The organism is Streptomyces sp. 378, from assembly GCF_030124145.1.
GTDB lineage: Bacteria > Actinomycetota > Actinomycetes > Streptomycetales > Streptomycetaceae > Streptomyces.
The window spans coordinates 56,546-171,888 of sequence record NZ_JASKMS010000015.1 but is presented as its reverse complement, the minus strand read 5'-3'; the positions used below and the strand labels follow the sequence as shown (position 1 = coordinate 171,888).

The 115,343-nt window shown below is 69.7% G+C and carries 99 protein-coding genes and 3 pseudogenes (2 of these 102 running past the window's edge); 39 read left to right on the top strand and 63 right to left on the bottom strand.

Annotated elements, in window-relative coordinates:
- From QNO09_RS21425 to argH, 4 genes are all read right to left on the bottom strand, one after another.
- On the bottom strand, positions 1–654 hold the beginning of the coding sequence (locus tag QNO09_RS21425) for an MFS transporter (RefSeq protein ID WP_283971828.1). 882 nt of this gene lie to the left of the window's left edge; only the first 654 of its 1,536 coding nucleotides appear in the window; its start codon is at positions 652–654; its stop codon lies off the left edge, out of view.
- Complete coding sequence (locus QNO09_RS21420; protein ID WP_283971827.1) at positions 651–1,202, bottom strand: TetR/AcrR family transcriptional regulator; 552 nt, start codon at positions 1,200–1,202, stop codon at positions 651–653. Before QNO09_RS21420 ends, QNO09_RS21425 begins: the two co-directional genes overlap by 4 nt.
- Positions 1,203–1,319: 117 nt before the next feature.
- On the bottom strand, positions 1,320–2,291 hold the full coding sequence (locus QNO09_RS21415) for an aldo/keto reductase (protein WP_283971826.1): 972 nt from the start codon (positions 2,289–2,291) through the stop codon (positions 1,320–1,322).
- A 147-nt stretch (positions 2,292–2,438) separates the two neighbouring features.
- Positions 2,439–3,872 carry an argininosuccinate lyase gene (gene argH / locus QNO09_RS21410; protein WP_283971825.1) on the bottom strand — a complete coding sequence of 478 codons (1,434 nt, stop codon included), beginning with the start codon at positions 3,870–3,872 and terminating at the stop codon, positions 2,439–2,441.
- 224 nt (positions 3,873–4,096) lie between these two features.
- On the opposite strand from argH, the gene QNO09_RS21405 reads away from it, so the two are divergent.
- From QNO09_RS21405 to QNO09_RS21380, 6 genes are all read left to right on the top strand, one after another.
- A complete protein-coding gene (locus QNO09_RS21405) occupies positions 4,097–5,029 on the top strand; it encodes a hypothetical protein (protein ID WP_283971824.1) in 933 nt (310 codons plus the stop codon).
- 140 nt (positions 5,030–5,169) lie between these two features.
- Positions 5,170–5,757: a pyridoxamine 5'-phosphate oxidase family protein gene (locus QNO09_RS21400; RefSeq protein WP_283971823.1), complete on the top strand. Its 588-nt coding sequence runs from the start codon at positions 5,170–5,172 to the stop codon at positions 5,755–5,757.
- 3 nt (positions 5,758–5,760) lie between these two features.
- A complete protein-coding gene (locus QNO09_RS21395) occupies positions 5,761–6,456 on the top strand; it encodes a L,D-transpeptidase family protein (RefSeq protein WP_283971822.1) in 696 nt (231 codons plus the stop codon).
- Between the two features lie 127 nt (positions 6,457–6,583).
- Entirely contained in the window at positions 6,584–7,966 is a 1,383-nt protein-coding gene (locus QNO09_RS21390; RefSeq protein WP_283971821.1) for a ferredoxin reductase family protein, read from the top strand.
- A 40-nt stretch (positions 7,967–8,006) separates the two neighbouring features.
- A complete protein-coding gene (locus QNO09_RS21385) occupies positions 8,007–9,065 on the top strand; it encodes an FMN-binding protein (RefSeq protein WP_283971820.1) in 1,059 nt (352 codons plus the stop codon).
- Positions 9,066–9,120: 55 nt separating this feature from the next.
- Positions 9,121–9,861, top strand: coding sequence for an FAD:protein FMN transferase (locus tag QNO09_RS21380; RefSeq protein ID WP_451521644.1), 741 nt, complete (start codon positions 9,121–9,123; stop codon positions 9,859–9,861).
- A gap of 97 nt (positions 9,862–9,958) precedes the next feature.
- Here QNO09_RS21380 and QNO09_RS21375 read toward each other — a convergent pair whose 3' ends face one another.
- Genes QNO09_RS21375 through argC form a run of 5 tightly spaced genes read right to left on the bottom strand, consistent with a single transcriptional unit; the run spans position 9,959 to position 14,795 of the window.
- The gene (locus QNO09_RS21375) at positions 9,959–10,504 is read right to left on the bottom strand and encodes an arginine repressor (RefSeq protein ID WP_283971818.1); all 546 of its coding nucleotides are present in this window, start codon (positions 10,502–10,504) and stop codon (positions 9,959–9,961) included.
- 7 nt (positions 10,505–10,511) lie between these two features.
- A complete protein-coding gene (locus tag QNO09_RS21370) occupies positions 10,512–11,711 on the bottom strand; it encodes an acetylornithine transaminase (RefSeq protein WP_283971817.1) in 1,200 nt (399 codons plus the stop codon).
- Entirely contained in the window at positions 11,708–12,622 is a 915-nt protein-coding gene (argB, locus tag QNO09_RS21365) for an acetylglutamate kinase (protein WP_283971816.1), read from the bottom strand. Before argB ends, QNO09_RS21370 begins: the two co-directional genes overlap by 4 nt.
- Entirely contained in the window at positions 12,619–13,770 is a 1,152-nt protein-coding gene (gene argJ, locus QNO09_RS21360; RefSeq protein WP_283971815.1) for a bifunctional glutamate N-acetyltransferase/amino-acid acetyltransferase ArgJ, read from the bottom strand. Before argJ ends, argB begins: the two co-directional genes overlap by 4 nt.
- Positions 13,767–14,795, bottom strand: coding sequence for an N-acetyl-gamma-glutamyl-phosphate reductase (gene argC, locus QNO09_RS21355; protein ID WP_283971814.1), 1,029 nt, complete (start codon positions 14,793–14,795; stop codon positions 13,767–13,769). Before argC ends, argJ begins: the two co-directional genes overlap by 4 nt.
- Positions 14,796–15,146: 351 nt before the next feature.
- On the opposite strand from argC, the gene QNO09_RS21350 reads away from it, so the two are divergent.
- The 5 genes and pseudogenes from QNO09_RS21350 to QNO09_RS21330 all read left to right on the top strand — a co-directional run bounded on the left by QNO09_RS21350 (position 15,147) and on the right by QNO09_RS21330 (position 21,253).
- The gene (locus QNO09_RS21350; RefSeq protein ID WP_283971813.1) at positions 15,147–15,824 is read left to right on the top strand and encodes a TnsA-like heteromeric transposase endonuclease subunit; all 678 of its coding nucleotides are present in this window, start codon (positions 15,147–15,149) and stop codon (positions 15,822–15,824) included.
- On the top strand, positions 15,824–18,109 hold the full coding sequence (locus QNO09_RS21345) for a transposase (protein ID WP_283971812.1): 2,286 nt from the start codon (positions 15,824–15,826) through the stop codon (positions 18,107–18,109). The genes QNO09_RS21350 and QNO09_RS21345 overlap by 1 nt, the downstream gene beginning before the upstream one ends.
- Positions 18,106–19,389, top strand: a complete 1,284-nt coding sequence (locus QNO09_RS21340) for a TniB family NTP-binding protein (protein ID WP_085571020.1) — start codon at positions 18,106–18,108, stop codon at positions 19,387–19,389. Before QNO09_RS21345 ends, QNO09_RS21340 begins: the two co-directional genes overlap by 4 nt.
- A pseudogene (locus QNO09_RS21335) lies at positions 19,355–19,855 on the top strand (TniQ family protein); the annotation flags it as partial. The gene QNO09_RS21340 and the pseudogene QNO09_RS21335, both read left to right, overlap by 35 nt.
- Before the next feature lie 795 nt (positions 19,856–20,650).
- Positions 20,651–21,253: a hypothetical protein gene (locus QNO09_RS21330; protein ID WP_283971854.1), complete on the top strand. Its 603-nt coding sequence runs from the start codon at positions 20,651–20,653 to the stop codon at positions 21,251–21,253.
- Between the two features lie 159 nt (positions 21,254–21,412).
- Here the strand turns inward: QNO09_RS21330 and QNO09_RS21325 are convergent, their stop codons facing one another.
- The 3 genes and pseudogenes from QNO09_RS21325 to QNO09_RS21315 all read right to left on the bottom strand — a co-directional run.
- Complete coding sequence (locus QNO09_RS21325; protein WP_283971811.1) at positions 21,413–22,231, bottom strand: hypothetical protein; 819 nt, start codon at positions 22,229–22,231, stop codon at positions 21,413–21,415.
- A 1-nt stretch (position 22,232) separates the two neighbouring features.
- A complete protein-coding gene (locus QNO09_RS21320) occupies positions 22,233–26,750 on the bottom strand; it encodes a PDDEXK-like endonuclease domain-containing protein (RefSeq protein ID WP_283971810.1) in 4,518 nt (1,505 codons plus the stop codon).
- 300 nt (positions 26,751–27,050) lie between these two features.
- Positions 27,051–27,278, bottom strand: a pseudogene (locus tag QNO09_RS21315) (integrase core domain-containing protein); the annotation flags it as partial.
- Here QNO09_RS21315 and QNO09_RS21310 point away from each other — a divergent pair.
- From QNO09_RS21310 to QNO09_RS21265, 10 genes are all read left to right on the top strand, one after another.
- A complete protein-coding gene (locus tag QNO09_RS21310; protein ID WP_349636980.1) occupies positions 27,268–27,630 on the top strand; it encodes a transposase family protein in 363 nt (120 codons plus the stop codon). The pseudogene QNO09_RS21315 and the gene QNO09_RS21310 sit on opposite strands and share 11 nt — an antisense overlap.
- 189 nt (positions 27,631–27,819) lie before the next feature.
- Positions 27,820–29,823, top strand: a complete 2,004-nt coding sequence (locus QNO09_RS21305; protein ID WP_283971808.1) for an ATP-dependent nuclease — start codon at positions 27,820–27,822, stop codon at positions 29,821–29,823.
- Positions 29,811–31,448 (top strand): UvrD-helicase domain-containing protein, encoded by a 1,638-nt coding sequence (locus tag QNO09_RS21300; protein ID WP_283971807.1) that lies wholly within the window; start codon positions 29,811–29,813, stop codon positions 31,446–31,448. Before QNO09_RS21305 ends, QNO09_RS21300 begins: the two co-directional genes overlap by 13 nt.
- Before the next feature lie 850 nt (positions 31,449–32,298).
- Positions 32,299–35,094 carry a CHAT domain-containing tetratricopeptide repeat protein gene (locus QNO09_RS21295; protein ID WP_283971806.1) on the top strand — a complete coding sequence of 932 codons (2,796 nt, stop codon included), beginning with the start codon at positions 32,299–32,301 and terminating at the stop codon, positions 35,092–35,094.
- Between the two features lie 287 nt (positions 35,095–35,381).
- Positions 35,382–35,645, top strand: a complete 264-nt coding sequence (locus QNO09_RS21290) for a helix-turn-helix transcriptional regulator (protein WP_085570962.1) — start codon at positions 35,382–35,384, stop codon at positions 35,643–35,645.
- A 162-nt stretch (positions 35,646–35,807) separates the two neighbouring features.
- Positions 35,808–36,689, top strand: coding sequence for a DUF6083 domain-containing protein (locus QNO09_RS21285; RefSeq protein WP_283971805.1), 882 nt, complete (start codon positions 35,808–35,810; stop codon positions 36,687–36,689).
- Positions 36,686–37,159, top strand: a complete 474-nt coding sequence (locus QNO09_RS21280; protein WP_283971804.1) for a hypothetical protein — start codon at positions 36,686–36,688, stop codon at positions 37,157–37,159. Before QNO09_RS21285 ends, QNO09_RS21280 begins: the two co-directional genes overlap by 4 nt.
- A gap of 78 nt (positions 37,160–37,237) precedes the next feature.
- Positions 37,238–38,701, top strand: coding sequence for a UvrD-helicase domain-containing protein (locus QNO09_RS21275; protein ID WP_283971803.1), 1,464 nt, complete (start codon positions 37,238–37,240; stop codon positions 38,699–38,701).
- Positions 38,702–39,156: 455 nt separating this feature from the next.
- Positions 39,157–41,328, top strand: a complete 2,172-nt coding sequence (locus QNO09_RS21270; RefSeq protein ID WP_283971802.1) for an AIPR family protein — start codon at positions 39,157–39,159, stop codon at positions 41,326–41,328.
- Positions 41,321–42,751 (top strand): serine/threonine-protein kinase, encoded by a 1,431-nt coding sequence (locus tag QNO09_RS21265; protein ID WP_283971801.1) that lies wholly within the window; start codon positions 41,321–41,323, stop codon positions 42,749–42,751. Before QNO09_RS21270 ends, QNO09_RS21265 begins: the two co-directional genes overlap by 8 nt.
- A 21-nt stretch (positions 42,752–42,772) precedes the next feature.
- Here QNO09_RS21265 and QNO09_RS21260 read toward each other — a convergent pair whose 3' ends face one another.
- Positions 42,773–43,714 carry a PIN domain-containing protein gene (locus QNO09_RS21260; protein WP_283971800.1) on the bottom strand — a complete coding sequence of 314 codons (942 nt, stop codon included), beginning with the start codon at positions 43,712–43,714 and terminating at the stop codon, positions 42,773–42,775.
- A gap of 511 nt (positions 43,715–44,225) precedes the next feature.
- Between QNO09_RS21260 and QNO09_RS21255 the strand changes: the two genes are divergently transcribed.
- A complete protein-coding gene (locus tag QNO09_RS21255) occupies positions 44,226–45,056 on the top strand; it encodes a hypothetical protein (protein WP_283971799.1) in 831 nt (276 codons plus the stop codon).
- Positions 45,057–45,410: 354 nt separating this feature from the next.
- On the opposite strand, the gene QNO09_RS21250 is transcribed toward QNO09_RS21255, so the two are convergent.
- Together QNO09_RS21250 and QNO09_RS21245 are read right to left on the bottom strand one after the other, a co-directional pair.
- Complete coding sequence (locus QNO09_RS21250; RefSeq protein ID WP_283971798.1) at positions 45,411–49,070, bottom strand: anti-phage protein Upx-like protein; 3,660 nt, start codon at positions 49,068–49,070, stop codon at positions 45,411–45,413.
- Between the two features lie 345 nt (positions 49,071–49,415).
- On the bottom strand, positions 49,416–49,706 hold the full coding sequence (locus tag QNO09_RS21245) for a hypothetical protein (RefSeq protein WP_283971797.1): 291 nt from the start codon (positions 49,704–49,706) through the stop codon (positions 49,416–49,418).
- 123 nt (positions 49,707–49,829) lie between these two features.
- Here QNO09_RS21245 and QNO09_RS21240 point away from each other — a divergent pair, with 123 nt between their 5' ends.
- Both QNO09_RS21240 and QNO09_RS21235 read left to right on the top strand, forming a co-directional pair.
- Positions 49,830–50,399 carry a TetR/AcrR family transcriptional regulator gene (locus QNO09_RS21240; protein WP_283971796.1) on the top strand — a complete coding sequence of 190 codons (570 nt, stop codon included), beginning with the start codon at positions 49,830–49,832 and terminating at the stop codon, positions 50,397–50,399.
- A 241-nt stretch (positions 50,400–50,640) separates the two neighbouring features.
- Positions 50,641–50,832 carry a hypothetical protein gene (locus QNO09_RS21235; RefSeq protein ID WP_283971795.1) on the top strand — a complete coding sequence of 64 codons (192 nt, stop codon included), beginning with the start codon at positions 50,641–50,643 and terminating at the stop codon, positions 50,830–50,832.
- A gap of 271 nt (positions 50,833–51,103) precedes the next feature.
- Here the strand turns inward: QNO09_RS21235 and QNO09_RS21230 are convergent.
- From QNO09_RS21230 to QNO09_RS21210, 5 genes and pseudogenes are all read right to left on the bottom strand, one after another.
- Positions 51,104–51,255: pseudogene (locus QNO09_RS21230) on the bottom strand (alkene reductase); the annotation flags it as partial.
- Positions 51,256–51,454: 199 nt separating this feature from the next.
- Positions 51,455–53,137 (bottom strand): CocE/NonD family hydrolase, encoded by a 1,683-nt coding sequence (locus QNO09_RS21225; RefSeq protein ID WP_283971794.1) that lies wholly within the window; start codon positions 53,135–53,137, stop codon positions 51,455–51,457.
- 105 nt (positions 53,138–53,242) lie between these two features.
- The gene (locus QNO09_RS21220; RefSeq protein ID WP_283971793.1) at positions 53,243–54,124 is read right to left on the bottom strand and encodes an alpha/beta fold hydrolase; all 882 of its coding nucleotides are present in this window, start codon (positions 54,122–54,124) and stop codon (positions 53,243–53,245) included.
- Between the two features lie 80 nt (positions 54,125–54,204).
- The gene (locus QNO09_RS21215) at positions 54,205–54,933 is read right to left on the bottom strand and encodes an SDR family oxidoreductase (protein WP_283971792.1); all 729 of its coding nucleotides are present in this window, start codon (positions 54,931–54,933) and stop codon (positions 54,205–54,207) included.
- A 609-nt stretch (positions 54,934–55,542) separates the two neighbouring features.
- Positions 55,543–58,029 (bottom strand): alpha-L-arabinofuranosidase family protein, encoded by a 2,487-nt coding sequence (locus QNO09_RS21210; protein WP_283971791.1) that lies wholly within the window; start codon positions 58,027–58,029, stop codon positions 55,543–55,545.
- A 137-nt stretch (positions 58,030–58,166) separates the two neighbouring features.
- Between QNO09_RS21210 and QNO09_RS21205 the strand changes: the two genes are divergently transcribed.
- Positions 58,167–58,637 carry a DUF6314 family protein gene (locus QNO09_RS21205; protein WP_283971790.1) on the top strand — a complete coding sequence of 157 codons (471 nt, stop codon included), beginning with the start codon at positions 58,167–58,169 and terminating at the stop codon, positions 58,635–58,637.
- Here the strand turns inward: QNO09_RS21205 and QNO09_RS21200 are convergent.
- From QNO09_RS21200 to QNO09_RS21190, 3 genes are all read right to left on the bottom strand, one after another.
- The gene (locus QNO09_RS21200) at positions 58,619–59,212 is read right to left on the bottom strand and encodes a histidine phosphatase family protein (protein ID WP_283971789.1); all 594 of its coding nucleotides are present in this window, start codon (positions 59,210–59,212) and stop codon (positions 58,619–58,621) included. The genes QNO09_RS21205 and QNO09_RS21200 overlap by 19 nt on opposite strands.
- 73 nt (positions 59,213–59,285) lie before the next feature.
- Positions 59,286–59,726 carry a GNAT family N-acetyltransferase gene (locus QNO09_RS21195; protein WP_283971788.1) on the bottom strand — a complete coding sequence of 147 codons (441 nt, stop codon included), beginning with the start codon at positions 59,724–59,726 and terminating at the stop codon, positions 59,286–59,288.
- Between the two features lie 41 nt (positions 59,727–59,767).
- Positions 59,768–61,204, bottom strand: a complete 1,437-nt coding sequence (locus QNO09_RS21190) for an aminotransferase-like domain-containing protein (protein WP_283971787.1) — start codon at positions 61,202–61,204, stop codon at positions 59,768–59,770.
- On the opposite strand from QNO09_RS21190, the gene QNO09_RS21185 reads away from it, so the two are divergent.
- Positions 61,203–62,123, top strand: coding sequence for a DMT family transporter (locus tag QNO09_RS21185; protein WP_283971786.1), 921 nt, complete (start codon positions 61,203–61,205; stop codon positions 62,121–62,123). The genes QNO09_RS21190 and QNO09_RS21185 overlap by 2 nt on opposite strands.
- Positions 62,124–62,214: 91 nt before the next feature.
- Complete coding sequence (locus QNO09_RS21180; protein ID WP_010045242.1) at positions 62,215–62,415, top strand: DUF1918 domain-containing protein; 201 nt, start codon at positions 62,215–62,217, stop codon at positions 62,413–62,415.
- A 1-nt stretch (position 62,416) separates the two neighbouring features.
- Here QNO09_RS21180 and QNO09_RS21175 read toward each other — a convergent pair whose 3' ends face one another.
- A complete protein-coding gene (locus tag QNO09_RS21175; protein WP_283971785.1) occupies positions 62,417–63,646 on the bottom strand; it encodes a glycoside hydrolase family 10-like protein in 1,230 nt (409 codons plus the stop codon).
- A 179-nt stretch (positions 63,647–63,825) separates the two neighbouring features.
- On the opposite strand from QNO09_RS21175, the gene QNO09_RS21170 reads away from it, so the two are divergent.
- Positions 63,826–64,701 carry a 3-hydroxybutyryl-CoA dehydrogenase gene (locus QNO09_RS21170; protein WP_283971784.1) on the top strand — a complete coding sequence of 292 codons (876 nt, stop codon included), beginning with the start codon at positions 63,826–63,828 and terminating at the stop codon, positions 64,699–64,701.
- Positions 64,702–64,723: 22 nt separating this feature from the next.
- Here the strand turns inward: QNO09_RS21170 and QNO09_RS21165 are convergent, their stop codons facing one another.
- A complete protein-coding gene (locus QNO09_RS21165) occupies positions 64,724–64,954 on the bottom strand; it encodes a hypothetical protein (RefSeq protein ID WP_283971783.1) in 231 nt (76 codons plus the stop codon).
- Between the two features lie 220 nt (positions 64,955–65,174).
- On the opposite strand from QNO09_RS21165, the gene QNO09_RS21160 reads away from it, so the two are divergent.
- Positions 65,175–65,432 (top strand): hypothetical protein, encoded by a 258-nt coding sequence (locus QNO09_RS21160; protein WP_283971782.1) that lies wholly within the window; start codon positions 65,175–65,177, stop codon positions 65,430–65,432.
- Between the two features lies 1 nt (position 65,433).
- Here the strand turns inward: QNO09_RS21160 and QNO09_RS21155 are convergent, their stop codons facing one another.
- The 10 genes from QNO09_RS21155 to infC form a co-directional block, all read right to left on the bottom strand.
- The gene (locus QNO09_RS21155; protein WP_283971781.1) at positions 65,434–65,979 is read right to left on the bottom strand and encodes an NUDIX hydrolase; all 546 of its coding nucleotides are present in this window, start codon (positions 65,977–65,979) and stop codon (positions 65,434–65,436) included.
- A 104-nt stretch (positions 65,980–66,083) separates the two neighbouring features.
- Positions 66,084–67,424 (bottom strand): NsdA family TPR-like regulatory protein, encoded by a 1,341-nt coding sequence (locus QNO09_RS21150; protein ID WP_283971780.1) that lies wholly within the window; start codon positions 67,422–67,424, stop codon positions 66,084–66,086.
- 267 nt (positions 67,425–67,691) lie between these two features.
- Positions 67,692–68,696 carry a PP2C family protein-serine/threonine phosphatase gene (locus tag QNO09_RS21145; protein ID WP_283971779.1) on the bottom strand — a complete coding sequence of 335 codons (1,005 nt, stop codon included), beginning with the start codon at positions 68,694–68,696 and terminating at the stop codon, positions 67,692–67,694.
- Positions 68,697–68,916: 220 nt separating this feature from the next.
- Positions 68,917–71,460, bottom strand: a complete 2,544-nt coding sequence (pheT, locus tag QNO09_RS21140) for a phenylalanine--tRNA ligase subunit beta (protein WP_283971778.1) — start codon at positions 71,458–71,460, stop codon at positions 68,917–68,919.
- Positions 71,460–72,587, bottom strand: a complete 1,128-nt coding sequence (gene pheS / locus QNO09_RS21135) for a phenylalanine--tRNA ligase subunit alpha (RefSeq protein ID WP_283971777.1) — start codon at positions 72,585–72,587, stop codon at positions 71,460–71,462. Before pheS ends, pheT begins: the two co-directional genes overlap by 1 nt.
- Positions 72,588–72,715: 128 nt before the next feature.
- Complete coding sequence (locus QNO09_RS21130; RefSeq protein ID WP_283971776.1) at positions 72,716–73,858, bottom strand: sensor histidine kinase; 1,143 nt, start codon at positions 73,856–73,858, stop codon at positions 72,716–72,718.
- 54 nt (positions 73,859–73,912) lie between these two features.
- A complete protein-coding gene (locus tag QNO09_RS21125; protein ID WP_283971775.1) occupies positions 73,913–74,773 on the bottom strand; it encodes a TrmH family RNA methyltransferase in 861 nt (286 codons plus the stop codon).
- A gap of 86 nt (positions 74,774–74,859) precedes the next feature.
- Positions 74,860–75,243, bottom strand: a complete 384-nt coding sequence (gene rplT / locus QNO09_RS21120; protein WP_010045263.1) for a 50S ribosomal protein L20 — start codon at positions 75,241–75,243, stop codon at positions 74,860–74,862.
- Between the two features lie 98 nt (positions 75,244–75,341).
- Positions 75,342–75,536, bottom strand: a complete 195-nt coding sequence (gene rpmI, locus QNO09_RS21115; RefSeq protein WP_003977225.1) for a 50S ribosomal protein L35 — start codon at positions 75,534–75,536, stop codon at positions 75,342–75,344.
- A gap of 108 nt (positions 75,537–75,644) precedes the next feature.
- Positions 75,645–76,295: a translation initiation factor IF-3 gene (gene infC / locus QNO09_RS21110; RefSeq protein ID WP_283971852.1), complete on the bottom strand. Its 651-nt coding sequence runs from the start codon at positions 76,293–76,295 to the stop codon at positions 75,645–75,647.
- A gap of 393 nt (positions 76,296–76,688) precedes the next feature.
- Between infC and QNO09_RS21105 the strand changes: the two genes are divergently transcribed.
- Complete coding sequence (locus QNO09_RS21105; protein ID WP_094057204.1) at positions 76,689–77,045, top strand: DUF1844 domain-containing protein; 357 nt, start codon at positions 76,689–76,691, stop codon at positions 77,043–77,045.
- A gap of 1 nt (position 77,046) precedes the next feature.
- Here QNO09_RS21105 and QNO09_RS21100 read toward each other — a convergent pair whose 3' ends face one another.
- The 3 genes from QNO09_RS21100 to QNO09_RS21090 are packed head-to-tail and all read right to left on the bottom strand — an operon-like array spanning position 77,047 to position 80,988.
- The gene (locus QNO09_RS21100) at positions 77,047–77,778 is read right to left on the bottom strand and encodes an SseB family protein (RefSeq protein WP_283971774.1); all 732 of its coding nucleotides are present in this window, start codon (positions 77,776–77,778) and stop codon (positions 77,047–77,049) included.
- A gap of 43 nt (positions 77,779–77,821) precedes the next feature.
- A complete protein-coding gene (mycP, locus tag QNO09_RS21095; RefSeq protein WP_283971851.1) occupies positions 77,822–78,988 on the bottom strand; it encodes a type VII secretion-associated serine protease mycosin in 1,167 nt (388 codons plus the stop codon).
- 8 nt (positions 78,989–78,996) lie between these two features.
- Positions 78,997–80,988: a hypothetical protein gene (locus QNO09_RS21090; RefSeq protein ID WP_283971773.1), complete on the bottom strand. Its 1,992-nt coding sequence runs from the start codon at positions 80,986–80,988 to the stop codon at positions 78,997–78,999.
- A gap of 267 nt (positions 80,989–81,255) precedes the next feature.
- On the opposite strand from QNO09_RS21090, the gene QNO09_RS21085 reads away from it, so the two are divergent.
- Entirely contained in the window at positions 81,256–82,458 is a 1,203-nt protein-coding gene (locus QNO09_RS21085; protein WP_283971772.1) for an amino acid deaminase/aldolase, read from the top strand.
- Positions 82,459–82,486: 28 nt separating this feature from the next.
- Here QNO09_RS21085 and QNO09_RS21080 read toward each other — a convergent pair whose 3' ends face one another.
- Genes QNO09_RS21080 through QNO09_RS21065 form a run of 4 tightly spaced genes read right to left on the bottom strand, consistent with a single transcriptional unit; the run spans position 82,487 to position 86,963 of the window.
- Positions 82,487–83,386, bottom strand: coding sequence for a DUF2510 domain-containing protein (locus QNO09_RS21080; RefSeq protein ID WP_283971850.1), 900 nt, complete (start codon positions 83,384–83,386; stop codon positions 82,487–82,489).
- Positions 83,387–83,434: 48 nt separating this feature from the next.
- Positions 83,435–84,220, bottom strand: coding sequence for a 3-oxoacyl-ACP reductase (locus QNO09_RS21075; RefSeq protein WP_283971771.1), 786 nt, complete (start codon positions 84,218–84,220; stop codon positions 83,435–83,437).
- The gene (locus QNO09_RS21070) at positions 84,217–85,590 is read right to left on the bottom strand and encodes an aldehyde dehydrogenase family protein (RefSeq protein ID WP_283971770.1); all 1,374 of its coding nucleotides are present in this window, start codon (positions 85,588–85,590) and stop codon (positions 84,217–84,219) included. Before QNO09_RS21070 ends, QNO09_RS21075 begins: the two co-directional genes overlap by 4 nt.
- A gap of 8 nt (positions 85,591–85,598) precedes the next feature.
- Positions 85,599–86,963: a glutamine synthetase family protein gene (locus tag QNO09_RS21065; protein WP_283971769.1), complete on the bottom strand. Its 1,365-nt coding sequence runs from the start codon at positions 86,961–86,963 to the stop codon at positions 85,599–85,601.
- Between the two features lie 84 nt (positions 86,964–87,047).
- Here QNO09_RS21065 and QNO09_RS21060 point away from each other — a divergent pair, with 84 nt between their 5' ends.
- The 3 genes from QNO09_RS21060 to QNO09_RS21050 all read left to right on the top strand — a co-directional run bounded on the left by QNO09_RS21060 (position 87,048) and on the right by QNO09_RS21050 (position 90,097).
- Positions 87,048–87,788 (top strand): FadR/GntR family transcriptional regulator, encoded by a 741-nt coding sequence (locus QNO09_RS21060; RefSeq protein ID WP_283971768.1) that lies wholly within the window; start codon positions 87,048–87,050, stop codon positions 87,786–87,788.
- A gap of 151 nt (positions 87,789–87,939) precedes the next feature.
- Positions 87,940–89,385, top strand: a complete 1,446-nt coding sequence (gene eat, locus QNO09_RS21055; protein WP_283971767.1) for an ethanolamine permease — start codon at positions 87,940–87,942, stop codon at positions 89,383–89,385.
- Between the two features lie 37 nt (positions 89,386–89,422).
- Complete coding sequence (locus QNO09_RS21050) at positions 89,423–90,097, top strand: gamma-glutamyl-gamma-aminobutyrate hydrolase family protein (protein WP_283971849.1); 675 nt, start codon at positions 89,423–89,425, stop codon at positions 90,095–90,097.
- Between the two features lie 25 nt (positions 90,098–90,122).
- Here the strand turns inward: QNO09_RS21050 and QNO09_RS21045 are convergent, their stop codons facing one another.
- Complete coding sequence (locus tag QNO09_RS21045; RefSeq protein WP_283971766.1) at positions 90,123–91,052, bottom strand: LysR family transcriptional regulator; 930 nt, start codon at positions 91,050–91,052, stop codon at positions 90,123–90,125.
- A gap of 70 nt (positions 91,053–91,122) precedes the next feature.
- Between QNO09_RS21045 and QNO09_RS21040 the strand changes: the two genes are divergently transcribed.
- Complete coding sequence (locus tag QNO09_RS21040) at positions 91,123–92,274, top strand: TDT family transporter (RefSeq protein ID WP_283971765.1); 1,152 nt, start codon at positions 91,123–91,125, stop codon at positions 92,272–92,274.
- Here the strand turns inward: QNO09_RS21040 and QNO09_RS21035 are convergent.
- Both QNO09_RS21035 and QNO09_RS21030 read right to left on the bottom strand, forming a co-directional pair.
- Positions 92,186–92,908: a helical backbone metal receptor gene (locus QNO09_RS21035; protein ID WP_283971764.1), complete on the bottom strand. Its 723-nt coding sequence runs from the start codon at positions 92,906–92,908 to the stop codon at positions 92,186–92,188. The two genes, QNO09_RS21040 and QNO09_RS21035, sit on opposite strands and share 89 nt — an antisense overlap.
- Complete coding sequence (locus QNO09_RS21030) at positions 92,905–93,468, bottom strand: helix-turn-helix domain-containing protein (protein WP_283971763.1); 564 nt, start codon at positions 93,466–93,468, stop codon at positions 92,905–92,907. Before QNO09_RS21030 ends, QNO09_RS21035 begins: the two co-directional genes overlap by 4 nt.
- 386 nt (positions 93,469–93,854) lie before the next feature.
- Here QNO09_RS21030 and QNO09_RS21025 point away from each other — a divergent pair, with 386 nt between their 5' ends.
- The gene (locus QNO09_RS21025) at positions 93,855–94,784 is read left to right on the top strand and encodes a 5'-3' exonuclease (protein WP_283971848.1); all 930 of its coding nucleotides are present in this window, start codon (positions 93,855–93,857) and stop codon (positions 94,782–94,784) included.
- Between the two features lie 77 nt (positions 94,785–94,861).
- Complete coding sequence (locus tag QNO09_RS21020) at positions 94,862–95,707, top strand: siderophore-interacting protein (RefSeq protein WP_283971762.1); 846 nt, start codon at positions 94,862–94,864, stop codon at positions 95,705–95,707.
- A gap of 33 nt (positions 95,708–95,740) precedes the next feature.
- Here QNO09_RS21020 and QNO09_RS21015 read toward each other — a convergent pair whose 3' ends face one another.
- Positions 95,741–96,322 (bottom strand): GNAT family N-acetyltransferase, encoded by a 582-nt coding sequence (locus tag QNO09_RS21015; RefSeq protein ID WP_283971761.1) that lies wholly within the window; start codon positions 96,320–96,322, stop codon positions 95,741–95,743.
- Positions 96,323–96,397: 75 nt separating this feature from the next.
- Between QNO09_RS21015 and QNO09_RS21010 the strand changes: the two genes are divergently transcribed.
- Complete coding sequence (locus tag QNO09_RS21010) at positions 96,398–97,381, top strand: RluA family pseudouridine synthase (RefSeq protein ID WP_283971760.1); 984 nt, start codon at positions 96,398–96,400, stop codon at positions 97,379–97,381.
- On the opposite strand, the gene QNO09_RS21005 is transcribed toward QNO09_RS21010, so the two are convergent.
- The 17 genes from QNO09_RS21005 to QNO09_RS20925 all read right to left on the bottom strand — a co-directional run bounded on the left by QNO09_RS21005 (position 97,375) and on the right by QNO09_RS20925 (position 114,854).
- The gene (locus tag QNO09_RS21005) at positions 97,375–98,904 is read right to left on the bottom strand and encodes a cytochrome P450 (RefSeq protein WP_283971759.1); all 1,530 of its coding nucleotides are present in this window, start codon (positions 98,902–98,904) and stop codon (positions 97,375–97,377) included. The two genes, QNO09_RS21010 and QNO09_RS21005, sit on opposite strands and share 7 nt — an antisense overlap.
- Before the next feature lie 67 nt (positions 98,905–98,971).
- Positions 98,972–99,592, bottom strand: coding sequence for a GTP-binding protein (locus QNO09_RS21000; protein WP_283971758.1), 621 nt, complete (start codon positions 99,590–99,592; stop codon positions 98,972–98,974).
- The gene (locus tag QNO09_RS20995) at positions 99,573–99,971 is read right to left on the bottom strand and encodes a DUF742 domain-containing protein (RefSeq protein ID WP_283971757.1); all 399 of its coding nucleotides are present in this window, start codon (positions 99,969–99,971) and stop codon (positions 99,573–99,575) included. The genes QNO09_RS21000 and QNO09_RS20995 overlap by 20 nt, the downstream gene beginning before the upstream one ends.
- Positions 99,968–100,375: a roadblock/LC7 domain-containing protein gene (locus QNO09_RS20990; protein ID WP_031141974.1), complete on the bottom strand. Its 408-nt coding sequence runs from the start codon at positions 100,373–100,375 to the stop codon at positions 99,968–99,970. The genes QNO09_RS20995 and QNO09_RS20990 overlap by 4 nt, the downstream gene beginning before the upstream one ends.
- Positions 100,372–102,012 carry a sensor histidine kinase gene (locus QNO09_RS20985; protein WP_283971756.1) on the bottom strand — a complete coding sequence of 547 codons (1,641 nt, stop codon included), beginning with the start codon at positions 102,010–102,012 and terminating at the stop codon, positions 100,372–100,374. Before QNO09_RS20985 ends, QNO09_RS20990 begins: the two co-directional genes overlap by 4 nt.
- Before the next feature lie 372 nt (positions 102,013–102,384).
- Positions 102,385–105,234 carry a DEAD/DEAH box helicase gene (locus QNO09_RS20980; RefSeq protein ID WP_283971755.1) on the bottom strand — a complete coding sequence of 950 codons (2,850 nt, stop codon included), beginning with the start codon at positions 105,232–105,234 and terminating at the stop codon, positions 102,385–102,387.
- Positions 105,235–105,274: 40 nt separating this feature from the next.
- Positions 105,275–106,165, bottom strand: a complete 891-nt coding sequence (locus QNO09_RS20975; RefSeq protein WP_283971754.1) for a diacylglycerol kinase — start codon at positions 106,163–106,165, stop codon at positions 105,275–105,277.
- Positions 106,166–106,196: 31 nt separating this feature from the next.
- Positions 106,197–107,156 (bottom strand): twin-arginine translocase subunit TatC, encoded by a 960-nt coding sequence (tatC, locus tag QNO09_RS20970; protein WP_283971753.1) that lies wholly within the window; start codon positions 107,154–107,156, stop codon positions 106,197–106,199.
- Between the two features lie 47 nt (positions 107,157–107,203).
- Complete coding sequence (tatA, locus tag QNO09_RS20965; protein ID WP_283971752.1) at positions 107,204–107,485, bottom strand: Sec-independent protein translocase subunit TatA; 282 nt, start codon at positions 107,483–107,485, stop codon at positions 107,204–107,206.
- Between the two features lie 260 nt (positions 107,486–107,745).
- Entirely contained in the window at positions 107,746–107,940 is a 195-nt protein-coding gene (locus QNO09_RS20960; protein ID WP_283971751.1) for a hypothetical protein, read from the bottom strand.
- A 45-nt stretch (positions 107,941–107,985) separates the two neighbouring features.
- Complete coding sequence (locus tag QNO09_RS20955) at positions 107,986–108,282, bottom strand: hypothetical protein (protein WP_283971750.1); 297 nt, start codon at positions 108,280–108,282, stop codon at positions 107,986–107,988.
- 145 nt (positions 108,283–108,427) lie between these two features.
- Positions 108,428–109,498 (bottom strand): helix-turn-helix transcriptional regulator, encoded by a 1,071-nt coding sequence (locus QNO09_RS20950; protein ID WP_283971749.1) that lies wholly within the window; start codon positions 109,496–109,498, stop codon positions 108,428–108,430.
- 17 nt (positions 109,499–109,515) lie between these two features.
- Complete coding sequence (locus QNO09_RS20945; RefSeq protein WP_283971748.1) at positions 109,516–110,493, bottom strand: helix-turn-helix transcriptional regulator; 978 nt, start codon at positions 110,491–110,493, stop codon at positions 109,516–109,518.
- A gap of 129 nt (positions 110,494–110,622) precedes the next feature.
- Entirely contained in the window at positions 110,623–110,994 is a 372-nt protein-coding gene (locus tag QNO09_RS20940) for an FKBP-type peptidyl-prolyl cis-trans isomerase (protein ID WP_094055282.1), read from the bottom strand.
- A 56-nt stretch (positions 110,995–111,050) separates the two neighbouring features.
- Positions 111,051–112,031 carry an FKBP-type peptidyl-prolyl cis-trans isomerase gene (locus QNO09_RS20935; RefSeq protein ID WP_283971747.1) on the bottom strand — a complete coding sequence of 327 codons (981 nt, stop codon included), beginning with the start codon at positions 112,029–112,031 and terminating at the stop codon, positions 111,051–111,053.
- 192 nt (positions 112,032–112,223) lie between these two features.
- Entirely contained in the window at positions 112,224–113,585 is a 1,362-nt protein-coding gene (gene pafA / locus QNO09_RS20930) for a Pup--protein ligase (RefSeq protein WP_031106199.1), read from the bottom strand.
- A 9-nt stretch (positions 113,586–113,594) separates the two neighbouring features.
- On the bottom strand, positions 113,595–114,854 hold the full coding sequence (locus QNO09_RS20925) for an MFS transporter (RefSeq protein WP_283971746.1): 1,260 nt from the start codon (positions 114,852–114,854) through the stop codon (positions 113,595–113,597).
- Between the two features lie 47 nt (positions 114,855–114,901).
- On the opposite strand from QNO09_RS20925, the gene QNO09_RS20920 reads away from it, so the two are divergent.
- Positions 114,902–115,343: the 5' portion of a LacI family DNA-binding transcriptional regulator gene (locus QNO09_RS20920; protein ID WP_283971745.1), read on the top strand. The gene runs 611 nt beyond the window's last position; the window shows 442 of its 1,053 coding nt (coding positions 1–442); the start codon lies at positions 114,902–114,904; the stop codon falls past the right edge of the window.

Here is a 115,343-nt window from a genome sequence, read left to right as displayed (position 1 = left end):
GAGCAGCGACAGCACGACGCTGACCAGGTCCCAGGGGCCGGGGTTCGCGGTGCGCGACTCGGGCAGCAGCTTGATCCCGACGACGACCAGCACGGCCATCACGGGCAGGTTGATGAGAAAGACCGAGCCCCACCAGAAGTGCTCCAGCAGCAACCCGCCGACGATCGGGCCGACGGCCGTACCGGCGGAGGCGGTGGCGCCCCAGATGCCGACGGCCAGGCTGCGTTCGCGCGGGTCGTTGAAGAGGTTGCGGATCAGGGCGAGCGTGGCCGGCATCAGGGTGGCGCCCGCGACGCCGAGCAGCGCCCGCGCGACGATCATCATCTCGGGGGTCGTGGCGTAGGCGTTGAACACGGATATCGCGCCGAACGCCGTGGCACCGGCCAGCAGGATCCGCTTGCGGCCGATCCGGTCGCCGAGGCTGCCCATGGAGACCAGCAGGCCGGCGATGACGAACGAGTAGACGTCGCCGATCCACAGCAACTGGGTGCCGGAGGGCTTGAGGTCCTCGCTGATGTAGGGGGTCGCGAGCCCGAGGACGGTCGCGTCGACGGCCACCAGCAGCACGGCGAGCACGAGCACGCCGAGCGCGAGCCAGCGGCCCGGACGCTCCACCGCCTCGGTGCGGTCCGCCGCCTGCAGGGTGCTGGTCATGATTCCTCTCTCCTGACCGCGCCGCCGAGCAGCAGCTCGACGATCATGTGCTGGAAGTCCTTGGGTGCGCCTTTGCCGCTGTGCACCAGCCAGGCGCCGGAGGCCATCAGGCCGTACAGCGCCTCGGTGAGCCAGGCGGGCGTGAGGTCGATGCGGAACTCTCCGCTGTGCTGGCCGCGCCGGAACAGGGCGGAGATCCGGTCGTCGATCCTGGTCCAGCCCGCGTTCTGCTCCTCGCCCTCGAAGAGCTGGTTCTCGGTGTAGAGGAACGCGAGCAGCCCGGCGGCGGGCTCGATGGCACCGACCAGCCGGCGTACGGCCTCGCTCGCGGTGCCCTCGTCGAGCCGGGCCGCGTCCAGGGCGGCCTCGCACTCCGCGATGCCGAGTTCCTCCAGCGCCCGGACGAGGGCGTCACGTCCGGCGAAGTGCCGGTGCAGCGTGGCGCGGCTGATTCCGGCGGCCTTGGCGACCTCGTCCATCGTCGCGGTGGAATTGCGGGTCAGCAGGGCGGCGGCGGCGCGCAGCATGTGCTCAGGATCGACAGCCATGAGACAACCATAGGGCATATGAGACAGTGTTGTCTCATCCCGGGCATGGATGCCTCATGGGCGCTTCATGGCCGCCGTGCTGCCGTGCCGCGGCGCCGCTGCGCGGAAAGGGGTTGATCAGTGCCAGGGCAGCTGCCCGCGCCGTTCCCAGTACGTGTGCGGCTCCTCCACCAGCGTGGCGAGGCGGGCCAGCTGGTCGTCGTCGAGATCGACCACCGCGGCGTGCAGGTTCGAGGCGAGCTGGGCGGTGGTGGCCGCGCCGGAGAGGACGACACCGGCCCAGGGCTGCCGGAGGATCACGGCCAGGGCGACCGCGTCGCAGCCCAGCCCGGTCCGCTCGGCGGTCTCCTTGAGGGCGTCCGGGGCGTGCGGCCCGGCGAGGCGGCCGTTGGCCATGCCCTCCTTGACGATCACGGTGAGTCCGGCGTCGTACGCCTCGGCGAGGGCGGGGCCGGCGGAGGTCTCCAGCGCGTTGTACGTGGACTGCACGGTACGGAAGAGGGGTTCGCCGTCGACCGTCACGGCCAGGGCCGCGCGGATCGCCTCCGACTGGGCGGGGCCGCTGGTGGAGAAGCCGACGGTGAGGCCCCGCGCGGCGGCTTCGGCGAGTTTCGTGTGCAGTTCCTTGTCGGTGAGGGCGGGGCTGTCCGGGGTCACCGAGTGGATCTGGTAGAGGTCGAGCCGGTCGCCGAGCAGGGCGTCGCTCTCCGCCCGCTGCCGTTCGTAGGTGGCGAGGCTGTGGTCCTTGACCTCGTGCTTCTCGGCGTCGGTGGACCAGTCGGCGGTGTAGGTGTAACCCCACTTGCTGCCCACGACGATGTCGTCGAGGCCGGGCCTGCCCTTGAGCCAGTCGGCGAGGAACTCCTCGGAGCGGCCGTAGGAGCGGGCGGCGTCGAAGTAGCGGACGCCTTGGGCGTAGGCGGCGTCGAGGAGTTCATGGGTGCGGGCGCGCAGCGTCTCGACGCCGCGGTCCTGCCCGAGGTCTTCGTCCCGGCCGAGGTTGATGTAGCCGGGGCGTCCGACGGCGGCGAGGCCCAGGCCGATGTGGCAGGTGGGGGTCGTTGCTGAGGCCAGGCGGGCGAAGGGCATCGCGGGCTCCGTTCGGTCGGCTGCTGACGACCAACGTAACCCCCGCGATGACCTTCGCCTCAGAGCTCGGGTCCCGCTGTGTTGCGGCGGGTGCGGGTGGCGCGGAACTTGTCGCGCGGTTCCCCGCGCCCCTCCGGTCCGTTCCCCTCAGCCCTGCCTCTTGGCCACAGCCCATTCATGCTGCGCCGCCACGTCGGCCTTCACCTCGGCCAGCTGCACTGCCACCGCGCTCGGGGCCGTGCCACCCCTGCCGTCGCGGGAGGCCAGGGCGCCGGGGACGTTGAGGACCGTGCGGACCTCGGGAGTGAGGTGGGCGGAGATCTTGGCGAACTGCTCGTCCGTCAGCTCGTCCAGCTCCTTGCCCTCGGCCTCGGCGACCTTCACGCACTCGCCGGCGACCTCGTGGGCCACGCGGAACGGGACGCCCTGCTTGACCAGCCACTCGGCGATGTCCGTGGCGAGGGAGAAGCCGGCCGGGGCCAGTTCCTCCATGCGCTCGCGGTGGACGGTGAGGGTGGCCATCATGCCGGTGAAGGCCGGGAGCAGGACCTCCAGCTGGTCGATGGAGTCGAAGACCGGCTCCTTGTCCTCCTGGAGGTCGCGGTTGTACGCGAGCGGGAGGGCCTTGAGGGTGGCCATCAGGCCCGTCAGATTGCCGATGAGGCGGCCGCTCTTGCCGCGGGCCAGCTCCGCGATGTCCGGGTTCTTCTTCTGCGGCATGATCGACGAGCCCGTCGAGAACGCGTCGTGCAGGGTCACGAAGGAGAACTCCTTCGTGTTCCAGAGGATGATCTCCTCGGCGATCCGGGAGAGGTTGACTCCGATCATCGCCGTGATGAAGGCGAACTCGGCGACGAAGTCACGGGAAGCCGTGCCGTCGATCGAGTTGCCGACGCTGCCGTGCTCGAAGCCGAGGTCCTTCGCCACCGCCTCGGGGTCCAGTCCGAGGGAGGATCCCGCCAGCGCGCCCGAGCCGTAGGGCGAGACCGCCGTGCGCGCGTCCCACTGGCGCAGCCGCTCGGCGTCCCGGGAGAGGGACTGGACGTGGGCCAGGACGTGATGGGCGAACAGGACGGGCTGGGCGTGCTGGAGGTGGGTGCGGCCGGGCATGGCCGCGTCCGGGTGGGCCTCGGCGAGGCCGATCAGCGCGTCCTGCAGCTCGGCGATCAGACCGCCGACGATCCGGGCGTGGTCGCGCAGATACATCCGGAAGAGGGTGGCGACCTGGTCGTTGCGGGAGCGGCCCGCGCGCAGCTTGCCGCCGAGGTCGGGGCCGAGGCGCTCCAGGAGGCCGCGCTCCAGGGCGGTGTGGACGTCCTCGTCGGCGATCGTGCCCACGAAGGAACCGTCGGCGACGTCGCCCTCCAACTGGTCCAGCCCGGCGATCATGCGGGTCAGCTCGTCGTCCGTGAGCAGACCCGCCTTGTGCAGCACACGGGCGTGGGCGCGCGAACCGGCGATGTCGTACGGCGCGAGCCGCCAGTCGAAGTGGACGGACGCGGACAGCTTCGCCAGTGCCTCGGCGGGACCGTCCGCGAAACGACCGCCCCAGAGCCGGACGTCACCGCTGTTGCTGCTCACCTGCGTGCTCCTCAAGGAGTGTGGATGTGCCTCACCGTCATGCATGAGTATGCAGACCTCTGCATGATTCGTCAATTCGGCAGGGCCGAGGAGCGGTTTCCGGTCAGGAGAGAGGAATTTGAAGATCCTTTGAACGCGGGAAACCGCTTACCCGTACCTCTCGCCGAACGCAGGCGCCGCGTTACGACACCGACGACACCCCCGACCCCTAGTGAGGCATCCGCATGTCCAGGGCTCTTCCGAAGTACAACAAGCGTCGCGTCACGTTCATCGGCGGCGCCGCCGCGGTGGCACTGTCCGGCACGGTGATCGCCGGCTTCGCCCTCGCCGGGGAGACGCCCGACAGCGGTGGCGCGAGCGCCCGGACGCTGGCGGGCCCCGGCACCATCACCTGCCCGGATGTCACGGGCCAGCTGCCCGCGGTCCCCGCCTCGGCGAAGGCGGAGGTCGACAGCAACCTCGCCCAGCTGAACACGCAGATCCAGGAGGCCAACAAGCGCCTGGTCGACACCGTCGGCCAGGGCGGGCCCAACTTCGTCCAGAACGCCATCCTCGGCCCGCTGGAGGACAAGCGCGTCGCGGCTCTGAACCGCATCGAGACCGCGATCGGGCGAGCCGCCGCGAAGCCCGAGGGTCTGGAGGCCTTCGCCGCCTGCCAGCTGAACGCCGACGGTGGCGCAGGGGCGGGCGGGGCTGCGGGCGGCGAGGCGGGCGCCGGTGCGGATGCGGGCGCGGGCGCCGGTGCGGGTGCCGAAGAGGGCGGCGCGGGCGCCGGGGCAGGTGCCGGCGCGGAGGCCGGTGCGGGTGCCGAAGAGGGCGGCGCGGGTGCGGGTGCGGGTGCGGGCGAGGCGGGGAACGCCGGGGCCGGCACGATCAGCTGCCCGGACGTCGCCTCCCAGCTGCCGGCGATCCCCGCCTCGGCCCAGGCCGAGGTCGACCGGAACCTGACCCTGCTGGACACGCAGATCGCCGAGGCCAACAAGCGTCTCGTCGACACCGTCGGCCAGGGCGGACCCAACTTCGTCCAGAACGCCATCCTCGGCCCCCTGGAGGACAAGCGGATCGCCACCGTCAACCGCATCGCCACCGCCATCGGCCGCACGGCCGAGAAGCCGGCCGGACTGGATTCCCTGGCCGCCTGCACGCTCACCAAGTGAGGTGACAGGCGCTGTGGCCGCCCCGTGGGAGCGCCGGCCGGGGCGGCCACGGACGACGCCTGCTTGCGGGATCCGGCAGAGGTGACCGGATCCCGCGATTCCTTAGACCGTCGAAAGATCTGCGACCATAATCGTTCGACATGGGAAAGACTTATGAGCGCATAGACGGCCGGCTCCGCACGTTCATCGAGGCGCAGCCGGTCTTCTTCACCGCCACCGCCCCCCTGGCCGCCGACGGCACGGTCAACCTCTCACCCAAGGGGCTCACCGGCTCCTTCGCGGTGCTCGACGAGCTCACGGTGGCCTACCTCGACTTCGCCGGTTCCAACGCCGAGACCATCGCCCATCTGCGGGAGAACGGGCGGATCACCCTGATGTGGTGCGCCTTCCAGGGCCCGCCGAACATCGTCCGCGTGCACGGCAGGGGTGAACCGGTCTTCCGCGACGACCCCCGTTTCGGGGACCTGCTCGCGCACTTCCCGGACATCGACCCGACCCGGCACGGCTTGCGCGCGATCATCGTCGTCACCGCCGAACTCGTCCGCGACACCTGCGGTTACGCGGTCCCCTTCATGGCGTACGAGGAGGACCGGGACCTGCACGCCAAGCGGTTCGCCCGGGAGGACGACGCATCGCTCAGCGCGTACTTCAGCAAGAAGGAGCACATCGCCAGCAGCCTGGACGGACTACCCGGGCTGCCGTTGCCGCTGCCGCCCTCTACGGTCTGAGGCATGCGCCCCGGTGCCGTAGCCCTCGCCGTCTCCTCCCTGATCGTGCTCGGCGCCGGGCCGCCCGCCCCCGCGCCACCGCTGCCGGCCCGGATGGCGGACACCGGCGGCGGCACCCAGCTGATCACCGCGGTGGCCCCGGAGCGGTCCTCGACCACGGGCACGGTCAGCTGGTGGGACCGCGGCGGGGACGGACGCTGGGTGAAGATGGGCTCCGCGCCCGCCCGTTTCGGAGCGAACGGGCTCGTCGCGGGTGCCTCCCGCAAGCAGGGCACCAGCACCACACCCACCGGCCTCTACGGCCTGCCGTACGCCTTCGGCATCAAGGCGGCACCGCGCGGGACGGCGTACGGCTACCGCAGGGTGCACCGGGACTCCTGGTGGTGTCAGGACAACGACTCCCGCTCCTACAACCGCTGGAGCGAGCCGCGCGCGGCCGACTGCCGGGCCGCCGAGGCCGAGCAGCTGATCACCTACCGCGCCCAGTACGCACACGCGCTCGTCATCGGCTTCAACTACGAGCGTCCCGTGCGGGGGCGCGGCGCCGGCATCTTCCTCCACGTCAACGGGCGGGGTGCGACGGCCGGTTGCGTGTCCGAGGACGCGATGCGGCGGATCCTGACCTGGGCCGACCCCGCGCGGCGGCCGCACATCGCCGTCGGCACGACGAGCGGGAAGACGGCCGTCACGGGTCTGTGACGGTGCGCCGGCCGTGTCCGTGTTACCAGCGGTCACTCCTGTTCGCAGCCGACTCGGGACGCGGCTGAACACTCCCGTCTCCCGGCACGTATCTGTGGGCCAAGGGTCAAGTCCCCACGGAGGAACCGTGACCACCACGCTCGCAGGCGGACGTGCCGCCCGCCGCCAGACGATGCGCCGCATCCGCCCGCGCCGCTCCCCGGCCGTCCCACTGCTGATCGCCCTGTGGGCCGGTGCGGCGGCCGTGCTGTGGCTGTGGTGGGACAACACACCGGCCCTCGCGGACACCACGAGCAAGATCCTGGCCGCCGGCCGGATCACCGGCCTGCTCGCCGGTTACCTCATGGCACTCGTGGTGCTCCAGATGGCCCGGGTGCCCGCGCTGGAGCGCCGGGTGGGCACCGACCGGGTCGCGCGCTGGCACGCCATGACCGGCCGCTACACGCTCTGCCTGGTCCTGGCCCATGTCTTCCTGATCATGTGGGGCTACGCCCTGCAGGCGGGCAAGGGGCTCGGCGACATCGTCCAGCAGACGACCGACTCCATCAACCAGCTGCCCGACATGGGCAAGGCCGCCATCGGCACGGGCCTGCTGTTCCTCATCGGCATCCTGTCGATCGGCGGGGTGCGCCGCCTGATCGGCTACGACACCTGGTACCACGTGCACCTGCTCACGTACGCGGCGGTGTACCTGACGTTCTGGCACCAGATCACGACCGGCAACGAGTTCGCCGTCGAGCCGACGGCCAAGACCTTCTGGTACGGGCTGTACGGCGTGGTGACCGCGCTGGTCGTCTGGTACCGGATCCTCACGCCGATCCGGCTGAACCTGCGGCACCGCATGCGGGTCGAGGCCGTCATCGAGGAGACCCCGGGCATCGTGTCCGTGCTGATCGGCGGGCGCAGGCTGCACCGGATGGGCGCGGAGGCCGGGCACTTCTTCCGCTGGCGGTTCATGGCGCCGGGCATGCGCTTCAGCTCACATCCCTACTCCCTGTCGGCGGCACCCCGCCCGGACATGCTGCGGATCACCGTCAAGGCGATCGGCGACCACACCTCCCGGCTGCGCGAACTGACGCCCGGCACGCGGGTGTGGGCCGAGGGCCCGTACGGGGCGATGACCGCGCAGCGCCGCAGCCGCGGCAAGGTGCTGCTGGTGGCCGGTGGTGTCGGCATCACCCCGATGCGGGCGCTGTTCGAGACGCTGCCGGGCTCGTCCGGTGACATCACGCTCCTCTACCGGGCCAACAGCACCCAGGACCTGGCGCTGTGGGGCGAGCTCGCCAAGATCGCCGACGAGCGCGGCGCCCGGCTGATGTACGCGGTCAACAGCCCGGACGGGGAACGCCCCGACATCTCCGCGGAGTCCCTCCAGCGGAAGATCCCGGACATCGACGACCACGACGTCTTCATGTGCGGGCCGCCCGGCTTCGCGCAGTCCGTCTACGAGGCACTGCGCGGCGCGGGAGTACCCGCCCGCCGTATCCATCACGAGTCGTTCGAGATGTGAGCGACGGGACACCAACGGCCCTTCAGGAGTTTGGGAAACGATGAGGAAGTCTCACCCCGTACGGCGCGCCGTGCTCGCCGGCGCAGCCACCGTCTCCGGGATCGTGCTTCTGCTGTCCCTGAAGCCGGCCTCCGACCCGGGCTCGGCCCAGGCGGCGGGGCAGGCACCGCCCGCGGCGGCCGGGCAGGCACCGCAGGGCGGCGTGAACGGCGCGGTCACCGGTGACGCGGCGCAGACGCAGTACGGCGCGGTGCAGGTCCGCCTGACGATGAGCAACGGCAGGATCACCCGGGCCGAGGCGGTGCAGACGCCCAAGGGCGGTCGCAGCGACCAGATCACCGCGAGTTCGGTGCCGCGCCTCAACCAGGCGGTGGTCGCGGCGCAGGGCGCGGAGATCGACGCGGTCTCGGGCGCGACGTACACCAGCGCCGGCTACAAGAAGTCCCTCCAGTCGGCCCTGGACAAGGCGAAGGCGTCGGCCGGAGCGCAGCAGGGGTCGGGGGGTGACGCGCAGACGCTGACCGGTGATGTCGCGCAGACGCAGTACGGTCCGGTGCAGGTGCGGGTGACCGTCTCCGGCGGGAAGATCACCAAGGCGGAAGCGGTCCAGGCCCCCAAGGGCGGCCGCAGCGACCAGATCACCTCCTCCTCCGTCCCCCGCCTCAACCAGGCGGCCGTAGCGGCCGGAACCGCCGATATCGACGCGGTCTCCGGTGCCACGTACACCAGTGCCGGCTACAAGCAGTCCCTCCAGTCGGCCCTGGACAAGGCTCCGGCCGGGGGCGGTTCCTCGCAGGCCGCGGGGTCGGGCGGCGGTCAGGCCGAGACCCGGACCCTCACCGGCAGCGTCGCGCAGACGCAGTACGGCCCGGTGCAGGTGCGGGTGACCGTCTCCGGCGGGAAGATCACCAAGGCGGAAGCGGTCCAGGCCCCCAAGGGCGGCCGCAGCGACCAGATCACCTCCTCCTCCGTCCCCCGCCTCAACCAGGCGGCCGTAGCGGCCGGGAACGCGCAGATCGACGCCGTGTCCGGGGCGACGTACACCAGTGCCGGCTACAAGCAGTCCCTCCAGTCCGCGCTGGACCAGGCCGGTGGCTGACCAGGTGACCGACTCCGCAGAGGCTCCCGCCGCGGTACGTCATGCCGAGGAGACGATGGGGACCGTCTTCTCCTTCGACGTCCGCGGCGGGGAACCGCACGCCGTGCGCGCGGCTCTGGACGAGGCCGTCACCGGGCTGCACCGGGTCGACGCGGTGTTCAGCACGTACCGCGAGGACAGCCAGATCTCCCGGCTGCGGCGTGGGGAGGTGACCGTCGAGGAGTGCGACCCCGAGGTCGCCGAGGTGCTGGAACTGGCCGCGGAGGCGGAGCGGTTGAGCGACGGCTGGTTCAGCACCTCGTACCGGGGTTCTCTCGATCCGACCGGCATCGTCAAGGGCTGGGCCGTCGAACGGGCCGCGCGGCGACTGGCGGACGTGCCCGGGGTGTGCGGGGTGAGCCTCAACGGCGGCGGGGACGTGCAGTTGCTCGGGACACCGGGCGGGCAGCGGCCGTGGCGCGTGGGTGTGTCCGACCCGCTGCGGCCGGGAGGCCTGGCGGCGGTCATCTCGGCCGCCGGGGCCGACGAGCTTTCCGTGGCCACGTCCGGTACGGCGGAGCGGGGAGACCACATCGTCGATCCCCGTACGGGGCGGTCGGCTGTCACCGACCTGGTCGCCGTGACGGTGGTGGGGCCCCGGCTGACGTGGGTCGACTGCTGGGCGACGGCGGCGTTCGCGATGGGGTCGCGGGAAGGCCTGGCGTGGCTGGAGTCGCTGCCGGACGTGGAGGCGCTGTTGATCACGGCAGGGGATGAGGTGCGGTGCACGGGGGGGTTGGCTGCGAGGCTGGGGTGAGTTGAGGCTTGGGCGGGCGCGGGCGCAGCGGCTGCGCCCCAGGGGCGCGGGGAACTGCGCGATCAGCCACAGCGCTCCCGCACCCGAACGGCAACCCCTAGTGCCCGTTCTGCGCCAGCCTCAGCAGATGATCGGCCAGCGCCTGCCCACCCGCCGGCTCCCTGCTGATCAGCAGCAGCGTGTCGTCACCGGCGATCGTCCCCAGGATGTCGTGCAGTTCGGCCTGGTCGATGGCCGAGGCCAGGAACTGCGCGGCCCCGGGAGGGGTGCGCAGGACCACGAGGTTCGCCGAGGCCTCCGCGGAGATCAGCAGTTCCTGCGACAGCCGCCGCATCCGCTCCTCCTTCGCCGACCCGCCCAGCGGCGCCCGGGGCGTACGGAATCCGCCCTCGCTGGGCACCGCGTAGATCAGGTCGCCGTCGGTGTTGCGGATCTTCACCGCGTTCAGCTCGTCCAGGTCCCGGCTGAGCGTCGCCTGCGTGACGTTCAGCCCGTCGTCGGCGAGCAGCTTCGCCAGCTGGCTCTGCGAGCGGACCGGCTGCCGGTTGAGGATGTCCACGATCCGGCGGTGGCGGGCGGTGCGGGTCTGCGGCACGGCGGGCCCGTTCGCCCCCGGCTGCTCGTGGTCCTGCGCCTGGCTCATCGTCGACTCATTCCCCGGATCGTCCGTCCCCGCTCACTGCCTGAAGGATGCCGGGCAGCGCCCCGAGGAACGCGTCCGTCTCGTCGTCGCCGAGGTTCAGCGGCGGCATCAGCCGGACGACGTCGGGGGCGGGCACGTTCACCAGGAATCCGGCCTCCTGAGCCGCCTGGCGCAGCTGGGGCGCGAGCGGCTCGGTGAGCACGATACCCAGGAGGAGTCCCGTGCCCCGGACAAAATCGATCAACGGGTGGCCGAGACCCTCGATTCCCTCCCGCAACCTCTCGCTCTGCCGCTTGACGTTCTCCAGCAACCCCTCGTTCTCGATGGTGTCGAGGACGGCGAGTCCGGCGGCGCAGGCGACGGGGTTGCCGCCGAACGTCGTGCCGTGCTGGCCGGGCCGGAGCAGGTCCGCGGCCCGCCCGAAGGCGACGGTGGCGCCCAGCGGGAGCCCGCCGCCGAGCTGCTTGGCGAGGGTGACGACGTCGGGCAGCACGCCTTCGTGGGCCTGGTACTCGAACCAGTGGCCGGTCCGGCCCATGCCGGTCTGCACCTCGTCGAGGACGAGGAGCGCCCCGGTCGCCGCCGTGATCGCCCGGGCCGCCTTGAGGTAGCCGGCCGGTGGGACGACGACACCGAGCTCGCCCTGGATCGGCTCCAGGATGACGAGGGCGGTCTCCTCGGTGACCGCGGCGGCCAGGGCCTGCGCGTCGCCGAAGGGCACGTGGGTGACGTCACCGGGCAGGGGCAGGAACGGCTCGCGCTTGCCGGCCTGGCCGGTCATCGCCAGGGCGCCCATGGTCCGCCCGTGGAAGGCGCCCTCGGTGGCGACGACATGGGTCCGCCCGGTCAGCCGGCCGATCTTGAACGCGGCCTCGTTGGCCTCCGCGCCGGAGTTGCAGAAGAAGACCTTGCCGTCCCGGCCGAACAGGCGCAGCAGCCGCTCGGCGAGGGCGACGGTCGGCTCGGCCATGAAGAAGTTGGAGATGTGGCCGAGGGAGCCGATCTGCCGGGTGACGGCCTCGACGACCGCCGGGTGGGCGTGGCCGAGGGCGTTGGTGGCGATGCCGCCGACGAAGTCGAGGTAGGAATGGCCGTCGGCGTCCCAGACGCGGGTGCCCTCGCCGCGGGCCAGGGGCAGCAGCGGGGTGCCGTAGTTGTTCATGAGCGCGCCCTGCCACCGCTCGGCGTACTCCTGATGGGCGGTCATACGGCTTCCCCCTCGTGCTCGTCGGGCACGACCATCGTGCCGATGCCCTCGTCGGTGAAGATCTCCAGCAGGATCGAGTGCTGGACCCGGCCGTCGATGACGCGGGCGGTGGTCACGCCGTTGCGCACGGCGTGCAGGCAGCCCTCCATCTTCGGCACCATGCCGGACGACAGGTCCGGCAGCAGCCGCTCCAGCTCGGTGGCGGTGAGGCGGCTGATCACCTCGTCGCTGTGCGGCCAGTCCTCGTAGAGGCCCTCGACGTCCGTGAGGACCATGAGGGTTTCGGCGTCCAGTGCAGCAGCGAGTGCCGCAGCCGCCGTATCAGCATTGACGTTGTAGACATGTCCGTCGTCCTGGGAGCGGGCGATCGAGGAGACGACCGGGATGCGGCCGTCGGCGAGCAGGGCCTGGATGGCGCCGGTGTCGATCGCGGTGATCTCGCCGACCCGGCCGATGTCGACCAGTTCGCCGTCGATCTCGGGCTGGTGCTTGGTGGCGGTGATGGTGTGCGCGTCCTCGCCGGTCAGGCCGACGGCCAGCGGCCCGTGCTGGTTGAGCAGCCCGACCAGCTCGCGCTGGACCTGCCCCGCCAGCACCATCCGTACGACGTCCATGGCGTCCTCGGTGGTGACCCGGAGGCCGGCCTTGAACTCGCTGACGATGCCGTGCTGGTCGAGGGCGGCGCTGATCTGCGGGCCGCCGCCGTGGACCACGACGGGCTTGAGACCGGCGTGGTGCAGGAACACCACGTCCTGGGCGAAGGCGGCCTTGAGGTCCTCGTCGATCATGGCGTTGCCGCCGAACTTGATGACGACCGTCTTGCCGTTGTGCCGGACCAGCCAGGGCAGTGCCTCGATGAGGATCTGCGCCTTGGGCAGCGCGGTGTGCTTGCGCGTGGCTCCACTGCTCATGACGAGTACGCGCTGTTCTCGTGGACGTAGTCGGCGGTGAGGTCGTTGGTCCAGATGGTGGCGGTCTCGGACCCGGCGGCGAGATCGGCGACGATGTGCACCTCGCGGTAGCGCATGTCGACCTTGTCGCGGTCCTCGCCGACACCGCCGTTCTTGCAGACCCACACGCCGTTGATGGCGACGTTCAGCCGGTCCGGCTCGAAGGCGGCCCGCGTGGTGCCGATCGCGGAGAGGACGCGTCCCCAGTTGGGGTCCTCGCCGTGGAGGGCGCACTTGAGGAGGTTGTTGCGGGCGATGGAGCGGCCCACCTCGACGGCGTCGTCCTCGGTCGCGGCGTTGATCACCTCGACCCTGATGTCCTTGCTGGCGCCCTCGGCGTCCCGGATGAGCTGCCGGCCGAGGTCGTCGCAGACCTGCCGTACGGCTTCGGCGAACTCCTCGTAGCCGGGGCTGACCTCGGCCGAGCCGGAGGCGAGCAGCAGCACGGTGTCATTGGTGGACATGCAGCCGTCGGAGTCGACCCGGTCGAAGGTCGTGCGCGTGGCCGCCCGCAGGGCCTTGTCCAGTACCTCGTTGTCCAGGTCGGCGTCGGTGGTGAGGACGACGAGCATGGTGGCGAGGCCGGGGGCCAGCATGCCCGCGCCCTTGGCCATGCCGCCGACGGTCCAGCCGTCCTTGGCGACGACGGACGTCTTGTGGACGGAGTCGGTGGTCTTGATGGCGATGGCGGCCTTCTCGCCGCCGTGCTCGCTGAGCGCCTCGGCGGCCGTCTCGATGCCCGGGAGCAGTTTGTCCATGGGAAGCAGCACGCCGATGAGGCCGGTGGAGCAGACCGCGACCTCGACGGCGCCCCGCCCGAGGACCTCGGCGGCCTTCTCGGCCGTCGCGTGGGTGTCCTGGAAGCCCTTGGGGCCCGTGCAGGCGTTGGCGCCACCGGAGTTGAGGACGACGGCGGAGACCTGGCCGCTCTTCAGCACCTGCTCGGACCACAGAACCGGTGCGGCCTTCACACGGTTGGAGGTGAAGACGCCGGCGGCGGCGCGGCGGGGCCCGTTGTTGACCACGAGGGCCAGGTCCGGGTTGCCGTTCTCCTTGATCCCGGCGGCGATGCCCGCCGCCGTGAATCCCTTGGCTGCCGTGACGCTCACGGTGCGACTCCGATCGTGGAAAGTCCGGTGGTCTCGTCGAGACCCAGGGCGATGTTCATGCTCTGGACGGCACCGCCCGCGGTGCCCTTGGTGAGGTTGTCGATGACACTGATCACGATGATCCGCCCGGCGGCCTCGTCGTACGCGACCTGCACCTGAACGGCGTTCGAACCGTGGACGGACGCCGTGGCGGGCCACTGCCCCTCGGGGAGCAGATGCACGAACGGCTCGTCGGCGTACGCCTTCTCGTAGGCGGTGCGCAGCGACTCGGCCGTGACGCCGTCGGCGGCCTTGGCGCTGCACGTGGCGAGGATGCCGCGGGGCATGGGCGCGAGGGTCGGCGTGAAGGACACGGAGACCGGCTGCCCCGCGGCCGCGCTGAGGTTCTGGGTGATCTCGGGGGTGTGCCGGTGCGCGCCGCCGACGCCGTAGGGGGACATCGAGCCCATGACCTCGCTGCCCAGCAGGTGCGGCTTGGGCGCCTTGCCCGCGCCGGAGGTGCCGGAGGCGGCGACGATCACGGCCTCGGGCTCGGCCAGGTCCGCCGCGTACGCCGGGACGAGGGCGAGGGAGACGGCGGTCGGGTAGCAGCCGGGCACCGCGATGCGCTTGGACCCCTCCAGCGCGGCGCGGCCACCCGGCAGTTCGGGAAGGCCGTAGGGCCAGGTTCCGGCGTGCGACGAGCCGTAGAACTTCTCCCAGGCGGCGGCGTCCGTCAGCCGGAAGTCGGCGCCCATGTCGACGACGAGTACGTCCGGGCCGAGCTGCTCGGCGACGGCGGCGGACTGCCCGTGCGGCAGCGCGAGGAAGACGACGTCATGGCCGGCGAGGACCTCCGGGGTGGTCTCCTGGAGCACCCGGCCGGCCAGGGGCAGCAGGTGCGGCTGGAGCGCACCGAGCTTCTGCCCCGCGTTCGAGGCGCCGGTCAGGGCGCCGATCTCGACCTCGGGGTGCGCCAGGAGCAGACGCAGCAGTTCCCCGCCCGCGTACCCACTCGCTCCGGCCACTGCCGCACGTACCGCCATGGATCCTCCTCCTTAGAGGGCATGACTATACGTTTCGCCGCAGTTTTATGCAATCCCATGCGGGGCGGTGCGAGACCAGCTGCGACGGAGATTTTTAGTTGGCACATGGAGAACGCTGGTTGGTAAATCTTGGTCCCGTCACGCTGTGTTGCGGGCAGTACCAGCGAAACGCCCCCGTCGCCGGTCGAGTGGTGCTTCTCTGGATGAGTGGGCGAGGCAGCGAGAGCGAAGATCCCGTCGGATTCAAGTCAGCTGGACCACCTTGTCACGGCGTACGACGGGGACGCCGGACTGCGGGATCGGCTGCGGCTCGGGGACGACTGGCCGCGTCGGTGGAGTTCGACGTGGCAGGTGGGCACCGACGAGGTCTGCTGGCCGGTCCGGGACATGGCTCACGTACCGGTGATGTCGTCCCGGCCGATGCGGGGGTTCACGTGGCGGGCGAAGCAGCGGCACCGCCCCGGCCTGGAGGCGATGGCGTCAGCGGGCGGGAAGCATGGCTTCGAGTCGCTGAAGGAAGTGAGCCTGCTGGTCGCGCTGGACTTCTTGAGGGCATCGGAAGTGCTGTCGCAGCCGTTCCGGCTTGATTTCGAGCATGCGGGCGGGCGCGCCTGGCACATCCCGGACTTCCTGGCCGTGATCGGCGGTGGGATGTGGTTGCTGGACGTCCGCCCGATGGAGCTGATCAAGGAAGAGGACGCGCTGAAGTTCGCGGCGGCCAGGGAAGTGGCGGCTGCCTGCGGCTGGCGCTACTCGGTGGTCGCGGGCTGGCGACCGCATGTCTGGAGCGTCCTTGACCACCTGTCCTCGCGCCGGCGGCCGGCGAGGGACCTTCTCGGCATGCGCGAGCAGCTGCTCACCGCTATCAGCGGGCAGAAGGGGCAGGCGATGACGTTCTCCGACCTGGCGGAGGCGACCAGCGTGCCTTCCGTTGGCCGGGCGAACATCGTCCGGCTGCTCTGGCACCGCGAGCTCGGCGTTGACCTGGGCAGTCCCTTGCGCCACAGCTCACTGATCTGGGCGGTGTGATGGCAGCGAGGGGATTCTTGCAGATCGCGCCGGGTAGGCGGGTCGCGCTCAATGGCGTCGAGTGGACGGTTGACGACGTCCACGGTCAACTCGGCCGACTCGTCCTCGTGGATGACGACGGCCGCGCGGAGACCCGCTCGTTCCGTTGGCTCATCAACCATGCTGACCTGCGGCTTCTTCCGGCAGTCGAGTCAGGGCGCCCGCCGCCGGTCGCCCGGCAGCCGAGGACACTGGCCGACTTGACCAAGGACCAGTTAGAGCGGGCCCGGCTGCGGGCGGCGCACGTGCTGGAGGCCGAGACGGGGTTCCGGGAGGGCCACCCGGCTCGGGCCCTGCCGGGTGAGCCCCGGCCGGCCTACGACCCGGACCGCACGACGTTGACTCAGCGTCGGTACGCGAAGGCTGCGGAGATAGAGGCGATGCCCCGTCCGGAGGCGGTCCGGTGCGGTCTGCAGCACCTCAGCTACCGGACGCTGGTACGTCTGTCGGGACTGGCGGGCGACAGTCTCCTGCTGGCCTGCGCGGACGGGCGCTGGACGCGGCGACGCAGCGGGCACCGCACCATCACGAAGGAGGTCCGGGAGGCGATCTTCGCAGTAAAGGCCGAGTGCGGCCCACGCGCCCGCCTGAGCCAGGGCGCCAAGCACCGGTTGATGCACCAGTACATGCGTGAGCGGTTCCCGACGTTTCCCACTGAGAAGATCCCTTCACGCTGGACGCTCGCGGCCGTCTGGAAGGAGTGGTTCGGGCCCGGCGGAGCTCGGCCGCGTTACGGGCGGACGGCGGAGGCGGCCGCGGAGGCCGGGGTCTCCGGCCGGGTGGTGGTCCACAGGCCGGGCCAGGTTCTGGTGCTGGACTCGACCCCGATGCCGGTGAAGCTGCGCGAGACCGTGTTCGGCGACGCGATCACCGCGACGCTGACCCTCGCACTCGATCTCTACACGCACGGGCTGCCGGCCTTCCGGCTCACGCTCCAGTCCGACACCTCGGTCGACATCGCGATGCTGCTGCGGGACGTGATGCTGCCGCTTCCGATGCGGGACGGCTGGGGCGAGGACATGGAATGGCCCTACGCAGGGGTGCCGGCCGAGGTTATCGCCGAGTTCACCGGGCACCGGGTCGCCGCTCTGCCGTTCTTTGCCCCGGAGACGGTCACCACCGACCACGGGGGCCCCTACAAGAATCACGACCTGGTGGAAGCCGAAACGGAGATCGGCTGCCGGATCCTGCCTGCTCGCGTCCTGCGGCAGACCGACAAGTTCGCGGTCGAGCGCCAGCTCCTCACCATCCAGACCATGCTCTTCGAGCACCTGCTGGGATTCACCGGCAGTGACGTCGCGGACCGCGGGGCCGACCCGGAACGCGATGCGAGCCTCACGCTCGTGCAAGCCGAGCACATCATCGCGACCTGGATCGTCCAGATCTGGCAGAACCGTAAACTAGGCGAATACGCCCCGAGTTGGGCGCCGGGGGAAGACCACAGCCCCAACACCCTGTTCGCTGCCGCGATGGAACAGGGCGGCTTCGACCTGGACTTCCCCGAACCGAGCTTCTACTACAAGGTCCTGCGCAAACACCACGTGAAGATCCATCCTCGTCGCGGGGTGAAGATCCTCGGGCTCTGGTATCACCACCCGGTCTTCGACGAGCCGCGCTTCCAGCAACCCTCCGCCCGGGGCGGCAAACACGCGGGCAAGTGGGTTGTCCGCAGTGACCGGAGGGACCGCCGGCAGGTGTTCTTCCAGGACCCTGCCGACCACGAGACCTGGCACATTCTGCGCTGGAGAGGACTGCCGCCCGAAGGTGAGATCCCTGCTTTCTCGGACAAGACTGCCGACGCCCTGCTGACACGCGTGAGGGCGAACAAGATCAGGATCCATTCCGAGAGCGAGCTCCTGGAACATCTGCTCGGGATCCTCGGCTCGGTCACCCCAGTCGACCAATGGCCCAGCCAGGCCAAGAGGAAGGCCGGAAAGAAGCAGCGCGTCGCCCAAGCCCGCGAGATCACCCGCGCACAGGCTGCGGCCGCTGACCGCCCCGCCGCACCCGCCATCGCGGATGAGCTAGCTCCGGCTGAGATGCCCGCGGCCTGGGCCGAGCACGCCCGCACGATCGACCACGCGGTCGACGCCGACCGCCGTCGACGACGCGAAGAAGCCCTCGCCGACGTCAAGCCCGTGGCCCCGGCAACGCTGCACGAGGCCCTGAACCGGCGTCCCATGTTCCGGCTTCCGCCCCCCGACGACTCGGAAGCCGATACACCTGTCCAGGAGGACCACACGTGACCCGAGCCCTCTCTCACGATGATCCGCTGGACGGTCTGCCTTCACGAGCCAGGATCGCCGAGCTGATCCTGGGCAGCCGCCCGCCCCTCGACACCTACGTTGGCTGGCAGCACTACCGCACCCACTACGACCTACTCGTCCCCGCTCCGACGATCTCCCCGCAAAAGTGGTCGATGCTCCCTGAGAGCCGCCGGTACGACTACGACCTCTACCGGGAGCTGACGAACGCGAACCTCCCGCTGCAGGACACCCCCATGCATGACAAGGTCGGCAAGCTGATCCGGCGCCGGTTGAGCGGCAACACGAGGAAGAAGAACGACCCGACCCGCGCCGGCGTCATGATCAGCGGCTGGGGCAACTACGGCAAGACCGCGTCTGTCTGCTCAGCCGGGGCCGTCTTCGAAAAGCAGTGGCTTGAACTCCACAGCCACCTCAACCCCCAGGCTCTGCCGGGCACCCGCGATCTCCACGCACCGGTCGTTTATGTCTCGACCCCGGTGACAGCAACGCCGAAAAGCCTTTGCACGTCGATCTTAGGCTTCTTCCGGGCCCCGACGCGCAAGTCGGCCACGCTGCCGGAACTGGTACGGCAGGTCGCCGACTCCCTTTACGACCATGGCGTCAAAGCTCTGATTCTGGACGACATCAGCCGGCTGCGGATGCACAGAGCCGACGACCAGGATGTCCTCGACCTGATGCGGGCCCTTATGAGCCTGGACGTCACTCTGATCCTGACCGGCGTCAACATCTCCGGCATCGGGCTGCTGCGTGAGGCCAAGTGGAACAAGAAGACCCGGCAATGGGAGATGCCACCTCTGGAGTCGACCCGCATCCACGGTTTGGAGGTCACCCAGACGGAACACCGCTTCGAGCTCATCGAGATCGACCGGTTCCGCTACACCACCCCGAAACAGATCGCGGCCTTCGTCAATCACCTGAAGGGAATCGAGAAGCACCTGCGGCTGATGAACGCGACGCAGGGCATGCTCACCGGCGGCGGTATGCCGGAGTACTTGATGCGTCGCACCGGCGGTGTCATCGGCCTGCTGGGACGCCTGCTCGAAGACGGCGCCCAGGAAGCCATGGACTCCGGGAAAGAAATGATCGACGAGAGCCTGCTGGACGAGATCGTGCTCCGGCGGGACGAGCCCGAGCAGCCGCCGGACGAGCCCGTCATCCCGGCCGCCCCGCGGACCGCCGTCAAGAAGGCCACGCAGGCGAAACGACCCCGGAACACCGTTTTCGATGACCCTGGCCCGGCTGCCCGCGCGGGCGCCTGACGGAGAAGCCACGATGCATCCACTGCCCCGGAGTCTCGAACCTGCCTCAGGAGAGTCCCTTGTCAGCTACCTGCTTCGGCTAGGGCATCGCCTCAGCCTCCCGCCTCTGCAACTGATCCGTGCGGCGGGCTGGACCGATCGCGTCCAAGCCCATCACATCCCAGGCAGTCTGCTGCTGAATCTCAGCGGGCCGGAGGCCCAAGGATTCGCCCGACTGACCCGCCAGACAGCCGAGGAAGTGTCGGCACTAACACTGACACAGTGGCGAGACCGGTATCCCCCCATCGCCTGGTCGTCCGTGTCCGGACCGGGACCGGGACAGAGGCCGGACCCATGGCTCTTCGTCGGCTCCCCACGGTATTGCCCCACCTGTCTGGCGGGCGACTGCACCCCAGCCCAGCGATTCCACGGCGGTCCCTGGCGCAAGCTATGGCACCTACCCTTTGTCTTCAGCTGCGTAGAACACCAGACCTATCTGGAAGCAAGCTGCCCGCGCTGTGGGCAGCCGCGCGCCATATCAGGGCGCCTGATTGAGCGGGCCAACGATCACACCCTGCACCCAGCGCAATGCCGGTGGACGATCGGCACCCCAACCCGGAAACGAAAGTCCCGCGCCTGCGGCGGCAGACTCGATCAGCGAGTTGCTACAGATCCTTACCGTCGGCCACACCCAACACCGGACATCCTTCGCTTCCAGCAGTCCCTGCTTGCTCGCCTAGAACCGCTGACTCCGGCCTCGGACGCATCCGAGTACTTCACTGATCTCCGGCTGGCCACCGCACTGATCGCTACTACTTGGCCAGTAGGGCAACATCTTCTCGACACCACCTTCGCCGGGCATATGGCCGCGTACGTCCACTCCGCTTCAGGGAATTCGAGTACCAGCAACGGTTTGCAGCACTCTCGCTTGCGCGATGTACCGCCCCGTGACCCGATCGCCTGTGCTGGACTCCTACGCGCCGCACACGCCTTACTCGAAGCAGACGATCTGTCCGAACACCTTTCCCACCTCGTCCATACCCCCGGGGAACGGCCGACACGTACGCCCTGGGTACGCATCTACGCCCGACATGAAAACTCGTGCTCACCACGATTCCGAGACGCAGCCGAACCCCTGACCCGCACCTACCGCAAAATCGGCGGCCCACAGGGATTCCGAGCACCACTGCGGGACGACTACCGACCAGAACACATCCCCGCATACCTGGAACTGGACTGGTATGAAAGATACTTCGCACCTATTACCGGCATTGCCCCGAAGGTGCTACGCCGAACCGCTGCAGTCCGGCTCGTCCAGTGGGCCATAGGCGGACCCCTCGACGAGGCCGCGGCCTACCTCGGCATCACCCCAAGCCTGGTGCGGTTCAGAACCAACACCGACTTCAAACGCTGGGAGCGCGCAGGACGCAGTCCAGCCGAGTTCGAACGAGTCCTCCGCGAGCTCGGTGCCGAACTCCGAGCACCCCGGCGACCACTCATCGACTACCAGCGCCGACGCGAGGCGCTCAGGGACTGGGCCCTTCCTCCGGACGAATGGGACGCCCTGGTCAGCGAGTTGCCACCGCTTCCCGGCCCCATCCGGCCACCGGTCGGCGACCGCAAACGCCAGGACGCCTCCGTCTACATCTGGGTACAGGTCACACAAGGCGAGCACCTCTTCGCCCCACGCCCCATCGAGGCCGAACAGCCTCGACACGTGCAGCGCGAATGGGCCCTGCGCCGCAACACCACCTGGTATAACCTCGTCCGGCCAAATACCTTTCGACACTACGTCGACCTACGGAAACTCCTCGCCGGATATGCCCAACAGCTCGCCCGGGACATCGACTCGGGTACAGGCAGGTCATTAACAGTCAACGAATAGTCCGACGCGTTCAGAGCGTGACCTGCCCACCAAGAATTCCGGTTACAGCGTTGCAGGCGGGGCTCGCACGCGTCACAGAGAGGAAGCAGTACTGCTCCGGCCACGACCTGGCCAAGGCATTCTCACTCGTCGCGAAACGGCGGAGATCTTTAACCTCGATCATTCATGAGGGTGGCTTGCTGCCAGGTCGTTGAGCACGGCGTTTACTGTGGACCAGCAGAGGTCGGCGGTGTCGAAGTCTGCGCTGTGTTTGGCGCGCTTTTCCGCGAGGGGGTGGACCAGGTTGCGGTAGGTCCGTAGCAGGTCCGAGGCCATTTTTGCGTCTTGGTCGATCCACTGGTTGGTGTGGGCGTGCTGAATGAGGTCCTGCAGCCGGGTGTCGCGGGCGGGGCGGGTCAGCGGCACGGTTGCAGTTCTGAAGTCGGCAGCATGGACGAGGACGCCTTCGAGGAGGCTCCCGAGCATGATGACGGCGGAGGTGTAGGCGCCGTGTTCTTGGCAGATACGGGCTTCATCGAGGCGTAGCTGAACGGCGCGGGCCAGGTCGGGATCGGAGACGATGTCGGTGATGGCCACCTTCAGCTCCACGCGCTGGGGGCGAGGGGGTTCGTCGGGGTCGTACTCGATGAGGAAGGGCTGCCCCTTGCGGTAGTCGATGCGGAGGCCTTCGAGGGCGAGGACTTCCTGGAGGCGCTGGATGACGGCGTCGTAGTCGGCAGGTTGTTGTTGGTATTCCCGTCGGTTGGCCAGGCGCAGGATGACGCGCTCGGTGTCTCCTGTCTGGTCTTCCTGCCGTTCGCACAGGATGGTGTGGACCCAGCGGTGGCGAGGGCTTCCGTCGTGGTCGGGCACGTCTTCCCAGCCGGCCCGGCGGAGGAATGGAGCCAGTTCCCAGCCCGCTCGGCGTTTCATACCCGGCTCGTCACCGCAGACCATGGCGGCCAGTTCTTCGAGGGTGCTGTCGTCGAAGTTGTCCATGTCAGTGTTCCTCGCTGTCTTCGTCCGGCTCGCCGTCGTAGGGGTCCGCGTCTTCGTCGGGTTCGGCCTCGGCCAGGCCGACCGGAGCCCAGGGCATGTCAGTCGGCGCGTCATCGATGGATGACTCGCGGACCGTGCGGGGATGGATGCCCAGCTCGGTCAGGCGTTCCCACAGAGGTACCAAGGCCTCGTCTGGTGAGAGGGCGAAGGCGCTGCTGCGAATGCGCCAGAACGTCCAGCCGGCGCGGCGAAGCTCCCGCTCGCGCTCGGCGTCGTCGTGGATCTGCTTCGGGGTGGAGTGGTGAGGGCTTCCGTCGCACTCCACTGCGAGGCGTCCGTGACCTCCGGTGACCACGAGGTCGATGCGTTTTCCGTTGACTTCCCACTGGGGCACCACGTCGTAGCCGCGTTCCTTGATGCGCAGGAAGACACGCTGCTCGAAGAGCGAGTCGAAGGGCTCGCAGTGTCGGTCTGCGCTGACGTGGGCGGGCTGGTGTGGGTGTGTGTAGGGCGGTGGCGGGCTCACCATGTAGGTGAGCAGGGAGCGCCTCAGGTCTTTGCTGCTGAGCTGGTCGACGGTCAGGGAATGGAAGAGCCACATCTGGTCGCGGGCCCGGCTGGCGGCCACGTTGAAGCGTCGTTCATTGTTGCGGCCGGTCGCGGCGATAACGTTGGCTCCGTCGACGACCATCGACAGGAGGATGACGTCGCGCTGGTCTCCCTGAAACTGCTCCGGTGTACCGACGAGGATGCTGTGGCGTTCGCGTGCCGACACGTCTATGCGCTGGTCGACGAGGTCCTGTACCAGTCGTGTCTGGTCGCCGTGGCGCAGGATGATCACGCCGATACTGCGGTCTGCGTAGGCAGGGTCCTGGGTGAGGCGGTGCAGTTCGTTGACGACGGCCTCCGCCTCCGGCCGGTTGATGAGTTTGTCACGGCGTCCTTCGCAGTGCCCTTCGGGCACATGGACGACCTTCAGCGGCGGGAGGCGGTCGGAGCCGTGCTGGCGCAGCAGGACCAGCTGGTTGTCGGGATAGAACTGCATAGAGGACCATTTGATGATCTCCGGCATGCACCGGAAGTGCTCGGTGAGACGGATCACTTCAGTGAAGCGGGACTGCAGCAGTTCGTACAGGTTGGATTTGGGGTCGAAGCCTTCGCGCTGCCAGGGTTCGAGGTCGGCCATGCGCTCGTCGAAGATCTGGGTGATCCGGTCATGCTTGCTGCCGCTGTAGAACGGGGCGCATTGCCGGTCGTCGCCGACGACGATGATGCGGGGTGCGAGCCAGAGCAACAGCAGGCCGTCCAGGCCCACTTGGCTTGCTTCATCGACGATGACGACGTCGAAGGAGTCCGGCTCTGGACTGATCGTTTCCGCTACCTGGTTCAGCGGCATGATCCACGCTGGTACCGCTCCTTGCGCTGTCTGCATGGCTGAGCGCGCGTGACGCTGGTGGCGTTTGCCGTATTCGGTGGTTCCCTGGCCTGCGTTGGCCACGGCGCTGGCGTACGCAGCCAGGGCCTGTTTGTGCTTGGTGGTCATGCGGCTGACGCAATGGAATGCTGCGCGGTCGCAGACCAGCTGTTCCACCAGGTCGTGCAGCCGGCCTTGGATCTGAGCCAGTTCGCCTTCGAGTTGCTCTTCGCGTCCTGGGAGCAGGTGGGTGTCGAGGAACTCCTGCGCCTGCCGCCACGCCCAGGCCTGGGGCAGCACGGCGAACCGGGAGCGCCAGTGCGGGGCGAGGGGATCGCCGGCGAAGTCCTTGGCGAGTTCGGGGTGGGCCTCGGCAAGGCACTCGAAGAGTTTCCCGGTCTCGCGCCGATCTGCCTCACGCTGGTAAGCCGCAGCCAGTGCCTCCACCGCCTGCGCGTAGGCCTGCGCATCACGGGCCGCTGCTGCATCCGCCGCGCGCTGCAGCTCTTCCACGCCATGCGGGTGAGGCGGCGGAAGGCTCTTGAGGAGCTCTTCGAAGCGTTGTGTTGCGGTTCTGATGCACAGGAGTCCACGGGCCTGGGCCGTGGCCTGGCGGATGTCGCGCCACTGCTCGGCGGTGGTGACCGGTGTCGGGATTCCGTCGGCCAGCAGGGTTGCGTGGACCTGGCGGATGACCTCCACGCAGGTGTCGATGGCTTGCAGGGTGACGGCCCTGTCCAGGAGCTCGGACGTCATCAGTTCGGCGGTGTCCTGTCCGACGGCCGATCCGACGCCGGTCCACCGGCCGCGCAGGGTGCGGGCGTGGGCACGCATCTCCAGTTGCCGTACGACCGCGGTGATGTGCTCTCGGCTGGCCGGCGCCATGCCTTCTACCCGGCACTGTTCCAGAAGGAATCGGGCTTGCTTGACGACGGCCGGCCGGGGCCATCGCGTGTTCAGTTTTCCGGTGCGCAGGACGTGTTGCTCCAGATTGCGGCCCGCGATCAGGAGCTCCTTCTCCTCGCTTTCGGACAGGCGGGGGATCTCCACTTCCAGGAAGGAGGCCGCGGCTATCTCATCGTGGGTCTGCTGTGCACGCTGTGAGGCGTTTCGGATGCTATCCCACAGCTGCTGCCATCGCTGGGCTATGCCATCCTGCAGCGCACGCGTGGACCAGATATCCGCCTGCCAGGAGGTGGGGTCCGCGGACAACCCAACCCTCTGCAGGGCCTGCTGAGCTCGGTCCAGGAGCGCTTCCAGCACCAGGAGCCACGCGTCACCGTGGTCCGCCAGTTCCTTCGCCAGCGGTGTGACCGGCTCGCGGCCGATGGCTTGCTCGGCTCCTTGAAGTTCCGTGATGCAGCGGGAAACCTCCATCGGGTCCGGCAGCGTTGCCGGGTCCGGGCAGTACTGGATGCGGGCGTCGAGGATTCCGGGGCCGTGCTGGGCAACGAGCAGCCACAGTCGCTCAGCTTCGTCCGTGGTCAGGGGCGGGACCTGTGGGGCCTGGACATCCAGGGACGGCAGCCACTGATATTCAGCTGCGCCGTGTGCCACTCCCTGCACGATGTCGTCGAGCCGCCCTCGGTAGCCCGGCGCGATCTCGGGGTGCTCGTACCACTCGACCTCGCGTACCTGACGCAGGCGGTCTTGGAGTTTGGCCTGCTCTGCCATGAGCTGGTGCCGCTGCGTCTGCTGGTCGTCAATGCGCTGTTGGAGCCGAGCAAGGTTCGTTGTCGCGTTCAGGTGGGCCAATGCTCCCAGCGACTGGCTCAGATCGGAGTTACCGCCCTGCCACTGATCGCCTTGGATCACGCACATGCTGCGCAGCTTGGACGGTAGCTGGTCGCGCAGCACGTTCAGAGCCTGGCTCTTCGCGCTGGTGACCAGGACTCGCTTGCCGTCCGCGAGGAGTGCGGCGATCAGGTTGCTGATGGTGTGTGTCTTTCCGGTGCCCGGCGGGCCCTGGACCACGACACTGGTGTCGCGCTGCAGCCGGTCCAGGACATCGCGCTGGGCAGCGTTGGTGACCATCGGGAACAGCGGATCCGGTCCCAGTGCTGGCGGCACGGAGCCATTCCTGCTCCCCCAGGCCGTCCGGTGCTCCGGTTCAAGGTCATACAGCAGCTGCGCCAGTCCCAAAGGCGCTTGTGCTCCGGGACGTTTCAGCGCTCGGGCGATGCTCTCGTAGAAGCCGAGGACGGAGCGCTGGCTGTGTTCGCGCAGGACGAGTGCGGGCGCGAGATGCAGGGACCGCGTCTGGGGTTCAGCGGTGAGGTCGGGGTGCTGGCCGGTGGGGTCGAACGGGAGCACGCGGTCGACTCCGAAAGCCCGCTGCGCCCAGGAGCGCACGGCCTGTGCCGCCCGGTCCGACAGCGGGTGGAAGGGGACGTCCTCGACAGCGGAGCGCACGACCCCCAGCAACTCCGACGTGTAGCCGTCGGACTCGCTGAGGAAGTCGGTGTCTTCCAGACGGCCGGGGTGCTCCGGAACCAGAGAAACGGTCACGTTGATCGATGCCGGTTCAACGGTGAGGGTCACCGGTGTTGTCACGATGTGCCGGCGGACCCGGGCCGAGGGACGACCGGCTCCGAGTTGCAAGAGACCTACGGCCAGGACTACTTCGAAGGTGTCACTGTCCTGCTCGATCTTCTTGGCCATCCGGTACAGCTGCTGGTGCAGTCGCCGCTGCGGCTCGGCCGCCAGCTCTTCTTGCGACCATCGCATCCACTTGCCGGCCCACGTCTCGTACGCCTTGCGTTCTTCGGATCTGCCGCCCTCCAGTGCTGGCTGGTTCTCCTCCACAACCGCCTGGCCGTCGGCCATTTGACGGTCATTCGGTGTGTTGTCGATCAGGCCGGGAGGTTGCGGCCCGGCGGTGGCGGCGGCCTCGGCGGACACCCTGCCATGCAGGATCGCCGGCAGCCGCGGTGCCTCTTGGGGCGGACGGTGCTTGACCACCATGATGCGAGGATCAGCGTCCGCAGCACGGCGCACGGTCCCATCGGGAGCGTCCGCGAGCCATACCGTTTCCGGGTACTTGGCACAGTCGCGGATGGTCTTGGAGATGGCGCCCCGCACCAGCTCCTGCAGACAGTCGATCAAGACGCGAGTGTCGCGGACGGCTTTGGGATCCCTGCCATCTCGTACTGCCGGGCGGGCCATCACATCCCCCAAACGCCTACCACTGTGGCAAGCCTTTCAGGATCCATGGCCGCTGCACGCCAGGCAATGTGGGGGGACTCGCGCACAACCATTTCCGGACATGAAGACAGTCCGGTGTGCCTCTCTCTCGTCCTGCCGGGCTATGAATGGATCAGCGGCTGCAGCACGGCGCATCACGAGACGGCAAAGGCCCACGCTCAGAGAGGGAGACACCCTGGCCACAGCCTTCCGTCGCAGGTTCTAGCTGTATTGAGCCGCAGCGTTATTCACGCGGCTGATCGGTGGCTGGCCGCCGAGTGCGGTGTGGCAGCGGTGGTGGTTGTAGGTGTGCAGGAAGTCTGCCAGGGCCTCTGTGCGTTCGGTGTTGCTGGTGTAGGGCCGCAGGTAGGCCCACTCGTCGAGCAGGGTGCGGTGGAAGCGTTCGACCTTGCCGTTGGTCTGCGGCCGGTAGGCGCGGGTGAGCTTGCCGGTCCACGCCGAGGAGATCCCGGGCCTGCTGGAGCGACTGGCCGAGGTGCCCGATCCCCGAGATCCGCGCGGCGTGCGGCACGCTCGGGCCGTCGTACCCGCACTGACCGCGTACGCGGTTCTGACCGGAGCGGCCTCCCTGCTGGCGGTCGGCGAGTGGATCGCAGACACCCCGCCGTCTGTCCTAGAAAGCCTTGGCATACGACCCGATCCGCTGTGCCCGAAGCGGAGCCGGCCGTCGGAGGCTACGGTACGGCTGTCACGGGAACGCCCTCCCGCAGTGGTCGGTGAGCCCGGACGCCTGCAGCGGACTGGCAGCGCCGTCCCGTACCCACCGCCTGTACGCACGTGAAGGCACCTGGCCGGGATCAACGACCGAGTGACCGGTCAGGACCGAGCTGGACGTAGTTTTTCGCATCACTGACCACTTTGAGCCAAGTAGGGATCTCCGTCCCTTCTGTATCAGATACTGCTCTGACTCTCGGTAGTTGCAGGCATATATCGCCCCGGGAGCTGGGTTGGGGACGATGTCGGGAGTGAGATGCAGCTGACCCGTGCCGAAGTGATCAACTTTCGCGCCTTGGAGAGAGTGGACGTCCGGGTTGATCCGAAGGCCACCCTGATTGTCGGACGCAACAACAGCGGCAAGACATCGTTCGTCAATCTCTTCGAGAAGTTCTTCGGTGAGGAGGACACGAGGTTTGTCCTGGAGGACTTCTCCACCTGCCGTATCGCCGACATCGAGCAAGCGCGGCAGATTTTCGGCGAGGCACAGACGCACGCTGACCGGGGCGACACGGAGACGAGCGAGGACCTGCTGGCCAAGGCGTACGACCTCGTCCCGGCCATCCGGTTGGTCCTTACCATCGAGTACACGGAAGACGACGACCTCGCGCCGCTCACGGGTGTGATCCTCGACCTGGACGATGCCTGCTTCGAGGTCAAGATCGAGGCGGCTCTGGAGGTTGCCCGCCCGCACGACTTCCTCAAGGATTTCTGGTCGGCCAGCCAGCGGAAGCCGTTCGATCGCATCAAGTGGCTGCGCAAGAACTTCTCGGACCACTTCGCCCCGGCCTACCGAGCGGTCAGTCCCTTGGACGAGAACGTCCGCAAGGAGATCAAGCGCGGCGCCGCCGAATCCATCCTGTCGGTGAAGTTCGTCTACGCGCAGACCAAGGTGGACGACACGCCGACCGACAAGGCCCGCACGTTGTCGAAGACGTTCGAGGCCTACTACAAAGTCAGCAGCGGGCAAGAGGACCGTCACCAAAGCATCGAGCAGATCGAGACCGCTCTGGCGTCCGCCTCGCAGCAGCTCGACGACAACTACGCCACGCTGTTCGACCCGATCTTCGAGGACCTGCGCACCTTCGGGGTGGGCACCATCACCCCCGTCCAGAAGCCCCGCATCGTCTCCCTCATCGAGGCCTCAGGCATCCTGCGCGGAAGTACCCGCATCCAGTACCCGTCCGGGGACGACGGCTTCCACCTTCCCGAAGGCCACAACGGGCTGGGCTACAGCAAGTTGATCTTCACGATCCTGCAGGTCATCAGCTTTCACCAAACCTACGAACGCACCGCACCCAAGCCGGCGCTGCAGGTGCTGTTCATAGAGGAGCCGGAAGCCCATCTGCATCCACAGATGCAGGAGACGTTCATCAAGAACATCCAGGACTTCATCGACCGCAAGACGGGCTGGAAGGTGCAGGTGTTCATCACCACGCACTCCTCCCACATCGTCGCCAGCAGCGGCTTCCAAACCGTGCGCTACTTCGACCGTTCCGATCCGCAGCTCACGGTCAAGGACCTCTCGACCTTCCAGGCAAACGTCAAGGCCACCCCGCAGGGCGACGAGACCCTGCGCTTCCTGCGCCAGTACATGGTCCTGCACCGGTGCGACATGTTCTTCGCCGACAAGGTGATCCTTATCGAGGGCACCGCGGAACGCCTGCTGCTGCCCGAGATGGTCCGACGCTGCGCCAAGGCGCTGCTGCACCAGTACGTATCGGTCATCGAGGTCGGCGACGCCTACGCCGTCCGCTTCCGGGAACTGCTCGCCTTCCTGAACGTCAAGACCCTCGTCATCACCGACATTGATTCCGTATGCCCCAAACACCGCAAGGCCTGCCCACCCGGCCAGGGGCAGACGGTCACCTCGAACCAGACGCTCAAGAACTGGCTGCCCGCAAAGTCCGGCATCGCCGAGCTGCTCGCCACCGACCCGGCCGAGAAGGAGCAGGGACACGTCCGCGTCGCCTACCAGATCCCGGAGAGAGATTCGGGAGTCTGCGCACGGAGCTTCGAGGATGCCTTCATCATCGCCAACGCAGAACCCCTCGCGCGTGACTTCCGCCAGCTCGCTCTGAAGGCGGCCTTCGCCAAGGAGGTCGGGGCCGACCCCACCGCTGACCACATCGAAGCCAAGGCCTACGACATCGCACAGCAACTCAGCGACCACAAGACCGACTTCGCCTTCGACGTCATGCTCCTGGAGGACTGGGCTGTTCCCCGCTACATCGCCGAAGGACTGCAGTGGCTCGCCTAGATACCCTCGAAGCCGTCGCCACGGAGATGGAGGCCCGGCGCAGCTTCCTCGTCGAAGCAGGAGCCGGCGCCGGCAAGACGACCACCCTGGTCCGCACCCTGCAGCACCTCCTGAACCACCACCGCACAGACCTGGAGGCACACGGTCGGCGGATCGCCTGCATTACATACACGAACGTCGCCAAGAAGAAGATCCACGAACGCATCGCCGCGGACCCCCTCGTCGACGTCGGCACCATCCACGAATTCCTCTGGAGTGCCATCCAGCCCTACCAGCGTGAGCTCTGGCTGCAGATCCTCGACTACAACAAGGACCTGACCAAGCCTGAAGACCTCGATGACGTCACCGCTCCCCCAGTGATCGAGTACTCCGACCGCGGGCGCAGGCTGAGCGAAGGGCGCATCTCCCACGACGACGTCATCGCGCTGTCGCTCCGCCTCGTCACCGCACACCCCAAGCTCATACGCATCATCGCCAGCAAGTACCCCATCATCTTCGTCGACGAGTACCAAGACACCTCACCCAAGACGATCCAGCTCCTGCTGGACCACCTGGCGGGCGCCGGCCACGAGAACTGCGTGGTCGGCCTCTTCGGCGACTCCATGCAGAAGATCTATGAGTCCGGCGTCGGAGCGGTGAAACGCCCCGGCCTCCTAACCGAGATCACCAAGCACGAGAACTACCGGTGCTCACCTCCCGTCGTCGAGGTGCTCAACCGGATGCGTCCCGACCTCATCCAGGACGCCATCGGCGACCAGCTGACAGGCGAGGTCCACCTGTTCCTCAACACCGGCACCCCAGCCGGCCCTGAGCGACTCACCGCCGCCGAAGCAACACTTGCCCAGAACGGCTGGACTCGGGAGAACAGCAAATATCTCCTGCTCACTCACCGCAGGATCGCGGGCACACTGGAGTACGCCAACCTCCTCGAGGAGTACAGAAAGTTGAGCCGGTACGGCCCCGACGACCTCATGGCACGCAATGAGCCCTACATCCAGTACCTGACGCGCGTCGAGGCCGTGAGCACGGCCTTCCGCAACAACGACTTCGCGGAGCTGACCAGCCTGTTGGACGAGGGACGGACACGGATTACCCGTCACTCCGACAAACGCGCCATCAGTCAGGCCATCCGTGCACTCGACGCCGTACGTACGAGCGGCACCATCGGCGACGTGCTCGACCTGATGGGCGACGGCCACCTCCTCGCCACGCCAGGAAAGCTCAAAGACCTCGAACGCCGCAGAACCGCAACGGGTCTCGATGAGCGCGACCAGCGACGAGCGGATTTCTCGAACAACCTCCGCAACGTGTCCTACCGGGAAGTCATCAGCGTCACACACTTCATCGACGAACTCACCCCGTTCTCAACCCAGCACGGTGTCAAGGGCGACGAATTCGAGAACGTCGTGGTGGTGGTCGACGACAGCGCCTGGAACAGGTACAACATCGGCAAGATGCTCGCAGGCACCGACAAACCCGACCGTACCGAGCGCTCACGCAACCTGTTCTACGTGTGCTGTTCGCGAGCCCAGCGCGGCCTGGCCGTGGTTTTCGTCAACGATCTCCCGGAAGGGGCGGAGTCCACACTTCACGACTGGTTCGCTTCAGGGATCATCCATCCTTGAGATGGGCCCTAGAGAGACACGTTGTATACCCCATACCCCGGGACCAGCGTCCCTTGCGTGATGGAGGTCTGTCCGGATTCATCCGGTGAGGCCGAGGGCGGCCATGGGCCTGCTCCTCTGTGTTATCCACATGCGATCATCAGCTGCACGACATACGGTCGTTAGGAGGGGTGGTCATCGGTCGGGTTGCATTACTTGTCTACGGAGTCCGCCATGAGCTCCCTCACTATATTTGGGCCCGCAGGCCTCATCTCCGAGATGGAAGCCGATGGAGATGGGGCGGCATCTGCCGGAGCGAGACTGATTCGAACGCCCGCTGAGCCCAAACTTGATGTAGGGGCGAACCTTATCGCGGCGCTTGCTGTTGTTGGCTACGCGGACAACGTCATAGGTGTCAGCTCCTTCATATCGCACCACATTTCGAAATGGATCAAGAGGCGTGGCGGATCAGAACCACTGGAGTTGCAGATGCGCACGCCCGATGGCGATTACATTACGGCGCGCATTGACCCCAGTTGGAGCGGAGACACAATAGTCCACTATCTCCAAAGCCAGCTTAATAGTCGATCTTAGCCAGCGCGCACATCTGTCGCGGCAGGAATATGTGGAGTCTGGCATGGCAAAGAATCCTCTCAGCCCACCTGGCGAAGACGAAAGCCCCGGTGACATAGCGAGACTAGACGAACTTCTGTCAGCTGAGGAAGAATTCCCCCCGGAACAGCGGGGTGTAGGGCTGGTGGCATTCGCTGACCAACTCAGGGAGGCCAACCGTAGCCCAGCAACGGCTATCCGTGCTCTAGAAGCGGCGCTCCCGGTGCTTAAGAACCTGCTTCTTCGGGGCCTCAGTTACATGCTGCTCGCATACTTCAATAAGCACAATCGCAGTCAGGCGCGACAGCTTGCCGAGGAGGCTCTGAGGTGCTTCAAGGCCCTCGAAGGTGATCCGCATAAGAAGTGGGCGGAATGCATGACCTACCAACTCCTCGGCGATCTGGCAAATCTAGAGGGTCAGCCAGAGGTGGCCGGCCGTCATGCGGAGAAGGCTCTAGACCTCGCTCAAGAAATTGACAACCCTCAAGGGCGGATTCTAGCACAGAGTCTTGCCCATCGACTTATCGCCCAGATAACGATCGATGCTGAGGTGGCTTGTCGGCATGCCGAGCGAGCTCTTGAACTAGCACAAGAAGCTAGCAGCCCTCGGAATCAAATTCTCGCTCACGACCTACTGGCCGAAGGTTATCTAAGCCTAGGGGATCTTGATAAGGCGCAACACCATGCGGAATGCGAGTTGGAGTACGCACGACGACTCGATAGCCGCAATGATGAGTATGACGCGCTTCTTGCGCTAGCTAAAATTTCTTTGAGGCGAAGGCATTTCCAGTCCGTTGAGGAGCAAGTGGAAAAGGCAAGGGATGCCACACGCCATTCCCGCGATTCGGGTCGGGAGGGAAACGAGTTTCTTTTGTTGGGGCTCGCCTCATGGTACCAAGGTCGTTTGAGTGAATCGCGTGAAAGACTACATCATGCACTCCGAAGCGCCGAAGCGTCAGGCGATCCCATGCTCCAGGGAAACGTATTCCTCATACTGGGCGAACTGGAACGGAGGCACGACGATTATGGGACAGCTCTACGGCAAGCCGAGCGGGCACTCGGCTTGTTTGAAGAGGCCCACGATCCAATCGGTCAGGGAAACGCTCATCAATTGATCGGGGAGTTGGCTACTGCGGAAAGGCTTGGTGCGGATAGAGCCACTTACCACATCAATCAGGCTCTGAATTTTGCAAAGATTACGGGAAATATTGCGGGTCAGCAGAGTGCGCTCGTAACTCTGGCCCAGCTTGCCTTGCAAGGAGCGGATGGTCATGCGTTGAAGGCGGCCCGCGACCACGCTCAAGCCGCGTTGGCCATGGCCCAAAGAACCGGAGACGTGCTGGGTCTGGGAAATGCACACCAAGTCCTCGGGGAAATCCTGTATGCGTCTGGAACATCGGGGCAATCTCGTGAACACCTAGAAGAGGCGCTTGAACAGGCAAGTTCAGCTGGGAATTTCCTTGGCATGACGAGATCCCCCTGGGCACTGAGCAAACTGCTAAATAGTGAAGGAAGCAAGCCAGAGGCCTTGGAGCATGCGCTGGCAGCCGTCAGAAATCGAGACGTCATGCGGCTACAGCTAGGGAGCGCAGCTTCCCGTGCAGCTTTCCTAACCTCGAGTGAGGAGATCAACGAATGGGCGCTAACGCTGGCAGCCGAACTCGAGGCTGGCGTTGCGGCATTGGAAGTTGCCGAGGCTGGGCGGGGTGAGGCTCTGGCAGAGCTCCTTCACCGGAGTGCGCGGGGCGAAAGCGAAACACCACCTCGGGTCCGTGCCCTACTGTCCGAGATCGAAGATCTTGAATTTGAAACAGCAGCACATTCAGATGTTGCAGACCCATCTGTTCTTACACCCGCGCCGACAGGCGTGGATAACTGGCGTCTACATGAAGGCGAGCAAGAGGAAAGGCGAAGGTCTTTCTATCAAGAGCTCGGAGAATTGACCGGAAACGCATTTCGTGACATGTTTACGGCCGAGCCAATGTCAGCTCACACGCTACGACGCCGGCTGCCTCCAGATGCACATACTCTGGTCCTGTGCGCACTGCCAGGCTGGTGGAAAGAGTCGAATTTCCCACTCTTTCGAATTTGGATTCCTCCGGCCCCCGCCGAGCCGGTGGTCGAAAGGGGGGAATTGACAAAGGAGCAGATCGGATGGCTCGAAGATATCACCAACGCACGTGGAGGCATGCACCTCCAAGGTAGTATAACGCTTTCAGATCCTGAACACCGTTGGTCAGTCGATTTTGCGAAGGAACTGCTACCTGCTGAACTGCGTCGACAGTTGGCGAGTGTCAAGCCAGAGGGGGAAGAACCGGAAAAATTGATCATCGTGCCTAGTGGCGAGTTGTGGGCTATGCCATTCGCCGCGCTGCGGTTGGGTGAACATTACCTAATCGACCATGCGGTGCTGACTCTGCTTCCTTCTCTACGCATGCTCCCTTCTGCCGAGCAGAGGCAGGAAGAAAGGAACCGCTTGAGGCATGAAGAGAGGTTGCGTGCAGTTGCGTACCTTCACAGTGACGTAACTGGGCACTTGAAGTTGGATTCCCTTAGAACCGCGTATGACCTGCAGGTGCTGAACAATCCCTCCAGCCTGCGTAGGGAGCTCCACGCTAAGGACGGGTACCAACTCGCAGTTCTTGTGGCGCACGGAGACGATCAGCCAGGCTTGAGACACAGTCTGCGTCTACAAGACTCCCCGATGGAGCGACTATCCGCCGCTCAACTGCTCGATTGCCATCTCCCGCCCCATCTTGTTCTCGGAGCATGCTGGTCGGGGGCACAATCCTTCGCGTTTGGCGAAGAGCCGATTGGCCTACCAGCTGTCGCACTCACACGGGGCGCTAAGTTTGTCACGGCTGCTTTGTATCCGGTTGGAATCGAAACCACAGCAGCCATTCTTACGGATTACCTTGGCGAGCTGGTGCTGGGGCTTCCCCCAGCCGAGGCGCTGCGAAAAGTTCAGCGGAATTACGCGGCGGGTGAACACGGCGAGTCAAAACGCATTCCCTGGTATTGGGCGGGGCTAGTCACCATCACCAGAGCCCCGTGAACACCCCCTGTCGTTGAATAGCGGAGAGGGCGGCTCGTACAGGTCGCAAGGGCCACATGGAGGGGACCGCCCGCGTCACGGCGGTAAAGGAATAGGAGTCCTTCAAAACAATGCTGACGCCGAGGGCAGGGTCCGCCGTCTGCCCTGGCGTGAGATCAGGCGCGCGGTACGGCGGGACGGCCGACACCGTAGTGCAGACCCCTGCCCTCCCGCCGGTGGAGTCATCGGGAGAAACAGGGCAGAGGTCTGCACTGACAGGGCAAGGGTCTGCACCGTCGGATGGTCGGGTGACGATCTTGCCGCCCGATCCGGACCTCGACGCCCTCCGACTGGAGCTCGGGCGTCTGCGGGCTGAGCGCGGGTGGAGCTACGACGAGCTTGCCTCCCGCAGCGGTCTGAGCAGGCGCACTGTGATCGAGATCGAGCAGGGCCGCACCGTCGGCACCCTCAAGACATGGCACGCCCTCGCACACGCCCTGGACACACCGCTCGACGAGCTCTTCGCCACCCTCTGCCACGAGCACGGCCTCCCCGGCACCGACGACAGCTGATACGGGCCCGTCCAGCGCCGACGGCGATTCACTCGATCCGGCAACGCCCTATCGAATGCGCGAGCAAGCGTTCGCACTGTTGTCGCCCCGTTCTGCTCTGCCCGAGGGATCATCAGGGTCACGTACCCCAGGCGGGGCGTGTCGGCTGGCAGGTTCGCCCGCATGTGCTCCTCTCCTTCTCCTTCCGCGCGGCGCTGGGACGGCAGCCGCGCGAGCTCGCACCAGCGGCGGTCCCTGCGTATCGCCCCCGACAGTGCCAGCCGGTTGCTGCGATGCGGCCAGACCACGTCCTGCCGCGAATGCGGCAATCCGGTCGAGTGCTACCCGGGGGCCGACGACCGGCTGGTGCGGCTGCATCCGCACGAACTGCCGGTGGCCGGGGTGCCGGAGTCCTGCCGCTGGCACGTCAGCCGCGGCATCGCCCATCCCGCGGGCGACGGGAGCAGCTGGTGCCGGCTGGCACACGACCTGCTGTGCCCAGCCCGCCCGGCTCCGACGGCCGCGCCGCAGCTGTCCGGCCTGCGCCGGACTCTCGCCCTTTGCACCCGCCGTCTGTTGGACACCGGAGTGCTCGCTCCACCTGCCACACTGACAGGCGGCCCGCCGCCGGGCGAGGCCGTCTGCCGTCCGGCCCGGCCCGTCGTGCAGTTGCTGTTCGTCCGCTACCTGGCCTCTCGCCCCGTCGATGAGATCCAGTGCGTCGCCCAGACCCGGCGCCGAACCCGCTGTACGGCCGAGGTCCTCGGCCGCGGCGGGTTGCACGGGGTGTGGACCCTGGTACCCGTGACCGTGCACCACGGTCAGCTCGCACTGCCGTCGGATGTCATGGCCGTCTACAGCCTGTCCGCACTGCCGTACCAGGAACAGCTGCGCTGGCGCACCCAACGGTGCCGGGACCATGCCACAGCGTCGACCGCCGGTGACCTCGCCGTCACGGACTGGGAACCCTTCGACCCGCTCCGCCACCACGAGCACATCCACACCCGCCTGCCCACGCACGGGCGCCGTCCCAACGGCCACGCACCCCGGCGGGTCTGGTCGTGACGCATCAGTACGCCGTCGAGATCGTCCTGACGCGGCCCGCCACCGTTCGGGAACTTCACCAGGCCCGCCACCGGGTGACGTTCGCCGCGAACGCAGACCGCACCCGGCTGATGACGGTGCAGCGCGGCAAGAGCCCGGGCCGCGCCCTGCACCGCCTGCGCCGCCGCCTGGACACGGTCCTACCGATCGACGTGCTGACCACGCACTATCCCGACCGCCAGGGCCATGTCCTGCTCAATGTCGCCCTCAGTCGCCGCGCCGACACGCAGATCCGCGAGGAGGCGGCCGCGCTTGGCCGGCGCGCCGGGGACGTCCTGGCCGAACGAATCACGGCCTATCTCGCGCACGAGCAACGCCAGCGGCGCCACCGCCTCGAATCGCAGATACAGCGCCTGCTCACCCACCACACCCTGGAAGAAGTTCTGGCCTGCGCCGCAGGCCGCCTTCTGCAGGTACGTCTGCCACGCTGAGCCCGCCGTCGCCTCCCCGGCCGGACGCAGCCACCCGCTGCGCCCCGTTCCGGCCGTTCCCATCCCACGGAGCCCACGTTGCCCACCCCCACCCACGAACAGGTCCACGCGGCGGACACTTTCCGCGCCGGACGGCACCTCGCACTGCAGGCCGGAGCCGGAACCGGGAAGACCAGCACCCTGTGCATGCTCGCCGCCGACACCAAACGCCGGGGACGCTACCTGGCCTTCAACAAGGACATCGCGCAGGACGCCGCAGCCCGCTTCCCGTCCACGGTGCAGTGTCGGACCGCCCACGCCACCGCCTTCGCCGCACTCGGACACCGCTATGCCGACCGACTCAACAGCCCCCGCCAGCCGGCCTGGAAGACCGGACAGTCCCTCGGCATCCTCCGCCCCGTACGGATCGCCGACCACGAGATCAGCCAGAGAACCCTGTCCCACAACGTGCTGAGCACCGTCACCCGCTTCTGCCACTCTGCCGACAGCGCACTGGCCCAACACCACGTGCCGCGCCTACGCGGCCTCGACGCCCCCGGTGCCCATCGGCAGTTTGCCGAACTCGTGCTCCCCTTCGCCGCCAAGGCATGGGCGGACCTGCAGCGCCCCGACCACGGCATCGTCCGCTTCGAACACGACCACTACCTCAAGATGTGGGCGCTGACCAGGCCGAAGATCGAGGCCGACTTCCTCCTCCTTGACGAGGCCCAGGACACCAACCCGGTGCTGGAGCAGGTGTTCACCGCACAGCGCGACCACGCCCAGCTCGTCATGGTCGGCGACTCCGCCCAAGCCATCTACGGCTGGCGGGGCGCAACCGACGTGATGACCGGCTTCGACGCCGAACAGCTGACCCTCACCCGCTCGTTCCGCTTCGGGCCACAGATCGCCAACGAGGCCAACCGGTGGCTCGCGCTCGCCGACGCCCCTATCCGGCTGACGGGCACCACCAGCGTTCCCGCAGAGGTCAGCAGCGTCGACCACCCCGACGCCGTGCTGTGCCGCACCAACATCGGCGCCATGACAGAGGTCATGCGTCTGCTCGGCAAAGGACACCGCGTAGCCCTCACCCGGGGAGGCCAGCAACTGGCCCAACTCGCCTGTGCCTCACGCGACTTGAAGGAAGGACACCGCACTCATCACCCCGAGCTCGTGCTGTTCGCGTCCTGGGGCGACTTGCAGGACTACGCCGCCTACGATCCGGCCGGCTGCGACCTGCAGCCCTTCGTCGACCTCGTCGACACCCACGGTCCCGACGCCATCCTCGCTGCAGTGTCCGACCTCACTGAGGAAGCACACGCCGACGTCACCGTCTCCACCGCCCACAAAGCCAAAGGTCGCGAATGGCCGACCGTAAGGATCGGCTACGACTTTCCCCAGCCGCAGGACACCACCCCCGGCACAAACGCGGCTGCCCAGGCCCTGGATGTAAGCAACACAGACGCCCGTCTCGCCTACGTCGCCGTCACTCGCGCACGTCACCGACTCGACCTCGGCGGCCTGGCGCGGAACGCCACCGCCCAGGAAGGCGAAAGGGGATGACGTCACAGACCTCGAGGGGCAGACGGTTCCCTGGACCGCCCACGACCAGCGCTGCCGAGTCCTCACACAACGACTGGCAATACAGCAAGACTGGGCGCGGCGCCGGAGCAGCACATGGTGCCAACTTTCCCGCCCCGATCCGCAGCGTCGTTTGGCCAACTCATGGCCGACAGGACTGTCCTGGGCTAGCCCTGAACATGCCTGCCCAAGAAGTCCACTCCCCTCGGCCCGCAGGGACCCACCTCAAGCCACCGCCCGCAGCCCGCCGCTCTTACGCGCACCCCACCTCATGGGGGCAGGTGGCACGACCACCACGGATGCCCTCGGCGCCTGTGCCGTGGGTGGCGCTACATCCATCAGACAGGCGCACTCCAGGGCCTGACGGGGAACTCTCACGAACCCACGCGCGTCCACGCTCGTATAGTGCTGGGATCACCATCGGACGGAGGCAGGGCGTGACGGCAGGGAGCAACCCGGAGGTGGCCACGCCCTTGCAAGTGCGGCAGGTCCGGCAGGCCCTCGCGGGCGAGTTCGACGGGCTGATCGAGCTGGGGGACGGCGAGTTCACCCGAACCCGGGAGATCGTGTTCTTCTCCCGCGCCCTGGCGGCGAAGGCCGTGCGGATCGTAACCGACTGCACCGCGCAGGAGGCGGCCGCCGCTGTCACTGACGGAGCCGATGACTTCGGCATCGATGCCGTGGCCACGTCACCGGCAACCGGCGAGTTGTGGCTGATTCAGGCCAAGTGGAGTGACCAGGGCACTGCCCGGTTCACGTCCGCCGACGCCTCCAAGCTCCTCCATGCCTTCCGGACGCTGGACAACTTGGACTTCGATCGCTTCAACGCCCGGTTTCAGGCCTTCGCTGACCGGATCCGCCACGTGCTCGCCCAGCCAACGCCCCAGGTCCACCTCGTCGCTGCCGTTATGGGGCCGGCAGCACCAGCGACTCGTGCCCTGCAGCTAATCCACGGGGAATCCGCCGACCTGGACACTCGCACCGATCTGAGGGTGCTGGCGAGCAGCGACCTGCACGCCGCTATCCGCCAGGACGTAGCGCCGCAGCCGCTGACCGTGACCGCTACCTTCACCGACGGCTGGTTCGGGCAAGACCTGCCCTATCCCTCCCACGTCGGTACGGTCACCGCGGACGAGATCGCCCATTGGTATGAGCTGCACGGCGCAGAACTGTTCAACGTGAACGTACGCCGCCCGCTGGGGCACACATCCGTCAACGCCACACTTGACGACAGCCTGGCCAAAAACCCTGAGCACTTCTGGTATTTCAACAACGGCATCACGGTGCTGTGCGAGTCGACCACCGCTGAGTACTTCGGCCGCCGCGCCCAGGGCGCGCCGGTGCGCCTCACGATGACCGACGCGCAGATCGTCAACGGCGCACAGACCGTGGCAGCGCTGTACCGCGCCTTCGCGGACGACCCGCAGACGCTCGCGGAGGCCAAGGTGATGGTGCGGATCATTACCATCGGACAGACCCCGCCAGGGTTCGCCACCTCGGTCACGGTGGCCACCAATACTCAAAACCATGTAGAGCGGCGCGACTTCATCGCGCTGGACCAGGCGCAGGCGTACATTCGCGACGACTTCCGAATCACCCTGGACAAGGACTACGTCATCAAGCGCGGAGAGCTTGAGCCCGCGCCCGATGCAGGCTGCACCGTGCTGGAAGCAGCCACTGCGCTGGCCTGCGCCCATCCCGACGCGCGGATTGCCGCAGGGGCTCGTGCCTCCACAGATTTCCTGTGGCAGTCTGCCCCGGAGGGCGGCTATACGCAGCTGTTCGCCGAGCCGCCCAACGCCGTGCAGATCTGGCGTTCCGTGCAGCTGCTGCGTACCGTGCAGCAGACCGTCCACGACCTCTCGGCGACCTTGCCCGGCCGCGCCGCCGCGATCGCAGAGAGCGGCGCACTCCTGGTGGCCCATCTGGTGTTCCAGCGCGCGGACACCGAGGCGATCGACGACCTCGACACGGACTGGCAGCCCACACTGAAGGCGGCTCCGGAACTCACCGCGCAGACCCTGGCTCACCTCATCTCGGAAGTCGACCGGCGGTACGGGCCGCACAGCTTCGTTTCGCGCACCTTCACGCAGGCGGCCGCCTCCCGGGAACTGGCGGCGGCAGTCCTGGCCTCGTTCGACGGCCAGGGGCACCACCCCGAGCTCGCCTCCTACCAGCGTCCCACCGAGCCACGTCGGGGACGGCGTCCCAACCCGATGCGGCTCCTGGTCGATCAGCACCGGCTGCAGGACGGCACCCAGCTCATGTATCACCCCAGGCCCCGGGAGGACGAGGCAATCGGGGAGTGGCTGAACGCCGACCCGAACCGGTTCATGGCGACATGGACTAACGACAGGGCCAAGCCCCTGCTGTGGGCGGCTGACGGCGCGCGCTATTCCCCGGCTGGCCTGATCCTGCACATGTGGCGGCAGGCCGGCTGGGACGACGCCCCGCTCGCGGTGCAGGCCAGCACGCAGTGGGCCCTCCCCGGCGGCCCCACATTGAGCGACCTTGCGCTGGAGCTGTGGCACGAGGCCCGAAGCACCGAGCCGCACTCAGGCGAAACCGACGGAGACGTGAGGCGGGGGGACGGCACGAACGGTGCCTGAGCCACGGATCATCGCCAAGCGCTACGCGCTGCGTGAGTCGATCGAGGAAGGCGGGATGGGCCAGGTCTGGCGTGCCAACGACCTGACTCTGGGGCGAGATGTCGCCGTCAAGCTCATCCTGGACAACCTCACTGCCCACCGTGATGGCGACGCCGTCGTGGAGCGCTTCCGCCGGGAGGTGCGCGTGACGGCGCAGCTGCATCACCCGGGCATCCCCCAGGTGTACGACGCCTTCTTGGACGGCACCGCAGACCGCATGTTCATGGTCATGGAACTCGTGCAGGGCATTTCCCTGAAGCGAGTGATCGACACTTCCGGCAGCGTGCCTCCCGTGTGGGCCGTGTGTTTGGCACTGCACATATGTGCCGCTCTACACCACGCGCACGATGTCCACGTGATCCACCGTGACATCAAACCAGCCAACATCATGATCACGGTCGACGGCACCGTGAAGGTCCTGGACTTCGGCATCGCCATGGCACTAGGCGTGAATGCGCCCACCCGTCTGACGAAGCCCCAACAGATCATCGGCAGCCCGCACTACATGGCACCCGAGCAGTTCGATGCGGGTCGTATCACGCCCCAGACCGACCTCTACGCCCTGGGCATAGTCCTGTACGAGCTCCTGACCGGCGAGCGGCCATTCGACGGGGGCAACGTCGTCAACCTGATGTGTGCGCATGTGCTCCAGCAGCCTGCACAACTACGCAACCACCGTGCGGACGTCGACCCGCGACTCGAACGACTCGTCCTCGATCTGTTGGCCAAGCGCGCCGACGCGCGCCCCAATAGCGCCCGCCACGTGATCGACGAGCTCCTGGGCCACCTGCCACAACAGCATCGCGGGTACCTCTCCTTCCCCGGACTGCCGATCTTGACGGTGCCCCCGGTCCTTATGCCCGGCCCCGACGCACCTCAAGTTCCGGCAGTCGCGTCGAGGGGCGTGCGCAATGTGCCCCCCGAGCCGGTCAGTACGGAAGGGCACACCGACCGCCTGGGAACACCGCAAGCTCTCTTCGAGGCAGGTCGGCTGAGCGAGGCGCTGTCGGCCTACGAGGCCCTAGCTCATGAGTTCGACCTCCTCGGCGCGCAGGGTGCTGAGGACGCCCTGACCTGCCGCATTCAGGCCGCCCGTTGCCGGATCGGGCTCGGCCAACATCAACGCGCGCTGGGCGACCTCCAGCGCGAACTGGCCCAGTTGCGCGCCCACCGCGCACCCACGGACACCGTGGTTCTTGAGGTGCGCCTGCAGGCAGGGCTGTTGCTGCGCGATGTGCACCGCTTCGCAGAGTCGGTACAGGAGTTGGGCAGCCTGTACAACGACTTGATAGGCAAGCATGGTCCGGATTCTGCCCTGGCAAACCAGGCGCGCGAGGCTCTCATCGCGATTCGTCGGCGGCCGCCGGGCGGCCGCTCCATCTGATAAGGCCGGGGCAACCCGCGCTTAGATGTCGTCACCGTCCTCGGGGACGTCGACGCTGATGCTCGCAAGGTTCGCCTCGCGGTGCTTCGCACCGAAGCCGTCCTCGGGGATCAGGTACTTGTCCGGTGGGAAGTCCCAGGGCAGGCACCAGGTCATGGCCTTGCCGCGCATCCCGTTGTCACGCGTGATGACGGTGATCTGGCGCGGCGCGATGGCCTGCTGCAGGTGGGCCGCGCGGGCCACGGCTTCGTCGTCGTTGTTCGGCAGGCGTCGGTGCCCAAGCTCGTCGCGCAGGACCTGGACTTCGGTGCCGTCGTGCAGTTCGAAGCGGCCGTCGTCGGACAGGCTCTTGAGGACGTCGCCCAGCAACTCGTAGACCCCGCGCGCTCGTTTCCTGATCTTCTCGCTGCCCTCGGAGTAGGACTTGGTGTCGATCTCCTCCACCACCACGTGCGGGATCACCAGCGTCGCCAGGCCCTTTCCGCACACCCGAGACCACGGGATCTTGTCGAAGCGCTGACAGTGCAGCAGGGTGTTCGCGTCCACGACCAGGACACGCTCCCGGTAGCTGCGGTAGTCCTCCACGGTCCGCCGCATCCGGTTCTGCAGTTCAATGAAGTACGTCGCCAGCTCGTCCAACTCCCAGTGCAGCAGCAGCGCGGTTCGGTAGGGCGTCAGGGGGCTGTGCACGATGTGGCTGTAGTGCTCGCCGCGCAGCCGCGCCGGTACCGCGGGGTCGGCGAAGACACCCGCCAGTTGCCGGGCGGTCGTCGCGGTCCACTGGGCGTACTGCCGCAGCGTCACCACCAGGTCGGGCCCGGCCAGCTTCGAGGGCTCCACGCCCGCCAGCATCGGCTGGGCGAAGTGCGGGACGGAGTTGCGGACGTCGTTGAGCCCGCCCTGGACCAGATCGTCGAGGAACCTGATCGCCTTCTCGCAGGAGACCCCGGGCCGCAGCAGCATGGACAACTCCCTCGCCTCTCGGGCTGCCGCACCGTTGCGGGCAGCTTCGCCAGCCACATCGTGGCAGCCGATCCCGGCAGGCGGCCACCGAAATCCGCGGGTCTGCCCCACCCTGACACTCGTTGAACCAGCAGAGACCATCCTCCATGGTCGATTGCAAGGGCGAGGGCTCATGACACGGTCGTTAGCGGTACCCCGGGTTGTGAGAACCGTGCGGCATGGGTCCGCAAATCGGGGCCCCCAGGTGAGGAATCAAGGAGAGCAAGTCTGGGGAACCCGTGAGCACCGGGTGGGGAAAATCAAGGTTCTGGCCCCGATTTCGTGAATGATCTTCGACTTCTGGCTTGGCCTGCCGAGCTCCTGCTCCCGATCGGAAGACGGCGGTGTTCTCAGTGGCAGAGTCGCCGCCTCCTTAGTGTCCGGCCGGGGCTCCCCGTCAGGGCGCCTTCGGCGTCGCTCACGCGATGGGATTCGCCCTCGCACTGTCAGTGCGCCCACCTACAGTGCTTCCATGTCTGACAACGAACAGCCGCCAAACCGCAGGCTAGTGGAGGCCGTGTATCCCGCCGGCACCCACCTCGACTACTCCCGCGCCTCCTCCAACGGGATGCGCGGCAACGTACGCGACGACCGGGACAATTCGCTCATCGGCCAGGCCGAACTCTTCGACGCCCCCGACCGGTACGCCGACGGCTACCACGACGGCTACGACCACCGATCCCACGACGGCGAGTTCCGCCGCTACCTCATTGACGCCCTTGCCCGCGAGGTGACCCTCTTCTTGGGGGATCTCGTTTATGCCGCGGCGGCCCGCGGTATCGACGCCGCCCGCCCACGCATCAACGCCTGGGTGCGCCAACGCGTGGACAAGCTGCGCAGCCGCTCACCGAGGGTCGCTGCCGCAGCCCTCCCCGAGCCCGCGCAGGAACCCAGTCCCGAGCACGCACCGCCGCGACCGGCCGCCGTGACCGCGGGCCACCAGCGGGTGGACCCCGTGCTGCGCGCCGACCAGGGCGATGCCTGCGCGAACGCCGCCCTGGAGCGGATCAGCGCTCGGGCGGTCGAGGTCCACGGAATGGCCGCGCACTACGCCGCTGACCTGCCCGCGGCCGACGCCGCCGACGAGGCCATGCGCCAGGCCGTGGCTGCGGCTGCGCCCGGACTAGCCGCCGCCGCTCTCCAACTCATCGCCTCTGACGAGGCGCTGGGCCTGACCTCTGAACAGCAGATGTACATGTGGGAGCGTGCCGCCGAACTCGACCTCGCCGTGGTCGAAGACCTCACTGGCACCCACACCATGCCGGCAGAGGTCGTCGCGCCGCAGCCCTTCGGCCGCGACTAGGAGCGTGATGCCTGCGGGCCGGCGGATCCGAAGATCATTCACGGAATTGCGGTCTGACCCAAATACAACGAGTCTCATCAACGACCGAGGCGAGCATCGCGCTGTTCGGGTAGATGGAGGGCATTTACAACTCCCGGCACAGCCAGAAACGGCTCCGCTACCTCAGCCCACCGAGTTCGAAGGGAAGCACCACACCGACCAGGCAACGGCCGAACGCACCTGAAAACCGACAACCCGCTCTGACCATCCGATAAAAGTACCCACCGCACGCCGGAAGAACCTCAGACAGCGCCCTCGGCCACATGCTGGTTCGCTTGGACGGCGCCCCCTCGATCCCATACATAGGGGTCCAGATCAAGAGCGGCGTCCCCCATTGCCTCGCTTACCCCGAACGAGCTCCGCGGCGACCCACTGCTCGAATTCGCTGATAGGGACTACTGGCACGTTGGAGGCAAGCACTCGGGGAGCCATAAGATCCCTGCTGGTGACGATGGCGGATGTAACAGTCCAGCTGGTGCTATCGCGATCCCCAAGGAAGTGAGTCAACGTTGCCGCGAGGTTTTGGCGTACCCACTCTGTGCGGCGACCAAGTTTGACGAGAGCACTTTTGTCGCCGCGCAATAGAGCATCGGCTTCGTTGGCCATTTCGGTCGGATTACGTGACATCTCGAAGTCCTTGGCTTCGATAACGATGATCACGCGTCTAACCGCGTTGATACCAAGCGCATCGATGTCGCCCAGATCGTGACCCTCGACTGACGTGAGTCTACGTCCCGCGATTTTGGAGACACCCCTGACAGCGAGGGAACAGCCTCCAGCCCTGAGTGTGTCGACGACATGCGCTTCGAAGGCCTTGTTCTCGTCCTGCCGAATCACTCCCAGCAGTTTCTTCATCGGCGATGACGTGCTGCGCAACCGTCCGGAGTAGATGAGGTTGACCCAATACGAGCCACTGCTCCAAGTGTGTCTGGCTCCCCAGACGAGTTGAGAGCCGTCCCCTGTGCCCACACGGATAAGCGGGCGTCGAACGTACGACCATTCACGGTTGTAGCGCCACGGCCACGCATCGGAGTTGACAGAAAGGAACTTGGCCCGGGGACGCAGTGTGAGCCGATCGAGGAAGGTCTGCGCTTTCTCATGTTCCCAGTGCAGCGTCGTGGACAAGTGATCGGCAACAACCGACTCTGAAAGGGTGTAGGGCTCTGACTGGCAGCGCTCATCCCCCAGGGCGATGACCTCGCCGACACCCTGGATCAAGTCGGTGAGAGAGAAGCCGAACTCGGCGACCATTGCTTCTTCTACCTGTGCGGTGGGCCCTTGGGGCTCGGATCCCCGGCGGGAATGACGAGTCGGTGCCGCAAGCAGGAGTGCCTCTGCTCGGGCTGTAGCAAGGGCGTTGGAGCCTGATTCGTATTGGTCGCCGCGGGAGACACCGAGTCGGCCGGAGGCCAACAAGGCAAGTTGAGCCTCTGAGAAGTCGTGGTGAATGGCTTCCGAGAGAGTGGCACGAGAGATGAGTTCTGCAGACAACGCCATGAGGTGGTCGTACGTGTCCAGGGTGAGTGACGAGTCTCCACTGGGAGGTTGGGCAGCGACGTATTCGATGAGGAATCGGCTGGCCTGAGCAGCTTCCACTTGGCGCTTGGTGGTCCTGACAAGGTTCTCGGCCGGCTGGCTTGCCTCTCCGAAGCAGGCGATGCGCGATGGGAGGATCTGGTCATTGAAGGCCTCGTCGTACAGGAGCGCTTCGTGCCGCAAAATCAGCGACTCGACGAGTCCCTCGGCCGCCAGACCGGCCACCATATCCTCGATGAGCGCGAAGTAGTGCCCCACGACCTTCTGCAGAACCTGGGTACGCTTCTCCGAGGGGATGGTCCCCACTGGCGTACCGGCGCTATCGAGGTACCGACCCAGTTCGTCAAGAACCGTGGCGGAAGCGGCAGATTGTACCAGTCGAGCCGTAGGGAGTGGACCGGGGCGCAGCGGAAGGCGTGGGTTCAGTTCGACGTGCAACATCTGTTTGGGACCCTCGGGCGCCAGTTGATCGACGAGCGCGTCAAGATCCTCGTCCACCAATCCGGCGGTTTGCGTGATGCCTCCAAGCAGGGCTCGTAGCAGGATGCGGTCGGCTCCGTTTGCGTCTGCGAGAAGGCTGGCCATGCCCTCCGCGTAGAGGCGCAGATCGACGAGCCCAGGTTCGGCGCCACGGACGTCGACCCAGGGACGTTCACTTTCTGTACCAGGATTGCCGTCCAACGCAGCCCGCCACGCTGAGGGATCGTGGAAGGAAAGGCTCACGTACAGCTCGCCCGTAGACGCGGCTAGCGGCAAGAGCTCGGGGCGGGCGGTGGAAATCTGCCAGGTCCAGAAGGCTGCTGCTTCTACCGTCAGGTGATGGAAACCCTCCAGCCCGTCGGCAACCTCATGGTCGCCAGCACCCAGCCACACATTTACGTCTGAGACTTCGACGAGTCTCCCCACCTCGGGTACGTCTGGAAGAGGCCGATAGATCGGCGCCGTAGACGTGCCGTATACGGAGACCACCGGCACGAAGACAGGCCTCTGCGGGCTGGGAACGTCATGACGGTCGTAGCGTTGCTGAACTTCAATGCGCAGCGCTCGAGAGTGGTCCTGTTCGACGAGAAGCATCGTAGGTCTCGCGTCGTCTGACACGTAGTAGCTGTACTCACAGTTCCGGAAGAGCCCGTAGTTGTCCAGTGCGCTCCACGACTGCACACGAGTCGTCTCGTGCAACTCCGTTTCCGCTTGCGCAAATCGCCATAGGAACAAGGGGTCTGAGCCGTCCAGCTCTGCCATGACCTGAAGGTCGCTGAGAGAGGTCACGACGACCGGGCCGGTGCGACGCTGGTCCGCGAGTCCCAAGAACGAGGATCGGCCCACGCCTTCGTTGATGATGAGGCGAAGAGTGCACGCGTCCTCGGGAAGAGGCGGGCCGACAGGGTCAATGACGTTCTGCACCCGCAGACCAAGATCCCGGATGGGCCAGTGACCTGTCGGATTGGTCTCGTCGTAGTCGGACAGGTCATCCATGACCACGGCAAGGTCGAGGATCTTGTCCTCAGCGAACGTGAAGGTGCGGCGGGTGATCAGGTCGTCACCCACCTGTTGAGCCGGCCCTGTCGGGACCGCACCACACAACGTCAAAAGGCGGCTGGTGTCTCTCATCGTCTGATCGCGCAGTAGGCGCGCAAGCTGGGGTCGGCATTCGTGCAACCCGGCTTGAACGATGAGTTCATGGCGCAGCGCCGTAACCAGTTCGGCTGGATTAGCGACGATCAAGCCATCTTCCATGAGGAGAAGAGGTTTGACTACGAGTCCATCGTCCGGCCCTGGTCCCGCGGTGAGCGTGTGCTCGCCTGGCCGGATACCCCATCCAGCGAGGAGATCGGCGGAACTGGCCGGCAGCAGGTCAGACAGGTCTGTGAAGCGATAGCGGACGGCTTCCCGCAGGGCGGTGAGGGTCTTCTCTCCCGGAACGAACACCTCGTCGCTGTGTCGCTCCAGCGGAGCGATACCCCGGTGAAGCCCGGCCCGACGCAGCATGGCGTCGCTCAACCTCAATGCCGTGTGCGCCCACAACTGTGTCTCCTTGACGAACTGCGCCGGCAATCCAGCCTTTCCATCAGGCCCGAGGATGCTCCGCAGCATGAGATCGAGGGTGTGAGCACACCGTGATGTCAGTCCTTGCGCGACGAGACATGGCCCGCCGTGGAAGGAAACCTCGGCGGTGTACAGGTCGTCGTACAAGTCTTCTTGGGCACGGATCTGAGAGCCGCTAACCAGGGGATCCTTGAGCAGCGCTCGGAGCTTGCTGGGTGACAGCCGGGGTGCATCCGGACGTCTGGGGAGGCACGCCCCGATGGAAGCAAGGCGCTGAAGCCTCACAAGGCGCGGAATGTTCTGAGGAATCAACTGCAGAGCGGCTGCCGACGCGACAAGCACGGGGCCATCTACATCGTGCCAAGGGCGGCCGGTCAAGCGGGCAGCGGTCATGCGCGTCTCCTAGGGCTGGCGGACGATCCTTGATGCAGCCGAAGAAATCACTGCGACCAGCAACAAGCGCCTCCGTGCGTCACGGTAGCGCCCAGGACTGACAACGGACGCCTCTTCCCAACCCCGAACGTCCGGCGCCTACGGGATCGAGTTCACCAGGCGCTCGGCATCGCCGACGAGGAACCGGCTCACCCCGTCGCTCACTCACAGTGAGCATCCAAGCTCATGATTCGCCAACTATGCCTCTCATGATTTGCCAACAAGGATTCTCCACGCGCTCCCGACCTGCGCGTCTCAGTCCATGATTCGCCAACTAAAGTTCTCGGTCACATCAGCCGCGGGCCGTCATCGCCTGGACGTACGGTTCGGCTCTTGTGCGGTGCGCGGCGAAGGCGGCAGGTGAGTGGGACGGGTGGCGCCCACGAAAACGAGCTGCGCTGCGCGCCGGACGGCGACTGCGGCCTTGGAGGCGTCCTGCTGCTGGCTCAGGAGTCCGAGGACCTCGTGTACGTCGTACTTCTTGCCGCTGCGTTCAAGGCATTCGAGGATGAGCGTGGCCGTGTGAGTTTCGCCCTTGGCGCTCTGGATCGATCCCGCGATCGAGGGCACCACGTCGTGGTCCGCACCAGCGGGCACCTCGGGGACGGGGGCCGGCTGGGCGACGTACGGGATGTGGACAAAGGGATCTGCGCGCCGTGCGACCCCTTTCAAGGAAACCGATCGGTTTTCAATTCCTCCACTTCGGGTTAACCTGGCGGTATGACCACCGAAGTGAGGCCAAGCCCCCGAGAGCGGCTGCTGAACGCCGCGGCAACGCTCACCTACCGAGACGGTGTCGGCATCGGCGTCGAGGCACTGTGCAAGGCGGCGGGGGTGTCGAAGCGCTCCCTGTACCAGCTGTTCGAGAGCAAGGACGAACTGCTGGCAGCGAGCCTGGAGAACCGCGCCTCCGCCTACGTGGCCGGGCTCCTGCCCGCGGTGGACGATGGCCGGTCACCCCGCGAGCGGATTCTGCACGTCTTCGAACAGGTGGCCTCGCAGGCGGATGCGCCCGAGTTCCGCGGCTGCCCTTACCTGGCCGTGCAGGTCGAGCTCAAGGACCAGAGTCACCCTGCGAGCCGGGTGGCCCACCAGATCAAGGCGGGCCTGACGGCCTTCTTCCGTTCCGAGGCCGAACAGGGCGGTGCGAGCGATCCCGACCTGCTGGCCCGGCAGCTCAGCCTGGTCTTCGACGGCGCCAGCGCCCGCGCGGGAATCCGGGCCGACAACCTGTCCGGACTCATCACCCCCACCCTGACCGCCCTGCTCGACGCGGCGGGCATGCGCTGACACGACCCGCCTCGAGCGGGCCCGGTGACTGATGCGCTCTCCGGGTCGTCGCCCATCACCGGCGGCCGCAGCAACCCCCGTCGCCTCACGCCCTCGCTTCCGGCCAACCGGAGGAAAGCCCGATGACGGTACGTGGGTTGAGGATCACGCCCTTCCGGAGTTTGCCCGAGCGCACGGTGCGGAGTTGCCGGACCGGCGAGCCCAAGGCCTGTCGTCCGCCGCAAGGCCGTGAAAACCCGGGTTGCGTCACCAGGCCCTGCGCGGGCGGATCCGCGCGGGCGACACTCCTGCGACGACTCGTCCGCCGTCCTCGCCGCTCGGCTCCCCATCGTGCCGGTCCCGTAAGGGCCCCGGCGACGACCGGCCCGAGACCACCTGGCTGGAGAAGGTCACCGACGAGCAGTACGGCAGCCCGCCCACCCGCAGGCTCTGAAGCGGGACACACCTTCGCACCTGCCTGCCCCGCGCACCGCCGCCGCAGGACATGTCCTCGCACGAAGCGAGAGGCCCCGCGCGGACCATCTGCCTTCTTGCACGCGGCCGACGACGCGCGCGTACCTGACGCGCCGGACCCGGTGATCCGGCCCCCACCGACGCCCGACGGCCCGGCGACCCGTGACTGCTCGGGCTGCCGGGTCGACGTGCACCGCCGGCATGTCGAGGCGTCCGCAGCCTGTGCCTGCCACGGACGCCGGTCGCTCTCGTCAAGCGGCGAGGGTCGGATAGTCGGTGTAGCAGCCGCGTCGCCGCCATAGAAGGTGGCGGGGTCGGGGGTGTTCAGGGGTGCGCCGGAGCGGAGGCGCTCGACCGGGTCGGGGTTGGCCAGTGCCATCTCGCCGACGGTGACGGCGTCGGCCCAGGACGCCGCTGCAGGGCTGGAAACTGATCCGCCCCCGCCGTGATGGCCCTGTGCAGGGCCATCACGGCGGGGGCGGATTCCGACCGCGTCGAGGTCACCAGTGCGATCTTGTCCCCGAAAGGGGTCGCGGCCTGGGCGAGAATCGCGCCGGGCGAGCTGACGGTGCCTGGTCGCCCAAGTGGATCTCCGGCGCTTCTTACGGGACCGGAACCACCGGCAGGACGAGGCGAGACGGCCGGCCGGGGTCGTGGAAGACCTGCTGCCGGGCCACTCGTGCCGTGATCGCGCGGTCCTCGGGCTCGCCCGTGTTGAGGTTGCGGTCCCAGCGGGGGAAGTTGCTGGAGGTGACCTGGACCCGTATCCGGTGCCCTGCCCGGAAGACGATGCTGGTCGACCACAGGTCCACCACGTGCTCAGCCGGCACACCCGGTGTCGCCGCGCGCACCCGCACGATGCCGTCGGCCACGTTACGGGAGACACCCTCCTCGTCGACGTCGCACAGACGTGCCACCCAGTCGGTCGAGGGCCCGTCCGTGGCGGCGAAGAGCACCGCCCGGATGCGACCGGTCACCTCGGTGTCCTCGGCGAGCGGTTCGGTGGTGAAGACCAGGACGTCCTCGCGCGCCTCCACGCTGCTCTGGTCGAGCGGCCCGGAACGGAAATCGTCGGTCATGAGGAGCGCGCCGCCGGTGGTGGGTACCGGATCCATGGGGTCGTAGGTGAACTCCTCGGGCTGTTCGGCGGTGGACGGCGGCTCAGGCGTCAGGCGTCCGTCCGCGCGCAGATGGAAGGCCGTGTCCACGGCCCGCGACAGGGGCCATTCCGTCTCCTCGCGCCACTGGTTGATCCCCATCACGAACAACAGGACCTTGCCCGTGTCCGGCTCGGGAACATCACCCCCGCCTTCACCGAGCGTGCGCTCGAACCAGTCGAGTTGCATGCCGTGCAGGCGTCCGCGCATGCCCATGAACTCGGAGTTCGCGCTGAACCCGAAGTTGACGTCACCCACCACGTGCTGCCAGTTGGTGTGGGTCCAGGGGCCCATGACCAACGTGGCGGACCGGCCGGCGCGGCGCATGGCGGTGAAGTTGTCGAGCGTGCCCTGGCTGAAGATGTCGTACCAGCCGCCGACCTGGAAGGTGGGCAGGTCGACCTCGCCGTGCCGGCCCGCGACGCGGCAGGACCGCGCCCACTCGGGATCCCGTCGGGACCGTTCGTAGCCAAGTTCGGGAAGGTCGTGCCGTGCGAACGCGGGAAACCTCCCGGCGGGCAGCTCCCCGTAACCGCCGCTCGCCAGGCCGTCGAGGTCCTGGACGAGCCCGGTGATGCTGTTCACGAGCCCGCCGACATCGGTGCGGTGACGGCGCATCAAGGTGTCGGCGCCCTGCATCAGCGACCAGGGCGCGGTGATACCGAGTTCGATCGCGCCGCCGCGCGTCCACAGTCCGTCGTCCGGATCGGACCAGGTGATCATCGGCGCGATGGCCTTGAGCTCGGGCGGCTTCGACAGTGCCGCCATCCACTGCGTGTTGCCGAAGTAGCTGCCGCCCACCATGCCGACGGAGCCGTTCGAGCCGGGCAAGGCGGCGGCCCACCGTACGGTGTCGTACCCGTCGCTCCCCTCGTACGTCCACGGCTCCCATTCCCCCTCGGAGGCGAACCGGCCACGGGTGTCCTGGAGGACGACCATGAAGCCACGCCTGGCCGCCGCCGGAGGATCGAGCACAACGGTCATCATGGGCGTCTGCTTGCCGTACGGCAGGCGGCTCAGGAGCACCGGCCAGGGGCCCGTACCGCCCGGCCGGTAGACGTCCGCGCGCAGCACGGTGCCGTCACGCATCTGTGCCGGGACATCGAACTCGATCTGGATCTCCGTCATGTGCTGCTCCTTCGCGGCCCCGGCGTGTGGCGCGCCATGGTGCCGTCAGTGTCCTTGCACGCACCACCCCCGAACGGGGGTGGTGTCCCGCGGCCGCGGAAGTGATCAGCCGACCGAGTTCAGGAGCTCGGCCGGCACATCGGGCCTTTCCAGGGCGATGAAGTGGCCGGCCTGCCGGACCTGCTGGAAATCGGCTTCGGGGAGCAGTTGTCTGTTCGCCTGCCGGTCCGAGGCGCGGGACCAGTCCTGCTCCCCGTAGATCAGGTGGACCGGTGCGGTGACCTCGGGATAGCGGGGGCGGGCCGCGGCGAGGCTGGGCAGGTTCCCGTACACGGCACGGGCGACGGTCGGGTATCCCGGGCGGCGGCCGACCTTGAGGAGTTCGTCCAGGTAGTCGGCCCGCAGAGCGGTCTTGTCGACGAGGCCGCCGCTCAGCACCGCGCGCATGACGGGCCGGGGCTCCACCTTGGCGAAGGCCGGTCCTACACCGGGCGCGAGGATGCCGGGGACGATCAGCCGTGCCAGGAGACCTGACCTGGCGATTCCGCCCGCGTAGTCGTAGGGGTTGACCGCCACGACCCGACGGACCCGCTCGGGGAGATCGGCCGCCGCGGTGAGGGCGAGCACGGCGCCCATCGACTCCCCCAGCAGCGTGACGTCACGCAGATCCAGTTGGGTGAGAAGTCTCTTGACCGCGGTACGCATGGCGGGCTCCTCGTAGGAGGCGCCGGGCACGATCTGCGAGTAGCCCATGCCGGGCAGATCGAGCGCGTATACGGTGTACCGCTCCTGGACCAGCGGGATGAGGTGGCGGAAGTGCTCGGCCTGGGTGCGCACGGTGTGCAGCAGGACCAGCGGCGCGCCCGTTCCGCCTGCGAGGTAGCGCAGCCGTCCCTCGCCTCGGCCCTCTGTGGGGTTCGGGTCGAGGAAGTGGGTGCTGGTTCCGGGGATCCTGATGGCGGATTCGGTTCCGCTGGTCACTGGCATGTTCATCTCCTGGGATGTGATGGCTCCGGCCGTACCCGGCCCGTCGCCGGTGCACGTCCGCGACGCGGCCGCGGTACGCCTCACTCGGGCAAGTCCTGGGCGCCTGCGGCTACTTGGGGATAGAGAGCTGTGACGTCAGCGGACAGGGCGCCCTTGACCTGGCGGGTCAGGTCGTCGATGAGGACCTCGGGCGCGTTGGCCTGGATGCCGTCGAGGGCCAGCTCCGCGACGGTGTGCGGGGAGTTCTTGGGCGCGTCGAGGCCGGCGACCAGGTCGGTGTCGACGTAGCCGACGTGCAGTCCCGTAACGGTGATCCCACGCGGGCGCAGCGCCAGGCGCAGCGCGTTCGTCTGTGACCACAGCGCGGACTTGGACGCGCTGTACGCCTCCACGCCGGGGAACGTCACCCAGGACAGCACCGAGTGGACGGTGAGGATGTGACCGCCCCCGTTGCGTTCCAGGACCGGAACGAACGCACGGGTGGTGTGCAGGGGCCCGAAGAAGTTGATCTCGAACTCGCGGCGGACGTCGTCGACCGGGGAGTCGAGGAAGGACCCGCCGAGCAGCGCTCCGGCGTTGTTGATCAGGATGGTGGCGTCCTCGACCTGATCCGCGGCCGCTGCGACGGATTCCGGATCGGTCATCTCGAGGGCCAGCGGAACCGCGTCCGGGTGGGTGACGGTGCGGGGATCGCGGGCCGTCGCGTAGACCTTGGCGGCACCCCTCTCGTAGAGGGCCTGCACCAGCGCCTTGCCTATTCCCCGGCTGCCGCCGGTCACCACTGCCACCGAGCCCTTGATGTCGGTCATGAGCTGCCCCTTCCGCCAGAAAACCGATCGGTTTCACTCGACTGTAAACCGATCGGTTTCACGATGGCAAGTGCCGACGTCCGACGGGTCCTTTCTGTCGCGGCGGTGGTAGGGGTGACATCTGCGGAACGTCCGGCGAATCGTGTCGCCCCCCAGGCACACGGACGCGAAGACCTCCTTCTTCGACGTGGTTGACGCCACAGACCTCGAGGAGCAGCCGGTTCCCCAGCCCGCCCACGACCAGCGGCCGAGTGGTGGCCTGGCTAGTGCCACGCGGACGTCTGGCGCGGAGCGTGAGCCGCAGCCGGCACCCGATCCGCCGGAAAGGTTCCGGCCCCGAAGGGCGGTTGCACCTCTCCGGTGCGCAATGGTGCGAGGCGCTTCGCGCAGCAGCCGCTGCCGCTGCCGACGGTCCCGGGGGTGGACGGCCCGCCGCTGAGCCCGCCCCACCGTCGCGCCCGGACCCGTCGCACGGGGAAGAACACGCACCGCCCCGCTCGGCGGGCGTCACGGTACGGCGGCGTGGGGCACACCGGCGACGGGCTCCGCTCGCGGTGACGCGCGTGGTGCGGGCCGTTGCCCCGGGGGCAGCGGCCCGCACCGGCGGTCCTACCTCTGCTTGATCCTGAGGAACGTGACGGAGTTCGCCGGGAAGGTGTACGTGAACTTCTTCGCCACACCCCGGAAGGTCGACGTCACCGGCGTCACCGGGGTGTCCGTCTCGGTGTTCACGGCGTCCTCGTCGGCGGCCAGGGTGGTCACCCGGGCCGTGGAGGAGACCTTGGCGCCACCGAGGTCGACGGCCGTACGGGCCTCGGCCGGCTGGGCGTTGACGACCTTGACGATCAGGTCACCGGTCCGGGCGTCCTCGGTGACGACCTGGCGGAACGGCTCGGCAGGCTTGTCGTCCTTGAAGCTGCCCCACTCCTCACCGTCCAGGAACAGGGTGACCTGGCGGCCGCGGACCTTGATGTCGATGTCGTAGGCACGGCCGGTCTCGATCGATCCGGCCTTCGTCATCAGGGTGCCCTTGCCGCCGTCCACGGCCTGCTCGATCGCGGACTGGGTGTTGTTCCAGCCGCCGAGGTTCCACCAGTAGTAGTTGCCGGTGTCCTTGACGCCGAAGGCGACGAGGAAGCCCTCCTTGCCGGACTTCTTGGTGGCCTTCACATGCAGGTCGTAGTCCTTCCACGCCGGGTCGCCCGCCGTGACCATGGTGTTCTCGGCGGCGGTGTCGGTCTGGACGTACGCCCCGTCCTGGATGCTCCAACTGCCCGCGCCGGAGTGCCTCCACCGCGAGGCGTCACCGGAGAAGTCGTCGCTCAGCAGGGTCGATCCGTCCGCCGAGGTGACCTTCACGTCGTCGTACGCGGCGCTGGTCGCCCACGTCGACAGGCCGACGGCACCGGTGATGGGGCCGCTGACGTCCGGGGTCGTGGTGGCCTCGGAGGGGACCACGCGGTCACCGACGTTGTTCATGAACAGCTTCTGGACCTCGTAGTTGGCCGAGTTCCAGGAGGCACGGTTGTTGAACCAGATCATGTCGGGCCGCCACTGCACGTAGTCCTCGTTGGCGAGCAGCGGGGCGTAGGAGGCGAGCTTGACGATGTCCGCGTTGCGCTCCAGGCCTGTCATGTAGGCGGCTTCGGAGAGGCCGTTCTTCCAGGCGTTGCCCTGGGAGGCGTACTCGCCGAGGAAGACCTTGGGGCCGTTCCTGTCGTAGGAGTCGTAGCGGTCGTTGTTCTGGAGGAACCAGTTCGGGCTGTTGTAGTAGTGCTCGTCGACCATGTCGACCTTGCCCTCGCGGTTGAGCTGCCAGGCGGTGTCGAAGGTCGCGCCGGCGTCGTCCGGGCCCGAGTTGGAGATGACGGTGATGTCCGGGTGCTTCGCCTTGATCGCGGCCCGGAACTGCTGGAAGCGGGCGAAGAACTCCTCGGGGAGGTTCTCCTCGTTGCCGACTCCTATGTGGGTCAGGTGGAAGGGCTTGGGGTGGCCCATCCGCGCGCGGACCTTGCCCCACTTCGAGGTCGCCGAGCCGTTCGCGAACTCGATGAGGTCGAGGGCGTCCTGGATGTGCCGCTTGAGCAGGGCGTCGTCGTCGGTGGCCTTGTTCTGGCCGCAGCCGGTCACCAGGGCGGGGACGACGGGCAGCGGCATGGCGCCGATGTCCTCGGAGAAGCGGAAGTACTCGTAGTAGCCGAGGCCGTAGCTCTGGTTGTAGCCCCAGAAGTTGGCGTTGGTGGCACGCTCCTCGACCGGGCCGATGGTGTCCTTCCACTGGTAGCTGCGCTTGCGCTGCCAGTTCGAGGCCTCGCTGTAGTCCTCCATGGAGCCGGTGTTGACCAGACAGCCGCCGGGGAAGCGCACGAAGCCGGGCTTCAGGGCGGCGATCTTCTCGGCGAGGTCCTTGCGCAGGCCGTTCGGCTGTTTCTTGTAGGTGTCGCGCGGAAAGAGCGATATCTCGTCGAGCGCGGCGGCGTTCGCCGAGGCGACGGCGAGCCGGCCCCGGTTACTGGTGCGGGTGGCGGTGAAGGTGGCCTTGTACTTGGTCCAGCCGCCCTTCACGGCCACCTGGCGGGCGGTGGCCAGGCCGCCGGCGGCGTCCTTCAGCGAGACGGTGAGCGTGGTGCCGCTCTCGGCGCGGGCCCACACCGAGAAGTCGTACCTCTTGCCCTGCTCGACCCTGACGCCGGTGTTGTAGCCGGCGTTCGTGACGGATGAACCGGCGCCCAGGGAGAGGTAGTTGCGGTTGCGGGCGTTGAGCCGGCCCGCGTCGTTCACGACCTGGGCCGTGCCACCGGCCGTCCAGGAGGTCAGGGGCGTGTAGGAGCCGTTGTCGGCGGTGGAGTACTCGAAGGAGCGGTTCTGCACGAGTTCGGCGTACAGACCGCCGTCGGCGGCCCGGTTGATGTCCTCGAAGAAGACGCCGTACATCGTGTCGTCGATCTTCGCGCCCTGAGCGGACGGGTGGACGGTGATCGCGTAGTCGGTGACGTCCTCGGCGTGCGCGGGGGCCGGTACGAGGGCTGCTGCCGTCAGGAGGGCGGTGGTCGTGAGACCGACTCTCCATCGGGTGCGGGCGGCGGTGCTTGGCATGGATACTCCGCGGCTCTCTGGTAGAGGAGTGTTCGAAATATCAGACATTGATCAGCACTTCGAACGGCAAGATAGGGAGGGGGAGAAGGCGCGTCAATGGGTCGCGCGACAACGACTGGGACGGAGAGCGGGGCAGGATGGGCGAGTTCCGGCCGGTGCCGGACGCACTGGCGTATCTGGCCGGGCGCTGGCGGGTGTCACGGTCGGTGCGGGATCTCGCGAGCGGCGCGGAGGGTGAGTTCACCGGTGTCACGGAGTTCGGCCCGCTGCCGGACGAAGGCGACGGGCGCGCCGCACCGGTGACCGGCGGGCTGCTGCACCACGAGTCCGGCACCTTCGTCTGGCAGGGCGTCGCCCGGCCCGCCGAGCGGACGCTGCGCTTCCTGCCGGGTCCGGGCGGCGCGGCGGACGTGCGGTTCGCCGACGGGCGGCCGTTCCACGACCTGGACCTGACGTCCGGCCGGCATGTCACCGGCCATCCCTGTGCGGCCGACCTCTACCGCGGCGAGTTCACGGTCCGCGACGCGGACCACTGGCGGACGGTGTGGCGGGTCCGCGGTCCCGCCAAGGACCTGGTGCTGACGACCCGTTACGCGCGTGAGGGCTGAGCCGACGCCTTGTCGAAACGCAGGTTCCAGCGGCCCGCCCGGCCCGTCACGCAGGTCGTCGACAGCGGGCGGACGTCGAGGTTCCAGTAGGTCGAGGGCGGCGCCTTCAGCACATAGACCAGGGCGGCCCGGATCACGGACGGTTCGGCCACCGCCACGACCCGGCAGCCGTCCTCGACGGGCCGGGTGTCGAGCCAGCCGCCGACACGGGTGATGAAGTCGACCAGGGACTCGCCGCCGTGCGGGGTGGCGCACGGGTCGGCGAGCCAGGCGTCCACCGCCTCCGGCTCCCGGGCCATGGCCTCGCCGAGCGTCAGCCCGCGCCACCGGCCCATGTCGCAGTCGCGCAGGCCGAGCTGCACCAGCGGCGCGTACCCCAGCCCCTCCCCCGTCGACCGGCTGCGGGGGGCCGGTGAACAGCAGCGCAGCTCCGCCGCTGCGAGCGGCAGCAGCTCCTGGGCGACGCGCTCCACCTCACCCCAGCCGGCCTGGTCCAGCGGCCGGTCGTCCTCGAAACGCTCGGCGAGCAGAGCGGAGCTGCGCGCGGCGGCGACGAACGTGACCCTCAGTGGCATGCGGCGATCGTGAGGTCCCCAAGTGCGCAGGTCAAGGGGTGTTGCCTACGAGTTACCCAGGGTGTGCCGACCTTCACCGGCCGAAGACGAGCGCCATCCAGTGCTCGGGGCGCTCCAGCGCCGCGAACCCGTGCTTCTCGTACACCCCGTGCGCGTCGTGCGTGGCGAGCAGCACCCGCCGCACCCCGTACGACCGCGTCTCGTCCCGTACGGCGCCCACGAGCGCGCTGCCGACCCCCTTGCCGCGCACCGACGGATCGACGTAGACGTCACACAGCCACGCGAAGGTCGCCCGGTCGGTGATCACCCGGGCGTAGGCGACCTGCTCCCCCGACACCCCGTCGTACACGCCGAAGTTGAGCGACCCCTCGATCGCCCGGTCCTGCTTCTCCCTGGACCGGCCCAGCGCCCAGTAGGCGTCGGTGGACAGCCAGTGGTGCACCCGTCCGGCGTCGATACGGGCCGGGTCGGTGGAGATCTCGTAGCCCTCGGGCAGGCTCGGCGTGTCGGTCATGTCCGCGATGCTGGCAGGCCGCCCGGACGTGCGTCGAGTGGTTATGCCGGCACCGCGTCGCAGGCGGTGCGCAACCGCCGTACACCCTCGGCGATCTCCCCGGTTCCGGCGACCGCGGCGAAACTCAGGCGGATGTGGGCGGCCGGTGGTTCGGCGCTGAAGTACGGGCGGCCGGGCGTGAGGGCGACTCCGGCGCGCAGGGCCGCGGAGGTCAGGGCCGACTCGTCCGTGCCGTCGGGCAGGCGGGGCCACAGGTGGTAGCCGCCGGACGGGACGTGGGGCAGGGAGAACTCCGGCAGGTGCAGGGCGAGTGCGCCGGTCATCGCGTCCCGGCGGGCCTTCAGCTGGGTGGAGAGGGCCCTCAGGTGGCGCGGCCAGGCGGGCGAGCCGACGAGTTCGAGCGCGGCCTCCTGGAGGGGGCGCGGCACGAAGAACGTGTCGACGACCTGGATGGCGCGCAGCCGTTCCAGGACCGGCCCGCGGGCGGCCAGGGCGCTCACCCGGAAACTGGGCGAGGTCGCCTTGGTCAGGGAGGAGACGTGGACGACGACGCCGTCGGGATCGTCGGCGGCCAGCGGGCGCGGCAGCGGCCCCGCGTCCTCGTGCACGAGCCGCCGCACGAAGTCGTCCTCGACCACGAAGGCGCCCGCCTCCCGGGCGATGCGCAGCACCTCGGCGCGCCGTCCGGGCGCGAGCACGGCACCGGTCGGGTTCTGGAAGAGCGGCTGGCAGACGAAGGCCGGGGCGCCGGTGGCGCGGAACGCGTCCGCGAGCAGCTCCGGCCGCACACCGTCGGCGTCCACCGGGACGGGCACCGGACGCAGGCCGGCCGCCCGGGCGATGGCGAGCATGCCGGGGTACGTCGGTGACTCGACCAGGACGGGGGCGCCGGGCGGGGCGAGGGCGCGCAGGGCGGTGGTGAGCGCGGACTGGCCGCCCGCGGTGATCAGCACTCCGGCGGCCGTGACCGAACCTCCGATGCTCCGCGCGAACCATTCGCGCAGCTCGGGCAGCCCCTCCATGGGAGGTCGTCCCCAGGCCCCGGGACGGCGCCCGGCCCGCGAGAGGGCGGCGGCCATGGCCCGCTCGGGCTGCAACGACGGGTGCAGATAGCCGCCGTTGAACTCGATCACGCCGGGCGGCGGCGCGGCCAGCGACACCAGCACCCCGGAGGCGTCCACCGAGCGCGGCACGAGGTCGGCGGTACCGTCGGCGCTGAGGGCGACCTCCTGCCAGGAGGTGTCCCCCGCGGGGGCCGGTGCCGTCCGGGGCTGTGCGCGGAACGCGCCGGCGCCGGGCCGGGTGACCACCAGACCCTCGGCGGCGAGCTGCGCCAGCGCCCGCGACACCGTCACGGGACTCACCCGGAACCGTTCCACGAGCGACCGACTCGACGGCAGTTTTCCACCCGGTGGATAGCGGTCGAGCTCCCGCCTCAGCTGTTCCGCGAGTTCCCCTACGCTGCTACGCTCTTGCATGAGAGCAGAGAGTAGCGCTACTGCCGCACCTTCGATAACAGTCGTCGCCTCGGCACCGAAGCGCCCCGGCTTCGGCACCCTCCAGGCCGCGCTCGGCGTCGTGGCCTTCTCCCTCACCTTCCCGGCCACCGCGTGGGGACTGGAGGGTTTCGGGCCCTGGTCGCTGGTCGCCGTCCGGAGCGTCCTGGCCGCACTCATCGCGGGCGGCTGTCTGCTGGCCCTGCGCGTACCGCCGCCCGCCCGGCGGCACCGGCCGGGACTCGCGATCGTCGGGGCCGGTGTCGTCCTCGGCTTCCCGCTGCTGACCACGCTGGCGCTGCGGACGTCCACCACCGCGCACGCCGCCGTCGTGGTCGGCCTGCTCCCGCTGACGACGGCGCTCTTCTCCGCGCTGCGCGTCGGCACCCGCCCCTCGCGCACGTTCTGGGTCGCCGCCCTCGCGGGAGCGGCGGCGGTGCTGGCCTTCACGGCGCAGCAGAGCGGCGGCGCCCTGACCACCGCCGACCTGTACCTCTTCGCCGCGCTGCTGGTCTGCGCGGCCGGCTACACCGAGGGCGGCAGGCTGGCCCGGGTCATGCCGGGCTGGCAGGTGATCGGCTGGGCGCTGGTGCTGTGCCTGCCACTGACCGTGCCCGTCGCCGCGCTCGCCCTGGCGCACGAACCCGTGCGGCTCACCGCGCACAGCGTCACCGGACTGCTGTGGGTCGCGGCGGGCTCACAGTTCGCCGGGCTGGTCGTCTGGTACCGCGGCATGGCGGCCATCGGCATCCCCAAGGCCAGCCAGTTGCAGCTCGCCCAGCCGCTGCTCACACTGGTGTGGTCGGTGCTGCTGCTGGGCGAGCACCTCACGGTCGCCGCCCCGTTGACGGCCGCGGCGGTGCTGGTCTGCATCGCCGTCACACAGCGATCACGCGGCTGAGCGGCACGGCGCACGGCCCTCGCCGGCAGGCGCCTTTCGGCCTGGGCCTCAGGCCACGGCCGCTGCTCCGCACCTCGTGAGGAGGACCCAGATGCGCGCAACCGTGGGTGACCAGCTTGTCCAGCACGGCAGGGTGGTCGGTCAGCACGACAAGGTCGGCGAGATCGTCGAAGTGCTCGGCCAGGAGGGCAACCCGCCGTACCGGGTCCGGTTCGAGGACGGGCACGAGGGCGTGTGCTCCCCGGGACCCGACACGGAGATCCGGCACCGGGAGACCACCACCGGGCCGTGAGTCAGCGTGGGGGTGTCGCCGGCTCCGGGTAGTGGTCGGCGACCACCCGCGCCATCGCCCCGATCCGGTCGGCCGCCACGTCCCTGGCGGCGAAGTAGACGTGTCCGCGCACCTCCGGATGCTGCCCGGCCAGCGTCAGGTGCCGGGACAGCTCGTCCGTCCGCTGCCACGCGGCGGGCTGCGCCGGGTCACCGGCCTTGTACAGCGCCTCCCCCACGTAGAGCTGCGTCGCGCTGCCCCGCGCGACCTCCGCCCACCAGGGCACCAGCTTCGCGTAGTCGGCGGCGGTGAAGCCGATGTTCCAGTACAGCTGCGGGACGATGTAGTCGATCCAGCCTTCGCGCACCCACGTCCGCGTGTCCGCGTGCAGGTCGTCGTAGGTCTCCACGCCCGCCCGCGTGTCCGAGCCGAGCGGATCGGTCGCGGCGTTGCGCCACACGCCGAAGGGGCTGATGCCGAAACGGGCGCCCGGCCGGATCTCCCTGACGCGGTCCGCCGTCTCCCGCACCAGCCGGTCGATGTTGTCCCGCCGCCAGGCGGCCCGGTCGGGGAAGTCGCCGCCGTGCTCGTCGTAGGCGTCGTCGTCGTCGAAGCTCTGCCCCGCCACGGGGTACGGGTAGAAGTAGTCGTCGAAGTGGACGCCGTCCACGGGATACCTCGCCACCGCGTCGAGCATCGCGTCCTCGACGAAGGCACGGACCTCGGGCAGCCCCGGGTTGTAGAAGAGCTTCCCGCCGTACGTCACCACCCAGTCCGGGTTCCGCCGGGCGGGGTGGGAGGCGGCGAGCCGGGCCGGGTCGGCGTGGGCGGCGATCCGGTACGGGTTGAACCAGGCGTGCAGGTGCAGGCCCCGGGCGTGGGCCTCCTCCACGGCCGTGCCCAGCGGGTCCCAGCCGGGGTCCTCGCCCTGGGTGCCGGTGAGGTACTGCGACCATGGCTCGTACGGTGAGGGCCACATCGCGTCCGCCGTGGGCCGGACCTGGAAGAACACGGTGTTGAGCCGGTTGCGGACCGCGGTGTCGAGGTGGGTGAGCAGCTCGGCGCGCTGCTGCGACGCGGTCAGCCCGGGCTTCGACGGCCAGTCGCGGTTGGCCACGGACGCGAGCCAGACGCCCCGCATCTCGGAGTCCGGCGCTCCGCCCCGGCGTCCGGTCGCGGCCGACGCCGAAGGCATCATCGTGAAAGCCGACAGCGCCGCCACCGCGAACGCCCTGCGTGACACTCGTCCCATCCGCATGCCCCAAAAGCCGCGGATCCGCCCGGTCGCGGATCGCTCCGGGGCCAGCATGCCCGAATCGCACCCGCCCCCCGCGATCGATCATCGATACTTGGCGGTAACGTGCACGAACGGAGCAGGCGCCGGGACCCGGCCCGCCTGCCCGGTCGTGGATCAGCAGCGAAAGGGTCGATGTGACGGACACCCCAGCGGGAGACATTGCACGCGTCGGAGTCGTGGGCTGCGGTCAGATGGGCGCGGGGATCGCCGAGGTGTGCGCCCGGGCCGGCCTGGACGTCATGGTCGCCGAGACCACCGGCGAAGCCCTGGAGATCGGCCGCACCCGGCTGTTCACCTCCCTGGCCAAGGCCGCCGAACGCGGCAAGATCACCGAGGAGGAGCAGGAGGCCACGCTGGCCCGCCTGAGCTTCACCACGGACCTCGGCGAGTTCGCCGACCGCGACCTCGTGATCGAGGCCGTCGTGGAGAACGAGCAGGTCAAAACGGAGATCTTCCAGGTGCTCGACCAGGTCGTGACCCGGCCCGACGCCATCCTGGCCTCCAACACCTCCTCCATCCCCCTGGTGAAGCTGGCCGTGGCGACCTCGCGGCCCGACCAGGTCATCGGCATCCACTTCTTCAACCCGGCCCCGGTGCAGAAGCTCGTCGAGCTGATCCCGGCGCTCACCACGTCCGAAGGCACGATCAGCCGCGCCCAGCTCTTCACCGAGAAGCTGCTCGGCAAGCACGCGATCCGTGCCCAGGACCGCTCCGGCTTCGTGGTGAACGCACTGCTGATCCCGTACCTGCTCTCCGCGATCCGGATGTTCGAGACGGGCATCGCCAGCCGCGAGGACATCGACAACGGCATGGAGATGGGCTGCGCCCACCCGATGGGCCCCCTGAAGCTGTCCGACCTGATCGGCCTGGACACGGTCGCCTCGGTCGCGCAGTCGATGTACGAGGAGTACAAGGAGCCCCTGTACGCCGCTCCCCCGCTCCTGCAGCGCATGGTCGACGCGGGCCGGCTGGGCCGCAAGACGGGCTCGGGCTTCTACACCTACGCCTGACCGTCCGGCTGCCGCAGCCACCTCAACGCCGCCGTTCCTCCGGCCACGGCCGGAACCGGCGGCGTCCCCATTCCGCCGCCCGCTCGTTGAGGCGGCTGCGCAGCCAGCCCATCCAGAGGGCGAGCGGAGTGGCCACCAGGGCGAGCAGCAGCGCCGTGCCCCATCCCGTTCCGCCGGAGGAGTACCGGAACACCAGGACCGACAGCGCGTAGAGCGCCAGCGCGTACACCGCGTACTTCCGCCACTTCCTCATGCGGTCCCGGGTACCCGCCGAGACCGATTACGGACGGTCAGATTTCGGCCAGTCGGCGGGCCCGGCACCTGAGTTGGCGCCGGGCCCGCGGCATTCACACACCGTGTGCGCGCCGGGCTCGCATATGCCCCTCGCACACTCTCCCCAGGCGCCCACCAGGCGAGTTGACTCCCCATGAGCATGCAAGGGATGTGAAACGACTACGGAAAGGAGCGGACTCGTGACCATCGATCCCGAGCATCCCGTCGTCCATGGAGAACTCGCAGAGTTACGACGCCGCCTCGATGTGGCCTACGCCCGCGTGGAGGGCGGGCTGGCGCTGCTCAGTCACCGCACCGAGGAAACCGCCAAGGAACTCGACGAGCTCAACACCCGGATCCACACACTCGAACACGCGCGCTGGCCGCTGCCCGCGGTCGCCGCCCTCACCGCCGTGGGTGCCCTCGTCGTGGCGATCTGGCAGGCGCTGGGGCATTAGCTCAGGGCAACGGGTCCTGACCCAGCCTCAGATGGTGCAGCAGAAGTAACGCGGCCGCCATGTTGGCGGCCGGGACCTCACCGCGGGCGACCATGTCCGGGACGAGTTTGAGAGGCACCCATTCCCGGCGGTCCGACTCGAAGTCGTCCACGGGGTGCCCGACGTACTCGCCGTCGGCGGCCCAGTACACGTGGTGCCGGGCGTCGGTGAGCCCGTTGGACGGCTCCACGCTCATGAGGTGGTGCAGGGGCCCCGGCCGCCAGCCGGTCTCCTCCTCCAGTTCCCTGGCGGCCGCGCGGGCGATGTCCTCGCCGTCCTCGACCACCCCGGCCGCGAGTTCCCACCCCCAGCTGTCGGTGATGAAACGGTGCCGCCAGAGCAGGAGCACCTCGTTGGCCTCGTTCACGACCGTGGCCACCGCGACGGGCCTCAGCCGTATGAGGAAGTGGTCCAGATGCCGGCCGTCCGGCAGTTCGACATCCGCGAGATTGACGCTGAACCAGCGGTTTGAGTACACAGTTTGCTCGTTGTGTTTCGTCCACTGCACGGTTCTGCCACCTTCCGTCGAGTAAGTGGCAATATCGCAGCAGGGACGCACGGACAGCAGGCGCGCGGGAAGCGCCTGGGGGCGACACGGGCACCACGCCCGATCTACAACGGTACGCGCAGGGCTCCGTCGATGAGCTCGGCGGCCTCGGCCGTGCCGGCGCAACCACTGCGCACCAGGTGCTCCCGCACCGCGCGCAGCCGGTCGCGCAGCCGCTGGGACTCCATGCCCCGGGCCTGCTCGGCCATCTGCACGGCGATGGCCACCGCCTTGTCGGCGTTGCCCTGCCGCAGTTCGATGGTGCTGAGCATGGCCAGCCGATGCACCCGGCCGCGATCGTGCGCCGGGTTGTCCACGGCGGCCGCGGCATGCTCCCCGGCGGCCGCGATCTCCCCGAGGCTGAGCAGCGCCTCCGCCACCTGCACATTGACCAGCCCCGGCTGGACATAGCCGGTCTCGTCGGGCTCGTAACCGCGCCGGATCCGCTCGGCCGACTGCTCGGCCCGCCGGATGCAGGACAGGGCGCTGCCGCCGTCGCCGAGATGCGCGTAGGCCTTGGCCTGCATGGCGTACAGGTCGGAGGCGAGCGCCGGGGTGATGTGCTTGCCGGCGGCCCGCAGCGCGGCCTCCGCGAAGGCGACGGACTGCCGGTACTCCCGCATGAACAGCGACTGGTTGACCAGCAGGGCGATCACATACGCACCGAGTCCCCGGTCCCCGCTGGCCTTCGCGAGCCGCAGCGCCTGGTGGAAGTAGCGCTGGGCGAGTCCGTGCGCGTCGGAGTCATAGGCGCAGATGCCGGCGACGGCCACCAACCCGCCGGTGGCGCGGTGCAGTTGCCGGCCGGTCTGGTCGGTGTAACCGCCGCGCAGCAGCGGGGCGGCCTCGGCGTTCAGGAAGCCGACGATACGGGCCCGTGTCGCGATGCCCCCGGCCTTGCGGTACATCTGCTCGTAGTGCGTGCGGGCGGCCCGCAGCATCTCCAGGTCGCCCGAGGTGACCCGGTGCCGGCCACCGCGGGAGACGTCGACGTCCTCGGGGGGGTTCTCCCACTCCCACACCGGCATCACGGCGGGCGTGCCGGTGAGGGCGGGCGCGCCGAGGATGTGCGGACGCTGCTGCTGGTCGGATCGCCACAGGGCGGTGGCCCGTTCGACGAACCCGGACAGGGAGCCGGTGTGCGGGGCGGAGGGCTCGCCGGGCACGCCGAGGCCGATGTCGTCGAGGGTGACCTGCCGTTGCAGCCGGCCCGCGAGCACCTCGCAGATCAGGTCGGGCACCTGACCCCGGGGCCGCTGCCCCTTCAGCCACCGGGCGACGGCGGTGTGTTCGTACCTCAGGGACAGGCCACGGGCTCGTCCCGCCTGATTGACGTGTGCGGCCAGCCCCGCGTGCGAGATCCCCGCCTCGTCCAGGATCGCGTCGAGCAGAGTGTTGGGCTGCATGTGGGCCCCCCGGATGGCTCGGTGCGGCCAGATTAGTGGTTACGCCTTCACACGGGGTGTGAACGGAGTGCTCGAATCCGCACGGTGTGCGCACTGTCGCTCAGAGTCGCCGACCGGTTGACTGAACTGCCTCGAAAGAGGCCGGCCGGGCCGCCGGCTCCCCCTCGTACACGCGGCGGCCCGCTACCGCCGTCCGCCCGGCCGCCTGCCCGACACTCCGTGGCGGGGCGGACGGCATCGCCGGCGGCGCGATCTCCCGCCGTGGTGTCAGAGGTGTGTGCTCTGCTGCGGGTGCGTCGTGGATGTTCGCGCCCCCGACGGCGTCCTCCGGCTGTTGGTGAGCACCAGCAGGGCGATGTCGTCCGGAGGAGTGCCCCGGGTGTGGTGGAGGAGGGCCGTGGAGATCCTTGCGACGACACCCCGCGAGGAGAGCGGACCGTCCCGCGCGACGCTCGTCAACGCGGTGGCCAGCGGGAAGAACCGGCCACGGGCGTCCCGCGCGTCCTGGGCGCCGTCCGTGAAGAGGAACAGCGCCTCGTCGGCCTGGAGATACCCCAGGTCCACGGTCGGCAGAACGGCCGGCAGGGGGAACAGCCCCAGGGGCGGATGCGGATCGCCGGGAGCCAGCTGTTCCACCTCGACGCCGCTCACCCGGTACGGCCACGGATGGCCGCAGTTCAGCGCGAGCATCGCACCGTCGGGCCGGATCTCCACGAGCAGCAGGGTCACGAACTCCTCGGCCGCACTCGCGGGATGCTCCTGACGCAGATGCCGCTCCAGAGCCCGCTCCAGCCGCCGCAGCACCCCGCCGAGGTCCTGCTCGTCGTGCGCGGCCTCGCGGAAGCAGCCGAGCACGGCGGCGACGGTCCCGAACGCGCCGATCCCGTGCCCGCGTACGTCACCCATCACGGCCCGTACGCCGTGTTCGGTGGCGACGACCTCGTACAGGTCGCCCCCGACCGCGGCACCACGCTCCGCCGCCACCTGGGCGGCCGCCACGTCCAGCCCGTCGATCCGGGCGGGCAACGGCCGCAGCAGGGCGCTCTGCGCGGCGCCCGCGACCCGGCGCAGCTGACGCAGTTCGCGCATCAGCGACCGCCGCACATGCAGAATCAGCCCGGTCCCCACCGCGAAGAACACCGCGCTGGTGACGATCCGGGCCTGGAGGCCGGTCTCCTGGGCGAGCGGGCAGGCCAGCTTGTACGTGACAGCCGCCGCGCCCCATACCGCGGGCAGACCGAGGCTGCGCACCCGACCCCTGATGTGGATCATGCCGATGGCCCCCCCATAGGCCCTGACACACAGAATCGGACCGGCCCGAGAAGGCCGGTCCGATTCTGTCGACAGCACACCGAAAAGGGGGAGATCATCCACCTTTACCACTCAAACGAGTGAGGTGACCCGACCCTTTCTCGGGGGCGCGGGGAACTGCGCGAACGACCACGACGAACCCGCAGGCGCCAAGACACCGCAGTCCCCTTCCCTTGGGCACTCAGCTCCGCAGTTCCGCACCCACCCGCTCGCCCGCGAGGGCCACCGCGGCGTCCCGGGCCGCGGACGCCTCGTCCACGGTCAGCGTCCGGTCGGAGGCCCGGAACCGCAGCGCATAGGCGAGCGACTTCCGCCCCTCCCCCAACTGCTCGGCGTTCTCGTACACGTCGAACAGCCGGATGGACTCCAGCAGTTCCCCCGCCCCGTCCCGCAGCGCCGCCTCGACCTCGGCGGCCGGCACGAACGCGTCGACGACCAGGGCGACGTCCTGCGTGGCGACGGGGAACGTGGAGATCCGCGGTGCCGCCGTCGTGGCATCACCGGCACTTTCCACCGCGTTCAGGTCGATCTCCATCGCACAGGTGCGCGCGGGCAGCCCGAGGGCCTTCACGACCCGCGGGTGCAACTCGCCCGCGTGCCCCACGACCCGCTCGGCACCGTCGACGGTGAGCACCAGCTCGGCGCACCGCCCCGGGTGCCACGGCCCGTACTGCCCCTTGCGGATGACGAGTGCGGCACCGGCCTCCCGCGCGACGGCCCGGGCGGCCTCGACCGCGTCGGCCCAGTCGGCCGGACGGCCCTTGCCCCACCAGCCGGCCTGCTCGCGCGCACCGGCGAGGACCACGGCGACGTGCCGCGGCTGCTCGGGCAGCGCCGCGTTCAGCTCGGCGAGTTCCTCATCCGCCGGGCGCCGGTCGACGGGCAGCACGGCGGCGATCCGCTGCTCCTCGCGCGGCCGGAAGACCAGACCCGTCTCGAACAGCGCGAGGTCGTGCGAGCCCCGGCCGTCGTTGCGCCGCAGGGCGGCGAGCAGACCCGGCAGCAGCGTCGTGCGCAGCGCGGGCTCCTCGTCGCTGAGCGGGTTGCTGAGCTTCACGACGCGGCGGACCGGGTCGTCCGCGTCGAGGCCGAGCTGGTCGAAGACCTGCTCGCCGATGAACGGGTAGTTCAGCGCCTCGACGTACCCGGCACCGGCCAGGGCCCGGCCCACGCGGCGGTGCAGCCGCTGCCGGTCGGTCAGACCGCGGCCGGCCGGCGGCTTGGGCAGCGTGGAGGGCAGGTTCTCGTAGCCCTCCAGCCGGATGACCTCTTCGGCCAGGTCGTTCGGGTCGGTGAGGTCCGGACGCCAGGACGGCACGGTGACGATCAGCTCGTCCTGCCCGTACACGTCGCAGCCGACCTCCTGGAGGCGGCGCACGACGGTCTCGCGGCCGTAGGCGACGCCCGCGACCTTGTCCGGGTGGTCGGACGGAATGGTGATGGTGCGCGGCGCGGACGGGGCGAGGATCTCGGTCACACCGGCCTCGGCGGTGCCTCCCGCGAGCAGGACCAGCAGATCGACGGTGCGCTGCGCGGCGGCCGCCGCGGCCTGCGGGTCGACGCCGCGCTCGAAGCGCCGGGACGCCTCGGAGGACAGCTTGTGCCGGCGGGCGGTGCGCGCGATCGACACCGCGTCGAAGTGCGCCGCCTCGATGACCACGTCGGACGTGGCGTTCTGCACGTCGTCGTGGTCGGCGATCTCCGTGTTGGCGCCGCCCATGACGCCGGCGAGCCCGATCGGGCCGCGGTCGTCGGTGATCACCAGGTCCTCGGCGTCCAGCGTGCGCTCGACACCGTCCAGGGTGGTGAGCTTCTCGCCCGCCTCGGCCCGGCGCACCCCGATCGTGCCCTGGACCAGACCGCGGTCGTAGGCGTGCAGGGGCTGGCCGAGCTCCGTCATCACGTAGTTGGTGACGTCGACGGCGAGCGAGATCGGGCGCATGCCGACCTTCTGGAGCCGGCGCCGGAGCCAGATCGGGGAGCGGGCCTCGGCGCTGAGACCGGTCACCGTGCGGGCGGTGAAGCGGTCGCAGCCGGTGGGGTCGGAGATCCGCACCGGGTAGCCGTACGCGTTCGGTCCGGGCACGTCGAGCAGCGCCGGGTCGCGCAGCGGCAGGCCGTAGGCGGTGGCTGTCTCGCGGGCGACACCGCGGATGGACAGGCAGTAGCCGCGGTCGGGCGTGACCGCGATGTCGAGGACCTCGTCGACCAGTTCCAGCAGTTCGACGGCGTCCTTGCCGATCTCGGTCTCCGGCGGCAGGACGATGATGCCCTTGGTGCCGTCGTCGCCCATGTTCAGCTCGTCGCTGGAGCAGATCATGCCGCGCGACATCCGACCGTAGGTCTTGCGCTCGGCGATCTGGAAGTCCCCGGGCAGGACGGCGCCGGGCAGCGCCACGACGACCTTGTCGCCGACGGCGAAGTTGCGGGCGCCGCAGATGATCTCCTGCGGCTCCCCCGTGCCTCCCCCAGTGCCGAAAGCCTGGGAGGTGCCCCCAGCCTGGCCGACGTCGACGGTGCAGAAGCGGATCGGCTTCTTGAACTCCGTCAGCTCCTCGATCGTCGCCACCTGGCCGACGACCAGCGGGCCCTTGAGGTCGGCGCCGAGCTGCTCGACGGTCTCGACCTCCAGACCGGCCGAAATGAGCTTGGCCTGCACGTCCCGGCCGGTCTCCGTCTCCGGCAGGTCGACGTACTCCCGCAGCCAAGAAAGCGGGACCCGCATCAGATCTCCATCCCGAACGGCCGGGTGAACCGGACGTCACCCTCGACCATGTCTCGCATGTCTTCGACGTTGTGGCGGAACATCAGCATCCGCTCGATGCCGAACCCGAAGGCGAACCCGCTGTACTTCTCGGGGTCGACGCCGCAGGCGGTGAGCACCCGCGGGTTGACCATGCCGCAGCCGCCCAGCTCGATCCAGCCCTCGGAGGAGCAGGTGCGGCAGGGGCGGTCGGGGTTGCCGATGGACTCGCCCTTGCAGACGTAGCAGAGCATGTCCATCTCGGCGCTGGGCTCGGTGAACGGGAAGTAGTTCGGCCGCAGCCGGGTCTTCATGTCCGCGCCGAACAGGGCCTGGACCATGTGGTCCAGGGTGCCCTTGAGGTCCGCCATCGTCAGGCCCTCGTCCACCGCGAGCAGCTCGATCTGGTGGAAGACGGGCGTGTGCGTGGCGTCCAGCTCGTCGGTGCGGAACACCCGGCCGGGGCAGACGATGTAGACCGGCAGCTCACGGTCGAGCAGCGCGCGGGCCTGCACCGGCGAGGTATGCGTGCGCAGGACGACGCCGGACCCGGACTCCTCGGTGCCCTCGGGGCCCCGCACGAAGAAGGTGTCCTGCATCTGCCGGGCCGGGTGGTCGGGCAGGAAGTTGAGCGCGTCGAAGTTGAACCACTCCGCCTCGGCCTCCGGTCCCTCGGCGACCTCGTAGCCCATGGCCACGAAGACGTCAGCGACCCGCTCCATCATCGTGGTGAGCGGGTGCCGGGCGCCGGACGGCACACGGTCGTACGGCAGTGTGACGTCCACCGCCTCCTCGACGAGCACGCGCGCGTCCCGTTCGGCCTCGAGTTCCACCTGGCGGGCGGCGAGGGCCTTGTTCACGGCACCGCGGGCTTGGCCGACGCGCTTGCCCGCCTCGGCCTTGGCGTGCGGGGGCAGGGCGCCGATCTCGCGGTTGGCGAGGGCCAGCGGCGAGGCGGGGCCGGTCTGGGCGACCTTGGCCTCGTGGAGCGCGTCGAGGGAGTCCGCGGCGGCGAAGGCGGCGAGCGCCTCGTCCCGCATGCGCTCGATCTCTTCCGGTTTCAACGTCTCGACCTCGACAGGGTCGTACGACTTATTCGGTGCCGACATCTCTTCCCGTGCTTCCGATTGGCTGGCTGGAGGTCCCCGTCTCCGACTCGGACGGCCGCCTGAAGGGACACAAAGGTGCCAAGGGCCGAGTCTAACGGGGTGGAGGTATACGCATGCGCCCGCGGGGCTCAGGCGAGATAGGCCGGAGCGCTCACGGGCAAGGTAAATCGGAACTCGGCGCCGGCACCCGGGGCGCGGCCGACCGTGATGGTGCCGCCGTGGGCCTCGACGATGCCCTTGACGATGTAGAGCCCGAGGCCCGTCCCGCCGCGCTTGCTGCCCCGCCAGAAGCGGGTGAAGACGCGGTTCATGGACTCCTCCGGGATGCCGGACCCTTCGTCGCTCACCGTGACCGACGTGCCGGTGTCCTCGCCCTCGCGGGGGGACGCCGTGGCCGTGACGTCGATCGTGACAGTTCCCTCGCCGTGCCGCACGGCGTTTTCCAGCAGGTTGCCGAGCACCTGGTCGATCTTGTCGGGGTCGGCCCACAGGTCGGGCAGCGGTTGCTGGACGCGCAGCAGGAACCGGTCGGCCGGCTGTCCGGCGGCGACGTGGGCCTGGATGTGCCGGGAGACGGCGGCGCCGATGTCGACGGGCTGGCGCCGCACCTCCAGCCGGCCGGAGTCGATGCGGGAGATGTCGAGCAGCTCGGCGATGAGCCGGGTGACCCGGTCGGCGTCGGCGTCGACGGTCTCCAGCATCAGCCGCTTCTGATCGTCGGTGAACCGTTCCCACTTGGCCAGCAGCGTGGCGGTGAAGCCCTTGACGGAGGTGAGCGGCGAGCGCAGTTCGTGGGCGACGGTGGCGATCAGTTCGGCGTGGCTGCGCTCGGTGCGGCGGCGGGCCTCGGTGTCGCGCAGGGTGACGACCAGACGCCGTACGGGTCCGGTGGGCCGGGTGCGGACGTAGCGCGCGCAGACCAGCACCTCTCGACCGCCGGGCAGGAGCAGATTGCGCTCGGGCTGTCCGGCGCGGATGGCGAGTCCGCCGTACGGGTCGGTCAGCTGCCACCAGCGCCGGCCCTCCAGGTCCTCTAACGGCAGGATCTTTTCCAGCGGCTGTCCGAGGGCGTCCTCGGCGCGGACCGCGGTGATGCGCTCGGCGGCCGCGTTGAAGCAGATGACCCGGCCCTGCTCGTCGGCGACGACGAGCCCGTCGGGCAGCTGGTCGGGGTCGATGCCCAGGCCGGCCGGATCACCGGGTGGCCGGGACGCGGCGGGCGGGCTCCCGGCGTCCTGGGCTCCCGGTGCGCTGCTCGTGCCGCCACTCATCCCCGTACCCCACCTCCAAGGCTCCGCAGAGGGGTCCCTGAGCTGGTCACCCTACTAGTTCCCGGTGACGGAGCGGCACCCTCCGGAGGCGCGCTGTGCACGCGCCGACGCATAGAGACATACGGCGGCGGCGGTGGCGAGGTTCAGGCTCTCGGCCTTCCCGTGGATGGGAACGCGCACGACGGCGTCCGTGAGGGCGCGGGTCTCCTCCGGCAGACCCCACGCCTCGTTGCCGAAGACCCAGGCGGTGGGCCCGCCCATGGTGCCCTTGTCGAGCTCGTCGTCGAGGTCGCGGTCGCCCGCCCCGTCGGCGGCGAGGACCCGGACCCCGGCGTCCCGCAGCGCGTCGACGGCCCGCTCCACGGGGACACCGACGGCGACGGGCAGGTGGAACAGGGAGCCGACGGAGGCACGGACGGCCTTGGGGTTGTACACGTCGACGGAGGCGTCGGTCAGGACGACGGCCTCGGCGCCGGCCGCGTCGGCGCAGCGCAGGACGGTCCCGGCGTTGCCGGGGTCACGGACGTTGGCGAGGAGGGCGACGAGCCGGGGACGGGCCGCGAGGACCTCCTCGAACGGCGTGTCCAGGAACCGGCAGACACCGACGAGCCCTTGTGGGGTGACCGTGGTGGAGATGTCGGCGATGACCTGCTCGGCGGCGAGGTGCACCCGTGCTCCGGCGTCCCGGGCCGCTCCCACGATGTCGGCGTGGCGTTCGGCGGCCTCCAGTGTCGTGAACAGCTCCACGAGCGTGGCCGCGGCCCCGGTCCGGTGCCCGGCCGCCTCCCGGACGGCCTGCGGCCCCTCCGCGAGGAACAGCCGCTCCTTCCCCCGGAAGTTCCGCTTGGCCAGCCGCCGCGCGGCCAGCACGCGGGGGGAGCGGGGGGAGATGAGCTCGGGGGTGGCGGGAGACATCCGGTTCGCTTTCTCGGTAGCTGCACAGCAGGACCCGCAGACCGTCCGGCCTGCGGGTCCTTCAGTCACATCGGCTCGAGCCGGTGTCACGCAGCCTTCGGCGCGTTCACGTCGCTCGGCAGCGCCTTCTGGGCGACCTCGACGAGCGCGGCGAACGCACCGGCGTCGTTGACGGCCAGCTCGGCCAGGATCTTGCGGTCGACCTCGATGTTCGCGGCCTTCAGACCCTGGATGAAGCGGTTGTAGGTCATGCCGTTGGCGCGGGCAGCGGCGTTGATGCGCTGGATCCACAGCTGACGGAAGTCACCCTTGCGCTTCTTGCGGTCGTTGTAGTTGTAGACCAGCGAGTGGGTGACCTGCTCCTTGGCCTTGCGGTACAGGCGCGAGCGCTGACCGCGGTAGCCGGAGGCCTGCTCGAGGATCGCCCGGCGCTTCTTGTGGGCGTTGACTGCCCGCTTGACGCGTGCCACTAGTTAACTCCTTGTAGCGGGGTCGTGGGGGTGCTCACACGACCCGAAATCGATTGGGTCCCGGTCCGGCGTCCGTGCGGCGCTCGCGCGCCGGGACGTCACTTGCCGAGAAGCTTCTTGATCTTCGCGGCGTCGCCCGGGGCCATCTCGGCGTTGCCCGTGAGGCGACGCGTCACGCGGGACGACTTGTGCTCGAGCAGGTGGCGCTTGCCGGCGCGCTCGCGCAGCACCTTGCCGGAGCCGGTGATCTTGAAGCGCTTGCTGGCACCGCTGTGCGACTTGTTCTTCGGCATAGCGCCGTTCTCTCCTCGTCGGTGGCGCTCCGGTGCCCGGTCGCGAAACCGGGCACGGTGGAGCGTCGTCTTGTTTCGGTTACTTCCTGGGACTGGCGTCCCGGGGAGTCACGCCTCTGCGTGTTCCTCGGCGGGCTCCTCAGCCAGCTCCTCGGACTCCGCGGCGTTCTGCGACTTGCCGGGGTTGGCCTTCGCTTCCGCCTTGCGGGCTTCCTGCGCCTGGCGAGCCTCGGCCATCGCCTCGGTCTTCTTCTTGTGCGGACCGAGAACCATGATCATGTTTCGGCCGTCCTGCTTCGGGTTCGATTCCACGAAACCGAGGTCCTGGACGTCCTCCGCGAGACGCTGCAGCAGTCGGTAGCCCAGCTCGGGCCGGGACTGCTCGCGACCACGGAACATGATCGTGATCTTGACCTTGTCGCCCTGCTTGAGGAACCGAACGACGTGACCCTTCTTGGTGTCATAGTCGTGCGGGTCGATCTTCGGCCGGAGCTTCATCTCCTTGATGACCGTGTGCGCCTGGTTCTTGCGCGCCTCACGGGCCTTCATGGCCGACTCGTACTTGAACTTCCCGTAGTCCATGAGCTTGCACACGGGCGGACGGGCGTTCGCCGCGACCTCGACCAGGTCCAGGTCGTACTCCTGCGCAAGCTCCAGTGCCTTGGCCAGGGGGACGATGCCCACCTGCTCGCCACTGGGACCGACAAGTCGCACCTCGGGAACGCGAATCCGGTCGTTGATGCGGGGCTCGGCGCTGATGGATCCTCCTCGGTAGCACCACGCGACGGTCTGGCGGACGGCCGCGTAACGTCTGTGTTCGATAGACCAACCGCGCCGAGGCAACAAAAATGCCCCGGACGATCCCAGGCGGGGCTCCTCGAACTACCGGAGCACCGCCGCGGATGCCGCGGGGCGCGCTTTCGGACGGAACGCCGCCACGAGGACGGGACCGTCTGACCGGTGACCCGCCGCCCCTGTGGGCGATCGGGTGGGAGTTCGAAAGCCTCCACTTGTGGGCCGGGCTCGCGGGCTGTGAGGCATACGTGTCCGACCGGTCGTTACACGAGATTACCAGTAGGGGCCAGGGACGGCCAATCGGGGCGTACCGGGGTCCCGTGGGGAGGACCCGCTCCCTGCGCCTATCGTGTGGGCATGAGTGAGACCCCTCCTGAGTCCCCCGACTTCGACGCCATGGCCCGCGACATCGCCGAGGTCCCGGCCGTCGAGGTGATCGTGACGGTCGCCGTCAACCTGATGAGCGCGGCCGCCGTGAAGCTCGGTCTGACCGAGGAGGGCGAGAAGCACAAGGACCTCGACGAGGCCCGCAAGCTGGTGCACGCGCTGGCCGGTCTGCTGGACGCCTCCACGACCGAGATCAGCTCGTTCCACGCGGCTCCCCTGCGCGACGGCCTGAAGTCGCTTCAGCTGGCGTTCCGCGAGGCCTCGCTCGTCCCGGACGAGCCGGGCCAGGGCCCGGGCGAGAAGTACACGGGCCCGGTCTACGGCTAGTTCATCCGCGTACGTACAAGGGCTCGCCCGGCGGCGTCGCCCCGGCCGGCAGGACTGCCAGGTCGAGGCCGCGCACCAGGCGGGCCCTCAGTGTCTCGTCGGCGGCGAGCCGCTCGGCGACCGCCCTCGCGGCTTCGGCCGCCACCGCGGACGGGTCCAGGACCAGGGCGAGGGTGCCGTCGGCCCGGCCCGGGCCGAGGTGGGCACGCAGGACGGCGGACTCGGCGGCGACGGCTGCGCGCACGGCCTCGACGACGGCCGGGTCGGTGAGCGGGTCGGGGGTCGTGCGGCCCTCGGCGAGGGCGAGCAGGGCGGGGCCGGTCAGCTCGAACGGCACCGGTCCGGCCAGGTCGAGCACGATCGTGTCCGCCTTCTCGTGCGCGGCGGCCTGGAGCGCCTGGTGCAGCGGTACGGCGACGGGGCGGGCAGCCGGGTCCCAGCGGGCGAGGGAGTCCGTGGAGGTGAAGGCGGGCAGGGCGGTGCGGTTGCCGGCCTTCAGGGTCGGTACGGCCATGTCGCTGGTCTTCTCGCGGCGCAGTCCCCGCTCGTCCTCCTCGACCTCGCCGAGCACGGCCACGACGGGCACGAGCAGCCGGGCGCCCTTGAGGGCGTCGAGGACCGGGCCCAGCGCGCCGCGGTCAGCGGACCAGGCGGCGAGTGCCGCGCTCAGCCGGGGGTCGGCGGAGCCGTCGTCGTCGGAGAAGCCGGGGTCCGGGATGTTCTTGTTCGCCACTCGTCGACCCTATCGGCCGGGTGGTGCGCCACCGGCGGCGGCTTCAGACGGCCTCGCGGCCCGTACGGCGGTCCCGCCACAGGACGACCGCCGCGACCAGCAGGCCGACGCCGGCGCCGCCCGCGAGAGGGGCGGCCCAGTCGGCGGTGCCGTCGTCGGAGGCGGCGGCGTCCGGGCCGCTGCCGAAGTACTTCGCGCCGTAGGACGCCGAGTGCAGGCCCTCCGGCTTCAGCCGGCCGGCCGCCTCGATGGCGGCGGCCGGGTCGATGAAGCCGAAGCCGCGGGAGTCGTCGCGGCCCCCGACGGGAGCGTTGCGGGCGGTGTCCTCCAGGAGGGATTTGATCTGGGCCGGGGTCAGGTCGGGGTGGGCGGCCTTGACCAGGGCGGCGGCGCCGGAGACGAAGGCGGCGGCGGCGCTGGTGCCCCAGCCCTCGTAGTACTTGCGGTCGGGGTCGGCGATGACGACGTCGACGCCCGGAGCGCTCACGGTGGCGTACCAGCGGCGGGTGGAGAAAGGGGCGCGGGTCCCGGCACGGTCCACGGCGGTCGCGGCGATCACGCCCGGGTAGGCGGCCGGGTAGGAGATGCGGTCGCCCTTCTCCCCGCCGTTGCCGGCGGAGGCGACGACGACCACGCCCTTCTTCAGGGCGTACTGGACGGCCTGGTCCTCGGCGGGTTCGGGGTGCGCGGAGGCGGAATCGTCGCCCAGGGAGAGGTTGATGACGTCGGCGCCGTGGTCGGCGGCCCAGCGGATGCCCTCGGCGAGGGCGTTGCCGCGGGTGCTGCGGGCCTTGGCACGGGAGGGGTCGCCGTCCTCCAGGATCACGCGGACCGGGAGGATCTTCGCCTCGGGGGCGATGCCCAGGACACCGTCGGTGTTGCCCGGGCCGTGTCCGTGGCCGGCGATGATGCCGGCCATGGCGGTGCCGTGCCGGGCCCAGGCGCGGTCGCCGGGCTCGGCGCCGAAACCGATCAGGTCCTTGCCGGGGAGGACGTTGCCGGCCAGGTCGGGGTGGTCGGCCTCGACGCCGGTGTCCAGCACGGCGACGGTGACGCCCTCACCCTTCGTGGTCTGCCAGGCCTGCTCGGTGTGCATGGCCTCCAGGGCCCACTGCTGGGCGCGGATGCCGTCGGCGTGGGCGGTGGCGGAGGGGACCAGCACGAGGCCTGCCGCGAGGAGAACACTCAGGAACCCGCCCGCGCGGGACATGACGGCTTTCACGACGGCTGCTCCGAGGCCGAGCGGACGTTTCTGCGGAAGTCTCGTTCGACGCGGTCCGCGAGGCCCTGCGCCTCGTTGCCGAGGCCGGCCTGGGCGGCGGCGCTGGTCGCACCGGCCTCCATGGCGTCCCCGGCGGGCTGCGGGTCGTCGACGCTGCGGCCGTCGGCCCAGCCGGAGACGGCGTAGACGACGACGGGGGCCTCGGTGAGCACGGAGACGGTCCAGGAGGCGCGCTGCCCGGGGCCGAAGTCGGCGGCCGGCGTGCCCTCGGCGGCGTAGGGCAGGGGCATGAGGTCGCTGCGGCGGTCCAGGCGTTCGTTGCGGAAACGGTTCGCGAGGGCGGTCATGCCGGGGGCGTCGGCCGTGGTGAAGAGCAGGCCGACGGTGGTGACGTAGCTCTCGGTGGCGTCGGTGTAGGTGGCGCGCAGGAGGCGTTCGCAGCCGGCCGGGGCCAGGACCTTGCGCAGCAGCGGGTCGAAGGCGTCCTTGCAGCCGCTGTCCGGGGCGACGGCGATGCGGGTCCAGGTGCGGTCGGCGCCGCCGGGACCGGCGCCCTTGCCCTGCACCGTCGGCGGGAACAACTGGTCGACCGGGACGCTGTGCCAGAGGCTTCCCGCCGCGGCGAAGGTGCTGGGCGCGCCGTCCTCCCCGGAGCCTCCGACGAGCCAGCTGCCGGTGACCGCGCCCGAGATGAGGCCCAGCCCGAGGACGAGGCAGACGGCGGCCGCGGCGGCCTGGGACGCACCACGCCCGCCGAGCGGCCGGGGCCGGGCGGCGCCGTCGTAGCCCTCGGGCTCACCGAACGACACGAGAGGGCGCGTGGCGCTCCAGGAGAGGGCGGGGTCGGGAGAGACGGGGGCGGGGTTCCGGGGCGGTGCGGCGGAGGGGGCCGGCGGCCGGGTGGGAGCGGGAGGCAGGCGCGTACCGCGTCGGGCGGTCGCGTCGCTGCCGGTGGGGGTGCCGGTGGCGGGTGACGGCTCGTGTGCGGGGCGCGGCGGGGTGCCGAAGCGCGCGGCGGGCGCCCCCTGCGCGGCAGGCCGGGCGAAGGGCTCGCCTGAGGGCAGACGCGTGCCGTGCCCGGCACCGGAAGTCGCGTCGGTGCCGGTGGCTGCCGACGGCTCGTACGCAGGGCGCGGCGGAGTGCCGAAGCGCGCAGCGGGCGCCCCCTGCACGGCAGGCCGGACGAAGGGCTCACCCGAGGGCAGACCCGTGCCGTGCCCGACGCCCGAAGTCGCGTCGGTGCCGGGGCGTATGGCCGTCGTCCCGTGCGCGGTCGGGCGGACCGGGGGCTGGGCGGGCTCGTCCGACGTCGGGGCGGCGGGGGCCGGGCGCACGCCCCCGGTCGTCTCGGACGCGTGCTCGTCGGGGGCGCCGGTGCGGCGGGGCATGGGGAGGCGGAACGGCCGGCCGGACGTCTCGGGCTGCGCCCCGGCCGAGGCGTCCGTACGGCCGGGCGGGGAGAGACGGAACGGCCTGCCGGACGTCTGGGTCGTGGGTCCCTCCGGGGTGCCGGAACGCTCCGCGCGGCCGGGTGAGCCCGGTGCGGGGAGGTGGCGCCCCTCCCCGGTGCCGGAACGCTCCGCCCGATCGGGCGAGCCCGGTGCGGGGAAGGGGCGCGGTCGCGGAGGGGCGTCCGGTGCTGCGGCGTCGGGTCGCGTCTCGCGGCCCGCGCCGGGCGGCGCGTCGGGGAAGCGGGTGGAGGCGCGGGGCGGGGGCGGTGCGACGGGCTCGGTGCGCCGGGGTGCGGCGGCAGCGGGGTTCGAGGCCCCGGGGTGCGGGAACCGGGGGTGGTTGTTCGGCCGGTCGGAGGGTTCCGCGCCATCCGTCCGGGGCGGGGTGGCTTCCGCTGTCGTGCCGGGGCCGGAGGCGGTGCCCGGGGTGTCCTGCTCGTGGTGCGCCGGGTCCTCCGGCGGGGCCGGTGGGGGGGACGGGCGTGGAGGGGTGGTGGGGCGTGGGGGGAAGGAGGCGCGCCGCGCTTCCGTGCTCATGCACCCCCCGTTTCCTCATGCCCGGGCCGCTCGTCTCACGCGGGCCGGTGTCGCCTGCCCGAGGCCCGGCACGGAATCGTCCCGGGCACACATACCCGTACGAACGGAGCGTCATCCCGGCGCGGATCCCCGGCCGGCGTCGCCCGCCGTACGTGCGCGTCACTCTACGGCTTGTTCCTGGGCGAACGGGAACCAGTCCACGAGGCCGGGGCATCTGCCCGGAACATCCCCCTACCCAGCGGTAATCGGGTCTGGCAGGCTGCGTTCATGACTGCGCGCGCCGCCGACCGGGCCCGTTACGACCGGGCCACCGCCCATCTCTACGCCCCTCTCGCGATCGTGGACCTGGAGGCTTTCGACGCCAACGCCGCCGATCTGGTCCGCCGCGCCGGGGGCAAGCCCGTCCGGGTCGCCAGCAAGTCCGTGCGCTGCCGGGCGCTGTTGGAACGCGTCCTGGCCCGGGACGGGTTCGCCGGGATCATGTCGTTCACCCTCGCCGAGTCGCTCTGGCTGGCCCGGTCGGGGTTCGAGGACGTGCTGCTCGCCTACCCGTCCGCGGACCGCGCGGCGTACGCCGAACTCGCCGGTGACCCCAAGCTCGCCGCCGCCGTGACCGTCATGGTCGACGACGTGGCCCAACTGGATCTGATCGACGCCTCCCGGGGCGGCGGGCGTGAAGTGGTGCGGGTGTGCCTGGAGTTGGACACCTCCCTGAGGCTGCTCGGCGGGCGGGTGCGGGTCGGGGCCCGGCGTTCGCCGCTGCACTCCCCCGCCGAGGTGGCCGACGTGGCGCGGGCGGTGGCCCGGCGCCCCGGCTTCGAGGTCGTGGGGATCATGGCGTACGAGGGGCATGTCGCCGGTGTCGGGGACGCGCTGGCCGGGCGTCCGCTGCGGTCCCGCGCGATCCGGCTGATGCAGGCGGCCGCCAAGCGTGAACTCGCCGAGCGGCGCGCGGAGGTGGTGCGTGCGGTGCGCGCCGTCGTGCCGGGTCTGGAGTTCGTCAACGGCGGCGGCACCGGCTCGGTGCAGCACACGGCGGCCGAGGACGCGGTGACGGAGATCGCCGCGGGGTCGGGGCTGTACGTGCCGCGCCTGTTCGACAACTACACGTCGTTCAGCGGCCGTCCGGCGGCCCTCTTCGCCCAGCCCGTGGTGCGGCGGCCGGGGGTGGGGGTCGTGACGGTCCTCGGCGGTGGGTACCCCGCCTCGGGCGCGGCCGGGCCCGACCGGTCGCCGGTGCCGTATCTGCCCGAGGGGCTGCGCTACGACCCTCAGGAGGGCGCCGGTGAGGTGCAGACGCCGCTGCTCGGCTCTCCCGCCGACGACCTGCTGATCGGGGACAAGGTGTGGTTCCGGCACGCCAAGGCCGGTGAGCTGTGCGAGCGGTTCGACCGGCTGCACCTGGTCGAGGGGGACGCGGTGACGGCGACCGTGCCGACCTACCGCGGCGAGGGCCACACGTTCCTGTAGGCCTGTGGGCCTGTAGGCCTTTGGGGCGTCAGTCCGCCGGGCCGATGCTGCTGCCGACTCCGCCGCCCGTGTCCGCGTCGCCGACCGGGCGGATGCCCTTGGTGACGCGGTCCATGTCGGCGAGCGGCGGTCCGTCCTCGCCGGCGTCGAAGACGTACCGGACGAGGACCGGTGACTCGGTGCCGACGCTGGAGGGGAAGACGAGCGACTGGACGTAGCCGCCCGGCCCCTTGGCGGTCGTGACGCGCCAGCGCACGAGGTATCCGGCGCGGCCGGCCACCGCGACCGGCCCGGACTTGACGACCTGGTGCGACTCCAGGCCGCCGTAGAGCTCGCGGCCGAGCCGGTCGCGGTCGTAGGCCTCGTCGGCGGCTTCGGATATGTCCGCCTTGGCGAGGGCCTCGGGGGACTTCTCGTCGTTCTCGGTCACCGTGCGGGAGAAGACCATGCCCCGGCGGCACAGGCCCACGCCGCCGGGGCAGTCGTAGGTGCCGTCGGTCGTCATGACGACGTCGTCCTGGGCGACGTACTGAGGGCGGACCCAGCCGTCGAGCAGCGGGAACGTGATGCCGTTGAGCTGGTCCTCGACGACCGCGGGATCGTCGGCGGAGGACTCGGAGGCGGACGCCTCGGGAGTCGGCTCCGGCGAGTCCGAGGTGGGTTCGACGGTGGAGGTGGGGGCCGTCCTGGTCTTCGTGCCGCCGCCGTCGCCCCCGCCGAGGGCGACGGCTCCGGTGACGATCGCCGCGACCAGGACGACGCCCGTGGCGGTCAGGGCGACCACCTTGGTGCGGCCGGTGCCGCCACCCGGCGGCGGGGCGGCGGGGGCCTCGGGCGCTCGGCGGTGCTCGGTCCAGGCCGTGCCGTCCCACCAGCGCTGGAGGTGCGGGGCGTGCGGGTCGGGATACCAGCCGGGCGCAGGCGTCATGCTCATCCCGGCACTGTAGGGCGCGAACCGGACCCGCCGGACACCGGCTTACAAGGGTGTGACGTACGCCCCGGCGATCCCGCCGTCGACCAGGAAGTCGGTGGCGTTGACGAAGGAGGAGTCGTCGCTGGCCAGGAAGGCCACGGCGGCGGCGATCTCCTCGGCCTCGGCGAACCGGCCCAGCGGGATGTGCACCAGGCGGCGCGCGGCCCGCTCCGGGTCCTTGGCGAACAGCTCCTGGAGGAGGGGGGTGTTGACCGGGCCGGGGCACAGGGCGTTCACGCGGATGCCCTCGCGGGCGAACTGCACGCCCAGTTCCCGGGACATGGCGAGGACACCGCCCTTGGAGGCCGTGTACGAGATCTGCGAGGTGGCCGCGCCCATCCTGGCGACGAAGGACGCCGTGTTGATGATGGAACCCTTGCCCTGGCGCCGCATGTAGGGGATGGCGGCCTTGCAGCACAGGTAGACGGAGGTGAGGTTGACCTCCTGGACGCGCTTCCAGGCCTCCAGCCCGGTCTCCAGGATGGAGTCGTCGTCGGGCGGGGAGATGCCGGCGTTGTTGAAGGCGATGTCGACGCTGCCGTAGGTGTCGTAGGCGGTCTTGAAGAGCGCCTCGACCTCGTCGGGGTCGGTCACGTCCACCGTCACGAAGGTGCCGCCGGTCTCCTCGGCGGCGGCCTTGCCGCGGACCTCGTCGACGTCGCCGCAGACGACGTGCGCGCCCTCGGAGGCGAGACGGCGGGCGGCGGCCAGACCGATGCCACTGCCGGCTCCGGTGACGACGGCGGTACGGCCGACCAGGCGGCGGCAGATGTTTTCCTGGGCAGTCACTGTGCGGGGCCCTCCGTGCTGATGAAGACGTTCTTGGTTTCGGTGAAGGCGGCCAGGGCGTCGGGGCCGAGTTCGCGGCCGACGCCGGACTGCTTGTAGCCGCCGAACGGGGTCCAGTAGCGGACGCTGGCGTGGGAGTTGACGGACAGGTTGCCGGCGCGGACGGCCTGGGAGACGCGCAGGGCGCGGCCGACGTCCCGGGTCCAGATGGAGCCGGAGAGGCCGTAGGGGGTGCCGTTGGCGAGGCGGATCGCGTCCTGCTCGTCGGTGAACGGCAGCAGGACGGCGACCGGGCCGAAGATCTCCTCGCAGGCCGCGGCCGAGTCGGGGCTCTCCCCGGTGAGGACGGTGGGCGGGAACCAGAAGCCCGGGCCTTCGGGGGCGCTGCCGCGCAGGGCCGGGGCGCCGTCGGGCACGAAGCTCCGGACGCGGTCCAGTTGCTGCCGGGAGATCAGCGGGCCCATCTGGGTCTTCTCGTCGGCCGGGTCGCCCACCACCACGGCGGCCAGCGCCTCGGCGAGCAGCTCGCGGACCTCGTCGTAGACGCTCTCCTGGACCAGCACGCGGGTGCGGGCGCAGCAGTCCTGGCCGGAGTTGTCCAGGAAGGAGAAGGGGTCGACGGCTGTTTTGAGGTCGGCGTCGGCGAAGACGATGTTGGGGCTCTTGCCTCCCAGTTCGAGGGTGACGGGCTTGACCTGCTCGGCGCCGAGGGCCGCGACGCGCGTCCCGGTCCGGGTCGAACCGGTGAAGACGATCTTGGCGACTCCGGGGTGCCGGACCAGGGCGTCGCCCGTGATGTCACCGCGTCCGGGCAGGACCTGGAAGAGGTGCTCGGGGAGCCCGGCCTCCAGGGCGATTTCGGCCAGGCGCAGGGCGGTGAGCGGGGTGGTCTCGGCGGGCTTGAGGAGGACGGCGTTGCCGGCCGCGAGGGCGGGGGCGGTGCCCCAGGCGGCGATCGGCAGGGGGAAGTTCCAGGGCGCGATCACGCCGACGACGCCGAGCGGTTCGAGGATCGTGACGTTCAGGCCGCCCGGTACCGGGATCTGCCGGCCGGTGAGCCGCTCCACTCCTCCGGCCGCGTAGTCGAGCAGGTCGCGGACGTTGCCGGCCTCCCAGCGGGCGTTGCCGATGAGGTGCCCGGCCTCGCGGACCTCCAGCCGGGCCAGTTCCTCCAGGTGCTGGTCGACGGTGGCGGCGAAGCGGCGCAGGAGCCGGGCGCGGTCGCCGGGGGCGAGGGCGGCCCAGATCCGCTGTGCTCTGGCGGCCTGGGTGACGGCTGTGTCGACGTCGGCCGGACTCGCCCCGGCGACGGCGGCGACGACCTCCTCGGTCGCGGGGTTCAGCACGTCCAGAAGGTGCTCGGAAGACACAAAGGACCTCACATGCGTTCGAAGGAGCGGCGTAGCTCCCAGTCGGTCACCGCGGCGTCGAAGGCGTCCAGTTCGACGCGCGCCATGTTGCGGTAGTGCGCGACGACCTCGTCGCCGAAGGCGGTCCGGGCGACGGTGCTGTTCTCCCAGAGTTCGGCGGCCTCGCGCAGGGTGGTGGGGACGTGGTCGAGGTCGGCGGCGTAGGCGTTGCCGGGGCAGGGTTCGGGCAGCTCCAGTTTCTGTTCGATGCCGTGCAGTCCGGCCGCGACCAGTCCGGCGACGGCGAGGTAGGGGTTGACGTCGCCGCCGGGCAGGCGGTTCTCGAAGCGCAGGGAGCGGCCGTGGCCGACCACGCGCAGCGCGCAGGTGCGGTTGTCCTGGCCCCAGGCGACGGCGGTCGGCGCGAAGGAGCCGGGCTGGAACCGCTTGTAGGAGTTGATGTTGGGGGCGTAGAGGAGGGAGAAGTCGCGCAGGGCGGCGAGCTGGCCGGCGAGGAAGTGGCGCATGACCTCGGACATGCCGCCTTCGAGGTCGCCGGCCATGGCGTTGGTGCCGTCGGCGTCGGCGAGCGAGAGGTGGATGTGGCAGGAGTTGCCCTCGCGCTCGTTGAACTTGGCCATGAAGGTGATCGACATGCCCTCCTGGGCGGCGATCTCCTTGGCGCCGGTCTTGTAGACGGAGTGCTGGTCGCAGGTGACCAGGGCCTCGTCGTAGCGGAAGACGATCTCGTGCTGGCCGGGGTTGCACTCGCCCTTGGCGGACTCGACGGTGAGGCCGGCGCCGGACATCTCGTTGCGGATGCGGCGCAGCAGGGGCTCGACGCGGCCGGTGCCGAGGACCGAGTAGTCGATGTTGTACTGGTTGGCCGGGGTCAGGCCCTTGTAGCCGGCGTCCCAGGCCTGTTCGTAGGTGTCCTTGAAGACGATGAACTCCAGCTCGGTGCCGACCTGGGCGGTGTAGCCGAGTTCGGCGAGGCGCTCCAGCTGGCGGCGCAGGATCTGCCGGGGGGCGGCGACGACCGGGGAGCCGTCGTCCCAGGCGAGGTCGGCGTGGAGCATGGCCGTGCCCGCGTTCCAGGGGACGCGGCGCAGGGTGGTCAGGTCGGGGTGCATGGCGAAGTCGCCGTAGCCGCGGTCCCAGGAGGACATCGCGTAGCCGTCGACGGTGTTCATCTCGGTGTCGACGGCGAGCAGGTAGTTGCAGCCCTCGGTGCCGTGCCGCAGGACCTCGTCGAGGAAGAAGCGTGCGGCGAACCGCTTGCCCTGGAGTCGCCCTTGCATGTCGGGGAAGGCCAGGACGACAGTGTCGATCTCACCGCCCGCGACGAGGGTGTGCAGTTCCTCGACGCTCAGCGGGGGTGTGCGGTCTGCCACGGGATGGCCTCCTAGGCTCCTTGGGTCCGCCGGGAGCCATAAGGTATTGCGGAGAACCATTGCTTGGGAAGGGGGTACGGCCACATGCCGGAGGAAGTGGACGGCGGCGGGGCGGAGCGCGACGGGCTGACGCCGGTGCTGCGGCCGGTGCGCGCGGGCAACGGCTTCGAGGAGGCGCTGGAGCAGATCCTGCAGGTCGTTCGGCTGGGTCTGGTGCCGGGGGGCGAGCGGTTGCCGGCCGAGCGGGAGCTGGCGGAGCGGCTGGGGATCAGCCGGGTGACGCTGCGCGAGGTGCTGAAGGTGCTCCAGGACCAGGGGCTCGTGGAGTCGCGGCGCGGCCGGTACGGCGGCACGTTCGTGCTGCCGCGCGCGGACGCCGTCGGCGAGGACGAGCTGCGGCGCCGGGTCGCCGAGGTCGACATAGAGGACGTGCTGCGGTTCCGGGAGGTGCTGGAGGTGGGCGCGGCCGGGCTGTGCGCGGCGCACGGGCTGGAGCCCAAGCAGGTGGACCGGCTGCGCGAGGCCCTGGCGCGCACGCGCGACGCACCGCTCGCCGAGTACCGCCGCCTGGACACGCTGCTGCACCTCACGATCGCCGAGTTGTCCGGCTCCCCCACCCTCACCGCCCAGTACGCGGCGGTCCGCGCGACGGTCAACGACCTGCTCGACTGCATCCCGCTGCTGGTGCGCAACCTGGAGCACTCCCAGCGCCAGCACACCGCCCTGGTGGAGGCCGTGATCGAAGGCGAAGCCGATCAGGCGCGGGAGATCGCGCGCGAGCACTGCGGGGGTACGGCGGCGCTGCTGCGGGGCTTCCTCGGCTGAGCCGGGCGGGTGTCGCGGCGCGGTGAGGATTTACGGGCGATTAACGCACGGGTCTTGCCTTCTCTCGGTCGGCACCGCAAAGGTATGGCTCCATTCCATTGAGCAGTAGCACGCTCGCCCCCGTGACCGCCGCCCCGTCGGGAGTCTGCCCATGCCCCAGGAACCCACCGTCACACCCGCCGCCCGGGAGGGCGACGACTATCTGGAACGCAGAGCACTGCGCCGCGGCAGCGCCGGCTGGGTGCTGCTGACCGGCCTCGGCGTCGCCTACGTCGTCTCCGGCGACTACTCGGGCTGGAACTTCGGCCTCGCCGAAGGCGGCTTCGGGGGCCTGGCGATCGCCATGGTGCTCATGGGCGCGATGTACACGTGCATGGTCTTCGCGCTCGCCGAACTGTCCTCGATCCTGCCCACGGCGGGCGGCGGCTACGGCTTCGCCCGGCGGGCGCTCGGCCCGTGGGGCGGCTTCCTGACCGGCACGGCCATCCTGATCGAGTACGTCCTCGCGCCCGCCGCCATCGTCATCTTCATCGGGGACTACGTCGAGTCGCTCGGCCTGTTCGGCCTGGAGTCCGGCTGGCCTCTGTACCTGGTCTGTTTCGCCATCTTCCTCGGCATCCACCTGTGGGGCGTCGGCGAGGCGCTGCGCTTCAGCTTCGTCGTCACCGGCATCGCCGTGGTGGCGCTGATCGTGTTCGCGCTGGCGGCGCTGCCCGACTTCTCCTTCGCGTCGCTGGACGACATCCCGGTCGACTCCTCCGCCGCGGGGTCGAATTCCTGGCTGCCGTTCGGCCTGCTCGGGATCTGGGCGGCGTTCCCTTTCGGCATGTGGTTCTTCCTCGGCGTGGAGGGCGTGCCGCTGGCCGCCGAGGAGACGAAGGAGCCGGCCCGTACGCTGCCGAAGGCGATCCGCTGGTCGATGGGGATCCTGGTGGTGCTCGCGGTGGTCACGTTCTTCGCGGCGGCCGGCGCGCGCGGCTCCGCGGCCGTCCAGGAGGCCGGCAACCCGCTGGTGGAGGCGCTCCAGCCGAACGGCGAGGCGACGGCCCTCAGCCGGATCGTGAACTACGCGGGCCTGGCGGGTCTGGTGGCGTCGTTCTTCTCCCTGATCTACGCGGGCTCACGCCAGCTGTTCGCCCTGTCCCGCGCGGGCTACCTGCCCCGCTTCCTGTCGCTGACCAGCCGCCGCAAGGCCCCGTATCTGGGCCTGCTGGTACCCGGCACGATCGGCTTCCTGCTGGCGGCGGTGTCGGGCAACGGCGCGCGGATGCTGAACATCGCCGTCTTCGGCGCGACCATCTCCTACGCGCTGATGTCCCTGTCGCACATCGTGCTGCGTCGCAGGGAACCGGAGCTGGAACGGCCGTACCGCACGCCGGGCGGGGTGCTGACGTCCTCGGTCGCCCTGGTGCTGGCGTGCGCGGCGCTGGTCGCGACGTTCCTGGTGGACGTGACGGCGGCACTGATCGCGCTGGCGGTGTACGCCGTGGCCGTCGGGTACTTCGGCCTGTACAGCCGCAGGCGGCTGGTGGCGAGCGCGCCGGAGGAGGAGTTCGCGGCGCTGGCGGCGGCCGAGGCAGAGTTGGCACGGGACTGAGGCGTCGAGCGGTGAGGGAGCCGTCGTGGGCAGGCCGTTGATCGGGGTCAGCACCTATCTGGAATCGGGTGCGCGCTGGGGCGTGTGGGAGCTGGAGGCCGCCCTGCTCCCGGTCGGCTACCCCCGGCTGGTGCAGCGGGCGGGCGGCCTGGCCGCGATGCTGCCGCCGGACGACCCGGGGCACGCGGCGGCTGCCGTCGCCCGCCTGGACGGTCTGGTCATCGCGGGCGGGCCGGATGTGGAACCGGTGCGCTACGGGGCGCAGCGCGAACCGCGGACGGGACCGCCGGCGCCGGAGCGGGACGCGTGGGAGCTGGCGCTGATCGAGGCGGCGCTGCGGGCCGGGGTGCCGTTGCTGGGCATCTGCCGGGGGATGCAGCTGCTGAACGTCGCTCTCGGGGGGACGCTCGTGCAGCACATCGACGGTCACGCCGAGGTCGTGGGCGTCTTCGGCGGGCATGCCGTGAAGCCGGTGCCGGGGAGCCTGTACGCCGGTGTCGTGCCGGAGGAGACGTTCGTGCCGACGTACCACCATCAGGCGGTGGATCGTCTGGGCGCGGGCCTCGTCCCGTCGGCATACGCGGCCGACGGGACGGTGGAGGCGGTGGAACTGCCCTCCGCCGACTGGGTCCTGGGCGTGCAGTGGCATCCGGAGATGGGCGAGGACCTGCGGGTGATGCGGGCGCTCGTGGAAGCGGCTTCGGGCGACTGACGCGAAGGACGGGACGGGCCAGGGGTCATCCCCGCGTCAGCGACAGCAGGTCCCGCGCCGGACCCGTGGGGCGATGCCCGGTGGGCCACACCGCTCTCAGGTCCCGCGCCAGGGCCACCCCGTCCACCGGCACCCGCACCAGCCGCCGCATCGCCAGCTCCTCCCCCACCGCGAGTTCGCTCAGCACCGCCGGCCCCGCCCCGCTCACCGCCGCCGCCTTCACCGCCGTCGTGGAGGAGAGCTCGATCAGCGGCCGGGCCAGCCCGCCGAGCGCCGCGTCCAGCACCTGGCGCGTGCCCGAGCCCTTCTCGCGCAGGATCAACGGGGTCGTCGCCAGTTCGCCCGCGGCCAGCGGACGCCGCCGCCGGGCCCACGCATGGGTGGGCGAGGCCACGACTATCAGCCGGTCGTGGGCGATGACCGCCGAGTCGAGACCGGCCGGCACCGACAGCCCCTCCACGAACCCCAGGTCCGCCTCGTCGGACAGCAGCCGCTCCGCGACCACGGTCGAGTTCCCCGCGTGCAGCGACACCGCCGTGTCGGGCCGCTGTGCGCGCAGCGCGAGCAGCCAGCCGGGCAGCAGGTACTCGGCGATGGTCATGCTCGCGGCCACCCGCAGCCGGGAGTCGCGGCGCACGCGCAGCGCCTGCGCCCCCACGTCGAACGCCTCGGCCGCCTCCACGATCCGTCGCGCCCAGTCCGTCACCAGGGCCCCGGCGTCCGTGAGCCGGGACCCGCGGGGCGACCGGTCCACCAGCGCCACGCCGAGCTGCCGTTCCATGGACCGGATCCGGCTGCTGGCCGCGGGCTGGGTGATGCCCAGTTCCCGCGCCGCCCCACCGAGGCTGCCGAGCCGCGCCACCGCGAGCAGCAGCTCCAGGGCGCCCAGATCGGGCACCCGGTGCGCCAGGGCACCGGCGGCCGAGGGCCCGGGCTGTTCATCCGCGTTGCTCATAAACCCAGCTTATGTCGCCATAGAGGCGGACTCCCTGGTGGTGCGCCTCCCCCGGCCTCACCGTGGCGACATGGTCACCGCAGCCCGGCCCCTCACGTACCCGCTCTCCGTCCGCCACCTCGGACCCAACTGGTACGCCACCGTGATGGGCACCGCCGTCGTCGCCACGGCGGGCGCGGCCCTGCCACCGCACGTCCCAGGGCTGCGGGGCGCACTCACGGGGGTGTGGGCCCTGTCGCTCCTCCTGCTCCTGGCCCTCCTCGCGGGGCGGGCCGCGCACTGGACCCGGCACCGGGACCAGGCCCGCACCCACCTCCTCGACCCGGCGACGGCACCCTTCTACGGCTGCCTCGCCATGGCCCTGCTGGCCGTGGGCGGTGGTGGCCTCACCGTCGGCCGGGACTGGATCGGCCTGCGGGCGGCCGTCGCGCTCGACGCGGTGCTGTTCACCGCCGGTACGGTCCTCGGGCTCGCCGCGGCCGTCGCGGTGCCGTGTCTGATGGCCGTACGGCACCGGGTGGAGCCCGGGCAGGCCACGCCGGTCTGGCTGCTGCCGCTCGTCGCGCCCATGGTGTCGGCCGCCGTCGGGCCGCTCCTGGTGCCGCATCTGCCGCCCGGTCAGGCCCGGGAGACGCTGCTGGTGTTCTGCTTCGCGCTGTTCGGGCTCAGCCTGCTCGCGACCCTGGTCATGCTGCCGCTGGTCTTCACGCGCCTGGTGACCGGCGGGCCGCTGCCCCTCGCCCTCACCCCGACGCTGTTCCTGGTGCTGGGCCCGCTCGGGCAGTCCGCCACGGCCGTCGGCGCCTTCGCGGACGTCGCGCCGGGCGTCGTGCCGGAGCCGTACAGCGAGGGCTTCGGCCTCCTGGCCGTGCTCTACGGCGTGCCCGTGATGGGGTTCGCGTTGCTGTGGTTCCTCCTGGCCGCCGCCCTCGTGCTGCGTGCCCGGCGGCACGGGATGCGGTTCTCGATGACCTGGTGGTCGTTCACCTTCCCGGTCGGCACCTGTGTCACCGGCGCCGAGGCCCTGGGTCGCCACACCGGGCTCCTCGCCTACGCGGGTCCGGCGCTCGTGCTGTACGCGGTGCTGGTCGCGGCGTGGGGCACCGCCGTCGCGGGCACTGTGCGCGGGCTGCTCAGGGGTGAGCTGCTCGCAGCGCCCGGCCCAGGACCCGCGGCGCCTCGGCCAGTGACGGTCCGTACCACGTCAGGTGCCGTCCGCTGACGAGCGCGCAGGGCAGGCCGGGGAAGGCCTCGGGGCCGTCGTCCGCGGTGAAGCGGTACGGCTCGTCGGGGAGGACCACCAGGTCCGGTGCCGTGGCGCGGAGTTCCGGCAGCGGGACGCGGGGGTAGCGGTCGGGGTGGGTGGCGTGCACGAGGTCGACGCCGAGGCGGGCGAGGACGTCACCCGCGAAGGTGTCGCGGCCCAGGACCATCCACGGGCGGCGCCAGATCGGCACGACCGCCCTGCGCCGCGTCCCGGGCTCCGGCAGGGACGACCAGACGGCCTCCGCCTCGTCCAGCCAGCGCGGGCGGGCCGTCACCCCGCAGGCGTCCAGCACCCGGGCCAGCTCCCGGAAGGCCTGCGGCACGTCGCGGATCTCCGTCACCAGGACCTCGGCGCCCGCCGCGCGCAGGGCCTCGATGTCGGGTGCGCGGTTCTCCTCCTCGTTGGCGATCACCAGATCGGGCGCGAGGGAGAGGATCCGGTCGGTCTTCGGGTTCTTGGTGCCGCCGACGCGCACGACGTCCAGGTCCGGGGGATGCGTGCACCAGTCGGTGGCGCCGGCCAGGGTTCCCGGCCGCACGGACCGGGCCACGGCCTCGGTCAGCGAGGGGACGAGCGAGACGACCCTCACCGGCGCGGCCGGTCCCGGACCGCCTCGATGTGCTCCGCCACGGCGACGACGACCACCCGGGTGTCCGACTCGGTCGCCCGCCAGCGATGCCGCACGCCACCGGTCAGATACAGGGTGTCACCGCGGCCCAGGCGGTAGGCGCGGCCCTCCGCCTCGATCTCCACGGCGCCGTCGGCGACGTACATCAACTGGTCGTTGCGGCACTGGAGTTCACGGGCGGCGTCATGGTCACCGGTGAACTCGGAGGCGTGCATCTGGTGATGTCCGCGCACGAGGGAACGGGTCCGGGGCAGCGGCTCGGTGCCGTCGGCGCGAACCACGTCCACGCTGCACGCCGGGTCGGCCGCGGCGAGCAGTTCCACCGCCGTGGTGCGCAGGGCGTCCGCGACCTTCTCCAGGGAGCTGGTGCTGGGGCGTGCCCGGTCGTTCTCGATCTGGCTCAGGAACGGGACCGACAGGCCGCTGCGCGCGGCGACGACGGCGAGGGTGAGCTCCAACGCGCGGCGCCGCCGGCGCACGGCCGCACCCACCCGAAGAGGCTGCTCTTTGTGGTCGCCCATGGCTCCGGCTCCCTTCTTCGCCCGTCGATCCGCTCCCCGTGCGACGGTGTCCCGGCGCACTGCTTCTGTTGAGTTGTCTGCACCCTACGCATGTTCGGCAAACCGTTGCATGCGCCCGTCACATCGGTGTCACACGGCGTGCGGTCGGACCCCACAGTTCACGCCAGCCTAGCGAGCGCCGGACCGGCCGAGTCGAGGCCCTGATCGCCCCCCGACGGGGGAACGCGGACGGACGCCCCCAGGCAGCCCCGGGACACGGCGAAGCCCGGGCGGCGGCATAGCGCTCCGTGGTTGGCCGAATTCCTACCGTTGCCCTCGCACACGACCCGAGAGGTCGGCCCGCACCCGTTGCGCGGCGGGGAAGGCTGTCGGTGCGGTACGGCATGATGCGTGGCGTGACCGGACGACTGATGCTTCTCGACACCGCCTCCCTCTACTTCCGCGCCTACTTCGGTGTCCCGGACTCGGTCCGGGCCCCGGACGGCACGCCGGTGAACGCGGTCCGCGGACTGCTCGACTTCATCGACCGCCTGGTCAAGGACCACCGGCCGGACCTGCTGGTCGCCTGCATGGACGCCGACTGGCGGCCGCAGTGGCGGGTGGAGCTGATCCCGTCGTACAAGGCCCACCGCGTCGCCGAGGAGCACGCCACGGGGCCGGACGAGGAGGAGGTGCCCGACACGCTGTCGCCGCAGGTGCCGGTCATCGAGGAGGTGCTGGACGCGGTCGGCATCGCGCGCGTGGGGGTCGCCGGCTATGAGGCGGACGACGTGATCGGCACGTTCACCGCACGGGCGAAGGGCCCGGTCGACATCGTCACGGGCGACCGCGACCTGTACCAACTGGTGGACGACGCGCGCGGGGTGCGCGTGCTCTACCCGCTGAAGGGCGTGGGCACTCTGCAGCACACCGATGAGGCGGTGCTGCGTGAGAAGTATGGGGTCGGCGGCAGCGGGTACGCGGATCTGGCCCTGCTGCGCGGCGACCCCAGCGACGGCCTGCCGGGCGTGCCGGGCATCGGTGAGAAGACGGCCGCCAAGCTGCTGGCGGAGTTCGGGGACCTGGCCGGGATCCTGGCGGCGGTGGAGGACCGGCGGTCGAAGCTGACTCCGACCCAGCGCAGGCGGCTGGACGAGGCGCGTCCGTATCTCGCGGTCGCTCCGAAGGTGGTCCGGGTCGCCGACGACGTGCCCCTGCCGGACGTCTCCACGGCGCTGCCGCGGGCTCCGCGCGACCCGGAGGCGCTGGAGGCGCTGGCCGCCCGCTGGGGACTGGGCGGGTCCCTGGAGCGCCTGTTGACGACGCTCGCGCGGTGACCTTCGCCACAAGAGGTGTGAAGTGGGGGCGAAGTGCTAGCTTAGGTTAGCCTAACTATCGGGACAGGGAGGTCCTCATGGCAGAGCGACCGGGCCGCCAGCCGCGCCGGATCCACTCCGCGCAGGTCGTCCGCACCGAGCGGCTGACCCCGCACATGCAGCGTGTGGTGCTCGGCGGCGAGGGCCTCGCCGACTTCTCGGTGGGCACGTGCACCGACCACTATGTGAAGCTGCTGTTCCCGCCCGTGGGCGTGACCTACCCGGAACCCTTCGACCTGCAGCGCGTCCGGGACGAGCTGCCGCGCGAACAATGGCCGGTCACCCGGACGTACACGGTCCGCCAGTGGGACGCCGAGCACCGCGAGCTGACCCTGGACTTCGTCATCCACGGTGACGAGGGCCTGGCGGGACCATGGGCCCTGCGTGTCCGGCCGGGCGAGACGGTGCGCTTCATGGGACCCGGCGGGGCGTACGCGCCCGCCCCGGACGCCGACTGGCATCTGCTCGTGGGGGACGAGAGCGCGCTGCCCGCGATCGCCTGCGCCCTGGAGGCGCTGCCGCGCGGGGCCAGGGCCTTCGCCTTCGTGGAGGTCTCCGGCCCCGAGGAGGAACAGAAGATCGACTCGGACGTGGAGGTCGTCTGGCTGCACCGCGGCGCCCGCCCGCGCGGCGAGGCACTGGTGGAGGCCGTGCGGGGTCTGGCGTTCCCCGAGGGCCGGGTACACGCCTTCGTCCACGGCGAGGCGCACTTCGTCAAGCAGCTGCGCCATCTGCTCCGCGTGGAGCGCCAGGTCGCGCGCGAGGACCTCTCGATCTCCGGCTACTGGCGCCACGGCCACAACGAGGACGGCTGGCAGGCCTCCAAGCGCGAGTGGAACGCCCGGATCGAGGCGGAGCAGGAGAGCCACGCGTCCGCGGCCTGAGGGCGGTCGCACACGGGCGGTGCGGGGCCCGGCTCAGTCCCCGCGTACCCGCGCATGCAGATGCAGGTCGTGCCACCCGTCCGGCTGCAGGACCGCACTGCGCTTGGTGCCCTCCAGGGCGAAGCCGGTCCTGGTCGCGACACGGCACGACGCCTCGTTGCGCACCGCGTGCAGGAGTTCCAGCCGATGGAAGCCGACCTCGTCGAAGGCCCAGTGGGTGAGCGCGACCGTGGCGCGGACCGCCACGCCCCGGCCCCGGGCCGCCGGAGCGGTCCAGTACGCCACTTCCGCCGTCCCGTCGTCGAGCCGCAGCTCGCGTAGCGCCACCCGGCCCAGCAGCACGCCGGAGTCCGCGCCGGCCACGGCCCAGTGCGCCTCTCGCTCCCCCTCCCACGCCTGGTGCCAGGCGCGGATCCAGCCGGCGACCTCCGCCACGGAGTCCGCGGCACGGGCGTGCCACTGGTGCATCACCGGATCCTGGAAGACCTCGTACACCGCGGGCGCGTCCCCGGCCCGCCACGGCCTCAGGACGAGTCCGCCGTCGGCGCGAAGAGTGGGTTGCGGGCGGCCCGCGAGTGTCCCGGCGGTCAGGACCGGGCCGATGAGGAACGGCATGCCCGCATCCTGACAAGAACCCACCGCCGCTCCCAGTGGTTTTCCCCGCGCTCCGGCCTCGTACGCTGGGCCGCGATGAGACGTAAGACCCCCGTCCCGCCCTCTCCCCTGCCGCAGCGCCACGGCGTGGACCCGGTGCGGGTGCGGCTGCCCGTCGCGGGGCCGTGGAGCACGGTGCGTGAGCACCTGGTGGAGCGGCTCTCCGGGGCGGGCGCCGGGGTCGTCGACGGCATGTTCGACGCGGGCCTGATCGTCGGGGCGGACGGACGGCCCGTCGCGGCGGACGCGTCCTACGTGCCCGGGATGTTCGTGTGGTTCCACCGGGACCTGCCCGACGAGGTGCCGGTGCCCTTCCCGCTGGAGGTCGTGCACCGGGACGAGCACATCGTCGTCGCCGACAAGCCGCACTTCCTCGCCACCACCCCGCGCGGCGGCCATGTCGCCGAGACCGCGCTGGCCCGGCTCCGCCGCGAGCTGGACCTCCCCGCGCTCACCGCCGCGCACCGCCTGGACCGGCTCACCGCGGGACTCGTGCTGTTCACCGTGCGCCCCGAGGAGCGCGGCGCCTACCAGACGCTGTTCCGCGACCGCCGGATCCGCAAGGAGTACGAGGCCGTCGCCCCGTACGACCCCGCCCTCCCCCTGCCCCGGACCGTGCGCAGCCGGATCGTGAAGGAGCGCGGGACGCTCACCGCCCGGGAGGTGCCGGGCGAGCCCAACGCCGTGAGCCGCGTCGAACTGGTGGAATGCCGCGACCACCCGGGCGGACTCGCCCGGTACCGGCTCGTGCCCGCCACCGGGCAGACCCACCAGCTGCGCGTCCACATGTGCGCCCTGGGCCTGCCCATCCTCGGCGACCCCCTCTACCCCGAGGTGACCGCCCCCGTGGCGGCCGGTGACTTCCGGCGTCCGCTCCAACTGCTGGCGCGGCGCCTGGAGTTCACCGACCCGGTCACGGGCGTGGAGCACCGGTTCCGCAGCGGCCGGGCGCTCGCGGCCTGGGCGTCGTACGACCGGTGGGCCGCCGGGACGTACGACGGCCCGTCGGACGGTCAGTAGCCGCGCCACCAGCTCAGGAAGCGCTGCCAGACCCCCTTGCGGCCGCGCGGTTCCGCGACGGCCGGCTGCGGCGGCACCGGCACCGGCTGCACCGGTACGGGCTGCGGCCCGGCGACCGAGGGCCGGGGCTGCGCGGCGGCCGGCTGAGGCTGCGCCCCGGCCGGTGCCGCCTGCGGCTGCGCGGTGCCGATCTGCCAGTCCGAGCGCTGCGCGGCGACCGGCTTGTGGTTCGGCACCTCCTGCACGTCCTGCGGCGGCTTGGGCGAGAACTGCACCGGCAGTTCCACCAGGTGCCGGGAGGCGATGGACGCCGTCCAGCGCAGCTCCTCCTCGTCGCAGTCGAGTTCGACGTCCGGCAGCCGCATCAGCAGCGCGTCCACGCCCACGTCGGCGATGGAGCGGCCGATGTCCTGCCCGGGGCACTCGTGGGGGCCGCCGCCGAAGGCGAGATGCGAGCGGTTGCCCTGCATGCTGGCCTTGAGGTCCGGCCGCACCCGCGGGTCGACGTTGGCGGGAAGCGGCGCGAAGAGCAGCCCGTCGCCCCGGCGGATGCGCTGCCCGCCCAGCTCGGTCTCCTGCTTGGCGAAGTAGGCGAAGACCGTGCTGAACGGCGGCTCGTTCCACAGGGACTGCTCCACCGCCTCCGGCACCGTCATCTGACCACCGTTGAGCTGGGCCCGGAAGCGCGGGTCGATCAGGACCGTGAGCAGCACGTTGGACAGCAGGTTGGTGGTGGCCTCGTAGGCGGCGAAGAGCACCAGGCGCAGGTGCTCCCTGACCTCGTCGTCGCTCAGCCGGGCCGGGTGGGTGATCAGATAGCTGGCGAGGTCCTCCTCCGGCTGGGCGCGGCGGGTCGCGGTGAGCCGGCTGAGGGCGTCCATGACGTAGGAATGGCTGGCGATCGCGGTCTCGGTGCCCTTGAGCGCGTCACGGGCGGACTCGACGAGCCGGTCGTTGTACTCGTCGGGCATGCCGAGGATCTCGCACATCACCGCCATCGGCAGGTGCTCGGTGAACTGGCGGACGAGGTCCGCCTCGCCCGCCTCGCAGAACCGGTTGACGATCACCTGCGTGCTGCGGTTGATGTAGCGGCGCAGGCTGCGGAAGTCGATGGTGGAGATGGCGCCCATGACCGCGCCGCGCAGCCGCTTGTGCTCGTCGCCCTCGGCGTGCGAGGCGATGGGCTGCCAGGCGATGTGCGGCATCAGCGGGTGGTCGGGCTTGACGAGGCCCTCCCTGAGCGGGGTCCAGATACGGCTGTCCCTGCAGAACTGCGAGGGCGAGCGCACCATGTGCAGGTTCTCGGCGTGGCCGAGGACGATCCACATCGGCACGTCGTCGTGGAGCAGTACGGGCGCCACGGGACCGTGCTGGTCCCGCAGTTGCTCGTACAGCGCTCCCAGGTCCTCCGCCTCGTGCAGCCGGTGCAGTCCCCCGGGCCCGAGGCCGTGCGCGGGGCAGCCGGGGGGCGGGCCGGGCCGGAGGTCGTCCGTACTGGTCGGGGCGTGGGATTCAGGCGTCACAGTGATCGCTCCGAAACTGAAGTGAATCCAGGTGTCTGGGGGGAGGTGTGGGGGTGGGTGCTACGGGTCAGGTGAGCGAGCCCGTCATGGCGAGCGAGTGCAGGAAGCGCATGAGGGTCATCAGGACGTCGCGGCTGGAGGCCCGCCGCCGCGCATCGCACTCGATGATCGGGATGTCCGGCGTGAGGTCGAGGGCCGTGCGCAGCTCCTCGATGTCGTAACGGGGAGCGTCCGGGAAGGAGTTGATGGCGACCACGAACGGCACGCCGCGTTCCTCCAGGCGTCCCATGACGTCGAAGCTGACCTCCAGCCGCCGGGTGTCGACCAGCACCACCGCGCCGAGGGCACCCTCGAACAGCCCGTTCCACAGGAACCAGAAGCGCTGCTGGCCGGGTGTGCCGAAGAGGTACAGCACGAGCTGGTCGGTGATGCTGATCCGGCCGAAGTCCATGGCGACGGTGGTGGCCGTCTTGGACGCGGAGCCGAAGTTGTCGTCGACACCGATGCCGGCCTGCGTCATGGTCTCCTCGGTCGTCAGCGGTGTGATCTCGCTGACGGAACCGACCATGGTCGTCTTGCCGACGCCGAAGCCACCCACGATCACGATCTTGGCCGCGGCCTGTGCCGTGTGGGGCAGCTGGTCCTCGGCCCGGGGGCCCGGGATGGTGTCAGAGCCGTTGAAGTCCATTCATCACCGCTTCGAGGAGGGAACGGTCGGTGCGCGCCTTGCGGACGATCGGGGCACGCGCCTGCACCAGTTCCGCCGTCAGCAGCTCGGTGAGCAGTACGCCCATCGCGCTGAACGGCAGGTTGAGGTAGGCCGACAGCTCGGCCACGGACAGGGGGGCGGCGCAGAGTCGGAGCAGCGCCGCCTGCTCGGGAGAGGCGGAGGGCGGCGGGTCCGTCGCGCGCGCCACGATTAACGTCACCAGGTCGAGCTCGGCGCGTTCACCGTCCGGGCCGGCCACCACGTACATCCGCTCCGGGTTGCCGGGTTTGTCCTCACCCTCCTTGGGTGTGGGCGGTTCCGCGGCGAGGTCGCGCCTCTGGCGTCGGGGAGGAGTCATACGATCTGCCCGTTCCGCCGGGGCGGACTGGTGAGGTGCCCGCCGATCCGGACGACCAGGTCGCGCATCATCGCGCTCATCCGGCCGGGTTCGCACCGCACGTCGGAGAGGACCGCGAGGAAGGCGTTGGCTCCGGCGCTCATCAGGTAGAAGTAGCCGCGGTCGATCTCGATCATGACGAGCTTCATCTCGCCGTCGCCTACGGTGAGTTCCTGGCAGACGCTGCCCGCGAGGGACTGCAGGCCGGCGCAGGCCGCGGCGACCCGGTCGGCCGCGTCGGGCTCCCCGCCGTAGCGTGCGATGCGCAGGCCGTCGGCCGAGAGCACCACGATCATCTCGATGCCGGGCACGCCGTCGGCGAGCTGCTTGAGCATCCAGTCGAAATTGCCCCGTTGCTGGATCACTTGAGGTCCCCCTCGTCGTCGGCCTCGATGGGGGCCGGGTCGTTGAGCAGATGCAGGTACTTGGTCGGGTTCCGAATGAAGTCGGTCGGGTGCGTGCCGGGCTCGATGCCCTGCTTGAGCCCCTCCCAGAAGGCCTCGAGGCCTTTGCCCGGGGCGTCGGGGGCGTTCATGTCGCGCAGGGGCTGGGGCTCGGGCTCCGCGGTCGCCCAGGGGTTGTACTCGCCCCGTTCGGCGGCCTCACGGTCGGCCTTCTCGTTGGCGGCCTGCTGGGCGAGCCGCTCGGCGAGCGGCATCTTCACCCTGCTGCGGCGCTGCGGCAGGCCGTTCGTGGTCCACTCGGTGACCTCGGGGGCGTCGTCGTCCTCCAGGGAGACCGTGGCGGGGATCTTCGGCATGGTGGGACGGCGCCTCTTGGGTGCGCGCTTCGGGCCCTCGGGAATGCCGACCGTCATGGGGATGCCGGTGGCGCCGATGCCGTGGGCGAGTCCGACACCGGGCTCGTGGGTGATCATCTCGCTCGGCACGATGAGGATGGCCCGCACGCCGCCGTACGCGGAGGCGCGCAGCGAGACCTCCATGTTGTACGCCGTGCAGAGCCGGCCCACGACGGCCAGCCCCAGGCGCGGGTGTTCGCCGATGTCCTGGAGGTCGACGCCCGCCTTGGCGGCGTCCAGCATGCCCTCGATCCGGGCGCGGGCCTCCTCGTTGAGGTTGACACCGCCGTCCTCGATCTCGATGCAGACGCCGGTCTGCACCTCGGTGGCGGTGACGTGCACCTTGGTCTGGGGCGGCGAGTAGCGCGTGGCGTTGTCGAGGAGTTCGGCGGCGGCGTGGATGACCGGCTCGACGTAGATGCCCTTGACGCTGACCTTGGCGATGGAGGACAGCTGGATACGCCGGTACTCCAGGATGCGGGACATGGCGCCGCGCAGGGTGCTGTACAGGGACACCGGCTCGGGCCACTGCCGTCCGGGGCGGCCACCGCCGAGGACGGAGACGGAGTCGGCCAGGCGGCCGATCAGGGCGTTGCCGTGGTCGATGCGCAGCAGGTCGTCGAAGACCTCCGGGTTGCGGCCGTGGTCCTCCTCCATCTCCCGGAGTTCCTCGGCCTGCTGGTGGATGATCGCCTGGACGCGGCGGGCGACACTGACGAAGGAGCGCGCGGCGGCGTCACGCATGGTCACTTCGCGGTCGACGATCTTGAGCACCGTCAGCAGCGTCTCGGCCTGCGGGGCGGGGAGGTCGCGGAACGCGGGGTTGGCGAGACCGAGCTTGCGAATCACCTCCCTGGGGGATTCTCCGGTGCGCAGCAGGTTGAGCGCGGCGGGGACGAGTTCCCGCGAGAAGTGGACCAGTTCGTTCTCGTGGGCGGCGATCCGCTGCTCCAGGTGCGCGGCGTGCCGGGCGTGCTCCGCACGCTGGTTGCGCAGCGCACGGCCGCGGCGCACCGCCTCGGCCGCCGTGGCGAGCACCAGCGCGGTGGCGATGCCGCCGCACCAGCCGACGGCGCCCCGGGCGGGCTCCGCCACCAGGGCGACGGCGGCTCCGGTCGCCGCGGCCATGACTATGGCGGGCAGCAACAGCACGCGCGCGTAGGGGAGTTCACGGCGACCGGGAGGAGATTGAACACTCACCATGTGGGCCTTCTGACAGGAGTCGACTGAGGTTCGGGGGGACTTACAGGGGGTATGTCATGAAGCTGTCGGGATCTTCCGCACATTGGGGAACAAGCGCACGAATTCAGCTCAAGCCGGTGCGCTGCGGGCGAGCTTAGTCCGACCGGATCATCGCCATGTCATATTCAGCAACTGCCGGAAACCGGACGCGAAGGGATAGTACGCTCAGTCGTTTACACGATGCGAAATCGTTCGAATACACTCCGTCATGGAGAACGGGCATGCGAAAGCCCGTCACCATTGCGGGTGAACGGGCTTCAGTACAACGATGCCTTCAGGGGGCGGGGAACCGCGCGAGCAACCACGCACCACGGTCACCCGCGCATCGAACGCTCACCCCACCGACGAGTAGGCGACCACTCCCCGCAGCAACAGATCAACGGCCTTACGGGCGTTCTTCACCACGGAAGACCCCTGCGGAGCAGCCGCGGCGATCTGCCCCAGCACGTCGATGACCTGTTTGCACCACCGCACGAAGTCCCCCGCCGGCATCTCCGCCTCGCGCAGCACCTCGTCGAGGCCCTTCCCGGAAGCCCACATGTACGCGGCCCAGGCGAAGCCCAGATCGGGCTCGCGCTGCCCGACCCCTTCGGTCTGGGTGATCCGGAACTCCTCCTCCAGCGCGTCCAGCCGCCCCCAGATCCGCACCATCTCACCCAGCGCGGCCTTGGCCTTCCCGGACGGCACCTTCGGCGCCATGGCGTCGTCCGCGGCCCGCGCCTCGAACACCAGCGCCGAGACACACCCGGCCAGTTCGGCCGGGCCGAGGTCCTCCCAGACACCGGCGCGCAGACACTCGCTGGCGAGCAGGTCCAGCTCGCCGTACAGCCGGGCGAGCCGCTTGCCGTGCTCGGTGACCTCGTCGCCGCGCAGGTAGTCCAGCTCGGTGAGCAGCGCCACGATGCGGTCGAAGGTGCGCGCGATGGTGTTCGTGCGGCCCTCGATCCGCCGCTCCAGCTGCGAGGTGTCGCGCAGCAGCCGGTGGTACCGCTCGGCCCAACGGGCGTGGTCCTCGCGGTCGTTGCAGCCGTGGCAGGGATGCGCGCGCAGCGCGGTGCGCAGCCGGGCGATCTCGCGGTCGTCGGCCGCCTGGGAGCGCCGCTTGCGGTGCCGCTCGGCCGGGATGTGCCCGGCCTTGGTGCGCAGCGCCGACGCGAGATCCCGACGGGACTGCGGGGAGCGGGGGTTGAAGGACTTCGGAATGCGCATCCGCTCCAACGGCTCGACCGGCACCGGGAAGTCCATCGACGCCAGCCGCTTCACCTGCCGCTCCGCGGTCAGCACCAGCGGGCGGGGCCCGTCGTGGTGCTCGAAGCCGCGGTGGCCGTTCGAACGGCCCGCGGGCAGGCCCGGGTCCAGCACCAGCGCCAGGCCCGCGTACTTGCCGGTGGGCACGTGGATGACGTCACCGGGCTTCAGCCTCTCCAGCGCCACGGCGGCCTCCGCGCGCCGCTCCGCCGCGCCCTGCCGCGCGATCTCGTTCTCCCGGTCCTTCAGCTCCCGGCGCAGCCGCGCGTACTCCTCGAAGTCGCCGAGGTGGCACGTCATGGAGGCCTTGTAGCCCTCCAGGCCCTCCTCGTTGCGCTGCACCTGCCGGGAGATGCCGACGACCGACTTGTCCGCCTGGAACTGCGCGAACGACGTCTCCAGCAGCTCGCGCGAGCGGTGCCGCCCGAACTGCTCGACCAGGTTGACCGCCATGTTGTACGACGGCTTGAAGCTGGAGCGCAGCGGATACGTGCGCGTACCGGCCAGACCCGCGAGGTGCTCGGGGCTCATGCCGCGCTGCCACAGCACCACGGCGTGGCCCTCGACGTCGATGCCGCGCCGTCCGGCCCGGCCCGTCAGCTGGGTGAACTCGCCCGGGGTGATGTCCGCGTGCTGCTCGCCGTTCCACTTGACGAGCTTCTCCAGCACCACCGAGCGGGCGGGCATGTTGATGCCGAGGGCGAGGGTCTCGGTGGCGAACACGGCCTTGACCAGGCCGCGTACGAACAACTCCTCGACGACCTCCTTGAAGGTCGGCAGCATGCCCGCGTGGTGGGCGGCGATGCCGCGCTCCAGGCCCTCCAGCCACTCGTAGTAGCCGAGGACGTGCAGGTCCTCCGTCGGGATGGACGCCGTGCGCTCCTCGACCAGGGCGCGGACCCGTTCGCGTGCCTCCTCGTCGTTGAGCCGCAGCCCCGCGTACAGGCACTGCTGGACGGCGGCCTCGCAGGCGGCGCGGCTGAAGATGAACGTGATGGCGGGCAGCAGCCCCTCGGCGTCGAGCCGCTCGATGACCTCGGGCCGGCTCGGCGTCCAGATGCGGGAGCGCTGCCGGCGATCGCGCTCGCGGTCGGCCTCGCGCATGGACCGGCCGCGCCGGCGGTCCTGGTACGACGGCCGGCTCGCCTCCATGCGCGCCATCCGTGTGAGGTCGGGGTTGACGGCCTTCTTGTGGCCCTCACCCTCCTCGAACAGGTCGTACATCCGCCGCCCGGCCAGCACGTGCTGGAACAGCGGCACGGGCCGGTGCTCGGAGACGATCACCTCGGTGTCACCGCGGACCGTGTCGAGCCAGTCGCCGAACTCCTCGGCGTTGGACACGGTCGCCGAGAGCGAGACCAGCGTGACCGACTCGGGGAGGTGGATGATCACCTCTTCCCATACGGCGCCCCGGAACCGGTCGGAGAGGTAGTGCACCTCGTCCATGACCACGTAGCCGAGGCCCAGGAGGGTCTGGGAACCGGCGTACAGCATGTTCCGCAGCACCTCGGTGGTCATCACGACCACGGGCGCCTCGGAGTTGACGCTGTTGTCGCCGGTGAGCAGGCCCACCTTGTCCGTGCCGTAGCGGCGGCACAGATCGGCGTACTTCTGGTTCGACAGCGCCTTGATGGGCGTCGTGTAGAAGCACTTCTTGCCCTGCTGGAGGGCGAGGTGGACGGCGAACTCGCCGACGATCGTCTTGCCGGAGCCGGTGGGCGCCGCGACGAGCACGCCCTTCCCCGCTTCGAGCGCCTGGCAGGCCTCGATCTGGAAGGGGTCGAGGCCGAAGTCGTACATCTCGCGGAAGGTGGCGAGCGCGGTGGCCTGCTCGACAGCACGCTTGCGGGCTGCCGCGTACCGCTCGGCCGGTGAGAGGTCCTCTGTCATCGTGCTTTCGAGCGTACCGGGCCGCACTGACAACAGGACGATCATTATCCGGATCCGCTCCTGTGAAACCTCGGATCAGCGCAGCTCAGGGGCCGACGACCCGCACGCCCCCGCGTACGCAGCGCGCGCTCAGCGGCAGCGGCCCGAGCGGCTCCCCGTCGGCGTAGCCGGTGATGCCCTCGGCGGCGATCTCCACTCGGGCCGCCCGCACCACCGTCACCTTCGGATGCTCCACGTGCGTCCCGCGGTAGACCCTCGGGAACACCCGCAGCAGCGTCGCGCGGCCGCAGTCCCCGACGACGGTGACGTCGAACAGCCCGTCGGTCAGGTCGGCGTCCGGGCAGATCCGCATGCCGCCTCCGTAGGAGGAGCCGTTGCCGACGGCCACCAGGGTCGCCTCGACCTCGCGGACCTCGCCGTCGTCGAGCCGTATGCGGTAGGGGACGGGCCGGAGCGCGGCGAGTTCGGAGATCATCGCCACGTCGTACGTGAGGCGGCCGGTGGGCCATCGCATGCGGTGGGCCCGGTCGTTGACACGGGAGTCGAAGCCGGAGGCGAGGACCGTGCCGAACCAGCGGTCGCCGACCCGCCCGAGGTCGATGTCGCGGATCCGGCCGCACTTGAGGGCGTCGGCGATCATGCGGCCCGCGGCGGCCGGCTCCCGCACGGGCAGGCCGAGGGCACGGGCGAAGTCGTTGCCGGTGCCGACGGCGACCAGGCCGAGCGGGGTGCGGGTGCCGGCGACGGCCCGCAGAGCGAGGCTCGCCATGCCGTCGCCGCCGACGGCGATCAGCGCGCCGGTGCCGCCGTCGACGGCCGCACGGGCGCGGGCGAGGGCGTCCGCGGCGTCCTCCCCGAGCACCGTACGGACCGAGAAGCCGACCGCCCGCAACGCGGAAGCGGCCGGCTGCGCGGCGCGGGCGCCCCGGCCGCGGCCCGTGGTGGGGTTGACGAAGAGGGTGATCTCGCCGGTCACGCGACCGACCCTACGATCCGCCTGCCGATCTTCAGGTCACGTCGTCATAACCGTTGACCCGCTCCGAGCGGTCCGCGCCCGCCTGCTCGGGCAGGGCGGCCCGGCTGGTGGTCACGGGTTCGATCTCGCCGATGTCGTCGGGGGTGAGGTCCAGCTCGGAGGCCTCGTCGTCGTCGGGACCCAGGGCGTCCCGACGGCTGCGGCGGCGGTCGTTGAGCAGGGAGAGGGCGACGGCCGCGAAGTACAGGACCCAGATCGGCCCGGCGAGCATCAGCATGGTCAGCGGGTCGGTGCTGGGCGTGGCGATGGCCGCGAAGACCGTGATGCCCATGATCATGCCGCGCCACCAGCCGAGCATCCGCTTGCCGGTGATCGCCCCGGTGAGATTGAGCATGACCAGCAGCAGGGGCAGCTCGAACGAGAGGCCGAAGACGATCACCATCCGCATGACCAGGTCGAGCAGGTCGTCCAGCGGGAGGAGGTTGGACGTGCCCCCCGGCGTGAACTCGAGGAGCACCCTCGCCGTGGTGGGAAGCACCGTGTAGGCGAAGTACGCGCCGGTGATGAACAGCGGGGCGCCCGTGCCGACGAAGGCGTAGGCGTACTTCCGCTCGTGCCGGTGCAGGCCAGGCGCGACGAAGGCCCACAGCTGGTAGAGCCAGGCCGGCGAGGCCAGCACGACACCGGCCATCAGCGACACCTTCAGCGCCAGCGTGAAGGGGGTGATCAGACCGTTGATGGTGATCTGCGCACACGGCTTCGAGGACTGCGACCTGGCCAGTTCCTGGAAGGTCTTGTCACAGCCGACCGAGTCGAGGATCGGCTTGGTGATCAAGTTGATGATGTCGTTGTAGAAGAAGGCGGCGACGATCGTGACGGCGACGATCGCCAGCATCGCCTTGGCGAGCCGGTTGCGGAGCTCGCGAAGGTGCTCCGCGAGGGGCATCCGCCCCTCGGGATCCTTCTCCTGCTTGCGGGCAGACTTCAGCAACCCACGTTCCCATCTCGTGCGGCGGGCCGGAGGTCACCGGCCCTGCGTCAGCGCTTGGTCGTGTCCGTGGGCTCGTTGACCGGGCGCGAGCTGGTCACGTCACCGGGCGCTGCCTGGATGGTGCGCTTCGAGGGCTCGTCGTCGTTGGGCGGGCCGGCCGGGGTCGTGGAGGACTTGTTCTCGTCCTTCATGGCCTTGGCCTCGCTCTTGAGGATGCGGGCCGACTTGCCGAGCGACCGAGCCATGTCCGGAAGCTTCTTCGCGCCGAACAGCAGGATGATGACGACGAGGATGAGAATGATCTCGGGAGCTCCGAGCCTTCCGAACATAAGTCTTTACCTTCTCACCGAGGCGGCTGTGTGGGGTGCTGTCCGACCGGTCGGACACTTGTCCGAACGATCGTGCTGGCAGCGATCGTAACGCTCGGGGGTAAACGTGAGGCAATCCCTCTGCATCCCCTGTGCGTACTCCCGTCCGCGGCCAGTGCCTCGTTAACCGGGCCGCGACCAGCAGCGTACCTGTCCGAACCGCCGACGTGACAGGGCGAAGTGTCCCGAAACGCAACTCCCGGCCGCGCCCGCCGGACGTCTCACAAGGCGTCAACGGAACGGGCCGCGCTCTCCGCCGCCCGCTCCAGATCCTCCGCGGCCCGGTTGATACGGCGCGCCGAGTCCGTGACCTGCCTGCCCAGGCGCTGTGCCTCCACGAAGACCCGCACGGCGAACACCCCGAGCACGACCAGACCCACACAACCCACGGCAACCGCGAACATCGGCCAGAACATGACGCCGAGCCTAGACCTTCCCGACGGCGCGAACTCCCCGACCCTCTAGACGGTGGAGTGCAGCCTGAGGGTCCGCACTCCCCCACCGGTGAGCAGCTCCACGATCCGCTCCCCCGCCGGCTTGCGGACGGACGCGCCGCACTCGGGGCAGGTGAAGGAGTAGAAGGTGGTGCGGCTCGTGGCGCCGATGGCCAGGCGCAGGGCGCCCGCGGCGAGCTCGAAGCACCCCCGGCAGTCCGGGCAGCCCGCCCTGAAGACCACCGGGGCCACGCTTCTCATCCCGGCGAACGCGGAATCCACCGTCATGCCCCCGACACCACCGGACGTCGCCGACTCGCTCAAGCCCTCGCTCCTCTTCCTGGGGTCGTTCGCCGCCGGAGCATCCCGGCCGACGCCACGACCGGTGCCATGGCCGACGCCCCGACCGGCCGACGCCCCGGCCCGGCCCGGCCCTGCCCGGCCGCGGGTTCCGGCGGGCACCCGCGGCTCACTCGCGCCCGCCGCCCGGCCCGTCCGGGACCGGCTGCGGCCCGCCCGCCTCGACGGTCTCAGCGGCGCGAGCCGTCTCCACCGCCTCGATCCCGTCGTACGCCGCCAGCGCCTCACGGGCCGCCAGGCGGGCGCTGGCCGCGAGCTCCGGCGGCGAGACGATCCGGCCGTCCCGCCCGAGCCGCAGCGCCAGGCGCCTGAGCGATGCCGGTTCGGGGGTCCGCAGAGTGATACGCAGCCCGCCGTCCGGGAGCTCATCCGCACTGTCGTGCGGGTAGTACTCCGCGACCCAGCGGCCACCGGGCCCGACCTCGACCACGACCTCCGGGTCCTCGGCCGCGGGCTGCACCAGTGCCTCCGAGAGGTCGCGCAGCTCGATCTCGGGCGGCGCCGACGGCTCGTCCAGGATCTTGATCTCGGCGACCCGGTCGAGCCGGAAGGTGCGGCGCGCCTCGGAGCGGCGGCACCAGGCCTCGACATACGTGTGCCCGACACTGACCAGTCGGATGGGGTCGATCTCCCGCTCGGTGACCTCGTCGCGCGCGGGCGAGTAGTAGCGGATCCACAGCCGGCGGCGCTCGGCGATGGCCCGGTCGACGTCCGCGAAGACGCCGCCCTCGGACTCGAACGTCACCGACAGCCGCGAGCTGGCGCCCGCCGCCTCACCGGCCGCGGTCTCCACCTTGGCCGTCGCCCTCAGCAGCGCCTGCCGGTCGCTCTCGCGCAGTCCCGGCAGGGTCGAAACCGCCCGCGCGGCCACCAGCAGGGCGGTGGCCTCGTCGGCGGCGAGCCGCAGCGGCTCGGCCGCTTCCGCCGCGAGGGCGGCAGGGTTGTGCCACCAGATGCGCTCGCCGTCGGTGTCGATGTCGAGCAGGTCACCGCCGCGGAAGCTGGTGCCGCACATGGGCAGGACGTCGAGGTCGGAGACGAGCTCGTCCTCGCTGATGCCGAAGGCACGCGCGACGTCCTCGACCCGGGCCCCGGGACGCTCCCTCAGATACGTCACCAGCGAGAGCATCCGCCGGGTCTGGTCGATGGCGTTCACGGGCCTGACCGGTTTGCCTGCCACTGTCTTTCCGCTCCCCCTCAGCCCTTGGCCACGGCGCGCAGCCGGTCCACCACGTCGGCCCGCAGCTCGGCAGGCTCCAGGACGACCACGTCCGGCCCGAACTCCACCAGCCAGGCGTCCAGCCCATGGCCGTACGGAATCTCCAACTCGTCCCAGCCGTCCCCGAGTTCCCGGACCGAGGTGGCCTTCGCCCGCAGGGGATACCCCGCGCCCGCGCGCAGCCGGATCCGCGCCGAGCGGTCGGCTATCTCCCCGGCCCAGCTCGCGACGGTCTCCCGGACGGTGACGACGTCCGGCACGTCAGCGGTGTAGCGGCCGCCGCGCGAGCGGACCCTGCCGGTGATCCGGGAGAGCCGGAAGACCCGCTCGGCGCCCCGGTCGCGGTCCCAGCCCGCCAGGTACCAGTGGCCCCGCCAGCACTCCAGCGCCCACGGCTCCACGTGCCGCTGCTCGGGGTGGGCGGCGGTGGCCTTGCGGTAGTCGAAGGCGACGGGCCTGCGGTCCCGGCAGGCCAGCATCAGCGGCTCGAACGCCGCCTCGTGCACGGGGATGCGCGGTTCGAGCGCGCCGTGCGACCCGTACGGGTCGACGTCCTCGGGGAGTCCGGCCGCGCGCAGCTTCTGCAGCGCGCCGCTGGCCGCTCCGGCGAGCCGGGCCTGCTGCCACACCTTGGCGGCGAGACCGAGGGCGGCGGCCTCCTCGGCGTCGAGCGTGATGGGCGGGAGGCGGTTGCTGTCGCGGCGGGCCATGTAGCCGACGTCGCCGTCGAGGCTCTCGACGGTCTCGATGACCAGCCCGAGTTCCCTCAGATCGTCCTTGTCACGCTCGAACATGCGGTTGAAGGAATCATCGGAGCCGGTCGCGCCGTTACCCGGCCCGAAGGCCTCGACGTAGGCCTCGATGGAGTCGCGCAGTTCACGCTTGCTGAGCGGACGACGTGTCCCGAGCAGACACAGCGCCAGATTCATCAGCCGCTCGGCCTTGGCAATGGCCATCGACCCGCTTCGCCTCCCTATGGTGCTTACGAGCGATGACCGTACCGCCACACGGTGGCACGGCAAAAGCCGAGGGCCCATGCCCGAACAGGCATGGGCCCCACATGATCGAGTCTGTTCGGGTCCTGCTCAGACTCCGAGCAGGTCGACCACGAAGATCAGCGTCTCGCCGGGCTTGATCGCCGGGGTCGGGCTCTGGTTGCCGTAGGCGAGGTGCGCGGGGATGGTCAGCTGGCGGCGGCCGCCGACCTTCATGCCCTGCACGCCCTGGTCCCAGCCCTTGATGACCCGACCGCCGCCCAGCGGGAAGCGGAACGGGGTGCCGCGGTTCCAGCTGGCGTCGAACTCCTCACCCGTGCTGAAGGCGACACCGACGTAGTGCACGGTGACGGTCTGGCCGGCTTCGGCGACCGGGCCGTCGCCCTCCCAGATGTCCTTGATCTCGAGGTCCGCCGGGGGCTCGCCGCCCGGGAAGTCGATCTCGGGCTTGTCGATGCTCACTTCATCTCTCCTTGTTACGTGACCTGCGTCGGGAACAGTCTCACAGACCGGCCGGGTCAGACCGTGCCGAGGATGTCCACCGTGAAGACCAGGGTGTTCTTGGCCAGCTCACTGCTCGGGCTCGCGCCGTAGCCGAGCGACGGCGGGATCACCAGCAGCACCCGGTCGCCCACGTGCTTGCCGACGAGGCCCTTGTCCCAGCCCGCCACCACGGAGCCGTTACCGATCTGGAAGGCGGTGGCCCCGCCGTGGTCCCAGGAGGAGTCGAACTTCTTGCCGTCCTCCCACTTGACCCCGGTGTACTGGGCGATGAGGCCCTGCCCGGCCTCGACCTTCTTGCCGTCGCCCTTGATCAGCACCTGCTCCTTGAGGTCCTTGGGAGCCTTCTCGCCCTTGGGGACGGTGATGACCGCGGCCTTCTGCGACGGGGACTTCACCTCGGGCATGCCCGCCTCGGAGGGCACCTGCTCGCCCTCGACCTCGGCCTTGGCGTCGACGCTCGCGGCACCGACCGGGTCGACCACCCAGATCAGCACGTCCTTCGCGGCGATCCCGGAGGAGGTGTTCAGGCTCTGGCCGATCAGGTCGCCCGCGGTGCCCTGCACCAGGATCCGGCTGCCGGGCTTCTTGCCCTTCATCGCGTCCAGGACCTTCTCGGGGAGCTGCTGGCTCGGCTTGCCGATCTGCTCGATGGACTGCCGCCGGGGCGCCTTGTCACCCGCCGATCCCGCGGCCCAGGTACCGCCGAGCTCCTGGTCACCGCCCCACTTCTCGACGGTCCAGTCCAGGCGGACGAAATCCGAGCCCTTGATCGGGGTCCCGCTGCCCGCCGAGACCGTCTTGACCACGGTCTTGTCGGACGGCTTGCCGTCCTTGGGCACGGAGATCTCGGGCTTCGCCCCGACCTTCCCCTTGACCTCGGCGACGCCTCCCGCCGTGTCGCCGTTGTTCCCGTCGTCCGATCCGCACGCGGCGGTGAACAACAGGGCGGGAACGGCCAGCAGCGCGGCCACGCGTCGTTTCGTGTTGTAGTTCATCAGTCCAACTGGGATCGGTGGTGTGGGGGCAATGCCCGCCACTCTACGGCGTACACACTCCCCACTCGCCTCACCGCGCGACACGACGCCACCCGGGCCGCTCCCCTGCCGGTGGTTCCGGAACGGAAAGGGCCGATGCCCGGAGGCGCGAAGACCCCCGGGCATCGGCTTTCAGGACTGGCCGGAACCGGCTCACATTCCGGCGATCAGCTTCTCCACCCGGTCGTCCACGGAACGGAACGGGTCCTTGCACAGCACGGTCCGCTGGGCCTGGTCGTTGAGCTTGAGGTGCACCCAGTCCACCGTGAAGTCACGGCGCTGTTCCTGGGCCCGCCGGATGAAGTCACCGCGCAGCCGGGCCCGAGTGGTCTGCGGCGGAACGGACTTGCCCTCGAAGATCTTCAAGTCGTTGCAGATACGGGCCGCCTGGCCCTTCTTCTCGAGCAGGTAGTACAGGCCACGACGGCGGTGGATGTCGTGGTAGGCGAGGTCTATCTGCGCGACCCGCGGGTGCGACATGGTCATGTTGTGCTTGGCGCGGTACCGCTCGATGAGCTTGTACTTCATGACCCAGTCGATCTCGGTGCCGATACGGTCGAGGTCCTCGGCCTCGATCGCGTCCAGGGTGCGGCCCCACAGCTCCAGGACCTGCTCGACGGTGCCGGTGCGGATGCCCCGGCGCTCGCAGAAGTCCAGGGCCTTCTCGTAGTACTCGCGCTGCACCTCCAGGGCGGAGGCCTCCCGTCCGCTGGCCAGGCGGACCTTGCGGCGGCCGGTGATGTCGTGGCTGACCTCGCGGATCGCCCGGATCGGGTTCTCCAGGGTGAGGTCCCGCATCACCGTGCCCGCCTCGATCATGCGCAGTACCAGGTCGGTGGCCCCGACCTTGAGCAGCATGGTCGTCTCGGACATGTTGGAGTCGCCCACGATGACGTGCAGGCGGCGGTAGCGCTCGGCGTCCGCGTGCGGCTCGTCGCGTGTGTTGATGATGGGCCGGGAGCGGGTCGTCGCCGAGGAGACGCCCTCCCAGATGTGCTCGGCCCGCTGACTGACGCAGTACACGGCACCGCGCGGCGTCTGCAGCACCTTGCCGGCACCGCACAGCAGCTGCCGTGTGACCAGGAACGGAATGAGAATGTCCGCGAGCCGGGAGAACTCCCCGTGCCGGGCGACCAGATAGTTCTCGTGGCAGCCGTAGGAGTTGCCCGCCGAGTCGGTGTTGTTCTTGAAGAGGTAGACGTCGCCCGCGATTCCCTCCTCGTGCAGGCGTCGTTCGGCGTCCACCAGGAGTCCTTCGAGAATGCGCTCGCCTGCTTTGTCGTGGGTGACCAGTTCGGTCACGTTGTCGCATTCCGGTGTCGCGTATTCCGGATGCGATCCCACGTCGAGATAGAGGCGGGCGCCGTTTCGCAGAAAGACATTGCTGCTGCGGCCCCATGACACGACACGGCGGAAGAGGTACCGCGCCACCTCGTCAGGAGACAGGCGGCGCTGTCCCCTGAACGTGCACGTGACGCCGTACTCGTTCTCCAGCCCGAAAATGCGGCGGTCCATGAGGGAACATTACGCCCGATCCCCTGAACTGAAACGGGGTTCGACAGCACGGTTTGGATCATTTTCCGAACCCGCTGCGACCACCGCTCCCTGGCCGGGAGCTGCGACTACCCGTCCCGTGGCGGTCAAAACCAGCAGAGACACGCCACCGGCGGCCGCCGGCACGGCGAATCCCCACAGGGCCCCGCCCGTCTCGACCACCGGCCCCGCGACGCCCGTCCCCACCGAGTGGCCCACGGTGAACGTCGTCACGAGCCAGGAGAACGCCTCGGTGACCGTGCCCCGCGGGGCATGCCGGTCGACCAGCACGAACGCGCAGGCGATGGCGGGCGCCAGGAAGACGCCGGCCAGCGCGGTGAGCCCCACCATGGGCACCGCGTCCGGCATCAGCATCAACGGCAGATAACACACCACCAGAAGGGCCACCAGCACCCGCAGTCGCCGCGCGGGCTCACCGGCCCACTGGCGCGCCCCGTAGACGGCGCCACCGACCAGCGCGCCGAAACCCAGGGCGGCCATCAGCCAGCCGTACACCGCGTCCCCGCCGTGCTCGTCCGCATAGGGCACCGAGGCGACCGTGATGGACCCGAGCGCCATCCCGATGAACAGGAACGCCGCCAGCAGCGCGAGCAGACCCGGTGAGCGCAGCGCGCCCAGCCAGTGCGCCTCGCGCGGCGCCGACCGCCAGGCGCGCGAGGGCTTCGAGACCACCACGGACAGCGCCCCCAGCACCCCGACCACGTTCAGCACGAGCAGCGCGGCCTGGGCCGACCACAGGGACACGCACAACGTCACCAGCAGCGGCCCGACGGTGAACATCACCTCCTGCGCCACGGCGTCCATGGCGTACGCGGTGTGCACCTGGTCCTCGCGCCGCAGCACGGAGGGCCACAGCGCCCGCAGCCCGCCCTCCAGGGGCGGCGTGAAGAGCCCGGCCCCGGCCACGGCGGCATACGCGAGCGGCAGCGACCCGATGCCCGAGAAGGCGAAGACCGCCATCGCCAGCGCGGAGAGGACGGCCGCCGGAAGCTGCACACGCGGCTGTCCGCGCAGATCCACGATCCGGCCCAGCACGGGCTGCCCGACGGCGTTGGCGACCCCGTAGACGGCCGCCAGCGCCCCCGCCAGGCTGTAGGTGCCGCCCTCCGCCCGGACGAACAGCACGATCGCGATGGCGGCCGTCGCGTTGGGCAGCCGGCCGACCAGTGTGCCGACGAGCAGTCGGGCGGCGTGTCGCGCCCGAAGGATCTCCAGGTATCCCGTGGCCATGTCCCCCGCCCTAGGTTTTACGTATAACGTCGACTTCCATACGTACCATGTCCGCTGTTCACGAGTCCAGACGAAAGAGCAGGCCAACGGTGGCACGAGGCAGCACCCGACCCACGAGCCGGGACGTCGCCCAGGCCGCCGGCGTCTCCCAGGCGGCCGTCTCCCTCGTCCTCGGCGACAAATGGCGCGGCCGCGTCTCCCAGGCGACCGCCGAACGCGTCCGCGAGGCCGCCCGCGACCTCGGCTACCGCCCGAACCTGGCCGCCCGCAACCTGCGCCTGGGCCGCACCCGCACGGTCCTCCTGGTCGTCCCCGCCCTCACCACCGAGTTCTTCGCCGGCGTCTACACCGGCGCCGCCCGCGTCGCCGCCGAACACGGCTTCGGAGTCGTCCTCTACCCCTCCCCCGAGGGCATCGGCCCCGCCCGAGACCCCTTCGCCTCCGCACAATCCGCGCTGGACGGCGTCCTCGCCTCCTCCATGGCCGCGG

Coding starts and splice junctions, on each gene's coding strand:
- QNO09_RS21420 (WP_283971827.1), bottom strand. CDS start 1,202: ATGGCTGTCGATCCTGAGCACATGCTGCGCGCCGCCGCCGCCCTGCTG.
- QNO09_RS21415 (WP_283971826.1), bottom strand. CDS start 2,291: ATGCCCTTCGCCCGCCTGGCCTCAGCAACGACCCCCACCTGCCACATC.
- QNO09_RS21405 (WP_283971824.1), top strand. CDS start 4,097: ATGTCCAGGGCTCTTCCGAAGTACAACAAGCGTCGCGTCACGTTCATC.
- QNO09_RS21400 (WP_283971823.1), top strand. CDS start 5,170: ATGGGAAAGACTTATGAGCGCATAGACGGCCGGCTCCGCACGTTCATC.
- QNO09_RS21395 (WP_283971822.1), top strand. CDS start 5,761: ATGCGCCCCGGTGCCGTAGCCCTCGCCGTCTCCTCCCTGATCGTGCTC.
- QNO09_RS21385 (WP_283971820.1), top strand. CDS start 8,007: ATGAGGAAGTCTCACCCCGTACGGCGCGCCGTGCTCGCCGGCGCAGCC.
- QNO09_RS21380 (WP_451521644.1), top strand. CDS start 9,121: ATGGGGACCGTCTTCTCCTTCGACGTCCGCGGCGGGGAACCGCACGCC.
- QNO09_RS21375 (WP_283971818.1), bottom strand. CDS start 10,504: ATGAGCCAGGCGCAGGACCACGAGCAGCCGGGGGCGAACGGGCCCGCC.
- QNO09_RS21370 (WP_283971817.1), bottom strand. CDS start 11,711: ATGACCGCCCATCAGGAGTACGCCGAGCGGTGGCAGGGCGCGCTCATG.
- argB (WP_283971816.1), bottom strand. CDS start 12,622: ATGAGCAGTGGAGCCACGCGCAAGCACACCGCGCTGCCCAAGGCGCAG.
- argC (WP_283971814.1), bottom strand. CDS start 14,795: ATGGCGGTACGTGCGGCAGTGGCCGGAGCGAGTGGGTACGCGGGCGGG.
- QNO09_RS21345 (WP_283971812.1), top strand. CDS start 15,824: ATGGCAGCGAGGGGATTCTTGCAGATCGCGCCGGGTAGGCGGGTCGCG.
- QNO09_RS21325 (WP_283971811.1), bottom strand. CDS start 22,231: ATGGACAACTTCGACGACAGCACCCTCGAAGAACTGGCCGCCATGGTC.
- QNO09_RS21305 (WP_283971808.1), top strand. CDS start 27,820: ATGCAGCTGACCCGTGCCGAAGTGATCAACTTTCGCGCCTTGGAGAGA.
- QNO09_RS21295 (WP_283971806.1), top strand. CDS start 32,299: ATGCTGCTCGCATACTTCAATAAGCACAATCGCAGTCAGGCGCGACAG.
- QNO09_RS21285 (WP_283971805.1), top strand. CDS start 35,808: ATGTGCTCCTCTCCTTCTCCTTCCGCGCGGCGCTGGGACGGCAGCCGC.
- QNO09_RS21260 (WP_283971800.1), bottom strand. CDS start 43,714: ATGCTGCTGCGGCCCGGGGTCTCCTGCGAGAAGGCGATCAGGTTCCTC.
- QNO09_RS21255 (WP_283971799.1), top strand. CDS start 44,226: ATGTCTGACAACGAACAGCCGCCAAACCGCAGGCTAGTGGAGGCCGTG.
- QNO09_RS21250 (WP_283971798.1), bottom strand. CDS start 49,070: ATGACCGCTGCCCGCTTGACCGGCCGCCCTTGGCACGATGTAGATGGC.
- QNO09_RS21240 (WP_283971796.1), top strand. CDS start 49,830: ATGACCACCGAAGTGAGGCCAAGCCCCCGAGAGCGGCTGCTGAACGCC.
- QNO09_RS21225 (WP_283971794.1), bottom strand. CDS start 53,137: ATGACGGAGATCCAGATCGAGTTCGATGTCCCGGCACAGATGCGTGAC.
- QNO09_RS21220 (WP_283971793.1), bottom strand. CDS start 54,124: ATGCCAGTGACCAGCGGAACCGAATCCGCCATCAGGATCCCCGGAACC.
- QNO09_RS21215 (WP_283971792.1), bottom strand. CDS start 54,933: ATGACCGACATCAAGGGCTCGGTGGCAGTGGTGACCGGCGGCAGCCGG.
- QNO09_RS21210 (WP_283971791.1), bottom strand. CDS start 58,029: ATGCCAAGCACCGCCGCCCGCACCCGATGGAGAGTCGGTCTCACGACC.
- QNO09_RS21205 (WP_283971790.1), top strand. CDS start 58,167: ATGGGCGAGTTCCGGCCGGTGCCGGACGCACTGGCGTATCTGGCCGGG.
- QNO09_RS21200 (WP_283971789.1), bottom strand. CDS start 59,212: ATGCCACTGAGGGTCACGTTCGTCGCCGCCGCGCGCAGCTCCGCTCTG.
- QNO09_RS21195 (WP_283971788.1), bottom strand. CDS start 59,726: ATGACCGACACGCCGAGCCTGCCCGAGGGCTACGAGATCTCCACCGAC.
- QNO09_RS21185 (WP_283971786.1), top strand. CDS start 61,203: ATGAGAGCAGAGAGTAGCGCTACTGCCGCACCTTCGATAACAGTCGTC.
- QNO09_RS21190 (WP_283971787.1), bottom strand. CDS start 61,204: ATGCAAGAGCGTAGCAGCGTAGGGGAACTCGCGGAACAGCTGAGGCGG.
- QNO09_RS21180 (WP_010045242.1), top strand. CDS start 62,215: ATGCGCGCAACCGTGGGTGACCAGCTTGTCCAGCACGGCAGGGTGGTC.
- QNO09_RS21175 (WP_283971785.1), bottom strand. CDS start 63,646: ATGGGACGAGTGTCACGCAGGGCGTTCGCGGTGGCGGCGCTGTCGGCT.
- QNO09_RS21165 (WP_283971783.1), bottom strand. CDS start 64,954: ATGAGGAAGTGGCGGAAGTACGCGGTGTACGCGCTGGCGCTCTACGCG.
- QNO09_RS21150 (WP_283971780.1), bottom strand. CDS start 67,424: ATGCAGCCCAACACTCTGCTCGACGCGATCCTGGACGAGGCGGGGATC.
- QNO09_RS21145 (WP_283971779.1), bottom strand. CDS start 68,696: ATGATCCACATCAGGGGTCGGGTGCGCAGCCTCGGTCTGCCCGCGGTA.
- pheT (WP_283971778.1), bottom strand. CDS start 71,460: ATGCGGGTCCCGCTTTCTTGGCTGCGGGAGTACGTCGACCTGCCGGAG.
- pheS (WP_283971777.1), bottom strand. CDS start 72,587: ATGTCGGCACCGAATAAGTCGTACGACCCTGTCGAGGTCGAGACGTTG.
- QNO09_RS21130 (WP_283971776.1), bottom strand. CDS start 73,858: ATGAGTGGCGGCACGAGCAGCGCACCGGGAGCCCAGGACGCCGGGAGC.
- QNO09_RS21125 (WP_283971775.1), bottom strand. CDS start 74,773: ATGTCTCCCGCCACCCCCGAGCTCATCTCCCCCCGCTCCCCCCGCGTG.
- rpmI (WP_003977225.1), bottom strand. CDS start 75,536: ATGCCGAAGAACAAGTCGCACAGCGGTGCCAGCAAGCGCTTCAAGATC.
- QNO09_RS21105 (WP_094057204.1), top strand. CDS start 76,689: ATGAGTGAGACCCCTCCTGAGTCCCCCGACTTCGACGCCATGGCCCGC.
- mycP (WP_283971851.1), bottom strand. CDS start 78,988: ATGTCCCGCGCGGGCGGGTTCCTGAGTGTTCTCCTCGCGGCAGGCCTC.
- QNO09_RS21090 (WP_283971773.1), bottom strand. CDS start 80,988: ATGAGCACGGAAGCGCGGCGCGCCTCCTTCCCCCCACGCCCCACCACC.
- QNO09_RS21085 (WP_283971772.1), top strand. CDS start 81,256: ATGACTGCGCGCGCCGCCGACCGGGCCCGTTACGACCGGGCCACCGCC.
- QNO09_RS21080 (WP_283971850.1), bottom strand. CDS start 83,386: ATGACGCCTGCGCCCGGCTGGTATCCCGACCCGCACGCCCCGCACCTC.
- QNO09_RS21060 (WP_283971768.1), top strand. CDS start 87,048: ATGCCGGAGGAAGTGGACGGCGGCGGGGCGGAGCGCGACGGGCTGACG.
- eat (WP_283971767.1), top strand. CDS start 87,940: ATGCCCCAGGAACCCACCGTCACACCCGCCGCCCGGGAGGGCGACGAC.
- QNO09_RS21045 (WP_283971766.1), bottom strand. CDS start 91,052: ATGAGCAACGCGGATGAACAGCCCGGGCCCTCGGCCGCCGGTGCCCTG.
- QNO09_RS21040 (WP_283971765.1), top strand. CDS start 91,123: ATGGTCACCGCAGCCCGGCCCCTCACGTACCCGCTCTCCGTCCGCCAC.
- QNO09_RS21030 (WP_283971763.1), bottom strand. CDS start 93,468: ATGGGCGACCACAAAGAGCAGCCTCTTCGGGTGGGTGCGGCCGTGCGC.
- QNO09_RS21025 (WP_283971848.1), top strand. CDS start 93,855: ATGCGTGGCGTGACCGGACGACTGATGCTTCTCGACACCGCCTCCCTC.
- QNO09_RS21020 (WP_283971762.1), top strand. CDS start 94,862: ATGGCAGAGCGACCGGGCCGCCAGCCGCGCCGGATCCACTCCGCGCAG.
- QNO09_RS21015 (WP_283971761.1), bottom strand. CDS start 96,322: ATGCCGTTCCTCATCGGCCCGGTCCTGACCGCCGGGACACTCGCGGGC.
- QNO09_RS21010 (WP_283971760.1), top strand. CDS start 96,398: ATGAGACGTAAGACCCCCGTCCCGCCCTCTCCCCTGCCGCAGCGCCAC.
- QNO09_RS21000 (WP_283971758.1), bottom strand. CDS start 99,592: ATGGACTTCAACGGCTCTGACACCATCCCGGGCCCCCGGGCCGAGGAC.
- QNO09_RS20995 (WP_283971757.1), bottom strand. CDS start 99,971: ATGACTCCTCCCCGACGCCAGAGGCGCGACCTCGCCGCGGAACCGCCC.
- QNO09_RS20985 (WP_283971756.1), bottom strand. CDS start 102,012: ATGGTGAGTGTTCAATCTCCTCCCGGTCGCCGTGAACTCCCCTACGCG.
- QNO09_RS20980 (WP_283971755.1), bottom strand. CDS start 105,234: ATGATCGTCCTGTTGTCAGTGCGGCCCGGTACGCTCGAAAGCACGATG.
- tatA (WP_283971752.1), bottom strand. CDS start 107,485: ATGTTCGGAAGGCTCGGAGCTCCCGAGATCATTCTCATCCTCGTCGTC.
- QNO09_RS20960 (WP_283971751.1), bottom strand. CDS start 107,940: ATGTTCTGGCCGATGTTCGCGGTTGCCGTGGGTTGTGTGGGTCTGGTC.
- QNO09_RS20945 (WP_283971748.1), bottom strand. CDS start 110,493: ATGGCCATTGCCAAGGCCGAGCGGCTGATGAATCTGGCGCTGTGTCTG.
- QNO09_RS20935 (WP_283971747.1), bottom strand. CDS start 112,031: ATGAACTACAACACGAAACGACGCGTGGCCGCGCTGCTGGCCGTTCCC.
- pafA (WP_031106199.1), bottom strand. CDS start 113,585: ATGGACCGCCGCATTTTCGGGCTGGAGAACGAGTACGGCGTCACGTGC.
- QNO09_RS20925 (WP_283971746.1), bottom strand. CDS start 114,854: ATGGCCACGGGATACCTGGAGATCCTTCGGGCGCGACACGCCGCCCGA.